The organism is Shewanella sp. ANA-3 (genome assembly GCF_000203935.1).
Taxonomy (GTDB): domain Bacteria; phylum Pseudomonadota; class Gammaproteobacteria; order Enterobacterales; family Shewanellaceae; genus Shewanella.
The window spans coordinates 3627801-3743143 of sequence record NC_008577.1 but is presented as its reverse complement, the minus strand read 5'-3'; the positions used below and the strand labels follow the sequence as shown (position 1 = coordinate 3743143).

The following is a 115343-nucleotide window of genomic DNA, read 5'->3' as shown; positions in this document are numbered from 1 at the left end:
GGTTCACATGCATCAAACCCATCCAATTCCTCAGCTGTTAAATTTTAAGTCCAATCCTTTAGGCCGTTGGATATTGATGTGTATTTTTGATGCGGCGATACAGCTTGGATTTGATAAAACGAGAAATATTCGAAAGTTAAAGTACCACCGTACTTGGGCTAATCGTATGGAGTATGGTTGTGATGCTGTGGCTCACAGGCATGCGAATGATGCTTGGTCTATACCGCATTTAGTTGCCATTTATTACACAGATGTGCCTGAAAATAGCGCTGATTTAGTGTTTATTCAGGATGATAATCGGCAGGTTATGCGTGGTAAGTCATGCAGTGAGTATCCATTGGCGCAGCAATATAGAGTCAGTTCACAAGCGGGGAGGTTGGTTTGCCATGATGCCCGTTTTTTACATGGCACAACGGTCCATAAAAACACCTTGCCTCGGACTTGTTTAGTGATAGAGGTCGGCTTCCCTCCGCTGGATTGAGTAACATTTTCAGCTTAAATTTCCGTATAGCAGAAGGTCAAATCATTACAAAGCCAGTCAAGATAATCCAACTTGAGAAAAACAGCTTTAAGGTTTTGACTGGGAGAAATAGCGCTAGTTTCCGCGCTAACAAACCGCCGATAATTGCGCCTGGGCCTGCAAACAGTACTAGCTCGAATAGGGCGTGACTGTCACTTGCAAACACATGTATCGGGCTTGCCGACCAGACGGTAATCGCCGATACCACCACTCCGATGGCAACGGCCATCTTGGCACACACTCCCCGTAACATCAGATAGATCACTAAGAGTTCGCCCACGCCAACTGATAACCAAGCGGTGATAATCCCGCCCAAATAGCCAATTATTGCTAGCCAGCAATAGTCTAGGGCGTTGAGGCGATGGCTTTGAAGGGTACGGCGCTGGCTGCTGATAATGATCGCTATCCCTAATATGATAGAGAAAAGGCTAAAGCTAGTATGCAGTGAGGAAGGGGAGTTCAAGTGCCATAACTGACTGCTCCAAAGGCCAAGTATTGAGCAGGTCGCCGCTAATAAAATGCTTGGAATAAAACCAGACCAGGTTTTGTCCTGATGATGGTGTCGTCGATAGTAGCCTGACCATGAAATCGCCCCTGCCGTCATACCAAAACATTGGATCATAAATGAGGTGGAGACACTCTGAGCTTCACTGAAATTTAAGCTGGAAAACACCGGAATAAAGATCACGCCACCTCCCGCTCCCGTAGCGTTTGCAAAGATGGCTCCCGTTATCCCCAAAAACAGAAACTGACCGTATTGTTTTATTAACTCAACGGGTTGATGAAATTGGACTAACCAACATAGCCATGCACTCAATAGCACAAGGACGATTGCCATCGGTCGATAATATTGGCTGAGATTAATCTTTCTGCGTTTGAAGATAAGGCCATATGGCAGCATTTTGAGTGATTACGCGGGATGAGAGTTGTTGCATGCATGTTATCAGTCAAAGACAGCGTTGTCACACTGGTATGGAAATAAAAAGTTAAAACATAATCTATTGATATTTAATGGTTAAAAGTGTTTCGACTAAAAAAATACTGATAAATGTCAAAAAAATGTAGAAAACCTGTTCTTTCTTGTGTAATTTAATCAATGACAACGCTGTCATCTGCTTGTGTGATTCGTTGTTTTGTAAGGTCTGCATGAAGAGGATGAGGTCTCCTTATTCATGTACTTGGCAGAAGTATTGCTGGTCGGGCGGCGATACGTTTGTCTTTAATATTTTGATAGTCTCTCCCCAGAAACTAGCGTTGGCTGGGTACTGTAAGCAGTGCCCAGCCATTTTTTTAGGTAGAGCGACCTTGCTTAGGATAAGCAGACAAGTTAGCGGCATTAAAAAATAAAACTCGCTGGATATTCCAGTCATAAAAAAGAGGCTGCGATTCATGGTTATTCATATTGCTACACTGCTTGGCAGCGTAGTAACGACTCTCGCTAAACGTTTGTTGATGCTCATCCTTGGATTCTGGGCGAACGCTATGGTTTGTGCTTTCAGTTTCATTGCGATAGCCGCAGTGGCATCCGCGTCGTTTATGCTTGCAAATGCCGCCTATGCGGCTGGCACTTCTTCGGCAAGCAATCCCGCTCCCATCAAGATAGTGACCACCATCCAACAGCAATGGCAGTTTAATCTCCTCAAAGAGGCGCTGCGCCGCTCTGGTCAGTCCTATCAGGTCGAGCAAATGTCGACGCAGATGAACCAAAAACGTAAGGTCGAAGAAGCGCTGGCTGGTACAGTCGATGTTTTTTGGAGCATGACTTCCAAGGAGCTTGAGGAAACCGTGCTCCCGGTTCGTATCCCCTTGTTTAAGGGATTACTCGGTAACCGCCTGTTAATTATCCGCAAAACGGATGAGGCCAGATTTGCCAATGTAAAAACGCTGGCGGATTTTAAGCAATTAAAAGCGGGACAAAACCGCTATTGGCCCGATGCCAGCATCCTCGAAGCCAATGGTTTGCCTGTCGTGACTAGCTATCAATACACCAATCTCTATCCGATGTTAGAGGGCGGCCGATTCGATTACCTCGCCCTCGGCGCACAGGAAATTGGCGATGAGCTCGCAAGCCACCCCGATCCCGCGCTGAAAATCGATACTCACATCCTGCTGCAATATCGATCGCCGGCATATTTTTTTGTGTCCCCAAAACGTCCCGAGTTAGCGGCGGCAATCTTAGCGGGGCTCGAAAATATGATAAGCGACGGCAGCTTCGACGAGATGTTTAATCGCGAGCTTAAGATAGACAAGCTCTACCGTGATGCCCAGTTTGAGCAGCGCGTCATTATTCGTCTCGATACGCCCGATTTAAGTCCCTTAACCCCCATTGAACGCCAAGAGTTGTGGTTAGATCTATTTAGTATGCAAGGTGCAAAATAATGAAAACATTAGCCTTAAAAGTACAAATTGGGTTAGCAGCTGCGATATTTATGATAGTCAGCGTGCTATTTGGGGTGTCCTATTGGTTGGCGAGCGATACCTTGGCCAGCAATGAAATGGCCTTTGAAGACAATACCGTTGCTAATCTTCAAGTCACCATGGCACAGCCGATTTTTACCTACGACTACGAGCAGATCCGTGCCGTATTGTCTGTCATGTTAAAGTCCGAGCAAATCTATCAAATTACCGTTGTGGATCATCGGGGCAAGTTGCTTGCCGAAGACAAACAAGCCGAGATCGTTGCCGCAAGTGACCTACAAACAAGAGAGTTACAGTTCAGCGACCAAGGGAATCCGACCGGGCGTTTAACCATTGCCTTCTCTACTTTGCCGGTTAAGGCGCAATTATCCGACTTACTGCTGGGGTACTTTTTACAGGCGCTGCTGATTCTAGCGGGCAGTCTGTTAGTGATTTTCATCATTCTCAAACGCTTAGTGATTAGTCCTCTGGATAAGGTCGTCGCTGCGTTAGAAGAAATCGCCAATGGTGATGGCGATCTTAGCCACAGATTACCCGTGGAGAGCGAAGATGAAATCGGCAAACTCGCTAATGCTTTCAACGGTTTCGTCGAGCAAATTCATGGCACTATTACCAGAGTGCATGAAACCTCGGGTCTGCTATTGGGCGATGCTAAGGCACTGGGTACGCTGTCGCAAAGCAACAATCAAAGGGTGCAGGCTCAGCTTAAAGAAACCGAAGCCGCGGTCACGGCCGTGACTCAATTGAGTGCCAGTGCCAACGAAGTGGCCATCAATGCAAAACGTACTGCCGATGCGGCAACCCAAGCCGATAGAGCGGTCGACGATGGCCAGCGTCAGTTTGACTCGGGCTTAGCCATTACCCGTCAATTGGCGGGGGAATTAGCGCGTTCTGCCCAATCGGTATCGCAGCTACAACAGGAAACCCAACGCATCGATGAAGTCGTGGTGGTGATCAGCAGCATTGCCGAACAGACTAATCTACTCGCCCTAAATGCCGCCATTGAAGCCGCCAGAGCGGGTGAGCAAGGGCGTGGTTTTGCCGTTGTTGCCGATGAAGTGCGCTCTTTAGCGAGCCGTACCCAACAGGCGACGGGAGAAATCCAAAAAATGATCCAACAGGTGCAGAGCCGAGTTGCCGAAACCGTGAATGTGATGCAATCGAGCCAGACCCTCTCCAATCAAGGGGTCAACCGTTCGGAAGAAATTAAGCTCGTGCTGTCTAAAGTGACTGATTTAGTTTCCAATATCAGTAATATGAATATCGAAGTTTCCCATGCGGCGCAGGAGCAGACCTGCGTCACCGAAGCGATTTCTCGTACGTTAAATGATCTTGCCAATGTCTCAGGTTCAGCCTCCCTCGATAGTGAGCACTTAGCACAATCGAGTGAGCGACTGTTTCACCAAGGGGAAAGACTGCGGACGTTAGTAACTTCCTTCAGATTGTAGCCATTTCTGAAGCTAGAAAAGGAATATCATGAATAAAACGATTGCCGCCACCGCGATTTTATTGGCTCTGGGCTTAACGGCCTGTAGCGACGCGCCTAAAACCGAGGCAGTGCCTAGCTCAAGCTCTGTTGAGCAAGCTAAGTCCAGCCAATTAACCCAAGCGCAATTGCAGCAGTTTGGGGATACCTTGGGCGTGAGTTATCGCGTGCTCACCAACAGGCCCGATGATAGTTGTGACAAAGCCGCCGCCGAAGGTCGTTGTTTTGTCGCTGAAATCGATTTTGTCCCAGAGGTCGAGCTTAAGAGCCGAGATTGGGCAATTTATTTTAGCCAGATGCGTCCAGTTCAAGCCGTTGAAAGCAAAGAGTTTAGTATTACGCATATCAAGGGCGATCTGTATCGTATCGCGCCCACCGAGGCATTTAGCGGTTTTAGCAAGGGCGAGAAAAAGACCTTAAAATTCCGAGGTGAGCTATGGCAACTCTCTGAAACCGATGCCATGCCCAACTATTACATTGTTGCTGGAGATTTATCACCAGTGGTGATCGCCAGCACGCAAGTGCAGCAAGATCCTGAAACGGGGATGGAAGTGCGCCCTTATGTTGAGGCGTACACCGATATGGTGAAGCAGTATCGCCGTACCGAGGCGGATAAACTAGCGCCTGCGACACCTGCACAGTTATTTAGCAATAATCAACAGGTCAGTGAAGATGCCAGCTTAGCGGTCAATACCATTATTCCGACGCCGCAAAAAGTCGCTATCCACAGCCAAGATAAAGCCGTGTCACTGACCTCTGGTATTAAACTGGATTTCGGCTCGGTCACCAACGCATCTGCCGCACAACAAGCTTTGGATCCTGAACAATTGGCGGCGGCACTTTCTCGTTTAGCACGCTTAGGTGTTAACGAGTCTGAACAAGGTCTAGCGGTAAAGCTGAACTGGCGTCAAGGCGCTGAGGGTAGCTATCTGCTGGAAATCAAAGCGGATGCGATTGAGATTGCCGCTGCCGATGCTGCAGGGTTTTCCTATGCGTTATCGTCACTTGCCAGTTTGATTGATGTGCAGGATCTGCGCGTAAATGCCATGACGATTGAGGACAGCCCAAGGTATCCCTTCCGTGGTATGCATATCGATGTGGCCCGTAACTTCCATAGCAAGGCATTGATCTTTGACCTGCTGGATCAAATGGCAGCATACAAGCTCAACAAATTGCATCTACATATGGCCGACGATGAAGGTTGGCGCCTAGAGATCGATGGCCTGCCTGAATTGACTGACATCGGCAGTAAGCGCTGTCACGATCTTGAGGAAAACACCTGTCTGTTACCCCAGCTTGGCAGCGGGCCTTTTGCGGATGTACCCGTTAACGGTTTTTATAGCAAGCAAGACTATATCGACATAGTCAAATATGCCGATGCGCGCCAGATTCAAGTGATCCCTTCGATGGATATGCCAGGCCATAGCCGCGCAGCGATTAAAGCCATGGAGGCGCGTTACCGTCGATTACAGGCGGAAGACGTAGAGCTTCAAAACACGGGAAAAGTGCAGGTTGTCCCTGTGCAGGAAACGGCAAATCAAGCTAACACAGCGGTAAAAGCGTTAGATGCGGGCGCTCGTCAATTGCAAGCTGAAGGGAAAACCACTGCAGCTGAGCAATATTTGTTATCCGATGCAAACGATAAAACGGTTTATTCTTCGGTGCAGTATTACAACGATAACACCCTGAACGTCTGTATGGAGTCGACCTATCAATTTGTCAATAAAGTCATTGATGAAATTGCCAAGTTACACCAAGCCGCGGGCCAGCCATTAACCCGCTACCATATCGGTGCCGACGAAACGGCAGGGGCGTGGAAACAATCACCCGCCTGTTTGGAGTTTGTGGCTAATAACGATAAAGGCGTTAAGTCGATAGATGACCTAGGTGCTTATTTTATCGAACGAATTTCGACTATGTTAGCGGCAAAAGGCATTGAAGCGGGTGGTTGGAGCGATGGTATGAGCCATGTTCGCCCAAGCAATATGCCTGCAAAAGTCCAATCCAACATTTGGGATGTGATTGCCTACAAAGGCTATGAGCATGCCAATCAGCAAGTCAACAACGGTTGGGATGTGGTGCTCTCGAATCCTGAGGTGCTGTACTTTGACTTCCCCTATGAAGCCGACCCTAAGGAGCATGGCTATTACTGGGCAAGCCGTGCGACCAACGCACACAAAGTGTTTAGCTTTATGCCGGATAACTTAGTGGCAAACGCGGAGCAGTGGACCGACATTCAAAATCTGCCTTTTGAGGCCGACGATAGGGCCCGAACCGATGAAAAGGGTAAACAATCTGGCCCAAGGGAACAAGGTAAGGCCTTTGCCGGATTACAGGGCCAGCTCTGGAGTGAAACCATCCGCAGCGATAATACTGTGGAATATATGATTTTCCCACGTTTGCTGATGCTGGCGGAGCGTGCTTGGCATCAAGCCGCGTGGGAAGTGCCATATCAATATCAAGGCGCTTTGTATAATCAAACGACGGGGCATTTCACCGCCTTGATGCGTGAGGCTCAGGCGCAATCTTGGCAGCAAATGGCTAACACTTTAGGGCATAAGGAGTTTATCAAACTCGATAAAGTGGGTATCGATTATCGAGTGCCGACCGTCGGCGCCGAGATCCGTGACGGTAAACTGTTTGCCAACGTGGCCTATCCGGGACTTAAGATTGAATGGCGACAAACGAGTGGGCAGTGGCAATCCTATCAAGCTGGACAGTCGGTAACGGGCTCCGTTGAGATCCGCGCGATCGCGGCCGATGGGAAACGTAAAGGTCGCAGCTTAGTCGTTAATTAATCAAATAGTTATATCTGGCTGTATTTTAAAATAAAAATACAGCCTTTTTCTTTTTCACTTTCAGCCATTTCTACCGTCTGACATTTGATTAGAAATTGCTTCAAAAAGTAAATGACAACGCTGTCATTTTTGCTGTAACATTGAGTTAACTAAAGTTGAGTGTCGTATTAACGGCATAAGTATAAGCAACGGTAGCGCTGCATTAAGAGATGAAGAGGGGTGTCATGGGGTTAGTCCAGACAAAAGATCAACAACTGTTTATCGGTGTTGATGGAGGCGGCAGTAAGTGCCGAGCCACTATCTATACTGCGGACGGTACCGTTTTAGGGACAGGTGTTGCTGGGCGCGCTAATCCGCTGCATGGTCTTGCACAAACATTTGCATCTATTGAAGCATCGACTCGCCAAGCTTTGCTGGATGCGGGCATGAAGGAAACCGATAGCCATTTACTCGTCGCGGGCTTAGGGCTGGCGGGAGTCAATGTGCCACGCCTGTATCAGGATGTGATCAGCTGGCAGCATCCGTTTGCCGCCATGTATGTCACTACGGATCTTCATACCGCTTGTATCGGTGCACACCGCGGCGCGGATGGGGCGGTGATCATTACGGGCACAGGTTCTTGCGGTTATGCCCATGTAGGCGATGACAGCTTAAGCATCGGTGGTCACGGTTTTGCACTGGGCGATAAGGGCAGTGGTGCTTGGCTTGGCTTAAAAGCCGCCGAGCATGTGTTACTCGCCCTCGATGGCTTTGCCACACCGACTGCTTTAACCGAGATGTTGTTAAAGCATTTTGGGGTAAGTGATGCCTTAGGCATCGTCGAGCATCTCGCCGGTAAGTCTTCGAGTTGCTATGCGGAATTAGCCAGAAGTGTGCTCGATTGCGCCAACGCGGGTGATGAAGTCGCTCGCGGGATTGTGCAGGAAGGGGCCGATTACATCAGTGAAATGGCACGCAAGTTGTTTAGCCTCAATCCGGTGCGTTTCTCTATGATCGGCGGCCTTGCCGAACCGCTACAGGCATGGCTTGGCAGCGATGTTGTGGCCAAGATTTCTGAAACTTTAGCGCCACCAGAATTGGGTGCCATGTACTTCGCTCAGCAGCAATTTAACTCAGTCAACATTAATGAATAAGCCGTTTTAGCGCATCAGTGCTAAAGCAATACCCGTATTGATTTATAAGGTAAATAACATGACAAACACTATTATGGAGCAAGAAGCTCGCACCGCGCCGCAGAAGATTGCGGGTCAGTTAGCCGCTAACGCCGATTTAATGCAGCAGTTAGGTGAAAAACTGCGTGCTTTCGATCCCCGTTTTGTGATGATTGTGGGCCGTGGTTCATCGGACCATGCGGGTGTATTTGCTAAATATCTTTTTGAAATCGAAGCGGGTGTACCCACTTTTGCTGCCGCGCCATCTGTGGCCAGCGTTTACGGTAAAACCTTGAAGTTAGAAGGCGGATTAGTGATTGTGATTTCGCAGTCTGGCCGCAGCCCTGATATTTTAGCCCAGGCGCGTATGGCGAAAAACGCCGGCGCGTTTTGTGTGGCGTTAGTAAACGATGAAACCGCGCCAATCAAGGATATCGTCGATGTCGTCGTGCCACTACGTGCAGGCGAAGAGAAAGCCGTTGCCGCAACTAAGAGCTACCTTGCAACTTTGTCGGCGATTCTACAATTAGCCTCGGCGTGGACGCAGAGCGAATCCCTCGCCGCCGCAGTTAACTCTTTACCTCAAGCACTGCAAACTGCGGTTGATGCTGAGCCGCAATTGACTCCAGCATCGGTTGAAAACGTGAAAAACTTAGTCGTGTTAGGCCGTGGTTTAGGCTATGCCGTGTCTAAGGAAATCGCACTTAAGTTAAAAGAAGTGTGTTCTATCCACGCAGAAGCCTTTAGTAGTGCTGAATTCCTCCATGGTCCTGTTACTTTAGTGGAGAAAAAACTTACGATTGTGGATGTCTGCATCGGCGATGAGTCCTACGCTAGCCATATCGAACAGATTGAAAATGTGAGCCAACGTGGCGCAGATTTAGTGCATTTAAATCAAACGTCGACGGATATTCACCCACGTGTTGCGCCGTTAGCCTTGTTACAACGTTTTTATATCGACGTGGCCGCAGTCGCGATTGCCCGTGGTATTGACCCAGACCAACCCGCAGGGCTGAAAAAAGTCACTCAAACGCTGTAATGGATGGCCGTTGTCGCCGCGTTAATTTGAAAAGAGGTTTGGGATGAAATTCACCTTAATTGCCGAGCAACTGTTTGATGGTGAAGCCTTCCATCGGGATGTGCCTGTCACCATTGAAGATGGTCTGATAGCCAGCTTAGACACCGCATCGGGTGCTAAGGAAATTCGCTACCCAGGCACCCTAGTGCCAGGTTTTATCGATGTACAAGTTAACGGCGGTGGCGGCGCGTTATTCAATAGCAGCCCAACGGTCGCTTGCATTGAAACCATAGGCAAGGCGCATGCTCGCTTTGGTACCACTGGCTTTTTACCTACGCTTATCACAGATGATGTGCAGGTGATGGCCAAGGCTGCCGATGCGGTTGCCAGTGCGGTCGCGCAAAAGAGCGCTGGCGTATTAGGCGTACATTTTGAAGGTCCGCATCTTTCGGTACCTAAAAAAGGCGTGCATCCACAAGGTTTTATCCGTGAGATCACCGAGGCTGAACTGGCGATTTTTTGCCGTCAGGATTTAGGGATTCGAGTGGTGACCTTAGCACCTGAAAATGTCTCGCCTGAGGTGATCCGCCTGTTGGTGGAGTCGGGCGTTAAAGTGTGTTTAGGCCACTCCAATGCGGACTACGATACCGTTGTCGCAGCCTTAGCGGCGGGGGCGACAGGCTTTACTCACCTCTACAATGCTATGTCACCCTTAGGTTCCCGAGAGCCTGGCGTGGTAGGCGCGGCGATTGAGAGCGAAACCGCTTGGTGTGGTTTGATTGTCGATGGCCACCATGTGCATCCAGCGGCCGCAAGAGTTGCCCTGCGCGCTAAACCCCGTGGCAAAGTGATGTTGGTAACTGATGCCATGCCACCAGTAGGCATGGATGATGAAACCAGCTTTGAGCTGTTTGGTACTCAGGTACTGCGTGTCGGCGATAGATTAAATGCGGTGACGGGTGAACTGGCGGGCTGTGTGTTAGACATGGCGACCGCAGTTGAGAACAGTGTGAAGATGCTCGGTTTACCGCTTGGTGAGGCCCTGCGGATGGCGTCTTTGTATCCAGCCGAGTTCCTTGGCATTGCCGAGAGCGTCGGTCGGTTAGCCGTAGGGCAGCGTGCCGATCTAGTGCTGCTAGATAATCAGTACAAAGTGCTGGCCAACTATATTGCTGGAAATGCGGTTTATGTTCGCCCTTAGTGTGGGTTGAGTCAGTAAAGCGTTAACCTTGGCCCTTGTCGTATTTTGATGACAGGGGCTAAGTTTTTTTATTGTACAGTCTGCATTTTGCTCAAAAGTTATAAAATAATTTAAATAACAATAATAAAGGATAATGGTATGAGTACGACTGCGCCGGAATCTATCACCAATACGGGCGTGAATGCTCAGGAGGCTGCCGCGAAAAAGCGTCAGTCAAAACCGCGGTTGATGTCCCTCGATGCCCTGCGTGGCTTCGATATGTTTTGGATTCTAGGTGGTGAAGCCCTATTTGGCGCCTTGCTTATGTTGACGGGCTGGGCGGGCTGGCAATGGGGTGATACCCAAATGCATCATAGTGAGTGGAATGGGTTTCGCTTCTATGATTTGATTTTTCCGCTGTTTATTTTCCTTTCCGGTGTTGCCCTTGGATTATCGCCAAAACGCTTAGATAAACTGCCGATGCAGGAGCGTATGCCTGTGTATCGACACGGAATAAAGCGACTGTTTCTTTTGTTGTTGCTTGGCATTCTTTATAACCATGGTTGGGGAACCGGGGCGCCTGCCGATCCTGAAAAAGTCCGTTATGCCAGCGTATTAGGTAGAATTGCCTTTGCATGGTTCTTCGCCGCCTTGCTGGTGTGGCATACCAGTTTACGGACCCAAGTGCTGGTGGCCTTGGGCATCTTAGTGGCCTATGGCGCGGTGCAACTCTGGTTGCCGTTTCCTGGTGGACAGGCTGGTGTGTTATCACCGACTGAGTCAATCAATGCTTATGTGGATAGCCTGTTACTGCCGGGTGTGAGTTATCAAGGACGAACGCCCGATCCTGAAGGCGTGTTATCGACACTGCCCGCCGTAGTCAACGCCTTAGCGGGTGTGTTTGTCGGTCATTTTATTGTGAAATCCCATCCTAAAGGGGAGTGGGCTAAGGTTGGCCTCTTGAGCGTTGCCGGTGGTGTTTGTTTGGCCCTAGGCTGGTTGCTGGGTGGGGTTATTCCCGTCAATAAAGAGCTGTGGACCAGCTCTTTTGTGTTGGTCACTAGCGGTTGGAGCATGCTGCTGTTAGCACTATTTTATGCCCTTGTGGATGTGCTGAAATGGCAAAAGCTCGCCTTTATTTTTGTGGTGATAGGCACTAACGCCATCATTATTTATCTGGCCTCCAGCCTAGTGGATTGGAAGTATATCGCCCAGAGTGTGTTCGGTGGCGTTATCGCGGTATTGCCGGAAAATGCTCAGCCCTTAGGAGCTGTGATTGGTTTGCTCACCGTTCAATGGTTAGTGCTGTATTGGATGTATCGTCGCAACATTTTTGTGCGGATCTAACGCCGATATCTGATTTTTCTTAAAGCCACAGACTCACCTCTGTGGCTTTTTTATTTCTAGCAACCAAAGGGCGCAGAGCATCTTTGGTTGTAAATCAGCAGTTAACTGAGTGTTTATGGCTCATTCTGGGGCAAATAGGGCCATTTTGCGGGCTAAATCGCAAATGACAGCGTTGTCTTTTTGTGTTGTTTGTTTTAACATCACTGAAACAATGGTGCGTTTGGATGATAACATTAGCCATTGCAGACGAGTTGCGATACGGATGTGCGGAATACTCAGCGGTTTTTTGTCCCGCCATCACCTTAAAAATTAATTACTATAAGAAGCAGGTTTATGGAAATGACACTCGATAAAAGCCAGCAGAAAAGCAGTTTTCTCCCCATGGCGATAGTGGCAGCACTCTTTTTCATCCTTGGATTCGCAACTTGGTTGAATGGATCTTTGATGCCCTATTTAAAACAAATTTTGCAACTCAATCCCTTCCAAGCCTCACTAATCCTGTTCTCCTTTTATATTGCGGTGACCTTTACCGCGCTGCCCTCGGCGTGGGTTATCCGTAAAGTCGGTTATAAAAATGGTATGGCACTGGGGATGGGCATCATGATGCTCGCAGGCCTATTATTTATTCCTGCGGCTAAGACCCAAATATTCGGCCTGTTTTTATGTGCACAATTAGTGATGGGCACAGGCCAAACCCTGCTACAAACGGCAGTAAACCCCTACGTGGTTCGCCTTGGGCCTGAAGAGTCTGCCGCGGCCCGCGTCAGCGTGATGGGCATTTTGAATAAAGGTGCGGGGGTGATTGCACCGTTAGTTTTCTCCGCATTGATCTTAGATAGCTTTAAAGACCGCATTGGCACTACGTTAACCCAAGTGCAAATTGATGAAATGGCAAACAGCTTGGTTTTCCCTTACCTCGGTATGGCGATTTTTATTGGAGTGTTGGCGCTTGCTGTTAAAAAATCGCCTCTGCCAGAATTATCTAATGAAGATGAAGTGGCCGAGCACACAGATAAAGGCCAAATCAAGGCTGCCTTGTCCCATCCTAACTTAGCCTTTGGGGTTATCGCGCTATTTGTCTACGTGGCGGTTGAGGTGATTGCTGGCGATACTATCGGTACCTTCGCCTTATCGCTAGGGGTTGAACATTACGGCGTGATGACCTCCTACACTATGGTGTGTATGGTTCTGGGTTATACCTTAGGGATTATCTTGATCCCTCGCTTTATCTCTCAGCCAACGGCACTGATGATTTCGGCGATTCTTGGGCTATTACTGACCCTTGCTATCCTGTTCGGGGATAATAATTCCTACGCGATTGCCAATGCGCTGTTAGTGCCTTTCGGCGGTGTGGCCTTGCCTGATACCTTACTCTTTATCGCCTTCTTAGGATTAGCCAATGCGATTGTTTGGCCTGCGGTGTGGCCTCTGGCGCTGTCGGGTTTAGGTAAGCTCACCAGCACAGGTTCGGCATTACTCATCATGGGGATTGCGGGTGGTGCTTTCGGGCCACTGTTTTGGGGACTCACGAGTTCGGCCACCGATATGGGGCAGCAGGGCGGTTATATGGTGATGTTACCTTGCTACCTGTTTATTCTCTTCTATGCCGTGAAAGGTCATAAGATGCGTCACTGGTAATCAGTTACCAAGCGATGTAAAAAAGCCCTCATCAGAGGGCTTTTTAGTATTTGCAGGGCGTGAATTAGAAGGCGTAACTGACGCTTGCTAATACGGTATCGTCGTTTTTCCACACACCGTCGGAGACTTTCTGATCGCCGCTCAAGTCGGTGCCAAGCCAAGCGAGTGACAGGCCAAATCCCATAAATTCGGTGGATACGCCGACGGAATAATCCGAGTAGCTATCAAAGCCTTCACCATCGTCTAAGGCATCGCCTACGTTGTAGCCGTAATGCAGATCGAGGCTCCAGTTTTCAACAAACTCATAGGAGTAATTGATTTCGCCGTAGTGATAATCTAAATCGCTGCCACCGTAATCATTGGTGTACCAATAGGCTACGCGAAAGCCGCTAAACTCGACGCCAGCTGTGACTTCGAAATAGCCGAGGTCACTCTCACCCGAATAGTTATAGCGGTTGAGGGTCACGTCGTAACTGACGTTGTCATTGATGTCACCGCCGTAGGCAACATAGAAGTCATACTCGATATCTGGACCGTTGTAACCTGGCTCATCAAAGTCGACATTACTGGCCCAGGCGCCGACCGAAAATCCGGACTCAAAACTCCAATCGACACCGCCTTGAACCGCAGGATCGCCCGCGGTTTGCGAGATGCCTCGGAAGCGATAATCATTGGTTACGCTAATTTCCCCCGACACTTCTGCGGCGGCAATGCCGGAGAATAAGCTGGTCGTCAGCGCGAGCCCAACAACTTGTGCCAGCCGTTTTTTATTTAGGTTGTTATTCACGGTATTTCTCCCATTTTCTTGATTGACACGGATGTACTAAGTTCTTTTAGCTTTTAAAACAGGCTAGTACATTCGTTGCTTTGCCAAACAACAACCCAGGAAACCCCGTAGCTGTGACCTCATGGCGAGTTAAGCTAAATTGCTTTAGCTTGGTTAATCGAGGCAAAAAGCACCCCCTATGAAACTCACTTTTGTTCGAAGATGACATAAACCTTGCGGCAGGGCTCTACAACTTGCCACTGCCCTTGGAACCCCGCAGGAATAATAAATCGGTCGCCGACAGTGAAGGTTTGTGACTGCCCCTCAAGATCTGTGATGACGCTGGTCCCTTCGAGGATCTCGCAATACTCGTATTCAGTGTAGTTGATTTTCCAAGCACCTGATTCGCTTTGCCAAATTCCACTGTGGAATTGATTACAGGGACTAGAGTAATGATTCTGTAATTGCTGGGTGGGATTACCAGAGATGCGCTTTTCTGGGGCAACTTGGTAACTTTCCATCGGCGACTGTGCGCTAGCAAAGCGAATGATCGACGTGATGCTCATTGTTATATTGGCTCCAGTCGAAGTTATTTCATGGTGGGCATAACAAACTCAGCTTGAGTCTGTTTGCCTACGGGCCAGCGTGCCGTGATGGCTTTACGTTTGGTATAAAAACGTACCCCGTCAGGGCCATGCATATGCAGGGGACCAAAGAGCGAACGTTTCCAGCCACCGAAGGAGTGGAAGGCCATAGGCACAGGGATGGGCACGTTAACGCCCACCATACCCACCTGCACATGGTGGCAAAAATGTCTGGCGGCCTCACCGCTTTGGGTAAAGATGGCGGTGCCATTACCAAATTCATGCTGGTTGATAAGCGCCAGTGCGCTGGCATAGTCCTTAACCCGCACAATCGACAGCACTGGACCGAAGATTTCTTCGCGGTAAATACGCATCTCAGGGGTGACGTTATCGAATAAACAGGCGCCTAAGAAGTACCCCTGCTGATGGTCGGCAACGGTTAACTGGCGACCGTCCACCACTAAGGTCGCACCTTCTTTAACACCGGCGTCGACAAATTCCGTGACTTTGGCGAGGTGTTGGCGGGAGATCAACGGTCCCATTTCCATCTCAGGGGTGAGGCCATTGCCCACTTTTAACTGTTGAATTTGCGGTAATAATTTATCGACCAGCTTATCGCCCACATCGCCCACGGCCAATACCACTGAAATGGCCATACAACGCTCGCCTGCGCTGCCATAGGCGGCGCCCATGAGGGCACTAACGGCTTGATCTAAATCTGCATCCGGCATCAGTAGCATATGGTTTTTTGCGCCGCCGAGGGCCTGCACCCGTTTACCGTGTTTGGATGCTGTGCTGTAGATATACTCGGCGATTGGCGTTGAACCGACAAAGCTAACGGCTTGAATATCTTCATGGCTGAGCAGGGTATCGACGGCCTCTTTATCACCGTTGACCACATTAAATACCCCAGCAGGGAGCCCGGCCTGCGTGAGTAATTCCGCAATACGCATCACTGCGCTTGGGTCTTTCTCCGAAGGCTTCATAATAAAGGTGTTACCGCAGGCAATCGCGATTGGGAACATCCACATGGGAACCATCACGGGGAAGTTAAAGGGCGCTATGCCTGCGACAACACCTAAAGCTTGATTGACCGACCAAGCGTCGACGCCACCGCCTACCTGCTCCGTATGTTCCCCTTTGAGCAAGTGTGGGATACCACAGGCAAATTCGACGACTTCGAGACCACGAATGAGTTCTCCCCTGGCGTCATCGAGCACTTTGCCGTGCTCTAAGGTAATCAGCTGCGCCAGCTCATCCATATGTTGCTCGACCAGCGCCTTAAACTTAAATAGCACACGAGCACGATTGAGGGGCGTTACCTGTGACCAAGTGTCGAAGGCCGATTTGGCGATAGCAATGGCGGCAGAGACTTCGTCGCGACTCGCGAGGGAGACCTGACCTCGGCATTCTCCCGTCGCAGGTTCGAAAATCTCTTGGCTTCTTGTACTGGCGGCGGTGTGTTCGCCATTCACATAATGAGTCATTGTCAGCATAGGTAACCTTTCAATTGCCCCAATTTGGGCATTAGATAAAAAATTGTGCATCATCCTACGGCGTGAATTGCATCGCTTAGGCTGTTAACTATTTGGTCTATTTGATGTTTCTCTACGATTAACGGTGGGGATATGGCGATAATATCGCCCGTCGCCCGCACGAGCGTGCCTTGATGGAAACAATGCTCGAACACGCTGTAACCGCGTTTGCCCGCGCCTTGGCTATTCGGCGCGAGTTGGAACCCTGCGACCAATCCAGTGTTGCGGATATCAATCACATTCGGCAAACCTTTGAGACTGTGAACGGCATCCTCGAAATAACGCTCAAGTTCGAAGCTGCGTTCAAATAGCTGTTCGTTTTCATAGATGGACAGCGTAGCGAGCGCCGCGGCCGCCGCTACTGGATGGCCTGAATAGGTATAACCGTGGAAAAACTCGATGAGTTCGGTGGGGCCTTGCATACAGGTATCGTGAATAAAATCCTGCACAAACACGGCGCCCATTGGGATCGCGCCATTATTGATGGCTTTGGCGGTGGTGATTATGTCGGGGATAACGCCCCAGCGCTGGCTGGCAAAGGCGGCGCCGACGCGACCAAAGGCAGTGATCACCTCATCAAAAATCAACAGGATGCCGTATTTTTGGGTGATTTCCCGTAGGCGCTTTAAGTAACCCTGTGGCGGTAAAATCACCCCCGCCGAACCCGACATAGGTTCAACGATAACGGCGGCAATATTCTCGGCGCCGTGGAGTGTGACGAGTTGTTCTAATACTTCGGCTTTTTCGGCACCAAGGCTAGGTAAGCCACGGCTAAAGGCTGAATTTTGAATATCTAAGGTGTGCGGCAGGTGATCCACACCTTGCAGCAGTTGGCCACTGAAGGCTTTACGGTTATTGCTCAAGCCCCCCACTGAAATGCCACCAAATCCTACGCCATGATAGCCCAGCTCACGACCAATAAAGCGAGTGCGTGATGCTTGGCCATTGGCTCTGTGGTAACAGAGTGCCATTTTAAGCGCGGTATCGACGGACTCTGATCCCGAGTTGGTAAAGAAGACCTTATTGAGTCCTTCAGGGCTGAGTTCAGTTAACCGTTCGGCGAGTTCGAAGGCGAGGGGATGACCCATTTGGAAGGACGGTGCGTAATCCATCTCGCGAATTTGCTTGCTAACGGCTTCGCTGATCTCACGGCGTCCATGGCCGGCGTTACAACACCACAAGCCAGCCGTTGAGTCTAATACCTTATTGCCATTGATATCCGTGTAATACATGCCTTCTGCTTGGGCGAGCAGGCGAGGGCTGGCTTTAAACTGGCGGTTGGCGGTAAATGGCATCCAATAATGTTCGAGGGAAGGATGCTCATGCGTTGTGTTGTAGGGTGAATCGGCCATAGTGTTTACCTTGTCCTTTTCCTTGTTAAATGAGGTCAGGTCTTCGTTAAGAGTGGCTAATATTTGCTATGCTATGTTAGAAATAATGAACATGGAAGAGGTGTGTGCAGTTATTTGTGGCAAAAATGCTATTTTTGTAAAAAATATTGAATATTAATGATTGAACAGCGTAATCTAAGCAGCAGTTAACGACTTAGGTCATCTTTGGCATTTGGCCGTCGAGATAGCCCTCATCCCAATAAAGCTAAAATAAACAAATACAAACGATTAAGAGGTCATCATGAGTACACCTAAAAAACGGAGTGATTGGGAAAGCCTCGCTGCTAGCCTAGCAATCAATGGCAAGGCTTATATCAATGGCGAATACCGCGATGCGGCAGCGGGCAGTACCTTTGACTGTGTCAGCCCGATCGACGGACGCGTATTAGCCAAGGTCGCCAGTTGCGATCAAATGGACGCCAATATTGCCGTCGCTAATGCCCGTGAGGTGTTTGAATCAGGCGTGTGGTCAAAGACTGCCCCCGTTAAACGTAAGCAAGTGATGATCCGTTTTGCCGAGTTATTGGAGGAAAATGCCAATGAACTCGCCCTGTTAGAAACCTTGGACATGGGTAAGCCTATCCGTTTTTCAAAGGCGGTAGATATTGCCGGTGCCGCCCGTGCTATCCGTTGGTCGGGTGAAGCCGTTGATAAACTCTACGACGAGCTGGCGCCGACGGCACATAATGAAATCGGTATGATCACCCGCGAACCCGTAGGTGTGGTGGCGGCGATTGTGCCTTGGAACTTCCCGTTATTGATGGCCTGTTGGAAGCTGGGGCCAGCACTGGCGACGGGTAACAGTGTTATTCTAAAACCCTCTGAGAAATCCCCCTTAACGGCCATTCGTATCGCCGAGCTTGCGGTACAGGCAGGGATCCCTAAGGGCGTGCTAAACGTATTGCCGGGTTATGGGCATACGGTCGGCAAGGCGCTGGCGCTGCATATGGATGTGGATACCTTAGTCTTTACTGGCTCAACAAAAATCGCTAAGCAATTAATGATTTATGCGGGCGAATCGAATATGAAACGAGTGTGGCTCGAGGCTGGCGGTAAGAGCCCGAACATTGTATTTAACGATGCGCCCGATCTTAAAGCGGCGGCGGTGGCGGCCGCCGAAGCCATTGCTTTTAACCAAGGTGAAGTCTGTACTGCGGGCTCGCGTTTGCTGGTGGAGTCTGGGGTTAAAGATCAACTGATTGAGCTTATCGCCGAAGAACTCGCCTCGTGGCAACCTGGGCATCCGCTGGATCCCGCTACTGTTAGCGGCGCAGTGGTCGATAAGCAGCAATTAGATACCATCTTAAGCTATATCAAGGCGGGCCAAGACGAAGGCGCCAGTTTAGTCCATGGTGGACAGCAAGTGCTGGCCGAAACGGGCGGCGTGTATGTGCAGCCCACTATCTTTAGCCAAGTAAACAACAAGATGAAAATCGCCAGCGAGGAAATCTTTGGCCCTGTGTTATCTGTCATTGAATTCAATGGCATGGAAGAGGCGATTGCGATAGCCAACGACACCATTTACGGCTTAGCGGCAGGGGTGTGGACGGCGGATATCAGCAAGGCGCACAAAACCGCGAAGGCGCTGCGTTCGGGAATGGTGTGGATTAACCATTATGATGGTGGTGATATGACGGCACCTTTCGGTGGTTATAAACAATCGGGCAATGGCCGCGATAAATCCATGCACTCCTTCGACAAATACACCGAAATCAAAGCGACTTGGATAGCCCTCTAAGCCGCTTTTACTCCCTCTCAAGCCTCTTTACGCCGATGCGAAAGGGGCTTTCTTTATTTTCTGGTTAACCCTCTAATTAAATGGATAAAGTGGCGCAAGGGTGCCTCTTGGGGATTTTTGCTGTACATTGCTCGGATGATGAACTCATTTGCTAAGGGATGTTCTGTGAGTCTCAAATACTTATCTTTGACCTTAATGCTGCTAGCCACCTTGGCCTTATCGGGGTGTTCTTCTACCCATTCGGGAAACTGGCAGGGGTTTACTGAATCTGGCCAAGCTTCTTTCTACGGCGATAAACATCAAAATAAGAAAACCGCCAGCGGTGAGCGTTATAACCATAAATTAAAAACGGCTGCCCATAAGGAAATTCCTTTTGGTTCAGTAGTTAAAGTCACCAATCTTAAGAACGGTAAAACGGTTGTGGTTAAGGTCAACGACAGGGGGCCTTTCGTGCGGGGCCGAATTATAGATTTGTCCAAATCCGCATTTAGCAGCATAGGCAATACCTCGGCGGGTTTACTGGATGTTAAAATTGAAGTGATTCAAGCCGCGAGTCAGTAATCGACTCTCAATGAGCTTGCCATGTGTGCTTTAACAAAACAGTATCGGTTCGAATGGTTTGAATAGTGCTTGGGTTTTAGTATGTGCAGTAAAACTCAGGCTGATAAGTCATTATCCCAGTTGGAAATCAGAATAAGGACAGCCAATGGAATATCCTCTCGTGAGTACTCAATGGCTCGAAGAGCATCTCACCTCGCCAGATCTCGTGTTACTCGATGCCAGCATGGCCGTGGTGTTGGGCAAAGAGCCTATTCTCTATTCCGAACCTGTGTGCATTCCGCGCTCGAGGCGCTTTGATGTCGAAACGGATTTTTGCGATAAAACGTCTTCTCAAATCCACGCCTTACCAAGGTTTGAACAGTTTATAGAAGGTGTTTCCAAGCTCGGAATAGACCCGCAAAGCGTGGTGGTTATCTATGATAATCAAGGGATTTATTCTTCTCCGCGCGCTTGGTGGATATTCAAGGTGATGGGATTTCACCGTGTGTATGTGCTCGACGGTGGCTTACCCCAATGGATGGCTGAAGACAGGGTCACCTCATCCCGCTATCAGGAAGAAGGGATAGATTATGGTGCAAGCGATAGTGAAGAACTCACTGCAGTACTGGAATATCAGCCTGCCAAGGTGATGGATGCCGAGGCCGTGTTCGCCAAGCTAGATGATAGCGACAGCGCGATTATCGATGCCCGCGGCGCCGCGCGCTTTTTAGGTCAAGTGAGTGAGCCACGCCCAGGTGTGCGTAGTGGACATATTCCCCATTCGGTTAATTTACCTTTTACAGAGGTGCTCGATGGCTTCAAAATCAAAAGTTCGGCCGAATTACAAACCCTGTTTCAAGGGCTTGCTGGCGATAAACCGTTAAGGATTTTCAGCTGTGGCTCGGGCATTACCGCCTGTATCTTAATCTTAGCGTCGATCGCTTCTGGTCATGCCGATGCTGTGCTTTACGATGGCTCGTGGGCCGACTGGGGCAGTCGCAGCGATTTACCCATAGCGCAATAAGCGCTGATAGCAGGAGTGCTGTGCAGGATAACCAGCAGCACTCCATTGGCAGTGATATATCCTTTGACTTATCAAGGAGTTTGCCATGATAACTCGATTGTTTGATAAGCTGATCTTCGGCTTTATCTTAGTGATGGCGCTGCAACTTCCCCAATTAGCCGATCATTATCAGCAATTTTTGGCGGGGCTCTATACCTCGACTCAATGGCAAGTTGAGGGCTACGAGGCCACGGCGAAGGAATATCACTACGGCGATGTAGAAACCATGATTGCCCGCCATTTGCAAAATGAGGAGCCTAGCGTCAGGGCGGATGCCGAGCAAAAGCGCCAGACGCTGGACTTGTATCAAGCACTGCAGCAGGGAATGCAGACTTTTGCTCAGGGGAATCTCTTCGAGAAAACCGCCTATATGTTCAATCCTGCTCGTTATGAATATTTACAGCAAACCATAGTTAACTTTAAGCCCGGCATCCCGTTAACCACCAGTGGGATTGGCTTTGGCGTGCTGGTGGCGTTAGTCGTGCATTATCTTGGCTCGCTGCCTTTTATTCTGTGGTCAAGGCGCCGTAGGCGGATTAAATTGGCTCGCGCCATTTAGTGTCGTTGGATAGCTTGCTCGCATATCCAACGACAGGGCAAACCTCAGAATAAGTCCTTAAACCTGTGGTACAGCATACCCGCAGCCAGCATAGGCGAGCGGAATGTGGGGCCGCCGGGGAAGGTCATATGCTTGATTTTGGCGAATACATCAAAATATCCCGCCTGCTGACAAATGGCTTCGGCGAGCAGTTTGGCCGCCATATGGGTGGCATTTACGCCGTGGCCTGCATAGGCTTGGGCGTAAAAAATATTGCTCGCATCGGGGAGGCGACCGATTTGCGGCATACGGTTGGCGCCAATGCCTATCATGCCGCCCCATTCGTAATCTATGCGTACGCCTTTTAACTGTGGGAATACCTTCTCAAGGTTCGGCCTGAGCGCTGCTTCAATATCCTTAGGATCTTTGCCTGAATACGTACAAAGTCCGCCGAAGAGTAAGCGTCTATCCGCCGATAAGTGAAAGTAATCTAAGGCGATTCGCATATCTGCAAAGGCCATATTTTGCGGGATAATGCTTTGGCATTGCACTTCTGTCAGTGGCTCGGTTGCAAGCAAGTAGCTCCCTGCGGGCAGCACTTTACCGCCGATGTAGCTATTCAGTTTATGGCCTATATAAGCGTTGCCCGCCAGCACGACATATTGGCAAGTCACTTCGCCTTTTGCCGTTAATACTCGCGGTTTATCCCTAGGAATAATCTTTTCTGCGGCGCTGTATTCAAATAATTGAGCGCCCAAGTCTCGGGCAACACGAGCCTCGCCCAAGGCCAAATTCAGCGGATGTAAATGACCGCTGCCCATGTCGACTAGGGCGCCTTGGTAAAAGTCTGAGCCGATAACTTCTCCGAGCTGAGACTGAGTTAATAACTTGATTTCATGCTGATATCCAAGGCGCTTAAGGTGGTCGAACTCTTGTTCTAGTTCGAGCATATGCCGAGGTTTAACCGCCAAATCGCAATAGCCCATTTGTAAGTCGCAATCGATGTGATGTGTCTGTATCCGATTTCGTACAATCTCTACCGCCTCAAAGCCCATCTGTTCAATGGCGCTCACACCTTCTTGGCCTATCTCATTGATAAATTGCGCAGGATCATGGCCAATACCGCGGATCAGCTCGCCACCATTACGCCCTGAGGCGCCCCAGCCTATGCGCTTGGCCTCGAGTAGCACCACGTTTAGGCCCTTTTGCCGCAGTTCGATAGCCGTGTTAATACCGCTGAACCCCCCGCCGATAATGCATACGTCGGTGCTTACCTTGCCCTCAAGTTGGGGATGGGCGTAAATTTCTTTTGCAGTATCAACATAATAAGACTGGGGATATTGTTCACTATGAACGGGAGGTTTGGTGGTCATTTGAGCTCCAAAAAATTGTTTTTATTGTAAATTGGGCTTGTCCCAGTATACTCATCACACTTTTGTGATACTGCTAAAAAGTGTGCATTTTATTTAACACACTTTTTAGATAGAATACAACGGAAGCGATTAAACTCACGCTTTTAGGGCTAAAATGTGTTTGGGATGATGTTTATCCTGAACAACCTGTTCTTCATCTATCGGGGCAACCGATCCTTTGGGGAGATGCGAAATTTGGATATTGGAGCCAGTCTCAGAACTGTTCGAAAAATGAAAGGCTTATCCCAGCGGGAGCTGGCTAAGCGTGCTGGTGTGACTAACAGTACGATTTCAATGATCGAAAAAAACAGTGTTAGCCCATCCGTCAGTTCTTTGAAAAAGGTATTGTCGGGTATCCCTATGTCTTTAGTGGATTTTTTCTCGATTGAAGCCTCGATTGAGAGTGAGCAAAAAGTGGTTTATCGCTCCGATGAACTCCTCGATATAGGTACTGGGCCGTTAGAATTTAAGTTGATTGGCCGCGACTTTCCCAATCGTGCCATGTCTGTGATGAGTGAAACCTATCCACCGGGTTCGGATACGGGCGAGGAAATGCTGAAACACGAAGGTGAAGAGGCGGCCATGGTGATCGAAGGCAAATTCGAACTGACCGTTGGCGACGAGGTATATATCTTAGAAGCGGGTGATAGTTACTACTTTAACAGTGAGTTACCCCATAGATTTCGTAACCCTTTCGATGAACCCTGTCGATTGGTCAGTGCAACAACACCTGCTAATTTCTAATCGCATAGCCAGTCACATAGCTAATCGTATAGCGCTGTCCTAGGTTGTCTAGGATGGCGCAATCCTGACATTTCCCCTTATCAACCTCATCTCAAATTGGCTTTGGATTACAAAATATTATTCAAAGTGTAAATAATATTTTTCAAATGAACCTAAATCAGCGCTGTTTATCTTTGCCTGATTTTCATCCAAAACAACCGCTATAAGCCGATTCTGTTACCCTTAGGCAACACAACACCCCCTAATTTCCTGTATTACATCCCAAAATACTGTCTTGCAACTAAACGATCATTAACAAGTGTTTAACCTCTTGCCTGAGGTTAAAATTCGGTGTACTGTGTGAAAAAATGAACATTAAAACTTAACATGTTCATTATGCAGTCATTCAAGGTGAAGGTGAGTTATGTCTGTCGAGTTGCCCCTTATTGGTGTTATTGCGTGTAATCAACAATTGGGATCACATCCCTTTAATATTGTTGGTGAAAAATACCTCTTAGGTGTAGTGAATGGTGCTAAGGGCTGGCCCTTGGTGATCCCCTCATTAGGTGCTGAACAACCTATAGAGGCGATTCTGGCAAGTCTCGATGGCATTCTCTTTACCGGTTCGCCTTCGAATGTTGAACCCCATCTCTATGCGGGTGAACCGAGTGAAGTCGGTACTCACCACGATCCCAAACGCGATGCCACCACCTTACCGCTCATCCGTGCGGCCATTGCGGCGGGTGTGCCTGTGCTTGGGATTTGTCGTGGCTTTCAAGAGATGAACGTGGCGTTTGGTGGCAGTTTGCATCAGAAGTTGCACGAAGTGGGCGGTTTTATTGAACACAGAGAAGATAAAGAGGCCTCGTTAGAGGTGCAATATGGGCCATCCCACAGTATCACTGTGGAGCCTGGGGGGGTCATTTACGAGGCCTGGGGCCGTAACTCGGCAGAGGTAAACTCTGTACATACTCAGGGCGTGGAGCGTCTTGGGATTGGGTTGCGGCCAGAAGCTTATGCTCCAGATGGTCTAGTGGAGGCCTTCTCCGTTATAGACACAAATGAATTTGCCCTAGGTGTGCAATGGCATCCTGAATGGAAGGTGAGTGAAAACCCATTTTTCCTCTCTATATTCAATGCCTTTGGTGATGCGTGCCGTCGTAGGGCTACAACTCGAGTGAAATAAAATGAATAAGCTAATCGCTTTTTTAAAAGAACGAAAAATCACAGAAGTCGAATGTGTTATCAGCGATATGACAGGTATCGCCCGCGGAAAAATTGCCCCAGTGGATAAGTTCCTCGACGAAAAAGGCATGCGCTTGCCCGAAAGCGTGTTGCTGCAAACCGTGACCGGTGACTTTGTCGACGATGATATTTATTACAGCTTACTCGACGATGCGGATATCGATTTTGTCTGTGTCCCCGATGAAAATGCGGTGTTTATGCTGCCTTGGACCATTGAAGCGACGGCGCAAGTGATCCACGATTGCTACGACAGAATGGGCAATCCCATCGAACTATCACCACGTAACGTGTTGAAAAAAGTGCTTTCGCTATACGAGCAAAAAGGCTGGGAGCCAGTCATTGCACCTGAGATGGAGTTTTATCTCACCAGCCGTAGCGATGACCACGATTTACCCCTTAAGCCACCTATTGGTCGCTCGGGCAGACCGGAAGCGGGACGTCAGTCTTTCTCGATTGATGCGGCTAACGAATACGACCCGCTTTTTGAAGATATGTATGACTGGTGCGAGCTGCAAGGTTTAGATATCGATACGCTGATCCACGAAGACGGTCCAGCGCAAATGGAGATTAACTTCAGCCACGGTAATCCATTATCTCTTGCGGATCAGGTGTTTGTATTCAAGCGTACCCTGCGTGAGGCGGCGTTAAAGCACAATGTGTGCGCCACCTTTATGGCTAAACCTGTCACCGATGAGCCAGGCAGTGCCATGCACATTCATCAAAGCGTGATTAATAAGGAAACGGGCAAAAACATCTTCACTAATGAAGACGGAACTCAAAGCCCATTATTCCTAAGCTATATCGCCGGTTTACAAAAGTTTATTCCTGAACTCTTGCCGTTAATGGCGCCTAATGCCAACTCGTTCCGCCGTTTCTTACCGGGCACCTCTGCGCCAGTTAACTTGGAATGGGGTGTTGAGAACAGAACCTGCGGTCTGCGTATTCCTGAGTCTTCACCGCAAAACCGCCGCATTGAAAACCGTATTCCTGGGGCGGATGCGAACTGCTATTTAGCCATAGCTGCGAGCTTACTCTGCGGTTACATCGGTATGGTGGAAGGGTTAAAACCTTCGACACCAGTGCAGGGTAAATCGAACGAAAGCCGTAGCAACAATCCACATTGCCTGCCGTTAACCTTAGAAGAAGCCTTAGCGGCGATGGAAGAGAGCGATGCCTGTAAGGAATATTTAGGTGAAGCCTTTACCACCGGCTTTGTGGCGGTTAAACAGGCCGAGCTTGAAAACTTCCGCCGCGTCGTGAGTTCGTGGGAGCGGGAGTTCCTGTTACTCAGTGTGTAATTTGCACTGTTTTTGTTCAAAACTGTCACGGCCTTAACGGATTTAGGGTCAAGATAGCGGGAATATTTGAACAATCAGCAAAAATGCTCTGCACTAATTTGGTAAGTTTGCTTAACTTTGGTGCAGAGCGCTTTTAAATTTAAGGAATTGCATACGCGTTACAGTAAGGTCAAGGCAGTTTGAAATCCCATTCAATGGTGTCAGAGTAGTGATGATTTCATTCCTTGGTAACGTGTGCATAAATTTGATTGAAATAAGCGTTTTATAACTTACTGTTAGTTAAGCTTAAAAAGAGTTTTTCCTGAGATGGTTTCAGCGGTTTTTCTAGGGGCTTGAGGCATTTGGCTTAATGTTGCAAGATGTAGGGCGTACAAATATCTAGTCTGTTTTACTGCTTGTTAATGCAAGTGTGTAAATCGACAAATTTGGCATGAAATCTGATACTCCCATCAATTGCAGCCACCTAGAGATGAAGGCATTATGGTGCTGTAGAGACTGCCGATGCGGTTTTTAAGGTGTAGCATTGGTCGAGAATAACAACAATAACCGAGCAGATGGTCGGTGACACAATTTCAGAATTGTTAAAGGCAATTCTGCTACCCGAGAAAGGAGAAAGCATGAAGCTATTTAATAAGATGACGACTTTGGCTTTAGTAACCGCGGGCGCCCTCGCAAGCGTTGCTGCCCAAGCTGAAGAAGTAGTGCGCGTATATAACTGGTCTGATTATATCGCGGAAGATACCTTAGAAAACTTCAAGAAAGAAACGGGCATTCGGGTGATTTACGATGTGTTTGATAGTAACGAAGTGCTGGAAGCCAAGTTACTGTCTGGCCGCAGTGGTTACGACATCGTGGTTCCATCTAACCATTTCCTCGCTAAACAAATTAAGGCTGGCGCATTCAAGCCGCTAGACCGCTCTAAACTCAGCAACTTTAAAAACCTCAACGCCGATCTAATGAAACAGTTAGAGAAGGCTGATCCGGGTAACCAATATGCCGTACCTTACCTCTGGGGTACCAATGGTATCGGTTACAACATCGATAAAGTGAAAGCCGCAGTGGGTGAAGATGCGCCATTTGATTCTATGGAGCTGATCTTTAACCCAAAATATGCTGAAAAAATCTCTAAGTGTGGCTTTGCTATGCTGGATTCGGCCGATGATATGGTGCCACAGGCGATGATCTACTTAGGTCTTGACCCAAATAGCACGAAAGCCGAAGACTATGAAAAAGCAGGTGAATTACTCGAAAAAATTCGCCCTTACGTGACTTATTTCCATTCATCACGCTATATCTCTGATCTCGCGAATGGCGATATCTGTGTGGCATTTGGCTTCTCGGGTGACGTATTCCAAGCTGCGGCCCGTGCCGATGAAGCGGGTAACGGTAACAAGATTGGTTACTCGATTCCAAAAGAAGGCGCGAACCTGTGGTTCGATATGTTAGCTATCCCTGCGGATGCGGCTAACGTTGAAAATGCTCACAAACTTATCAACTACTTACTTCGTCCTGAAGTGATTGCGCCTATCTCTAACTATGTGGCTTATGCTAACCCTAACGACCCAGCACAGCCTTTAGTTGATGAAGCGATTCGCAATGACCCTGCGATTTATCCACCAAAAGAAGTGTTAGATAAATTGTATATTGGCGAAATCCGTCCATTGAAAATCCAACGTGTATTAACCCGCGTCTGGACCAAAGTGAAGTCTGGCCAATAATCGAGATGGGGCAAGCATTGCTTGCCCCTTTTAATAACGCAGACATTGGCTTGCTCCTTGAGCATTCGGCCTACAGATTTTATCTCTATTCATTAATTCATTGTGTAAATCTCAAGTATTGAACGCCTTGTCGCAGCAATACTCGGGTGGAGAAGTACTATGGCAAGCACCTCGGGCGTCACCAACAAACCCACTACAAAGACGCAAGAAAAAGTCCTGCTTAAGATTGAGCGGGTCAGTAAATTGTTCGACGATGTTCGCGCGGTTGACGACGTATCATTGACGATTAATAAAGGTGAGATTTTTGCTTTACTTGGGGGCTCTGGCTCGGGTAAGTCGACCTTATTGCGTATGCTCGCGGGGTTCGAAAGACCAACCTCTGGGCGGATTTTTCTCGACGGTGAAGATATTACCGATTTGCCCCCCTACGAACGTCCCATCAACATGATGTTCCAATCCTATGCGCTCTTCCCCCATATGACGGTCGCGCAAAATATCGCCTTCGGTTTAAAGCAAGATAAGTTACCCAAAGCGGAAATTGAGCAAAGGGTGCAAGAAATGCTCAAACTGGTTCATATGGAGCAATATGGCAAACGTAAGCCGCATCAGCTTTCCGGTGGTCAGCGTCAGCGGGTGGCGTTAGCTCGCTCCCTCGCAAAACGTCCTAAGCTATTGCTACTCGATGAGCCGATGGGCGCACTGGATAAAAAGCTGCGCACTCAGATGCAGTTAGAAGTGGTTGAAATTCTTGAGCGTGTTGGCGTGACTTGTGTGATGGTGACCCATGATCAGGAAGAAGCCATGACCATGGCGGGCCGAATTTCGATTATGAGTGACGGTTGGATTGCCCAAACCGGCTCACCTATGGACATTTACGAGAGTCCCAACAGCCGCATGATTGCCGAATTTATCGGTTCAGTGAACCTCTTTGGCGGCGAGATTGAAGTGGACGAAGTCGACCACCTGATCATTAAACCCAATGACTTAGCTCAGCCCTTCTATGTGGGTTACGGGGTAACGACCAGTGCCGAAGAAAAGCATGTGTGGTTAGCGGTACGCCCCGAAAAAACCATTATTAGCCGTGAGCAACCAGAGGGCGAGTACAACTGGGCCAAGGGGATAGTGCATGATATCGCCTACTTAGGTGGCATCTCGGTGTACTACATTCGCCTCGAGAACGGCCAAATTGTGCAATGCAGTATGACTAACCGTGAACGCCGTGCCGACCATGCGACATGGGATGATGAAGTGTTCATCAGTTGGGAGGACACCAGTGGCGTGGTGTTAAGATCATGAAGATGAAGTCAAAACTAAAATGGCTTAAGGGACGTTTCTGGACGATTAGCTTCCCCTACGCTTGGCTGTTGTTGTTCTTCGCCTTGCCCTTTGCCATTGTCCTTAAGATCAGTTTTTCGACGGCGGCGATTTCGATTCCGCCCTACGAGGCGACCTTCCAATATGCGGATGATGTATTAAACATCTTCCTGCATTTAGGTAACTACTTGATGTTGCTAGATGATTCGCTGTATTACACCGCGTATCTCAGCTCATTAAAAATGGCGCTCATTTCGACCATTGGCTGTTTGATCATTGGTTATCCCATGGCCTATGCCATTGCCCGTGCGCCAGCAAGGTTGCAAACCGTGCTGCTGCTATTGGTGATGCTACCTTCTTGGACCTCGTTCTTAATTCGCGTTTATGCCTGGATGGGGATCTTAAGTAACACGGGGATTATCAATAACACATTGATGTGGTTAGGAATAATTTCTGATCCATTGCAAATCCTCAACACTAATATCGCCGTCTATATCGGGATTATCTACGCCTATTTGCCCTTTATGATTTTGCCGCTGTACGCGACCTTAGTGAAGTTAGATATGAGCCTGATTGAAGCCGCATCAGACTTAGGGTCCAGCCGTTTAAATACCTTCTGGAAAATCACTTTCCCGTTATCGAAGAGCGGGGTGATTGCAGGTTCTATGCTGGTGTTTATTCCGGCGGTAGGGGAGTTTGTGATCCCTGAGCTGCTCGGCGGCCCAGATTCTCTGATGATAGGTAAAGTGCTGTGGCAGGAATTCTTCAATAACCGTGACTGGCCAGTGGCCTCATCACTGGCGATTGTGATGCTGGCACTCTTGATTATTCCTATTACCTTATTCCATCGCTATCAGGCGCGTAGTTTGGAGAAAGACCTATGAAAAAGCTGAGTTTTTCTTCGGTGATGCTGTGGTTCGGCTTGTTCTTCTTGTACGCACCTATGCTGATCCTAGTGATTTATTCGTTCAACGAATCTAAGTTAGTGACAGTGTGGGGCGGGTTTTCACCTAAATGGTACGGCGAGTTATTTGCCGATCAGCAAATTCTCGATGCGGTGTGGACCAGCCTTCGGATTGCGTTTTACAGCTCAACCATGGCGGTGATTATCGGCACTATGGCCGCCTTTGTGATGACGCGGTTTAAGCGCTCCTGGGCCAAGCTCACTTTGTCGAACATGATCACTGCGCCTTTGGTGATGCCTGAGGTGATCACGGGTCTGTCACTGCTGCTGCTATTTGTGCATATGGCGGATCTCTTAGGTTGGCCGAAAGAGCGCGGCATGGTGACAGTATGGATTGCCCATTCAACCTTCTGTGCGGCCTATGTGGCTGTGGTGGTGTCGTCAAGATTGCGTGAGTTAGACATGTCAATCGAAGAGGCGGCAATGGATTTAGGCGCTACGCCGCTTAAAACCTTCTTCCTGATCACTGTGCCCATGATTTCACCGGCATTAGTGGCGGGCTGGTTGTTATCCTTTAGTCTGTCACTCGATGACTTAGTGATCGCAAGCTTTGCCTCAGGCCCAGGTGCAACCACCTTACCTATGGTGGTGTTTTCCTCGGTGCGCTTGGGGGTATCGCCTAAGATCAACGCCTTGGCAACACTTATCATTCTATGTGTGTCGTTAATCGCTTTCTTGTCTTGGTATATGGCAAGACGCGCCGAAAAACGTGAGCGTATGCCGTTGAACTAATACGCTAGGATGCAGTTATTAGTGGTAAGCACGTAGTCAAAAGTGCTTAGCGACAAAAGGATGGCCTGATTGCCAAGGTCATCCTTCTTTCTCCCTCCAAGTCTTCTTATTTGTACCTCCACATTCAATTTCAAATCCGTTTAAGGCAGTAAAGATACTTTGTTTGAAATATCAAACATTGTGTAAATTATTGTGCTTTTATGGCTAGTGTTTCCCGATTTGAAGGTGTAGGATGTGATAGTTGTTTAAAATAATGAACATAAAAATCAAGGGAACATCATGTCAGCCATACCTCACACTGGATCATATTATGCGGCATCGGCCAACGATAAGGTTGAGCGCGCGCGTTTACAGGAATCGATTGAAGCCGATGTTTGTGTGATTGGCGCGGGGTACACAGGCCTATCTGCCGCACTGCATTTACTCGAATCGGGTTTTAGTGTGGTGGTGCTTGAAGCGGCGCGAATTGGCTGGGGAGCCTCGGGGCGTAATGGCGGACAAATCGTCAACAGCTATAGCCGTGACATTGATACCATTGAAAAAACCGTTGGCAAAGAACAAGCCAAGCTTTTCGGTCAAATGGCCTTCGAGGGCGGGCGTATCATCCGTGAACGTATCGCTAAGTACAATATTGATTGCGATCTAAAGGATGGCGGTGTATTTGCGGCGATGAACGAAAAGCAAATGGGCCATTTACGCCATCAAAAGCAATTATGGGAAAGCCATGGCCACGTGGGCAAGCTGGAGCTGCTCGATGCAAACAGCATTCGCTCTGTGGTAAATACTGAGCGCTATGTCGGCGGTATGTTAGATAAGAGCGGCGGTCATATTCATCCGCTGAATTTAGCCTTGGGTGAAGCCCGTGCGGTAGAATCCCTCGGCGGAAAAATTTTTGAAGACTCAGCAGTATTGCGGGTCGACGAAGGCGATAGTCCTGTGGTGCACACCGCTAAGGGCAGCGTAAAAGCCAAGTTTGTGGTGGTGGCGGGTAACGCTTACCTAGGTAAACTCATGCCTGAATTACAAGCTAAATCAATGCCCTGTGGCACCCAGGTGATCACCACAGAACCCTTAGACGAAGAGCTGGCCGCAAGCCTGTTACCTCAAGATTATTGCGTCGAAGATTGTAACTATCTGCTCGATTATTTTAGGCTGTCTGGTGACAAGCGTCTGATCTACGGCGGTGGTGTCGTGTATGGTGCCCGCGATCCCGCGGATATCGAATCCCTGATTATCCCGAATATGCTCAAAACCTTCCCACAGTTAAAAGGGGTTAAGGTTGATTATGCCTGGACGGGTAACTTTTTATTGACCTTATCGCGTTTACCACAGGTCGGCCGTATTGGTAAAAACATCTATTATTCACAGGGTTGTAGTGGACATGGCGTCACTTATACCCACTTGGCAGGCAAGTTAATTGCCGAAATGCTCAATGGTCAAGCCACGCGTTTCGATGCTTTTGCGGCGCTGCCCCATTATCCCTTCCCCGGCGGTCACGCCTTACGTGTGCCTTTTAGTGCGCTGGGAGCATGGTATTACAGTCTAAGAGACAAATTAGGTATCTAATTTATTTAATTTTTTATACGAGGTAAGGCATTACCTCGCAGCGAGAGGAATTTCCTGTGTTGTTAAAAGACCCGAGTCTGCTGCGTCAGCAATGTTATATCAATGGTCAGTGGTGCGATGCGCAGTCAAAAGAAACTGTCGCTATCGCCAATCCCGCGACGGGCGCGGTGATCGCTAGTGTTCCTGTGATGGGGCAAGCCGAAACTCAAGCGGCAATTGCGGCAGCCGAAGCGGCCTTGCCCGCATGGCGAGCATTAACCGCAAAAGAGCGTGGTGTCAAGCTGCGTCGTTGGTTTGAGTTACTCAATGAAAATAGTGATGATTTAGCGTTAATGATGACCTCTGAGCAGGGCAAGCCCCTTGCAGAAGCTAAGGGTGAAGTCACCTACGCCGCCTCTTTTATCGAATGGTTCGCCGAAGAGGCGAAGCGCGTCTATGGCGATACGATTCCTGGGCATCAGGGCGATAAACGTATCATGGTGATCAAGCAGCCCGTGGGCGTGACTGCGGCTATTACCCCTTGGAACTTCCCTGCTGCGATGATCACTCGTAAAGCCGCGCCAGCACTGGCAGCGGGTTGTACTATGGTGGTGAAACCTGCACCGCAAACGCCTTTTACTGCATTAGCCTTAGCTGTGCTTGCCGAGCGTGCGGGGATCCCCGCTGGGGTATTCAGCGTGATCACTGGCGATGCCATCGGCATTGGTAATGAGATGTGCAGCAATCCAGTTGTGCGTAAGTTGTCTTTCACCGGCTCGACCCAGGTGGGCATTAAGTTGATGGAACAATGCGCGCCGACACTGAAGAAATTATCTTTAGAATTAGGCGGTAACGCGCCATTTATCGTATTCGACGATGCCAATATCGATGCGGCGGTCGAAGGCGCGATGATCGCTAAGTATCGCAATGCGGGGCAAACCTGCGTCTGCGCTAACCGCATTTATGTTCAGGCGGGCGTGTATGACGAATTTGCTCGCAAGCTCAGTATTGCCGTGGGTAAATTAAAGGTGGGTGAGGGCATTGGCGAGGGCGTAACTACGGGACCGCTTATCAATTGCGCGGCGGTCGAAAAAGTCCAGAGCCATCTTGAGGATGCGCTCAGCAAAGGGGCGACTGTGGTTGCGGGCGGTAAGCCCCATAGCTTAGGTGGCAACTTCTTCGAGCCAACGGTACTGACGAATGTCGATAGCAGTATGCGCGTTGCCCGTGAAGAAACCTTTGGCCCACTGGCGCCGCTGTTTAAGTTTACCGATGTGGACGATGTGATTAAGCAAGCCAATGATACCGAGTTTGGATTAGCGGCTTATTTTTATGGCCGTGATATCTCACTCGTGTGGAAAGTGACCGAGGCATTGGAATACGGCATGGTGGGCGTCAACACTGGCTTGATTTCCACCGAAGTCGCGCCGTTTGGCGGAATGAAATCCTCAGGGCTCGGTCGAGAAGGCTCTAAGTTCGGCATCGAAGAATATTTAGAAATCAAATATATCTGCATGTCTGTTTAAGCATCAGTTTGGGATAGACCGCCAGTGGTAGCCCTTTGGGCATAGGCATTGTTATCGACATTTGTGTATAGCCAAGTTAGGCACGCGAGCAAGGAATACTAAATGAGCACAACCAATGATTCATTGATGGCACGTCGCCAAGCCGCAGTCGCAGGCGGTGTTGGTCAAATTCATCCTGTTTTTACTGCTCGCGCCGAAAACGCGACCGTGTGGGATGTGGAAGGTCGAGAGTTTATCGACTTTGCGGGTGGTATTGCTGTGCTTAACACTGGGCATTTACATCCTAAGGTGAAGGCGGCCGTTGCGGCGCAGCTTGAGGATTTCTCCCACACCTGTTTTATGGTGCTTGGCTACGAAAGTTATATTCAAGTCTGTGAAAAACTGAATCAGTTAGTGCCGGGAGATTTTGCCAAGAAGACAGCCTTATTCACCAGCGGCTCAGAGGCCGTTGAAAACGCGGTTAAAGTTGCTCGTGCATACACTAAGCGGGCGGGGGTGATTGCCTTTACCTCGGGTTACCATGGTCGCACTATGGCGGCACTGGCGTTAACGGGAAAGGTCGCGCCTTACAGTAAAGGTATGGGATTAATGTCGGCCAATGTGTTCCGCGCCGAGTTCCCCTGTGCGCTGCACGGCGTGTCCGATGATGATGCGATGGCCTCTATCGAACGCATCTTTAAAAATGATGCTGAGCCGAGCAATATCGCGGCCATCATCCTCGAGCCTGTGCAGGGCGAGGGTGGGTTTTATGCCGCATCGCCAGAGTTTATGCAACGTTTACGTGCGCTTTGCGACCGCGAAGGCATTATGCTGATCGCCGATGAAGTGCAAACGGGTGCGGGTCGCACAGGAACCTTCTTTGCTATGGAGCAAATGGGCGTGAGCGCCGATATCACCACCTTTGCGAAATCTATTGCCGGTGGCTTCCCCCTTTCAGGTATTACGGGTAAAGCTGAAGTCATGGATGCCATCGGTCCCGGTGGCCTTGGTGGCACCTACGGCGGTAATCCGCTGGCCTGTGCGGCAGCGCTCGCCGTACTCGAAGTGTTTGAAGAGGAAAAGCTGCTTGAACGTGCCAATGCAATTGGCGAGCGGATTAAGTCGGCGCTAAATACTATGCAGGTTGAACATCCGCAAATTGCCGATGTGCGTGGTCTAGGGGCGATGATCGCTATTGAATTGATGGAAGAGGGCAAACCCGCGCCTCAGTACTGTGCCCAAATTTTAGCCGAGGCAAGAAACCGAGGTTTGATCCTCCTGTCCTGTGGTACCTACGGTAACGTGCTGCGTATATTGGTGCCATTAACAGTTCCAGACGAGCAGCTTGCCGCAGGGCTGGGCATTCTTAAGTCCTGCTTCGATGCCGTGTTAAAAGGTTAACAGATATAAAAAATCCCGCTTAGGCGGGATTTTTTATGGCGTGGTTTAACGCTTAAGAGCCTTTTATCTCCATTAGGATTTGCAGCGCTCGCTCACGTTTGTCCTGATCATACAAATCGTTGGTAAAGATAAACTCATCGACACCTAACTCCTTCACTATCATCTCTAAGCGGTGTTTGATGCTGGTGGGGCCACCGGTGACGGATAAGCCTAAGAAGTTATCGACATAGGTTTTTTCCTGCTCGCTCCACAGGCCATCCATGCTGTCTACGGGCGGTTTTAACCAAAGCGGTTCACCACGGATCAGCGCAAGCACCCGTTGCTTGGAGGTGGTGCTTAAGTATTCTGCTTCGGCGTCTGTCTCGGCGGCGATAAGTGGCAGGCCAAGCATGACATAGGGCTTATCCAACACCTTAGATGGCTTAAAGTCGCGGCGGTAAATCTCTATCGCATCGTAGAGGAATCTGGGCGCAAAATGCCCTGCAAAGACATAGGGTAAGCCGCGCTGTGCCGCAAGCTGGGCGCTAAAGAGGCTAGAGCCGAGTAGCCAAATCGGCACATGGGTGCCTTCGCCGGGAATCGCTCTTACGGGATGACGGCCATTGTAGTCGCCGAGTAAGGTTTGTAACTCGCTCACCTCGGCGGGAAATTGCTCCGCGCGGCTCATATCGCGGTTAAGGGCGCGGCTGGTGATTTGATCGCTGCCCGGTGCGCGGCCAAGTCCTAAATCGATACGACCAGGATAAAGGCTTTCGAGTGTACCAAACTGCTCGGCAACCACTAAGGGCGCATGGTTGGGCAGCATAATCCCACCCGCGCCGACGCGAATGCGTTTAGTATTCTCGGCAATATAGCCAATTAACACCGATGTCGCGGCGCTGGCGATACCGGGCATATTGTGGTGCTCGGCAAACCAGAATCGATTAAAACCTAAGTCATCGGCCACCTTAGCGTATTGTAGGCTGGCGCGTAGCGTGTCTCCGATGCTCGCGCCTTGGCGTACGGGGGCGAGCTCTAAGAGTGAAAAGGGAATATCCGCTAGGGGAGATTTAGTCACTGCCTGCGATGGGGTGGCAGATGTTGAAGTCGATGATATAGCCATAAATTAAGCGCCTCTTTGCGTGAGTCAGCTCTGTGGCAGCGGCTTTATTTGGCCTCACACGGATGAATGTGGTGGGTGCTAAAGCGATTGCTCTGTTAGTGCTGATGGAGTCTTACCCTAGGATATGGTGACGTATCAATGATAAACAAGCTCAAGGCTTAAACTTAACACTGCCCTAAAATTGGAACCGAACATCTTAGTTTTGCAAACAGGGTGGAAAGCCTTATCCCAAGCCAATGCATGAAAAGTCGGCACAGAAAGTTCAGATTGTTTGGTGATGAGCAGTAACCTAAAGGTATAAAAAAACTGCCGCAAGCGGGGCTTGTCGGCAGTTTTTAGCGCTCACATATGGCGTATGTGAGTCGGAGGATTATTGCTCGGCTTTCACATCACGTAGTGAGGCCGCAGCGTTATCTTCAATACTGTTATGGGCGTGATGACTTTCGGTCAAACGGCGCATCAGAGGTAATACGGCTAAGGCGATGAAAGTACAGACCACGGCCGCAATACCTAATTTATTGAATAGATTGGTATAAACTGGCAGAGTTTGCAGCGGGTCGACTAAGTCCTGTGGCACGCTGGCAAAGTTAGCCACAACGCCGCCTAAGTACTGTGAAATACCCGATGCCACGAAATACGCGCCCATCATAAAGCCGCCCATGCGAGCGGGGACATAGCGGGCGATCATGGCTAAACCAAGACCACTCACCAGCAGTTCGCCGAGTGAGTAAGAAGCATAACCCCAAATCATCACCCAAGAAGAGGTCTTACCCTCAACGGCAAATTGGCCTGCAAAACCGTAGATAAAGAAGCCTATCGCGACAACCGCAAAACCTAAGGCGAACTTAGCGGCAATCGAAAAGTCCTTATTGTTGCGACCTGCCCATGAATAACTCCAAGCCAGAACTGGGCTTAACACCATGATCCAGATTGGGTTCAGTGCTTGGAACTGCGCAGGAGACCAAGTCCACAAATGGGTGCCAAAGACTTGGAAATCCCAATCGACGTTACGCAGTGCAAACAGAGCCAGTGAGGTCGACATTTGTTGATAGAAGATAAAGAAGAAGACGGTCTGCACCGTAAGGATTAGCGCTGCGATAAGGCCGGCCCGCTCACTTGGCTCACTGGTACGAATTAAGTGGAAGAAAATTCCTAATACCGCCACACCCGCGGCATACACGAATACTCGAGCAACATCTTCATATTCAAGAATAATGGCTGAAGCCACAACGGAAAGCGCCGCTAAGACTAAGACGATAGCCAAGTTCTTCTTGTTGACAGGGCGAGTATCAGGCTCTGAACCATAGTTGGCGAGGCTCTTGTGCATCAGGGCATAGTTACCTAAGCCGACGATTAAGCCCACACAGCACACCGCAAAGGCGGCATGCCAGCCAAATTCGTTACCGTATTGCGCGTTAACATAGTCCTTAATCCAAGGCGTTAACAGCATAGAGAAGGTCGAACCTACGTTTACCGCCATGTAGTAGATGGTAAAGGCGCTGTCGATTTTAGAATCGTCACCCTCGTAAATCTTACGGACTAAGTTACCGGCATTGGGTTTAAATAGGCCGTTACCGACCACAATCACCCCAAGGGCGGAGAACATAAACCAAGTGTTTTCGGTCGGCACTGTCATCAATGCATAACCTACCGACAAAATCCCCGCACCGAGCAGCATAGTGCGTTTGGTGCCGAGAATTTTATCCCCAACCCAACCGCCGATGGCCGGCGACACGTAAATCAGTGCCGCACAGGCACTCCAAACTAAGTTTGCACGGGAGTCATCAAAGCCAAGACGCTGCACCATAAAGTACACGATCAGCGCCTGCATGCCGTAATAACCAAAACGTTCCCACAATTCGATAAGCGACACTGTCATAAACGAATGTGTCTTGCTTACCTGATTGGTACCAAGAGTCATAAAGCTTGCTTCCGTTATTGTTGTTTTGTGTTAGAGGCCAAGAGTATAAGGCGATAGTCTGCGCAAACCAATGCCACAACGCCGCAGAATAGACTTTGTTACAAATGAAATGGGCATTTTTAATCTGGAATTAATTTTTGTAAAAAAATGTCGGCCAGTTAACCGAGGCTGATTGTGAGTTTTGTCTTATCACCCCATGGAGTTTCGCGATAAATATCAAACTTTCAGCGATGGAGATAAAAATGAAGATTGACGCCAAATGAGTCAGTGAAAAGTTTTACTTACGCTTAACAATTCACTATCTTAAAGGCTGGTAATCTCGTGACTGAGTGCTATTTTTTAAACTGAGAAGCAAAAATAAAAATGAACTAGATCAAAATAATTAGGCTCTTGACCTTCTATCTTTTGGAGTTTACTCGATGAAGCATTTGTCCATCAGTACTAAGTTGTTGTGGATCACTTCCGCCTTATTCCTCTCAATTGTTGCCATTCTTTCCATCAGCCTCTGGTGGACCCTTTCGGATCAAAACACAGAGCTGTCTAATCAGGTTCAAGAGACATTACAAACCGAAACCCGTGACAAACTCGAAGCCCGTGCGGGCGAATATGGTGAAATGGTGGCGGGCTTTATCAATGAAGCCTATCGGATCCCGTACTCTTTTTCCGGCATGTTAGAGAGCACTGCGGAAGAGTTGCCATTAAAGCGTGATCGCTTAGAGCTGGCCGTGGCGGCGGTATTAAAGAAAAATAACCAGATATCCTCCATGTACGCGCAGTTTGAGCCTAATGGTTACGATGGGCTCGACAGTGAGTTTTTAAATGTCGAGGTTAGCCATAGCGTCGCATCATCGGGGTCATTGGAGGTGTACTACACTCGCAACGATGATGGCACGGTCGAACATAATCAAGTAGATGATTCAGCAGAAAAATATGTCACGACCTTAAACGAGTTTGGGATCCGTGAAGCTGAATGGTATCTCTGTGCTAAGGAAACCTTAAAGCCTTGTTTGATGGAGCCCTATCTCTATGAAATCACCCCAGGTAATAATGCGCTGATGACCTCTTTAACCGTGCCAGTGGTCAAGCATAAGCAGTTTATTGGGGTGGTGGGCGTCGATGTGAACTTGCCCGTATTTCAGGCCCTAATCGATAAATTGTCTAAGAGTCTTTACGACGGTCAAGCCAAGGTAACCTTACTCAGTACCCGTGGGTTAGTGGTTGCCGCGAGTCATTACAGCAAAAAAGCGCGCCCTCTGAGCGAATCTATCGACCCTAAACTTGCCTCGCAGATAGTCGCGTTACATAAAAATGGCGGCTATATGGCAAACGATGATGAGATTATCGTGGCCTACCCGATAAAAATCCCACTGGCGAAAGCGGAATGGTCATTGGCTATCCAAGTCCCTAAGGCTCAAGCCTTTAAGAGCTCCATTGAGTTGAATGACAAAATGGATGAAATGGCCACATCCCTTGGCAGCATCTTGTTGATGGTCGGTTTAGCCGTGTCTATTCTCGCCGTGGTTACCATCAGCATAGTGATCCGCAGCATTATTGCGCCGCTCAAGATGATCCAAGGCCGTGTGGAACACTTGGCCAGTGCCGATGGTGACTTAACCCAATCCATTGTGGTCGATGCCCATGCGGAACTGATTGCACTGGGTAAAGGCTTCAACTCCTTTATCCATAAGTTGAAAGACTTGATCAGCGAGTTAAAAACGCTTGCGGGACGCACCCAGGAAGAAAGCTTGTCTTCGGCGCAAATTGCGGAGTTGACCCACGATAGTGTCCATCGTCAGTATGGCGAAATCGAGAGCGTGGTAACCGCGGTCAATGAGATGAGTGCTACGGCGCTTGAAGTGGCGAAAGCTTCTGAGCAAACCGCTGCGGAAACCGAAGCCATGTCCCGCAATGTACGTCTCAGTGAAGAGAGCCTGACTAAGGCCATGGAATATGTGACTACTATGTCGCAGGAGTCGATGCAGGCGAAAGTGGCTGTGAGCAAAGTGGCTGAAAGTAGCACGAATATCAGCCGTATTCTCGAGGTGATCAGCTCTATTGCCGCGCAAACCAACTTGCTGGCTTTGAACGCCGCAATTGAGGCGGCGCGAGCCGGCGAACAAGGGCGGGGTTTTGCCGTGGTGGCCGATGAGGTGAGGGCGCTTGCCTCTAAAACCCAAAGTTCGACCGATGATATCAGTGTGCTGATCGATGCCCTGCAGCAAGAAGTAAATAGTGCCTCAGGCATTATTGATAAAGGTGCTGAGCGCGCACAAATGGCCGTGTCGCAAACCGAGCAAGCACTCACATCGCTTAATTCTATGGTCAGTCAGATAGAGGAGATTTCTTCTCAGGTGACGCATATTGCCGCCGCCGCGGAGGAACAAAGCGCGGTAACGGAAGAAGTGAATCGTAATATCACTGGGATTTCCGACTCGGCCTCGGAGCTGGCGCGCCTTGCGGGTGAAGCGCAGCAAAGCAGTGTGGTCCTTGCCGAACTGGTGAAACAGCAGCATCAACAATTAGGTAAGCTGAAGACCTAAATCGAGTTCCCTTGCACTGCGTGCACAAGGGAAAGTCACCAAGGCGCTTAAGTGAATTTCATTAAGCGCCTTTGTTTTTGGTCTTATTTTAGCAATAGTCTAAAAGGGCAAATCGAAATCACATTTGAGTGGTTATCGGAAATGAAGCGCGTGGGTATGAATGAGTATCGACAGATGACAGACACAAAAAAGCCCATTAAGAAATGGGCTTTTTTGTTGAATTGGGGTGGTGGCCCCTCACGGACTTGAACCGTGGACCTAACGATTATGAGTCGTGTGCTCTAACCAACTGAGCTAAGGGGCCGACTAAAGGCAATCGTCATTACCTAAAGCGAGTGGCAGTATACTAAGCTTGTTTGCGCTTGTCACCCGTGTTTTTTGATGAAATTCACCGAATTGATTCAAGTGGTTATCTGTTAATCAACTGTGGTTTTGGCTTCTGGATTTCATATCGTCTGAATGGAGAAGTGATTTTTAACCATTTGATTTTGAAAGAGAGCTTAGCAATGGCTATTCAGGGGGAATTTTAAGGGATGTTAATTGGGCAATAAAAAGCCCCGCTAGGCGGGGCTTAGAATCGATGCTTCGGTTGACTATTCGTCTAAGAACGACTTTAAGATTTCCGAACGTGAAGGGTGGCGCAGTTTACGTAGGGCTTTCGCCTCGATTTGACGGATACGCTCACGGGTTACGTCAAATTGTTTACCCACTTCTTCTAGCGTGTGGTCGGTATTCATATCGATACCAAAACGCATACGCAGTACTTTCGCTTCACGGGCTGTTAAGCCTGCTAAAACCTCATGGGTGGCGCTCTTCAGGCTTTCGCTGGTGGCGCTGTCCAGTGGTAATTCGAGGGTAGTATCCTCGATAAAATCACCTAAATGCGAATCTTCATCGTCACCGATTGGGGTTTCCATGGAGATAGGTTCTTTAGCGATTTTCAGTACCTTACGGATCTTATCTTCCGGCATCATCATACGCTCTGCCAGTTCTTCAGGTGAGGGTTCACGACCCATTTCCTGCAGCATTTGACGAGAGATACGGTTCAGCTTGTTGATGGTTTCGATCATATGTACTGGAATACGGATCGTACGGGCTTGGTCCGCGATTGAGCGGGTGATAGCCTGACGGATCCACCAAGTCGCATAGGTCGAGAACTTGTAACCACGACGGTATTCGAACTTATCAACGGCCTTCATCAGACCTATGTTACCTTCTTGGATAAGGTCCAAGAATTGCAGACCACGGTTGGTGTATTTCTTCGCGATAGAAATTACCAGACGTAAGTTTGCTTCAACCATTTCTTTCTTCGCACGGCGAGCCTTGGCTTCACCGATTGACATACGACGGTTGATATCTTTAATGGCGGCAATCACTAAGCCGGTTTCTTCTTCGATGGCGGCCAGCTTGCTACGGCAACGCTGAACGTCTTCTTCAACCATTCTTAAGCCTTCGGCATAAGGCTTAGTTGAGTTCTTTTCTGCATCGAACCAATCGAGATTGGTTTCGTTACCGGTGAAGAATTTAACAAAGTTCTTCTTCGGCATTTTGGCCTGTTCGACACAGAGCTTCATCAGTAGACGCTCTTGAACGCGCACTCGGTCCATCATAGAACGCATGCTTTTCACTAAGCGGTCGAATTGCTTAGGTACGAGGCGGAACTCTTTGAAAATCTCGCCGATTTCAAACAGTGCTTGAATCGATTCTGGGTGTTCACGACCTTTGGCATCGATGATCTTAAGCGCGTTTTCGTAGGCGGTTCTTAATTGGCTAAAGCGTTCACGCGCTTCTTCAGGATCGGGTCCCTTGTTGCCATCGTCATCGCCTTCGCCATCACCGTCTTCGTCTTCGTCGTCTTCATCGTCATCTTCATCATCGAGATCTTCTTCCGATAATTCAGAACCGATATGAGTCGCGGTTGGACCTAGGTCTTCTTCGTCCGGGTTAACAAATCCAGAGATAATATCAGACAGGCGCAGTTCGTCGGCTTCGTACTGGTCGTACTGCTCAAGGATCATGGCGATCGCTTGTGGGTATTCGGCGACAGAGCTTTGAACTGTGTTGATGCCTTCTTCGATGCGTTTGGCGATAACGATTTCGCCTTCACGGGTAAGCAGTTCAACGGTACCCATTTCGCGCATGTACATACGCACTGGGTCTGTGGTGCGGCCTAGCTCACTTTCTACTGTGGCAAGGGCGGCTGCGGCTTCTTCCGCTGCATCTTCGTCTGTGTTGTCTTCCGACATCATCATGTCATCGGCATCTGGTGCTTCTTCGAACACCCGAATACCCATGTCATTTATCATCTGGATAATATCTTCGATCTGGTCAGAATCGACCATGTCTGCAGGTAAGTGATCGTTCACTTCTGCATAGGTTAAGTAACCTTGCTCTTTACCTTTGGCAAGCAACAGCTTGAGTTGCGACTGCGGAGTATGATCCATAGATATCATCCAAGTTGGGAAACTGTTACAACGACGGACAGTTAGCTTGTGCTAAGTGCCGCGCAAATCGTCAATTATAGCCATGTGCACTTACCTGTGCTAGTCACTGGGATACTGATTGAGGACATTTTTGCCTCAGTTTAGTCCTTTCATGACTAAGATCAGCTTCTGCAGCTGTATCCATTCTTCTTTAGTATGGGTCTGTTTAAGACTCAATTCCTGATATCGCTGCTCAATATATTGATTGTTCAGCCAAATCAGGGCTTTTTTAAACTCTCCGAGCAGGTTTTCATCCGCCACTTGATGGTCCCATTGGGCTAATTTATGCAGCGTCCCGCTGTGGGGGCTGTCTCTGAATTGCTCAAGTAGTTGTGCGCTGTTTAACCTATGCTCTCGTGTTAATTCCAACAGCAATGGCAGCAAGTCGATGCCTGGCATTTGCAGATGGTTTAATGCCGGTTGTGGGGATAATCCCACTCCCAGCTCGGGATGCTGTACTAACAAGGCGATGGCAAGTCGCAATGGTGTACCGCGTCCTTTGAGTCCCGTTGATGCTGTGGGCTTAGTTTGTTTGACACTAAAACCCAGTTTTTTCTTCATATCGTCTGAGCTGTTCATGCCTAACTTGTGAGCTAAGTTCTCAAGCAGTAGGTTTTGCAGCACAGTATCTTGAATTTTTTCAATTAGGCCAAAGGCTTGTTTGGCTAAGTTACCTTTATCGGTACCAAATTTTGTCGCTAATGTATCAAACAAAAATTCGGGCAGGGTGATGGCACTTTCCATCATTTGCTCGAATGCGTCTTTACCAATCTTACGAACCATTGAATCCGGATCTTCAGATTGAGGTAAAAACATAAAACGCACTTTGTCCCCTGGTTTGAGTAGGGGTAAAGCAGTTTCTAAGGCGCGCCAAGCGGCCTCATTACCGGCTCTATCGCCGTCATAACAACAAATCACTTCCTTAGCACTACGCAGCAACAATTGGAATTGTTCAGCCGTCGTCGATGTGCCAAGGGAGGCGACCGCGTAATCCACGCCATATTGGGCGAGGGCGACCACGTCCATATAGCCTTCGACAATCAGTACCTTATCGGGATCGCGATGACGTTGTTTTAGCTCGTATAGGCCGTAGAGTTCATTGCCCTTATGAAATATGGGCGTTTCTGGCGAATTCAAGTACTTGGGGGTGCCATCTCCCAATACTCTGCCACCAAATCCAATCACACGACCACGGCGGTCGCGAATAGGAAACATCAGGCGGTCACGGAATCTGTCGTATCTTTTACCGCTGTCATTGCTGATCAGCATGCCTGCGGTCAGGAGTTTATCCTGTGCATCTTGACTGTGTCGGTAGCGGCTTAATAAGCCATCCCAACCGTCGGGCGCAAAACCAATCCCAAAATGCTCAACAATATCATCGGATAATCCGCGATAGGCGAGGTAGTCGATGACTTTTTGCTTGTCTTGGTGTTGTCTTAACTGAGTTTGAAAAAAGCGGCTCGCTTCTTCCATTAATTGGTATAGATCACGGCTTAGGCCATCGTCTTGGCGTTTACCCGTGCCTTGTTCCCTTGGGACTTCTAAGCCCAGTTGTCCGGCAAGATCTTCTATGGCATCGACAAAGTCGAGTCTGTCGTACTCCATCACAAAATCGATGGCGTTGCCGTGGGCACCGCAGCCAAAACAATGATAAAACTGTTTATCGCGGCTAACGGTAAACGAAGGTGATTTTTCGCTATGAAAAGGACAACAGGCCGAGTAGTTTTTACCCGCCTTTTTCAAGGGCACCTTGCGGTCGATAAGCTCGACAATGTCGGTGCGAGCGATTAGCTCATTGATAAAATCACGAGGTATTGCCATTGAGTGCTTAAAATCTCGCCTTGCGCGAATTTAAACAAACAAGCCGCGCATAGGCACGGCTTGTTCATACATTGAAACGCTAATTATTGCAATTTTGCACGGATCATAGCGCCGATAGCGCCCATGTCTGCACGTCCTTGAACTTTAGGTTTTAATGCTCCCATTACTTTGCCCATATCCGCCATGGAGGATGCGCCTATTTCAGCAATAGCGGCATCGATGAACGCGGCAATTTCCGCCTCAGAGAGGGGAGTCGGCAGGAAAGTTTCAATAACTTGAATCTCTTCTGCTTCTGCTGCGGCCAACTCGCTACGACCCGCTGCTTCATATTGAGCAATCGAATCGCGACGTTGTTTCACCATTTTGGTTAAGACAGCTATAACCTGCTCATCATTCAGGGTTTCGCGGGTATCCACTTCAATCTGTTTGATGGCTGCAAGTGCCATACGAATAGTGCTCAATCTCGCCTTCTCTTTGGCGATCATGGCCTGTTTCATATGGTCTTTTAGCTGATCAATTAGGCTCATAAGAGATTAGTATAAACGTACGCGACGTGCGTTTTCGCGAGAAAGCTTTTTAGCTAAACGTTTAACTGCAGCTGCTTTAGCGCGCTTACGTGCAGTAGTTGGCTTCTCGTAGAATTCACGAGCACGCACGTCAGCTAAAATACCAGCTTTTTCACAAGAGCGCTTGAAACGACGCAGAGCTACGTCGAATGGTTCGTTTTCACGTACTTTAATAATTGGCATACGCCATCACCCCTTAGGTGTAGGTTGTGTGGTTCAATTGCTTGAACCAAGTGTATTTAAAATGGTGCGGAATTTTATACCGAGACAACTAGGCTTGTAAAGCCCTAATCCTGTGTGGCGGGTTTGGCTACGGGAATATGATGATCGGCGACTGGAGTAATTGTCATCATACAGGTAGAATTAGCGCCCTTTGGTTATTTGGATATGAGGCACCATGCGGGTTCTAGGTATTGAGACATCTTGTGACGAGACAGGTATTGCCGTCTATGACGATAAGCTGGGATTGCTCTCCCATGCTTTATATAGTCAGGTTAAGTTGCATGCGGATTATGGTGGAGTTGTGCCTGAACTGGCTTCCCGCGACCATGTGCGCAAAATTGTCCCGCTGATCCGCCAAGCGCTGAAAAATGCCAATACCGAGATTGCCGATTTAGATGGGATTGCCTACACCAAAGGCCCAGGCCTTATCGGTGCTTTATTAGTGGGCGCTTGTGTTGGCCGCTCACTTGCCTTTGCTTGGAATAAACCCGCCATCGGTGTGCACCATATGGAAGGGCATCTGCTGGCGCCAATGCTGGAAGACGATGCGCCTGAGTTTCCCTTTGTGGCACTGTTAGTGTCTGGTGGCCACTCCATGTTAGTAAAGGTCGATGGTATCGGCCTTTATGAAGTCTTAGGTGAGTCGGTGGATGACGCCGCCGGTGAAGCCTTCGATAAAACCGCTAAGTTAATGGGGCTGGATTATCCTGGCGGTCCACGGCTTGCGAAACTGGCCGCCAAAGGTGAGCCAGCAGGTTATCAATTTCCGCGCCCAATGACCGACAGACCCGGACTCGATTTTAGTTTCTCAGGGCTGAAAACCTTTACCGCCAATACCATTGCCGCCGAGCCCGATGATGAGCAAACCCGCGCGAACATCGCCCGCGCTTTTGAAGAAGCGGTCGTTGATACGCTCGCGATTAAATGTCGCCGCGCGTTAAAACAAACAGGCTATAACCGTTTAGTGATCGCCGGTGGCGTGAGTGCCAACACGCGCCTACGGGAAACCTTGGCCGAGATGATGACCTCTATCGGTGGCCGAGTTTATTATCCACGTGGTGAATTCTGTACTGACAATGGTGCCATGATTGCCTTTGCTGGCCTGCAGCGTTTAAAGGCGGGGCAACAGGAAGACTTAGCTGTCAAAGGTCAACCTAGATGGCCGCTTGATACCTTACCGCCTGTTGCATGAGTTATCGCAAGCTAAGTCAGCAAAATAAAAAACAGCGCATAATGCGCTGTTTTTTTTATGGTTATCTTGGATTGTTCTCTTGGATTAGTCACTTGCATATTGTTTCTCGAATGAGTTATCAAGCCATTTCTCGGCGTGAGTATTTTTAGTGTAGCTATGGTGTTGAGTAACTAGAGTGTTACATAACTAAGGTGCTTTAGGACGCTTTTTACGTGACACCTTAGACTCTTCACCTTTCAGCAACCGCTGAATATTTTCTTTATGACGGATGATAATCAGCGTTGAGAGCATAGCGACGGGGATCGTAAATCTGTCATCTAGCCACCAAGTATAAAGTGGCGCCAGTAGGGCGGTGATAATCGCGGCGAGGGAAGAGTAGCGGCTGATCAGGACTAAGACAACCCAAGAAGCCATCAAGCAGATGGCCAAGTCATCGCCAATCGGTGCCATAGCACCAAAAGCTGTCGCCACGCCTTTGCCACCTTTAAAACCAAAAAATATCGGATAAATGTGCCCAAGACAGGCGGCGATGGCGATCAGACCGAGGGAAATGGCGTCGATTCCCATTAAATAGGCAAGATAAGTGGGTAAGGCGCCCTTAAGCATATCGAAAAATAACACCATGGCAGCCGAGCTTGCGCCGCCAATGCGCAGCACATTGGTGGCTCCGGGGTTGCCTGAGCCTTGCAATCTGGGGTCGGGTAGGCCTCTCATCCTACACACTAGCACAGCACTTGAGACAGAACCGGCTAAATAGGCGGCCACAATCATCAAAAGTGTCAGTGTTAATTGACTCACATTGGTTTCCTTACACGTCTTAAGGTATTATCGCGCCACAATTAAACAGCCCCTTGGCAAGCATTCAGTCATAAGCGATAGCGATAACGCGACTTATCAAGTTGCGATAGTTTCTGAACGAACAAATCCATTTGGGCGTTATCCTACTTCGGATTGGTCCGAGTAGAAAGTAAATTAGTCGTTCCATCGAACGGCGGATTATACAGACACTATCGCGTTTAGCTTATCAGACCTCATTGGCATGAGTTAGTAGGAATTAGTATGGATAAAGTGCTTATTCGACAATTACGTATTGATACTGTGATTGGCGTCTATGAATGGGAAAAGAAAATCCAGCAGAGCCTGTTTTTGGATCTCGACATGGCTTGGGACAATAAAGCCGCCGCGGCAAGCGACGACTATCAATACGCGCTCTGCTACGAGACGGTGTCGAACCGCCTGACTCAGCTCGTCACCGAAAAGCCCATCGAGTTAATCGAAACCGTTGCCGAGCGAGTGGCCGAATGTGTGCTCAACGAGTTTAAGGTCAATTGGGTGAAAGTCGTGGTGATGAAACCCGGCGCCGTGCCTTCGGCCTCTGCCGTTGGGGTTGAGATTGAACGCTCACGCTAATTGGTTCTCTAGATTCGGGTTTTAGCTTAGTTAGGCAGACGGTTCGGACATGGGTATGGCACGTATATACATTAGTTTAGGCAGTAATATAGAACCTTCTCGCTATCTAAAGGCGGGCTTGCAGTCATTACGAGAGCACTTTGGTCCACTGCAACTTTCCTCTATGTATGAGAGTGAAGCCGTAGGGTTTGATGGCACTAACTTTTTAAACATGGTGGCCTGTGCACAAACGAGCTTGAATATTGCTGAGGTAGTTGCGCAGTTTAAGCAAATCGAGCAAAATCACGGCCGGTTGGTGGGGGCCAAAAAGTTTAGTCCAAGAACCTTAGATATTGACCTATTGCTTTATGATGATGTCGTTTGTCAGACCCCAGTGGTACTTCCCCGCGCCGAAATTGTCACTAATGCTTTTGTGCTTTGGCCTTTAGCGGAAATCGTCCCCAATTTGGTTCACCCATTGCAGCAGAAAACCTATGCCGTAATGTGGGATGAATATGATAAAGCGTCGCAAAAGCTGTGGCCGGTAGCCTTTGAATGGCCTCATGGGCTCACTTTTTAATTGATTGATAGGATTGTCATGGATACGTTTCAGGTAATTATTTTAGCGTTAATTCAAGGATTAACCGAGTTCCTCCCCATTTCTAGTTCGGCGCACCTTATCCTACCCGCACAGCTTTTAGGCTGGGAAGACCAAGGCTTATCCTTCGACGTTGCCGTGAACACTGGCTCATTATTCGCCGTAGTGATTTATTTTCGCAATGAACTCTGGGCCATGTTCAAGGCCTGGATTGCCAGCATGGTAAAAGGTCAGCATTCCGATGACAGTAAGTTAGCTTGGTGGATCATTCTTGCTACTTTACCCGCAGTGTTTTTTGGCTTTATGGCCAAAGACTTTATCGAAACCCATTTGCGCAGCGCTGGTGTGATCGCCGTGACGACTGTGGTCTTTGGTTTGCTGCTTTGGTGGGCGGATAAGATGTCGCGCCGTGACTTGACGGTTTATCAAACGGGTTGGCGCAAGGCGCTATTAATTGGTTTTGCTCAGGCGCTGGCGTTAATCCCTGGTACTTCACGCTCGGGCGCTACGATGACGGCCGCGCTGATGTTAGGTCTTAGCCGCGATGCCGCTGCGCGTTTCTCGTTCTTGATGTCTGTGCCTGTCAGCTTAGGCGCGGCTATTTTAGTGGGTAAAGATTTGGCTGAGAGCCCGCTTCCTATTGATTATCAAGCTCTGACACTCGGCACTGTGATTTCATTTGTGGCCGCTTATCTGTGTATTCACTATTTCTTAAAAATCATCAGCCGTATGGGTATGACGCCATTTGTGATTTATCGCCTCATCCTCGGTGCTGTGTTATGTGGATTTATCTTCCTATAATACAGGGGCGTCATGGCTAAAAAATCGGGTCTAGTACCCGATTTTTGTGTTTTTAGGCGCGGATTTTCGTTAACGGAGTAAGTTATGGGCCTTCAATTTCAATGTCCTACCTGTGGTTTGGCACTGATGCAGCATCAGGCATCCCAAGGTTTTTACTGTGCGAATAAGCACCATTTTGATAAAAATGAAGCGGGTTATTGGATTTTTACTAAACCAGCACGACAAAAGCCGACTGGCGACTCCCGTCAGCAAGTGCGGGCAAAGCGCTTCTTGCTTGAGTCGGGGATTTTTTCACCTTTAGTTGAAAAAATGGCGGCGATGATCGCCCCCCATCTCAAAGCGGATGATTGCCTATTGGACTACGAGTGCGCTGACGGCTTCTATTTGCGTGCTTTAGCTTCTGCGCTACTTAATCTCACAAACGAGCTAAACGTCCAGTACAGCGGCGTAGCGGACGCAGAAAATACTATTTTTGCTGCGGCCAAAGCGCAAACCCCTGCAACACTCTGCTTAAGCACCTCAAAAGTGCTGCCTTTTGCCGACAATTGCACTGACCTTATCACCGTGGTCGATAAGCCGTTGAAGGGGAAGGAATGCGTTCGAGTCCTTAAGGAGCAGGGCTTGATGTTACAGGTGATCCCGGGTGCGCGGCATTTGTGGCAAATCAGGGAGTGTATTTATCCAGAACTGACTGAAAAAACTCCTCAAATTAATTTGCCTTCGGGATTAATTGTCAAAGAGCAGCAACGATTACAATTTAGTTTGTCTGTGACGGGTGAACAAGCGCTGGTCTTGCTAGATATGACACCCTATGCGTGGCGCGCCTCCGAACAAGTCAAACACCTTATTCGGACGAAAGCCTTCGATGTGCTGGAAATTGATTTTGTTTTGGTCTTGGCGCAGAAGTCTTTAATTGAGTCCTAACAGGCCAAAATACAAAATTAAATAGGATGTTTTTTAGTCTATTCATTAGCTTAGGGAATGCGTTTCTGGGTGCTTGAATAGGGCGAATTGCGCAAGTCTATGATACTAATCGAGCTTTTTATGTTGTTTTAATGTAAATGCGAAACGGCGTCCCTTAAACTTTATCTTTATTACGTTTTTGTCTCTCACAATTATTACTCATTTATTGCCTTTGTTTCCCTAATAGCCTCAGTTTGTCGCGTTGCAGTTTCTTTAAAATGCTAGCGATAACACTGGGGCAAAAATAAAGTTTTAAGTAAAAAGATTCGTCGGGATTAACAAAACTTCAAATCTCAGTTTATGGATGAGATTAAAACTCAAATCCGCTTAAAACAAATGTGTGGTTCACTTCGGCCTTGAACTGGTATTGCCGTTAAGTCGAATGAGTTTTAAAGAGATGGTGAGTGTAAAGGGCTAAAGAGACGAGAAAGTGCAGGCTTAAATGAGAGATGACTATTAAAGATAAGATTGGTGCTTAGATTAACTGAGGCCATAAAAAAAGGCTTGGATGGATGTGCTATTCGCTTTCATCTCTCTCAAGCCTTTTATGCTAACCTGCTGAATTACAGGTTAATTACTTATCATTACTTCTTGTAACGAGAAGCAACGTTGTCTAGACGGTCGTTAGCGCGCTTAGCTTCTGCTTGTGCGTCCATAGCTGCTGCTTTAGCATCTTTAACGTCTGCAGACAGTTTGCTTTGCTCTGATTTCAGAGAGCTAACATCAGCTGACAATTGATCAACTTTGTTGCCCAGAGTTGCAACGCTTTCTTCCAGAGCAGTAGTGTTTGCACAACCACCTAGTAGGGCAGTCATTGCTAAACCAGCAATCATCAGTACTTTTTTGTTCATTGTAAAAAATCCCTTAAAATAGGTTGGATTTGAATGTTTCGTCACTTTGGAATCGAAACTGCCTAATTATGACATAGCTATTTTAATTTGCTACGAATATTAATGCGTTTAACCACTATAGACATATAAATTTTTTTTAAAAGCGTTTTTTCACGGTTATATCGGCCTTTTTCATCGAAAAATGGCACTGTATTTACCAGAAAGTGTGGTCGCATTTACAAAAATATTACAATTTTATGGCGTTTGTTTGGTTTGGGATTGCTGCCAGTTGAGTTTCACTTGCTCAACGACCTCTATCCGCTTCGAATTGAGCGCCTGTTTTATCTGTGCGCCTTGAAAACCTGCCGCAATAATAGCCTTCACATCGACTGAACTCGCGGCTGAAAAACAAGCAGAAAGATAATCACCTTGTGGATAGGCATGATGCTCGAATCCGGTTCGGCCACGCATATCGGCGATGCAGGCTAATAGAAGTTGCTCCAGTCGTTCTGGTTTACGCCAAAAATCGGCTTTATCGAAGAGCTTGATGATGGTCTCGCTTCTTAACTCAAAAGCTTGGTGCACATTCTGATGCTGATCGCTCACCAAGAGCGCCAGATCGCGATACTCGTTCGGGATCCGCAGGCGTTCACACAGACTTTTTATGACGGGTAAGCCCTTTTGTCCGTGCCCATGGTGTTTAGGCCAATGCTCTTTAGGGCTTAATGCTTTACCCAAGTCATGCACTAAGGCGGCAAAGCGCACGGCTTTTTCCTCTGTCAGTGAGCTAGCTTGGGCTAACACCAACATAGTATGCAAACCCGTGTCTATCTCTGGATGCCATTTTTCCGGTTGTGGCACGCCAAAAAGCGCCTCAATCTCAGGGAACAGAATATTCAAGGCGCCACATTGACGTAGCACTTCGAAAAAGACTTCTGGGTGAGGGCCGCCAAGACTCTTATCGACTTCTTGCCAGACGCGCTCAGGCGTCAGCGCTGTTAACTCCTCGGTTTGGCTCATGTGCTGCATTAACGCCATGGTTTCAGCGGCAATCTCGAAACCTAAGTCATGAAAACGTGCGGCAAAGCGAGCAACCCTTAATACTCGCAGCGGATCTTCAGCAAAGGCGGCCGACACATGTCGCAGCTGACGCGCGTTGATATCTGCGATGCCATGGTAGGGATCGTACAAGTTACCCGCCTCATCTTGGGCGATGGCATTAATGGTTAAATCGCGTCTCAGCAGGTCTTGCTCTAGGGTGACGTCCGGACTGGCATAACAGCTAAAGCCGCCATAGCCGAGACCGACTTTGCGCTCCGTTCGCGCTAAGGCATATTCTTGTTGGGTTTTAGGATGCAAAAAAACTGGGAAGTCTTTACCCACTTGGCGATAGCCTAACTGCTGCATTTGCTCTGGAGTTGCACCGACAACCATAAAATCTTTATCTTTTATTGGGAGATTGAGCAGGCTGTCTCGTACAGCGCCGCCCACTAAATAAATTTTCACAGGAATATTTTAGCTAGTGTGTCATAAAGCTAGCTTAACATGATGAGGCGATGGCGAGGCGAATTTGGATGGAGATATTTATTGGGATGTCACATCCATGTTGCGGATGTTTTGACAATATCTCTGGGACGTTTTAACGTGGGGCGTTATTTTTAGCTTAGGATGATTGGTGGTATGTACAAGGCCTTTTATGGACTCAGTGATAACCCTTTTTCGATTGCACCCAATCCCCATTATTTATTTTTGAGTGACAGGCACAGAGAGGCCTTAGCCCATTTGACCTATGGACTGGGAGAAACTGGGGGCTTTGTGTTGTTGACGGGGGAGGTCGGCACGGGGAAGACGACAGTATCTCGTTGTTTGCTTGGGCAATTACCCGATCATACCGATACGGCTTTTATCTTAAATCCTTCGCTGACGGAGTTGGAATTACTCGCCACACTCTGTGATGAATTGAAGATTAGCTATGGTGAAAACCCAACCCTTAAACAACTCACTGACCATCTGAGTCGTTTTTTACTGGCCAATCATGAGAAAGGCCGCAATACGGTACTCATCATCGATGAGGCGCAGCATCTACGCGCCGAAGTGTTAGAGCAGTTAAGGCTGCTCACCAATCTCGAGACTGACACGAAAAAACTGCTGCAGGTGATCTTAATTGGTCAGCCCGAGCTGCAATTGTTGCTTAAACGGCAAGAGCTTAGACAGTTAGCCCAGCGTATTACTGCCCGCTATCATCTATTACCTCTTAATGAAGATGAAATCGCACTCTATGTGTTGCACCGTTTGCAGGTGGCAGGTCGTTTTGAACCGCTATTTACCCGTAAAGCGATTAAAGTGCTGCACAAATACAGTGGCGGTATTCCGCGGTTAATTAACTTGCTGTGTGAACGTGCTTTGATGGCGGGTTATGCACAATCTAAGGTGCCAATCGATCACCATATGGTGAGACAAGCGGCGGCCGAGGTGCTCGGGGAAGAAGAACCACAGCCAAATAAACTCTTGTGGCCGAGCGCTATCGCGGCGGCATTGGTTGTGGCTTTCGGCGTGTCTTATTGGTTATTTACCGAAAGCCCAGCGGTTGCCAATGTGGTCAACTCGCCTGTGACACAAGCGAATCAAGCGACACCAGAAGTGACTCAAGCATCGATTCAAGATAAGAGTATTCAGCCGGAGCAAACATTGGCTGCAACCCAGAGTGCGCCAGTGGCTAGCGAGCCGCAAACCCTTGCCGCGCCGGATCCGAGTGTGCGGGTGTTGCAGGAGGCTATTAAGCAAAGCCGCAGTATCGATACCGCTTTTGCAGGCCTCTTTAATGTGTGGGGTAAAGTCCCCTTTAAAGGCTTAACCGCGTGCCAGTCGGCGCTTGAACAAGGGCTTTCCTGCTATCAACAGCAGGGCAATTGGATGTCGCTCACACGACTCAATTATCCCGCGGTTGTGTATTTAGTGGATGATAACCAACAAGATTTTTATGGCGCTGTGATAGCTGTCGATGCTGATCAGCTATTGATGCAGTTAGGCGAGCAGCAGCTTTGGGTCGATAGAGCCTGGTTCAATCAACATTTTAGCGGCACCTTTGAAATTCTCTGGCAGGCGCCTAACTTGCCTATGCTGGAAATCAGTCAGAAGTCGAGTCCTGGGCAATTACAATGGCTTGAAAACGCCCTTGCCCATGTGGCTAATCGACCTTCGCGCCGGGTGTCTCAATTCGATCTGAAATTAGAGAACGATCTGAAAGCTTTCCAAAGCCAACATGGTTTAAAGGCCGATGGGATTGCAGGTAATCAAACCTTAGTGAGACTAAATTTGTATTTAAGTGATCAGGGACCGCGCCTCACCGATAAGGGAGCGCAGAGTTAATGTCCATTTTACTCGATGCGGTAACCCGTAATAAGCAGCAACAAACTTCACCCTTACCTGATGCGGTATTAACGCCAAGGGCAAGTTATCCTACGGCGCGTAAATCTGCATTCCCAGTGGCAAAATTATCCTTGCTCGCCGTCGCTGTGGCGCTTGGGGTAGGTGTGGCGTGGGGCGTGGCGAATTGGCAACAGCAGAATTCTATGCCGATAGTAAATGCGGCGCCTAGCACTATCAATCCAAGCATGGCTGATACAAAGGTTGAAAACACGCCGCAGACAGCCTCCTCCGTGCAGCCATCTGCCGAAGGTGTTCGCGCTTCATCAGGTGCTGTTACTAACGCTGCGCTGCAAACTGGTGGATCAGAGCAAACCACGGCTGAATCGTCGGGATTTCGATTAGCGGGCAAAGTGGCACTGCCAAGGGAGCAGGTATTAAATGAAGCGCCTGCAAACGTACAGCCTTATCTGAGCTCGAACATGAGTTCGATTCCGGCTGCCACGGCATCCGCTTCTACGAGTGCGGATCCGAGCTACGATGACTATCTGGCAACCTCTGCCGCCTTAGATGAAACGACCCGAACGCAGCAATCTTCTGTCGAGGACGTGGCGCCACAGGATACTAGCGAGTCAGAGCCTATTATGTTGGGCGCTAATGCGAATCGTCAGGGCTTAGCGACACTCGAGGCACTGCGTGAGCAAGTCAATGCGGCGGCGGCCGATGTGGGCTTAGAAACGGCGCAGAGCCGCAAAGAGGATGAGTTAGTCGCGAATTTTCAGGATGCGCTCAAGGATGTGGAATATGTGAAAGCGGCTAAGACGCCAGTGACAGAGCCCAAGCTTGATCCTATTCCTAAGGTCGAAAACGACGATATTCCTAAATATGGGCAACTGCCCGCGGGGTTACAGCTTCAAGTGCCTGAATTTAATATTGTTGCCCACGTTTATTCGACGGATGCGAGTCAGCGTTGGTTGAATGTCGATGGCGCCGAGTTACAGGAAGGCGACCAGATTGGGGGCAAGTTAAAGATTATTGCGATTCGTCCGCGGGATGTAGTGCTCGAAATCCAAGGCACGCAGTTTAGGGTGCCAGCGATTTAACTTGTTATATTACAAACAAAAAAGGCGCCGATGGGCGCCTTTTTTATCGCTTAAAATCAAAACTTAAGCGAAGAAGTTGTAAGCCAAAAATAAGGTCAGGGCGTAACCCACGCTGTAGCATAGGAACAGGGCTGGCACATATTTCAGGTAGCTTACGAAAGTCAGCTCTTTTACTTTGCTCATGGCGACGATACCCGCAGCCGAACCAATCACTAACAACGAACCACCCACGCCCACACTGTAGGTTAAACCTAACCATTCAGGGGTGTTGAGCACTGGCTCTGCTTTAAGCAGCGCAGCTGTCAATGGCACGTTATCGATAAGGGCAGAACCCATACCTGTAACGAAGTTAGAGATGTTTGGATTAAACAGGCTGTAAGCTTCGGTCAGCATATCTAAGGTGCCGATTTCTTTAAGCATACCCACCAGCAGTAAAATTCCTAAGAAGAACAACAGAGTGTCGTATTCGACTTGGCGAATATATTCGAGGATCTTGATTTCTTCTTTATCACTGCGAGTGGTGTGGCCGATAAGGAACATAATCGACAGACCGGTTAAGAAGGTCAGTACCGGTGGAATACCGAAGAGAATGTTCAGCAGCATGGTCATCAGGATCGTGCAGAAGAACACTAAGGCAATTAGCAGATCCACGGTTTGATAGCTGTGCTTAATCGGGGTGGTGGACACCACGCCTTCAGCCTTCAATGAGAACAGCGTCGCCAGTAAAATCACACTCACGGCAGATGGGATAAACAGCATCAACAGTTCGGAGATATGTACGTGGCCGCCTAAGAAGATCATCAGGGTGGTAACGTCACCGGTGATCAGAGCCACACCGCCAGAGTTCACGGCGAAAATAATCAACACCGCCATTCTGCGGCGCATTTGCTTTTCGAGCTTAAAGGTCGTTAACAAGCCTAAAGATACTAAGGTCGCGGTGACGTTATCACAGAAAGCCGACAGGATAAGCGCGAATAAGGCCACTTGGATCATTAACAAGCGTACAGAGACCTTCTGCGGGAACAGCTTCTGCACCATGATTTGGATCATACCTTTGGCGTTAAGATAGGCCACAAAGGTCATTGTCGACATCAAAAACAGCCACAGGGTGGCAATTTCGAGCAAGTTTTCATTGAGTTGATGGGCAACCAATTTCTCATGGTTGGCGTCTCCGGCAGCCATAAACAGTGCTACCCAGGAAATACAGCCAAAGAATAAGGTGGTTTTTGCTTTATTAAGGTGGGTGACTTCTTCGAAAATAATACTGAGCAATGCGAGCACCGCCAGTATGATCAGAAAGGTATATAACATAACTGCAATTCCAACTGCTGTTTTAATGTCGTGGCAAGCCAAGGGCGAGCTATTGAGTGGCATTATCAAGGCTAAATTAAGCTTGCCGTGTTAATGCGTGCGGATCAGAACATAATGGGGTGAATAACGCAACTGTTAGCTGTAACTCGGTTTTGCGTCATTTTGTGATATTGGTCTCAGTGAAAATGGTTAGATTTTAGCGTTAAACACTATTTAGTTTTCAATGTGTAGTTTTTTATCTTGTTTAGTTGAGATTGCCAAAGGACTGTAAAGTAAGATCTACGATTAAAGTCTAAGCAGTTATTTTGCCGATCCCGCAATTAATTTTTCTTTATGAAGGAAATATTGCACGAAAATGCAGTCACAGAGGCGAAGGATCGGATTTTGTGCTGTTTACGGTGCTGAGTGCGGGATTCTTTAGCTGTGTCACAAAAATGACCAAGTCAAAATATTGACTGGATAGAAAGTGAGCTGTATCTTGTGCCACTTTAGTAGTTAAGACACTGGATGTTGTATCTTAAGGATAACGCAAAATGACATTTGTGCTCCGCAGTCTGATGTTATTAGGCTCATTAGTGTGGTTAACATATAGTGGCAAGCAGCTGATCGCATTAGGAATATTACATAATCCTAGCCTGATGGTTGACCATATTACTTTGACTTTACAGGTCTTAGTCGCGGCGGTGGTATTTAAATCGGCTTTAGGCTCGAAACGATCCGATAGCTATTGATGGAGTCAGGCTCACGCAATAGCCAGTTCAAACGCCAAGCAATAAAAAGGGACGCAAATGCGTCCCTTAGTGTTTTAAGCTATCGCTTACATTGCCGCTTTCATACGACCTAATACACGGTCAGCCGCTTCTAGCGTGAGGCGCAGTTCTTCTTCGCCATGGGCCATCGACAGGAAGCCTGCTTCATAGGCGCTCGGTGCTAAGTAAACCCCTTCATCTAACATGCCGTGATAGAAAGTGCGGAAGTGTTCGATATTGCACTTAGTCACTTGGTCGAAGCGCGTGATCTGCTCTTGCTCGGTAAAGAAGAAGCCGAACATGCCACCGACATAGTTGATGGCCATTGGAATACCGTGTTTGTCGGCCGCCGCTTTAAAGCCTTCGGCGATACGTTTGGTTTTCGCGCTTAGCGCTTCGTATAGACCTTCTTCACACAGGGCTTCCATTTGCGCTAGACCCGCTGACATCGCAATGGGGTTACCAGACAGGGTACCCGCTTGGTACACAGGACCCGTTGGAGCGATAAACTGCATCACCTCTTTACGACCGCCAAATGCACCCACAGGCATGCCGCCGCCAATCACTTTACCCAGTGTGGTTAAGTCAGGAGTAACGCCATAGTGGCCTTGAGCACCGCTTCTTGATACACGGAAACCTGTCATCACTTCGTCGATAATGAGTAGCGCACCAAACTCATCACACATAGCACGCAGACCTTCGAGGAAGCCTGGGATAGGTGGAATACAGTTCATGTTGCCAGCGACAGGCTCGATGATGATACAAGAGATTTCAGTTGGATATTGCTCAAACAGGCTACGAACTGAATCGAGATCGTTATACACAGCGGTTAAGGTGTGCTTGGCGAAATCTTCAGGAATACCTGGAGAGCTTGGTTGGCCTAAGGTCAAAGCACCAGAACCTGCTTTAACTAATAGGCAGTCTGCGTGACCGTGGTAGCAGCCTTCAAACTTTAAGATCTTGTCACGATTGGTAAAACCGCGAGCTAAACGAATCGCACTCATGGTGGCTTCAGTGCCTGAACTCACCATACGTACTTGTTCTATAGAAGGTACCATGGCGATGACTTTCTCAGCCATTTGTACTTCAAGCTCGGTAGGTGCACCAAAAGACAGACCATTGTGCACCGCAGCTAATACGGCTTCACGGATCTTTGGATGGTTGTGGCCGAGGATCATCGGGCCCCAAGAGCCAACATAGTCGATATACGCTTTACCATCGGCATCGTAAATATAAGCGCCATCAGCTTTTTCAATAAACAGCGGCGAACCACCTACACCGTTAAATGCACGAACCGGAGAGTTAACACCGCCGGGGATGGTTTTTTTAGCCTGTTCAAATAGCGCTTCGGAACGGGTCATGTTAAGTCCTTAAAGTAAGTAGCCGACTTAGCGATCGGCTTTACGTGAATACCAATTAACGGGACACTCATATTTTTCGAGTTGCGAGTCAACCCCGAGTGTCAATGCAAACAGTGCCATACGAATTAGCAGTCCATTGTCCGCCTGTCTGAAGATAGCGAGATTAGGATGGCTGTTCAAATCATTATCTAACTCATTAGCTTGCGCACGCGAATCCCGTGGCAGCGGGTGCATGATCACAGTGTTAGATTTGCAATGTTGGGTATAAATACTGCGATTCAAACGGAATTTACCGCGGTATTTGTTCGCTTCTTCCTGGGATGGGAAGCGCTCTTCTTGAATGCGGGTCAGATAAAGTATGTCGGCTTTATCTAAGTGGCCTTCAAGCTGGTCTGTTATTTTGATGCTATGGCCAGCATTTTCAATGTCGGAGATCACATAGTCAGGCATTGCTAATTCAGTTGGCGAAATCAGTGTGAAGCTGATGTTCTTGTACATGCACAGCAAGCGCGACAGGGAATGCACGGTACGACCAAATTTTAAGTCGCCGACCATAGCGATATGCATGCCATCGATACCGCGGCCAGCATGGCCTAACTCTTTTTGAATGGTGAACAAATCGAGCAGGGCTTGGGTCGGGTGCTCGTTCGAACCATCACCACCGTTGATTACTGGCACGCGGCTACCTTCAGCAAACTCTTTCACCGAATAAGAGTCGGGGTGGCGCATCGCAATTACATCGGAATAGGTCGAGAGTACACGTGCGGTATCGTACAGTGACTCACCCTTAGATAAGGACGAAGAGGCCATGCCTGTGGTCTCACGCACATGGCCGCCGAGTAAGTTAAAGGCACAGCCAAAACTCACGCGGGTACGGGTACTAGGCTCGAAAAACAGGTTACCTAAAATGGCGCCTTCGAGCACCTTAGTGCGCTTCTCACGAAGTGCATAGGGCATCATACGATGGGCAACATTAAAAATAGTTTGGATTGAATCAAGATCTAACTGGTTTACGGAGAGGATATGAGATCCTTCGAACTGGTTCATCAGCCTGTTTTCCAATTGCTAGGGGGCGTTAAAGTGCAATGTCGCGCTTTGTGCCCTGGTGTATATGTAGGGTGGCTGAGGCGCGATTGTAACAGATGCACAGGGGCAGCGAAATAGTCGCCGCACCTTCGTATAGATTTTTTAAGCAGCTAATACAGGATTTTGTGAATCTAAGCCCATCTTTGCAGAACTTAGACTTGGCCGGAGCGAATTTCCTGTTGTAGGTTCGACCAACTGACCACTCCTACCACATTGTCTGGGGTGTCTTGGTAGATAAATACCTCACCACTGCGTTTGGGCGACAACAAGTTATACACCTCATCGAGGGTTTTAGTGTCACTCAGCCCCTGCATCGGATGGCGTGAGAGGGTGATGTTGTCATCGTAGGATTGCATCTCGAGGCTGAGCATTTCAATCACCCCATCGGCGTTACGCACTAACACTGGGCGACCTTCGGCGCGTTTTAACACTTCGAGCAGCAGCTCGTCGTTGTTGTTGACGATAACAAAACGTTTATCCATCAGGGCGCGCACGCCTTTTTTCTGTAGCGCCAGATTCACCGGGGCGACTTTATAGCCTAAGCCCATAATCTCTAACTGCTTGAAGAAAATAGAGTTGGTTTTAAAACCTTGATAGGCAATTAAGAAGGCGGGAATAGTCACAAACATCGCTGGCAGAATGATACTGGCATCGTTGGTCATCTCAAGTAGCGCTACTAGGGCGGCGAGCGGCGCACTGAGGCAAACCCCCATCATCGCCGTCATGCCGATAACCGTATAGAGGCCAACGTAAGGTGCAATCGAAGGGAATAGAATGGCGCTAACTAAAGCTAAGATGGCACCGATCAAGGCGCCAATGCCGTAGAGTGGACCAATCAAACCGCCTGGGATCCCAAGTCCGATTGCCGCTATGGTGGCGATAATCTTGGCCGCAAGCAGGGCGATGAGTAGCAATAAACTAGGATGCTCGCTGATGGCTTCACTGATGGCCAAATCCCCAGTGCCGAGGGCTTGAGGCAAGATTAAACCAATCAGTGTAGTGATACTGCCCGCCAGTAATAGCCGATAAATCAGTGGCCAGTTTTGCCCTGTGGCGGTGACTTTAAGGAGCGCGTAGTTGAAGAAGGCGGCGGCGCAGCCCAGTGCAATGCCGCCCAAGGCTAAAATGGGATAGTGATCTAATGGAATATGGATCACCTGAATGCGGTCAAACTCGTGCACATTACCAAAAACCAACTGGCTGGAAACCGCACCACAAATCGCGGACAGCATAATCGGGAAGAAGTAATGCACCTTGTATTCGCGCACTATCACTTCGAGTACAAATATCACTGCCGCGAGCGGGGCGTTAAAGGTGGCCGCAATCCCTGCTGCAATGCCGCTGGCGCACATTATGCGCACACTATTGTCGGGAAGATTAAATTTTTCGGCTAAAACACTGGCACTTACGGCGCCGAGGTGAATGGCGGGACCTTCGCGTCCTACCGAGAAATTGGTGCCTAAGGCAAACAGCGCCTGAAAAAATTGCCCTGCGGCAGATTGCAGTGGAATTTTGCCATAGTGCAATTTAACCCTATGTAATACATAGGCAATCCCCATGCGCTTGTAACGTTTGGAGCCGAGTTTGGCGACAATCCAGATCAACAAGGCGCCAAAAAGTGGCAACAGGGCTCGCCAGTCGGCGATGTTACCCGTAAAATCCAGCGTCTCGATTTGGGTGTAATGGTTCGCCCACAGGAGCAAGAGTCGAAACAACAGGATCACGCAGGAGGCGAAGATGGCGAATAGCAAGGCCAGTAAGCACAACTGCGCACTGATCTTGGCTTGGGATAAATGATCGCGCAGCTCGTTAGTTAAGTACTTTTTAGCTGTGCTGATGGCGTCTTGAATCGCGGCTTTATTTATCGTTAATTGCACTGCATTGGCCTGAGTTGTATTGTATCGAACTCGTTCTTGAGTTGATTGTATTTTATATAAGGGGCTGTTACCTAATGCCAAATTATCATCGTTGGCTAGATCGGCTGCAAGTCATGGATTTAAAGTATCGTCCATCGACCAAGTATTTATTGTCGTTAGTCTTAGTGGCATTTCTATTAGGGGCTTGGGTGAGCTTTATTGTGCTCAACAGTGACGAGCCCGTCGTAAAGCATATTGGCGGCGGTAAGCTGCAACGTGTTACCGCCGAACTTGAGGCACAAACCCAGGAACTCGCGACCCGCAATTTAGAATTATCTGTCGAGCGCGAAGCCAATGCGCAAATGCAAGATATGTTTGCACAGCAGATGAAGAAACAAAAAGAGCTAGAGCACGAATTAGCCTTTTATCGCAGTATTATGTCGCCGGATGACAATGCCGAAGGGGTGGCCATTCACGGCTTAGAAATGACGCCGGGCGCCCTGGCGGATGAGTATAATTTCAAGTTGATTTTAACTCAGCTGCAAAAACGTAAGCAGGCGATTCAAGGTCGTACCGAAATCACCCTCATTGGTGTGCAAGACGGAAAATCCGTTGAGTTAAGTGTGAACAAACTCACGGGTTCTAAGCTCGAGTTTGATTTTCGCTATTTTCAGGTCATAGATACCAAAGTTACAGTGCCTGCAGGGTTTAATGTGGTGCAGGTCAAAGTCAAAGTGGTGGTGCCTTCGAGCCGCTGGACCAAAAATTCGCAGACAGAACATGTCTATAGTGTCCCTGAGTTATTACAGGGTGAAAAAGAACCGCGGGTAATACTTGAACAAAATAGTCAGGTAACGGATAATTTGCCCCAGAAAACTGATGTAAGAGGTAGTAATGACTGATCAAGCTGACGCAGCAATGCCTATCAAATTTACCGATGCGGCAGCCGCTAAGGTAAAGGGCTTGTTGGAAGAAGAGCAAAATCCTGCACTTAAACTACGTGTGTACGTGACGGGTGGTGGTTGTTCTGGATTTCAGTACGGCTTTACCTTTGATGAAAAGGTCAACGAAGGCGACTTCACCGTTGAGAAGCAAGGCGTCCAATTGGTCGTCGATCCCATGAGCTTACAATACCTCGTTGGCGGTGAAGTGGATTACACTTCTGGCCTCGAAGGTTCGCGTTTCTTTGTGAAAAACCCGAATGCGACAACGACTTGTGGTTGTGGCGCAAGTTTCTCTGTGTAAGTTTGTTCTACGAATGTAGTGAACTGATATAGAAGATAAAAAAGCCGTCGAGATGACGGCTTTTTTTGTTGGTCTTTCCTGTATTGCTAGGATTGGCAAAGCAAGGCGTAAGCGCGTTGCTTTGGAGTTAATTCATAATATTCAGATTAAGCTTAGGTTTAAACCAAGCCTTCACTTTCTTATCGAATGCCACCCATACCTGCAATAAAGATAAGGCAATCAACACGATAAAAATCACGTAATCGGGCAGCTTTTCTTGCCACTCGCCAAGGTGCACTGTGGTTGGCCCTGCGACTAGGTTGTCAGGATCATAAAGGATCACAGGTAACATGCTGACTAGCGCCAATTGCACTAAGGTGTAACCCCTTAACATAATCAACCCAGCCTTTTGGCGACCGATAATCCCGAGCACCATCAATAGGGTTAACAGGCAGAAAAGTACCCCTTGTTTAGCAATTAAGCCGCTTACCGATGCTGCGACATAGAGTAGCAGCAAAGCAATTAAGCGTTTAGGTAAACGGGCTTTAGCCAAGGGCGGCGTAGCCTGTGTTGCCAAAGAGGATTCTTGCTCGTTCAGCGACATTGTGGTTTGCCCTTATGGATTAGTGGCTTTGTTTAGTGACTAAACGTTGATCTAATTCATAGGGTGGAATGACCACACCTAAGTCATCTTGCACAGGGAATACGGCCACAAACAGATCGTCTTCTTCCATGCCAGGCACCCATCTTTCATGCCATTCATCATAGGGAATCGCTAAGGTTTGGCAGTCACTCCAGTCATCGACTGCCCATGACTCGGCCGCTTCTTCGGTTGGCCACATTGGGATGCAATCTTCATCTTCAGTGGTCAGCATGACGCAACCATCTTGGTCCTGTAGCGTCCATAACACTTTGTGTTGTTTAACTTGTTCGACGAGGTAATCGTAACGACCTTCTGGAGTCATGCCAGCGGCTTCTGCAAAGGTTTTAACAGTCTTGCTCATGAAAATATCTCTTATGCGTGAATAGGGCGAAACCTGTTGTGCTACTCATGTATAGCGTCAGCACAGCAAAACTCACCAGTTGGCAAGATGGTAACATTAGAGCGGGGTTTGAAAAAGCACAACAACGCCGCGAAGGCGCTGTTGCTAGCGGGGAATTACTCAGCAGCCTTGAAATAACGGTAAATCATACCGGCGAGAATCGCACCTACGATAGGAGCGACCCAGAATATCCACAGTTGTGATACAGCCCAATCGCCAACAAACAGCGCTGGGCCGGTACTGCGAGCCGGATTGACCGAGGTGTTTGACACGGGAATGCTGATCAAGTGTATAAGGGTTAAACACAGACCAATCGCAATCGGCGCAAAGCCTTTAGGTGCGCGCTCGTCGGTCGCACCTAAAATCACCAATAAGAAGAACAAGGTCATCACGATTTCGCAGATTAGCACCGACATCATGCTGTAACCGCCGGGGGAATGTTCGCCAAAGCCGTTAGAAGCAAAGCCTGCCGCAAGACTAAAACCTTCTTGCCCTGAGGCGATGGCGTACAATACACCCGCGCCGACAATACCACCCGCCACTTGGGCAATGATATAAGGCAGCAGTTCCGAGGCTGGAAAACGTCCGCCAGCCCAGAGCCCAAAGGATACGGCGGGGTTTAAGTGGCAGCCCGAAATATGGCCAATGGCGAATGCCATGGTCAGAACCGTTAAACCAAAGGCTAACGCCACCCCGAGTAAACCGATCCCAACTTCCGGAAAGGCTGCCGCCAGCACTGCGCTGCCGCAGCCGCCGAGAACGAGCCACAGAGTGCCCAAAAATTCTGCCGCCATTTTTTGTGACATATTCATTGATTGATTTCCTATTCAGACGATTTATGCGGACATACGCTTCGCGCTCTTTGCATAAACCCTTGTTTATCTTGCTGGTTAAGTTGAGCTAGATAAATAACCATTCCCTTAATTGATATGTTTGCGCGCCCAGAGTGTGCAGGCACGAGTTGGCCTTCACAGTGAGTGAGGTTGTGCATTTACTGCTTAGTTAACAATCACTTTAGCGAGTTTAGATGACACAACTGTGATCAAGCATAGATGGGTTTTCATATTGTGCATTTTTGAACGACTGTCATTGGTGCTATTTAAAGCATTTTTAGGCATCGTCTCCGCTGTTTTGTTACGTCTTATCGTGCCTATGTTCGGTAAGAATGCAGTGGAACGCTAGCCGCCACGCAAAGATTTTTAGCATTTTCAATAGTCGATTTATTCTCTTTGCTTTTCTTTAATGTATTGAAAATAAATAAATAGATATTTAATAGATATAAAACGGGGAAAGAAACGAGGGACAGATGATTGCCGCTCTTCACTCGGCAAAGTACAAGGTTTTGGTTGCTGAAATGTTAATTGTGTTTTTGTGGTGTTGCTACCTCATATTCAAAGAACTTGATGAACATGAATAAGAAAACACGGTTAGCCGGATGAAGTAACAGCTCCAAATAACAACAAGAATGGCTTGCGCTGTAAAAGTGAAGGTGGGAAGGATGAAGAAGAAATTATTAACCTTGGCAATCCAAGCTTCGATGTTTGGTATTGCTCCTTCGGTAGCTTGGGCTGCCGATTCGATTGAAGTGAGTGCGGTAAATGAGAGCGCTAATCGCGTTGAAGTCGAGGTAGCGGATAAGCAAGAAAGCATCGAAAAAGTCACAGTCACGGGCTCGCGGATTAAACGCGACAGCTTTTCCCTTAGCACTCCATTGCAGGGGTTAGATGCGAAAGATATCGCCGATAGCGGTATTGGCTCATTAGCGGATATTTTAGTTGATCAAATTCCAGCGTTGTCGGAAGGCGTTAGCAGTACAAATAGTCAATCGAGCGTGCAAAATACGGGTCTTTCAACCATTGATTTACGTGACTTAGGCACAGATCGCACCCTGACCTTGATCGATGGTCGCCGCGTAGTATCAAACAGTTACAGCGGTAACTATGTCAGCTTAAGCACCATTCCAGCCGCTATGGTCGATAAGGTCGAAATCATTACCGGCGGGGCGTCGGCTGTCTATGGTTCCGATGCGATTGCTGGGGTGGTGAATATTATTACCCAGCAGAACAAGACGGGCTTTGAGATTAACGCCCGTGGCGGTGAAACCACCGAAGGTGGTGGTCGTGAAACCACAGTCGATGTAGGTTATGGCACTGATTTTAATGGCGATAAAGGTTATATCTTCGCCAGTGCGACTTACGATAAACAACATGGCTTATTTGCGACCGACAGGGAAAGAGCCCTGTATGAGTCAAGTTTTGCCTATGATGCAAAGCAAATGTGTAATGCCATGAACACGGTCGATGGCGACCAGTGTATGCGCGATATTACCCGAGACGACTGGCGCGAGCGCAGTAATGACATCGTCGGTGGCCGCTTTAAATCAAACTCTTGGTGGTACGATGGCACCGAGCTTAAAACCGACTTTAAAGAAGAGCGTGATGGCTATAACGGTTACACCACGGGTCTCTTAAAGGTCCCTGAGGATACCTTAGCCGCTGCGGTCAAAATGAATTATGACCTCAGCGACGATGTGCGCGCAAATGTGCAAGTGCAGTTTAGCCGCAATAATGCGTTTCGTCGTACCGATGCCGAAGGCCAAGACTATAACGACGCTGAACTCTATATCGACCCTGTGACGGGTCTCCCTGGTACTATTGCTGCGGGCAGTATTTCTCCAAACAATCCTTATGTGCCAGCCGAAATTGCCGCGACAGCTGGCAAGAGCATCACTTGGGATCGCCGCTTCCAAGAGGTTGGCCCCGTTGAGAGCGATAACGAGCGCACCACTTTGCGGACTTGGGCGGGATTGCAGGGCAACCTATTTGAAACTTGGACCTGGGATGCCTCACTGGGTTACGGTAAGTTTGAACAGCGTCAGCGCCGCAGCAATGAGATCAGTATTCGTCGTCTGCAATATGCTCTGGATGCTGAATACGCCGACGATGGTGTGACAATCCAATGTGCCAGTGAAGAGGCTAGAGCCGAGGGCTGTGTTCCCGTCAATATCTTTGGTGAAGGTTCAATCAGTAAGGAAGGGGCGGACTATATCCGCGCCAATCCTTATATCAACACGGATATCACGCAATTTAATGCCCTAGGATTTATCTCGGGTGAATTGTTTGAATTACCCGCTGGTGGCGTGCAGTCAGCATTCGGGGTCGAATATCGCCGTGATACTCAAGCCGTCGATACCGATAAAGCGATGCGTGGTGATGCGATTACCTTTAACGACGTGCCGCCCTTTGAAGGGGATGTAACCGTATGGGAAGCCTTTGGTGAAGCGAATCTTCCTTTGTTAAGGGATGAGGCTTTTGCTAATAAGCTCGACCTAGACGTGTCATTGCGTTTAGCGGATTACAGCCAGAAAAACATCGACTTAATGTCTAGCTATCGCGCGGGTATCCTGTGGGAGCCTATTGCCAACTATGCCCTACGTGCTAACTACTCTCGCTCACAACGTGCGCCCAATATTACAGAACTGATTTCTCCACCCCGTGGAGATTACGACAGTATTCGCGATATTTGTGATGGGGTAACTGCAACCTCAACTGGGGCTGGGCATGATAGTTGCCGCCAAGATCCTGGTATTGCAGCCGCAATTGCGACTAACGGTGTCTTTGAGGATGAAGGTGGTTCTAAATATTCGCCGAACGCTGGTAACGAAAACCTCACCGAGGAAACTGCGGATACCTATACCTTAGGCTTTACTATGGCGCCAGCCTTCCTCGAAGGCTTTAATCTGGCGGTTGATTATTACGATATTAAAGTCACCGATGCCATTGGTTCATTAAGCAACGAGGATATTCTGGCCGAATGTTATAACTCGAGTAATCCTTATGGTGCCGATAACGAGTACTGTCAGGTCATCAGCCGTGATACTGAAGGGCAAATCACTCAGGTTATCCAACAGGAACAGAACCTGAATGACATTGTCACCCGTGGTGTTGATATCGCCATGGCCTACGAGTGGCAGTTAGACGGATACGGTGAACTCAGCTTAAAAACTAACTGGACCCATGTGTTGGAATTTAGCACTAGCTACTACGGCGCCGATGGTTTAGTTGAAGATGACTATGTGGGTGAGCTTGCCAGCGGAATTTTTGAGGACAGAGGCGCAATTTCATTAACCTGGAGCAATGATGATTGGCGTGTTCGTTGGAGCGCTAAGTATAAGAGCGCCATGGTTGATAGCCACGATAGAGTTGAAGAGTGGAACGTGCTGAGGGCCGAAAACCAAGCCAAACTTGATGCTGGCGATGCCAGTGCGGTGGCTAATCCCGAAACGCCCGCATTCCTATTCTACAGCTCGTATATCACCCACGATTTGTCGGTGTCTTACACTATGGACGTGAGTCAGGCTGAATTACGTTTATATGGCGGTGTGCGCAATATTTTCGACAATCAGGGGCCTTGGGTGGCTGATACTGGTGATTTAGTCGAAACGGGTAATGGTAACTACAGCAGCGCCTATGGCGGTGGTGTTGGACGCTATGCCTACCTAGGTGCAGAGCTTAAGTTCTAATATCGTTGAACTGATACTAATCACTTAAGTTTGTTCAACCGCATGTGGCTCCCTGCATGCGGTTTTTTATTGCCAATATCCGCAAGATATTCACATCAATAGGTTTGTCGCAATAGGTTCGTCGTAATAGTTTCGGCACAAGCACCAAGCCTTCAATGGGATAGGCTGACACAGACCTTTGAAACTTCCTCTGTAGAGAAGCGCTTAACGTTAACTCTTTCAGCCAGAGCTTGAATGAGTGCTGACTTGAAGTAAGTCGGCTAACGGGGAATCGTAAAAAGGCCAAAGAGACAAAGGCTAAAGAGGTAAAGCTTCGGCTTATAAGTGAGGGGGAGAGATAGAGAGATACTCGCTTAAATACTGAATAAACACAGCGTTTAGGGATAAGTGATAGCAGTAACTTGTTAAGCGATTGGCTGCTTATTGTGCCGCCAATCATCTGATGGATGTGTTCTTGTGGAATGCAAAGCGCTGATTTTTACAGGTTCGTGGACGGCAGATTTGCTTTTAAAAACTGGCTTTGTTCCCAGAGCAAGTGTTCGAGGGATTCCTTAGCCGCATAACCGTGTCCTTCAAAGGGCAGGATAACTAATCTTGCTTTACCGCCAAGGCCTTGAATGGCATCAAATAGTCGCTCAGATTGCAGTGGGAAAGTGCCTGAATTTTGATCCATCTCTCCGTGAACTAATAGCAAGGGGGATTTGATGTTATCGGCATAATTAAATGGTGACATTTGCTGGTAAATATCATTGGCTTGCCAGTAGTAACGCTCCTCATTTTGAAAGCCAAAAGGCGTTAGACTGCGATTATAAGCACCGCTACGGGCAATGCCTGCATAGAACAAATCCGTATGGGCGAGCAAGTTCGCCACCATAAAGGCCCCGTAGGAGTGTCCACCCACGGCGATTTGTTTGCGATCGGCAATGCCTAAATCGACCAAGGTATCGACAGCCGCCTGTGCGTTGGCAACGAGTTGCTCGCGAAAGCTGTCATTGGGTTCTTTATCCCCTTGAGCGATGATAGGCATAGAGACTTTATCAAACACCGCAAAGCCTTCAGCAACTAATGGGATCGGGCCCCTTGGGCTGATGCTGGGATATTGGTTGGCGCTAAAGCTGATTTGGCCCGCGACATCGGGATCGTTAAATTCCCGTGGATAAGCCCACATCAATACGGGTAAGGTACCTTGCTCCTTGGTGTAATTAGCGGGTAAGTAGAGAGTGCCTGACAGGGGCACGCCATCGGCTCTTTTGTAGGTGATCAGCTGCTTCCGCATCCCCCGATACGCACTCAATTCATCGGCCTGTTGGTAGAGCACACGTTCTTTGGCGCCATCGATTAACACGAGGCTTGGGGCTTCAGTCGGACTTTCACGGTTGATAATCAGTTGTAAGGGCTCAAGATTGAGCACATAGCGCACCGATTCTAATTGGTTGGTTGCAGATTGCCATAACAGTGAGGATTCTCCTGTGGCGAGTGAGGTGCGTTTTAAAAATGGCTTATCGCCTTGAGGCGATGCCCCTTGGCCGTTGTGAATAACCCCTGCGGTTTGTGCTTGCTGCACGCGGATCACTAGCCCTTTGCCTTGGGTATATTCTCTGGGGAATTTTCCAAGCTCTTGATATTTATCGCGTAGATTTCGCTCGTTCAAGGTATACAACGAACTTTCCCCAAGATGAGGGTCTAGGCGACTCAGTCGCAGTAACTGTGCTTTGCTATTGCGCTGGCTCACTAAGGCGATGTTATTTTCTGCCCAGTCGATATCGATGATCCGCCAAGGGGTTTTGGCGATGAGTTTGGCCTTTTGGGTAAAGGGGGCATCGAGTTGCCATAGGCTATCCCGTAGCGGCGCCTCTTGCTGGCTATCGCCCTGATCTAAAGCCTCAGTAAAGGCTAAGGTTGCGCCTTGCCCTTGAACCCAATGGAACATGCGAGGGCCGGGTAAAACTGAGTCTCTTCCTTGGGGCTTAGATTCTCCACTCTGGCTTTGGTGCAGTTGCGTAATGCGTTGACCATCAAGATTATAAATCTCTGTTAAGATTGGAAAATCATAATACTTTACTTGGGTTGAGAAGGGTGTAGTGAGCTGATGGGTTAAGATATATTGACCATCTGGCGACAGCGAAAAATCCTCAAAGATGCCCGGCGCAGCGATATTTGTCAGCTTGCCATCCATATCCACAAGGGCCAGTTGACTGGTCGTCAGTTGGCTAAAGCGTTGTTTGTCAGCGCTGGTTTTCAATAAGTCTTGATAGGTGCGCTGCGGGCTTTGTTTGCCCGAGGTTTCTTTGGTTTTCGGTGCGTAAAGGGTAGGAGCCATGCTTGCGTTGGTATTGGAGGCTATGACAAAGCGAGCAAGCAGGCTGTTATTGTTAGCCCATTGATAATCAAGGCTAATCGTGCCATTTAATCGGTTGTCTGACAGGCGCTTGTGGCGGTTTTGAGCGATGTCGTAAACATATAAGTAACCACCCTCTGGCGTTAGGCTGACATAGGAGAGGTAGCGACTGTCGGGGGAAAATTGCAGCTCGGTGATATCATGGCCACCGGGCAAGCTTATCAGCCGCTGCCGATTGTCCTGAATACTAATCAGCTTGAGTTGGTGGTAGCGCTGGGTGATACGGCTCGGTAAATATTGCTCGGCGGCGATACGTAATCCTGCCAACTTCTGCTCTGGCTGGGCCAGCGTGGCAATGCTCGGCGCTGCAATTGGGCTAAGTAATGCCAGCCACTGATGATCGTTTGAGAGTCTAGTTGTGAGAGCCGCGTTATGTGCAATGGTTTGTTGCAGTGCGGGGGAAGGTTTCTGGTAGTCCTGCGCTAAGGCGTTGGGGATAAAAATCAGGCATAGCATAGTCCAGATGCCGATCAAGGTTAAGCGAAGCATACTTGGGTTCCTAGTAAAGTAAATTACCCCTGCTGAGATGAGTTAACCGCAGGAGTAAGGCTTTGACTCTTATGTTGTTATTGGTCAATCAGTTGTAAGTAATCTGTTGCCGTATCGCAATCTATCCCGGCTCGTTTCTATATTGTTTAAATCTCTATTTTAGATTTTTAATTAGCTAATATTTTGAATTTTATATAGTTAGTTTAAAACATTGGATTGTCATCTTTGTTAAGTCTTAGGTAGTATTTAGCCACACGATGTACTCATTACCCTAACCATAAAAAGACGAATAGCGAAGGTGTGAGAAAAATGAAGGATAAGAGTAAGTTGGGTTTTTACTTGGGGAGTTGCCGTATTGACCCTTCCGATAACTCAATTTTATTTCAAACGCAGGGGGATGAAACCTCCTCAAATGAATCCGCTAAAGTGTCGCTTCAACCTAAGTTTATTGAAGTGCTTAGCTATCTTGCCCTGCGTTATCCTCATGTGGTTACCCGCGATGAGTTGATTACTCAAGTGTGGGAAGGCAATGCCTACGTCGGCACTAAGGCACTCACCAACGCGATTTGGCATTTACGGCAGCAATTATTGCCTCTAGACGTGGATGGTGGCGTGATTGAGACAGTGCGTAAGGCTGGCTATCGATTGTTGTTACCGCCTATCTACGATCAACTCGACGATACCGAAGAAGATTTACGGCAGACCACTGAGACTAAATTGCAACATGCCAATCAGCGTCTGCGTTTAATGGCGATGGTGCTGGGGGCCGTGGCTGTTGTCAGTAGCTTATTTATTGGTATGCATTTATATCAAGATAAACAGCGGATGACGGATACCCAAATGACGGTGCTGACTCGAGATCCGGGTTCGGAGCGTTATCCAAGGTTATCCCACGATAGGCGTTGGCTTGTGTATGGCGCGAGTCGTCCTGGGGTGACATCTAGCCTCTATCTTAAAGATTTTAAACGTGAAGATGTTCCCGCCCGTCAGTTAACCCCTTCAACATCGGTTGAGCTGCGTGCTGTGTGGAGCTTAGATGATACCAAGTTGTTTTTTGCCTCCCGCAGCCACGCGACGGGAAAGTGCACCATTACCCAATTGACTTTAGCGACCAATGAGATGTTAGCTCTGGCGCCCTGTAGCACGGATATGGCGGCGATAGATATTTCCCCCGATGGTCAATATCTTGCTTATATCTCCTCCCACGAGGCGGATAAAGTGGGAGGTATTTACCGCTTAACTTTAGCCAAAGCGGACGCTACGGCTGAAAGATTATCCTGCGAAAGCCAGTGTAATTATGAAGATAGAGATTTAGCCTTTAGCCCCGATGGTAAATGGCTCGCGATAGCGAGGCGCTTTAGTAATATCTCTGAGGATATTTTTATTCGCGACTTAGCCAATGCCAATGAAAAACGCTTAACCCAAGGACTAGAAGATATTCGCGGCTTGAGCTGGACGCCGAACAGTCAGGCGTTAGTGTTTGCCACGGAAGACTCTGGTAGTCGCAATGGTTTTACTATCGATATCGAAACGGCCCATATTCGGCCACTCGATGTCGAAGGTATGAGTTATCCGAGTAGCGTATCCGATGAGGGCGAGTTGGTTTATCACCAGTATCGCCGGCAATTCCAAATGGCGTATTTTTCCCTCGGGGATAAAGTGCCGGGCAGTTTGTTTCCGCTGCTGTATTCCGGTATTAGCCATCGTAATCCCCATTATTCCCCAGAGGCGGGTCGAATCGTTTTTGTCTCCAGCGATACTGGCTATAACGAGATTTGGACCTCGGATATCAAGGGGCAAAAACTAGAGCAACACACTCAGCTTAAGTCGCGTGTCGCTTACCCGCGTTGGTCACCCGACGGTTCTAAAATTGCCTTTATCGCCCCCGATGATCGCAATGAAGGCAATCGCATTTTTATTTTAGATTTAACCAATAAGAACATTACCGCCTTAGCCTCGAGTTATCACAACCATGGTCGCCCCAGCTGGAATTGGCAGGGTACTGCGGTATTCGCATCGACTAGCGACGGTATCACCGAGTTTTATTTAGATAACAGTGCGCCCAAGGTGATAAGCCCTCTGAGTATGGCGGTGGGGTTTGCCAAGTCGGCAACTGAATTGGTGTTTAGTCGTTACGGGGTGAATGGACTCTGGTTGATTAATCTCGCGCAGCCTGAAGAGGTAACACAGCTCATTTCCAGCAAAGTGTTTCGGTCTGGCAATAATTGGGCAATGACGGCGGACGGGGTGTATTTCAAATCCAGTAATGGCAATGAGCAGCGATTGAATTACTGGGAGGCGAGCAGCCAGCAAGTCACGCCACTCCTTAGGGTGCCCCGCTCGAGCCTAAGCGGGTTTGGCTCCATGACCTATATTCCGGAGTCAAACCGCTTAGTGATGACGCTCGATGGTTTTCCGCAGCGGGATATCATCTTACTTAAACACAAACTGCTTCAGTAGGTTTGAGCTTTACTTAGCGCTAAAGCGTCCGCCTAATACGGCTTCGCGGGAGGCGCCTGTCACCGCAGGCAGGTTGGCGGGCAAACCTAAATGGTGGCGCATTGCGAGCCACGCAAAGGCGATGCCTTCGGCCCATTTAGGGTCGACGCCCAGTGCAGAGGTGGTATCGATGTGATAATCCGGCAGTAGCGCCGCTAAGCGCTGCATTAACTCGCTATTAAAGGCGCCGCCACCGCAGACAAATAACTCTCCCACAGGGGCGAGTTTAAGGATATCGCGGGCGATACTGTGGCAGGTTAAATCGAGTAAAGTCGATTGAATATCCTCTTCATCCAATTGATTAAACTGTGATAATTGCTGCTCTAACCAAGCCTGATTAAACAACTCGCGCCCCGTACTCTTGGGATAGGCGAGGGAAAAATATGGGTGCGACAGCAACTGCGCCAGTAGCTGTTGGTCGGTTTTGCCCGAAGCGGCCCATTCACCGTCTTTGTCGTAGGGCTCATTTTTCACTTGCTGGATCCAGGCATCAATCAGCGTATTGCCTGGCCCAGTATCGAAGCCTAAGACCTCTTCACGATTCCCCGTCAGATAGGTGATGTTGGCAATGCCGCCAATATTGAGGATCACGCGCTTTTTACCGACTTGGGCAAAGGTTTGCTGGTGGAAGGCGGGTACTAAGGGCGCGCCTTGGCCACCTAAGGCAATGTCTTTACGACGAAAATCGGCAATCACATCGATGCCCGTCTCGGTTGCTATGGTGTTGGGATCGCCAATTTGCAGGGTAAAACCCACCTCAAGGTTTGGCATGTGGCGCACGGTTTGGCCATGGCTACCAATGGCAATGATGTCTTCTTTGGCTATCTGGGCTTTGGCGAGCAAGTTATTGACGGCGAGGGCAAATAATTTACCGACACTGCGGTCAAGGCGCCCAAGGCGGTTGATTTCATCATTGCCAGGCAGGCATAAACGCTGCAATCCCTTAAGCAAATGGCTCGGGATCGCCTCGGTATGCGTCGCGATAAGCTGTGGCTGCTCACCCGCAAAGTCGACTAATACCGCATCGACGCCGTCCATGCTGGTGCCAGACATCAGTCCAATATAATAAGCCTTGTTCATGTGAGGGGATCCGTCCGTCGTTATTGCATCGCCAATTGGGTTTGCTTGTTCTGTGAAATACTGGCCATCAACTGTTTGCTAAGCGCATCGAATTGTGGCTTTTCTTTACGGGCAATCGATTCGGCCTTAGGCAAATCAACCGTTCTTGGATTACGGTGTACGCCATTGACGATAAATTCATAGTGTAAGTGAGCGCCAGTGACGCGTCCTGTCTTACCTAAGGTGCCGATAATTTGCCCCTGCTTAACGCTGGCCCCTTTACTGACGTTGCGTTTGGTCAAATGCAAATACTTAGTCGTGTAGGTATCGTTGTGCTTGATGAACACATAGTTACCGTTAAATTGATTGTAGCCGGATTCGACAACTCGGCCATTGCCCGCCGCCTTAATGGGGGTGCCAATGGCGGCAACATAGTCAACGCCGCGGTGGGCCTTAACTTGCCCGGTTACAGGGTGTAGGCGTTTCGGGTTGAAGTTTGAGCTGACGTATTTAAAGTCAACCGGTGAGCGCAGGAAGGCCTTACGCATGCTAGTGCCGTTTTCGGAGTAATAGTTGCCATCGGTATAGCGAATCGCGGTGTAGCGCTCATCTTGGTTGATAAACTCGGCGGCGAGGATATTGCCGTTACGTAAAAACTCGCCTTCGGCATACTCCTGCTCGTAGATAATGGCGAAGCTGTCGCCTTCACGTAAATCCAAGGCAAAGTCGATATCCCAGCCAAACACGGTCGAGAGTTGCATAATTTGGTTCGCGTTTAAACCCGCATCGACGGCGGCATTCCAGAAGTTACTCTTGATTTTCGCACTGGTGAATTGGGTGCGGATTTCAATGTCTTTTTCGGAGATTTTCTCGGAATACTTATCCTGATCCTTAGTGATCACTAAGGTCGATACCGCATCGACACGGTAGCGCACTTCGGTTAAATCGCCCTTGGCATCCTTCGAAATCACAATTTCTTCGCCGGGGATGATTTTTAACAGATTTTGTTTGGCGAGCGGCAACTGGGTAATTTCATACACATCTTTGCTGGTGAGTCCCGCACGCTCAAATACTGCGGCTAAGGTATCGCCATTTTTCACATTAAAATGTTCAACGTCCCTATGGTGGGCGCTCTCTAAGGTTTCGCTGGCGGGCACATTGCCTGCGGCTAAGGCATCGGCCGAAGATAACGGCGTGGCGTTGGTGGATGCATCTTGCGATTGGCCCTCAACCCCTTCTGGACGCTCTGGTGAGCGAAAGGCTAAAGGAACATCGTAACGAGTATTGACTTGAGCTTGGTCTGCGACACCTTGAGTTTGTCTTGAAGCTTGTGCTTCTTCAGAGGGAAAGAGCAGGGTTATCGTAGTGATAACAGAAAGAATGCTGAGGAGAATTTGATGCTTTTTAGGCAACAATTTAAATAACGTTATAACCTTTCCCATGTGACGCCGATACCGATTACCTAAGGCTTGAATAATCCCGTTAGTGTACACACTTTCAATTGTGGTGGCTAACAAGTAACATAAGTCTCCTCATTTTATGATCATGGCCTTAGGAGTCCCCGCCGAGATGGCTGATTTAGACCAAGTATTAGCAGAAATTAGACGTGGTACCGATGAGATCCTACTCGAATCGGATCTGCTGGAAAAACTCAAAGAAGGACGTCCACTTCGTATCAAGTTAGGCGCTGATCCTACCGCACCGGATATCCATCTTGGACACACAGTAATTTTAAATAAATTAAGATTATTCCAAGAGTTAGGTCATGAAGTCATTTTCTTAATTGGTGACTTTACCGGTATGGTGGGTGATCCAAGTGGTAAAAACAGTACACGTCCACCTCTCACCCGTGAGCAAGTATTAGCCAACGCCGAGACCTATAAAGAGCAGGTCTATAAAATTTTGGATCCTGCCAAAACCCGTATCGAGTTCAACTCGAGCTGGTTAGAGCCATTAGGCGCAGCAGGGATGATCCGTTTAGCCTCGCAGCAAACCGTTGCCCGTATGATGGAACGTGACGACTTTAAGAAGCGTTATGCTTCGGGTCAGTCGATCGCTATCCACGAATTTATGTATCCACTGCTACAGGGTTATGACTCAGTAGCTCTGAAGGCCGACGTTGAATTAGGCGGAACCGATCAGAAGTTCAACCTGTTGATGGGCCGTGAGTTACAAAAAGCCGAAGGCCAAAAGCCACAAGCCGTGATTATGATGCCACTGCTTGAAGGTTTAGACGGCGTGAAGAAAATGTCTAAATCGGCGCACAACTACATTGGTGTGAGTGAGCCCACCAATGAAATGTTTGGCAAGATCATGTCAATTTCTGACGAATTAATGTGGCGCTACTTTGAGTTGCTGTCATTCCGTCCTTTGGCCGAGATTGAACAGTTCAAACAAGATATCGCCAACGGTGCTAACCCCCGTGATACCAAGATTGCCCTTGCGAAGGAAATCATCGCGCGCTTCCACGACCAAGCGGCGGCCGAGAGTGCCCATCAAGCCTTTATCGACCGTTTCCAAAAGGGTGCTATCCCAGATGATATCCCTGAGGTTGAATTAGCGGCGGGTGAAGGCTTAGCGATTGCTAACTTACTTAAAGATGCCGACTTAGTGGGTTCGACTTCCGATGCGATGCGTATGATCAAGCAAGGCGCGGTGAAGATGGACGGTGAGAAGGTTGATGATAGCCGTATGACCTTAAGCGCTGGTACGGTTGCCGTATTCCAAGTCGGTAAGCGTAAGTTCGCGAAAGTGACTCTGGTTTAAGCCGAATCGGATGTCACCATGTGAGTACCGCTTGTGAGTGCTTAAGACGGTTAATAAGTACTTACCAAGCAAGTAAAAAAGAGCGCCTAAGGGCGCTCTTTTTACTTCTGCCTTTTATCTAGGCAATCGTTTAAAGTGCTGTTTTTAAAATACCTTGTCTAAGGTGCAGTGCTGGCCTCATGCTCGCCAATATTGCATCTGTCGGTACCGAAATGCTGACCATCACGACACTTCCACGCCAGCTGGGCGGAATCCACTTGCCAGCGCTGGGCACTTTTCTTAAGCGACAGAATTAACAGCATTTGTGGGTGCTGCTGCGACAACTCACTCACTTGATAGGTAAACACGCCATTTTTGGTGGGCTGAGTGCGGACAAGGGTAAACTTTTTACCCGCATATTGGCTGCTGATGGCGGTGGGATCTTCGCTCCAGGCTTGATGTTGCTCTTGAGCGGCCCGCAGTTGCTGGTTGAAATGGCTTACGGGTTGCACCGCGTAGGACACAATAATCGGCTGCTGCGCCTGTGCATGGGGCGCGAGCATTAGGCCATTCAGGGCGAGTAGGGCAATCAGTCCAAACAACTTCATACAAACCTCATTGAAACGAAACGACCCGTGGGCAAAGAATGCCGCACCTCAGTCGTATTGACTCATTGTAGGTTTCGACTCGTTTTGAGGGCTCAAGTTTCAACAAAAGCTAAATTTTGTGACTACTGCATCGCTAATTGGTCTGACATGGTCTGGTAATCAATCAGATCCACATGCTCTGTGACCCTGTGATTACGCATATCGAGCTTAAGACTGGTGACCCCAGGAATGGCGACATCAATAATTTTTCCGGGTTTACCAAACTGCTCGCCGGGTCCCTTAAAGTGATAGTTACCAATCATCACCACGAGGGAGCCTGCGTTATACATATGCTCGATATTGAAATCATATTCGAGCACACCCTCGTGGGCGCGCTCGAGGAAATCGATAATAAACCGCCCACCCGTGTATTTACGATTGGCGGTTTTATCGAAGAAGACGGTATCACGGTTATAGAATTTGCCGAGTGTTTGATAGTCGTGCTCGGTTAGCGCGTTCATGTATTTTACGGCTAACTGCTGTTCTGCTGGCATTTCCCCTGAGTTAGCGTGTACAGACGCAGGAAACAAAGCCGGAACCCAAATAAGACAGACTAAAAGACACAATATTCGCAAACTATTCCCTCTTGGTTTTGAGATCAAAGGCGGGTAACGACAAATGCCATTTGATGGCGCATAGGCGAATGATTAAGGCACTGGTCATGGCTAAAAATAGTGCCGTTTTTTCGCCCATCCCGTAGGCAAGGCTTACGGTATAACCTATGCCGCCAACAATCGACGCCGTGGCATAGATTTCTGTGCGTAACACCATAGGGATTTGTCTGCACAGTAAGTCTCGAATAATGCCTCCTCCTACGCCCGTGATCAAGCCCATCACGACGGCAATCATGCCACTGAGTCCCATATTGAGGGCTTTTTCAGCACCAATCACTGTGAATAGGGCCAAACCTAAGGCGTCGGCGACAGGTAGCGTGTATTGCGGCATCTTGCGGGGGCGGCGCACTAACAGCAAACAAGCTAGGACTGTGGCGAGTATCACTATGATGTAGTTAGGGTCGCGGATCCAAAACACCGGCGTGGCGCCTATCAGCGCATCGCGAATACTGCCACCACCCACAGCTGTTACCGACGCGAGCACGATAACGCCAAAGGGGTCCATACGGTGACGCCCAGCGGCTAAGGCGCCAGAAAGGGCAAATACCGCCGTGCCACATAAATCGAAGAAGTAAATCCAGTGGCTCATTTACTCATCTCTTTGATGTGGATGTTCAGCGCGTCCACAGAGATACGAATTTCTATCACAGATAAAATCAGTGAATAGAGCAGCAGTAACAAGCTGGCACCGAAGATCACCGAGCCCGTCTTATTAAAACCGATATAGATGAAAATCATACAGAGCACACACAGGGCAAAGCTGGATACGCCCGCCTCCTGCATGCGGCGAATAATCCGGATCCGCTGGCTTAAGTTTTTAATCTGATCCTTATGCACGGGTTTGTCGCCGTTACTGAGCTGACGGATCAGCGCCGCCAGCGCAAAGAAGCGGTTGGTATAGGCTAGTAATAGCAGTGAGATTGCCGGAAATAGCAAGGCGGGAGTTGTTAATGAAACATGCATGTTTTCGAACAAGATAGTCAGCCTTTAACCTAATGTTAAGATTAAAGGCATCATATCACAGGGTTTGTAGCCAGCGTAAACCCGCCCAAATGATCGGAAGTAAGGTAATAAAGCTAAACCAGATAGCGCAGGCCCGTGAGGCGAGTTTTACTGCGGGGGCAATCATCTCTTGGTGCGGCTGTGGGCCATAGACTATCTTAGCCACATCAATGCGTTGCCCCGAAAACTTCTGGGGTCCACCCAATTCAATGCGTAAAATATTCGCCACTAAGGACACACTCATCACATAACCACGCAGGGCTGGATGATTTTTAGAGGTGCGAAACAGCAATGCTAAGGCCTTGGGGCCGCCTTGAATCGCAATCGACAGGCTCCATAACCAAGCGGGGATTGCCAGCAGCGTCGTAGAAATAACGTGCACCGAACTGCAAAAGTGCTGGTACTTAGGTTGAATGGGCGGCCAACTGAGTTCGAGCTGTTTAATCATTCTGACCGCCAGCACCATAGGGGCGCCTGCGATCGCAAAGAAGAAGATGGTCGATGCCGTGCCATAAATCGGCGCGGTAGCGAGCTTTTCTATCGTGGCCTTGGTTAAGCCGACTTCCGATAGATTATCCGTATCACGGACAATCCACGGCTGTAATAGCTTTTTTGCGCTGGCATTGTCCTCGCGCTTCAATGCTTTAGCGATTTCGTCGGCGACTTGGCTAAAGCCTGCATCCGTCAAACACAGATACAGAACTAAAAATTCGAAGAACCAAGGGAAAGCGGCGAGCTCGAGTAAAAAGGTGATAATTGCCCAGAAGGGAAACACTAGCAGCAACATGGCTAAAAAGCCGGCGGTTGCCTGTTGGCTGGGCGCGCGCCCAGGGCGATTGACTTTGGCGGCGAGCTGTTTGGCTAAGTGACTAAACCAAATTAGCGGCTGCATTTCCCTTGGCAATGGCGCTAAACGCGCCAGCAATAAAGCAAAGAAAAGTACCAAGAAGCCCTCAAACAAAGCGCCATCAATTTCGACAAGTTGTTGATAAAAAGAACTGTGCATCAGGTACTTTCCGCAATCATGCTTTAGTCAATTACTTTACTGAATTTGGATCTAATTGCTCAAGCAGCAACATCACCATCAGTGCCGAATGGTAGCCTGCCTTCACAATGTAAGAATCGAAGTCGACCGGAGAGTCGTTGTTGGCGTTGTCAGAGAGCGAGCGGATCACTACGAATGGCACGCCAAACTGGTGACACACTTGGGCAATTGCCGCACCCTCCATCTCACAGGCCGCCATGGTTGGGAAGTGCTCCAACATGGTTTTGGTACGTACTGGGTCGCAAATAAAGCTATCGCCCGTACAGATTAAGCCTTCAATCGCTTTCACTTCACCTAATTGTGCGATGGCCTTATTGGCGGCTTCGACTAAGTATGGCGCTGGGATAAACGCCGCAGGTTGCTGCGCCATTTGGCCAATTTCGTAACCAAATGCGGTCACATCCACATCGTGGTGGCGCACTTCGGATGAAATCACGATATCACCAATCGACAGTGAATCGGCAAAACCGCCCGCAGAACCTGTGTTGATTACCGCATCGGGGGCGTATTTCTCAATCAGCAGTGTGGTGGCTATACTGGCGGCGACTTTGCCAATACCTGAGCGTGTCACTACGACGTCTTTGCCAGCTAAGGTGCCTGCGATAAATTCAATGCCCGCAATCGTTTGTGAAGAGGCGTTTGTCATAGCCGCAATAAGATGGGCAACTTCTGGCTCCATTGCGCCAATAATACCAATTTTCATGGGAGACCCTTTTGATTCTACTGAATGTGTGATGCCACTAAAGCGTGGGATAACAGAATGGCGGCTAATATACCACAGTTATGCTTTGGCGTTATTGTGGGATTGCGATTGCTTGATTGGGATAGGATTAAATGCGCGGAAGATAAAAAAAATGCGCACCCTAAGGTGCGCCAAAATTCACAAGCAAATGGTGGACTCGTGGGTACGAGTCCGAGACTCACAGGTACAGCGGTACAACAAAAAACAATTAATCTAAGTAGTTAAGAATACCTTGTGCGGCATCACGTCCTTCGGCAATCGCGGTCACAACCAGATCCGAACCTCGGACCATATCACCGCCAGCAAATACCTTTGGATTGGTGGTTTGGAATGGGTTATCGGCCTGTTTACTGGCTTTTACTCGGCCCCATTGGTCTAGTTCAATGCCGTAATCGGCAAACCAAGGCGCAGGGCTAGGTTGGAAACCGAAGGCGATAATCACCGCATCGGCGTCGAGTAACTGCTCGCTGCCTTCAATCGCTTCGGCACGTTGACGGCCGCTGGCATCGGCTTTACCCATTTGGGTTTCAACGCATTCCACGCCCACTACTTTGCCATCCTGGGTTTTAATCGCCACGGGTTGACGGTTAAACAGGAAGTTCACGCCCTCTTCACGGGCGTTTTGCACCTCGCGGCGTGAACCAGGCATGTTGGCTTCGTCACGGCGATAGGCACAAATTACACTGCTGGCCCCTTGGCGCACGGCGGTGCGGACACAGTCCATGGCGGTATCACCGCCACCTAAGACCACCACGCGCTTACCGGCAAGATTCAGGTAAGGGGTGTCAGGATTACTGCTGCCCATCAGGTGATGGGTATTGCCAATCAAGTAGGGCAGGGCTTGGTACACGCCTTGGGCATCTTCGCCCTCAAGGCCCGCTTTCATGGCGGTGTAGGTTCCCATGCCGAGGAAGACTGCATCGTATTCCTCTAGCAGTTGGTTAAAGGCGACGTCTTTACCGACAGTGACGCCCAGCTTGAACTCGATGCCCATGCCTTCTAACACAGTGCGGCGAGTCGCCATCACGGCTTTATCCAGTTTAAAAGCCGGAATACCGTAGGTCAGCAGGCCACCAATCTGGGGATACTTATCAAACACCACAGCCTTAATCCCATTACGGGCAAGAATATCGGCACAGCCTAAACCAGCAGGGCCAGCGCCCACAATCGCGACCTTTTCCTTGCGTGGCGTGACCTTGCTCATATCAGGACGCCAGCCTTGGGCGATGGCGGTATCGGTAATGTACTTCTCCACATTACCGATAGTCACGGCACCAAAGTCGGCGTTTAGGGTACAAGCACCTTCACAGAGTCTGTCCTGTGGGCAGACGCGGCCGCAGATCTCGGGCAGGGTATTAGTCTCATGGACCAAATCCGCCGCTTCCATAATTCGCCCCTGCTGCGCCAGTTTCAGCCAGTTGGGAATATAGTTGTGCAGCGGGCATTTCCACTCACAATAAGGGTTACCGCAATCGAGACAACGGTCCGCCTGTTCAGTCACCTGAGCTTGAGCAAAGGGCTGATAAATCTCAATAAACTGAGTCGAACGCTTTGCTGCAGGGTGTTTAGTTGGGTCTTTGCGACCCACTTCAATAAATTGAAAATCGTTACTCATCTGCTATTACCCCGCTTTAACTGCTAGTTCCGGGCTCGATTGCTCTAATTTGAGCAGATCTGCAACGGCGATATTTTTCGGTTTCACTAAAACAAAGCAATCTAACCAGTTGGCAAAGTCGCTTAAGATCATCTTCGCGTGCTCACTGCCAGTCTCGGCCACATGTTCTTCAATCAAGCCTTTCAAATGCTGTTGATGAATCGGTGACTCGAGTTTTTGGGTATCGACAAGCTCGTTATTCACGCGGCGATTAAAGCGGCCAAATTGGTCGAAGATATAGGCAAAGCCGCCGGTCATCCCTGCGCCGAAGTTCACCCCGGTTTTACCGAGTACGACTACAATACCGCTGGTCATGTATTCGCAGCCGTTATCGCCTAAGCCTTCAACTACGGCAATTGCGCCCGAGTTACGTACCGCAAAGCGTTCACCCGCTTGGCCCGCTGCGAAGAAGCGTCCGCCAGTCGCGCCATACAGACAAGTGTTACCGACAATCGCGCTGCGCTCGCTCTGGAACGGACTCCCTAGCGGTGGATAAATCACAATCTTGCCGCCCGACATGCCCTTACCGACGTAGTCGTTGGCATCGCCGCAGAGCTTAAGTTCAAGGCCTGGGCTGTTCCATACCCCAAAGCTTTGGCCTGCACTGCCATTAAAGCTGAGTTTAATCGGTGCCTTAGTGCCTTTTACACCAAGGGTAGTTGCGATATAGCCCGATAGGCGTGCGCCCACTGAGCGGTCGGTATTGTTGATACTGTAAGCGGCATCGAAACACTCGCCCTTATCGACCGCACTCTGGCACTCGTTGAGCAGATGTTGGTTGAGTAAACCTAAATCCGCTGGTGGATTGGTTTCCTGCCAAGTGCGCGAAGTGCTGGCTCTGACCTTAGGTTGATACAGGATTGGCGCTAAATCGAGTCCACGTTGCTTATCAGTCTGGCCTTCTAAGGTATGTAGCCACTCACTGCGCCCCACTAAATCTTCGAACTTGCTAACCCCTAGCGTTGCCATCCACTCGCGCACTTCCTCGGCGACAAACTCAAAGTAAGTCATCACTCGCTCTGGTAAGCCGTGGTAGTGGTTATCGCGCAGTTTCTTGTCCTGAGTTGCAACACCAGTGGCACAGTTGTTCAGGTGGCAAATACGCAGGTACTTACAACCTAAGGCAATCATGGGCACAGTGCCGAAGCCAAAGCTCTCAGCGCCGAGTAAGGCCGCCTTGATAACGTCGGTTCCGGTTTTTAGGCCGCCATCGACCTGCAAGCGGATCTTATGGCGTAGGCCATTTTCCACCAGAGATTGATGTACTTCAGCAAGGCCGAGCTCCCATGGGCTGCCAGCGTATTTTACCGAGGTGATAGGGCTCGCGCCGGTGCCACCATCGTAGCCAGAAATAGTGATCATATCGGCGTAGGCTTTTGCTACACCGGTGGCGATAGTGCCGACACCAGGCTCAGACACTAATTTCACGGAGATCAGTGCCTTGGTATTAATTTGTTTTAAATCGAAAATCAGCTGGGCTAAGTCTTCGATAGAGTAAATATCATGGTGTGGCGGTGGTGAAATCAAGGTTACACCTGGACGCGCGTGGCGCAGCCCAGCAATTTCCACACTCACCTTATGGCCTGGCAGTTGTCCGCCTTCACCGGGTTTTGCGCCCTGGGCAACTTTAATCTGCAACACATCGGCGTTGACTAGGTAATGGGCGGTTACGCCAAAACGTGCCGAGGCAATTTGCTTAATCGCCGAGTTACGCTCGGTGTTAAAGCGGCGGGCATCCTCACCACCTTCGCCCGAGTTAGAGCGGCCGCCTAAACGGTTCATGGCGATGGCTAATGCCTCATGGGCCTCGGGGCTTAGGGCGCCGATACTCATGGCAGCACTGTCAAAGCGTGGGAATAATTGGCTGGCAGCTTCAACTTTATCCAGTTCAATTGCGGCTTGGTCAGCCTTAATGCCAATCAAATCCCTTAGGGTGGCGACTGGGCGGTTATCCACTAATTCGGCGAACTTCTTATAGGTCGCAAAATTCTTGTCGATTAATGACGCCTGCAGCGTGTTGACCACATCAGGGTTGAAGCAGTGGTATTCACCACCATCAACATATTTGAGTAAACCGCCCTGTGGCAGCGGCACATGGGCACGGTAAGCGGCCTTATGCAGCAACGCTTGATCTTGAGCGATATCCTCAAAGCTGGCGCCTTCGATACGGCTTACCACGCCTTTAAAGCAGAGTTCAATCACATCGCTGGCAATACCAATGGCCTCAAACTGTTGGCTACAACGGTAGGAGCCGACGGTGCTGATCCCCATCTTCGACATGATCTTACGCAGGCCTTTTTCGATGCCGTAACGGAAGTTCAGCATCAGTGCCGTGGTGTCGGTCAACTGATGGCGTTTCGCCAGATCTGAGATTGACTCATACACTAGATACGGATAAATCGCGGTAGCACCAAAGCCGAGTAGCACCGCAAAGTGGTGCGGATCCCGTGCCGATGCGGTCTCAACAATGATGTTGGTATCGCAGCGCAGGCTCTTACTCACCAGCATTTGTTGTACTGCGCCAACTGCCATGGCCGCTGGGATCACCTGCGCCGATTTATCAATCGCGCGGTCGGATAAAATCAGCAGCGTGGTGCCACTGCGAGCTAAACGCTCGGCTTCCGAGGTGATGCGGCGGATAGCGTGTTCTAAGCCTTCCTTCGGATCGTAGTTTAAGTCGACGATATTGGCGCGATAGTAAGTGCTATCTAATCCAAGTAATTGATTGAAATCACTGAATAATAATATCGGTGAGTTAAACATCACCCGATAGGCATGACCAGTGGTTTCGTTGAAGAGGTTCTGCTCGCGGCCGATACAGGTCGCCAGAGACATCACGTGCTTTTCACGCAGCGGATCGATAGGCGGGTTAGTGACTTGAGCGAATTTCTGTCGGAAATAGTCATAGAGCGAGCGTGACTTTTTCGACAATACGGCCATTGGCGTATCGTCGCCCATGGAACCTGTCGCTTCTTCCCCTTGTTTTGCCAGCACCCAAATCACTTGTTCAAGCTCTTCACGGGTGTAACCAAACTGCTTTTGGTATTGCAGCAGTTGCTCTGGGCTTAATTCGCTGGCGCCATGTTGCTCTGTTGCCAACTGCTCGGCTGGGACCAGAGTACGGCTGTTTTTTGCCATCCACTCTTTATAGGGGTGGCGACGCTTAAGGTCGTTATCGATTTCGAATGACTGGTACAGACGGCCATTGAGTGTATCTAACACTAACAGCTCACCCGGGCCGACGCGGCCTTTTTCAATCACTTCATCGGCGGCGTAGTCCCAAATGCCCACTTCGGAGGCGAGGGTGAGGATACGATCTTTGGTGATCACATAACGTGATGGACGCAGACCGTTACGATCCACCGCGCAAGCGGCGTGGCGACCGTTGGTCATTACGATACCCGCTGGGCCATCCCAAGGTTCCATATGCATGGAGTTAAAGTCATAGAAGGCTTTTAGCTCATCATCCATCTCTGGGTTACTCTGCCATGCTGGCGGAATAAGCAAACGCATGGCGCGGTATAAGTCCATACCGCCTGAGAGCAGCATTTCGAGCATATTATCGAGCGATGAGGAGTCAGAACCCGTTTCATTCACAAAGGGCGCCGCCTGTTGTAAGTCGGGCAGCAGTGGTGAATTAAACTTGTAGGCACGGGCACGGGCCCATTGGCGGTTACCGGTAATAGTGTTGATCTCGCCGTTATGGGCAAGATATCTAAAGGGCTGAGCGAGTGGCCATTTAGGTGAAGTATTGGTTGAAAAGCGTTGATGGAATAAACAAATAGAGCTCTTCAAACGGATGTCAGCAAGGTCGGGATAGAATGCGGGCAAGTCGGCAGGCATCATCAAGCCTTTGTAGACTATGACTTGGCCTGAAAGACTCGCGACATAAAAGTCTTTATCGTCAGTAATTTGTTGCTCTAATCGGCGGCGAGCCATGTAGAGGCGACGCTCAAGATCTTTCTCACGCCAGCCAATCGGGGCGTTGATCAGTACTTGATAGATTTGCGGCAGGCTCGATTTACCAATCTCACCCAATACCTCAGGATTGACGGGGACTTTACGCCAGCCGGCAATGCTTAAGGTTTCGCGCTCGAGTTCGCGTTCGAGAATAAACTTGGCTTGGTCGGCCAGTTCTTCATCTTGGCTTAAAAACAACATGCCCACGGCGAATTTGCGGCTCAGGTGCCAGTCATTTTCCGCGGCAATGGCTTCAAAGAATTGCAATGGTAGCTGCATTAATAAACCACAGCCGTCCCCAGTTCGACCGTCAGAGGCGATACCGCCACGGTGTTTCATGCGATCGAGGCCATGGATGGCGGTGCGCACGATACGATGGCTGGCTTCGCCATCCATTTGTGCAATCAAGCCAAAACCACAATTGTCCCGCTCAAAACTGGGATGATATAAGCTCATACAAAAACCTCCCTTGACCTCAACGAAATTACTACTCGGGGAGAAATGTAAAGACTTTCTATAGATATGCACCCGAACCACCCAAATTATCCTGAGATTAACCAAAGGTCAAACCAAAAATTTGCATAAAATATGGGTATTCATTCATGTTTCATACACAAAACACAATTACTTGACGTTAACGTTAACTGATTAAAGTTCTGTATAACATTATGAATAAAAAGAATTTTAAAAAATGTAAAACGATGGGGTTACTAAAATGTAACATCGAAATCGATTGTTTTTGATTTAGAAATAGTGATTTTTATTGCAAATACAGTGGATGTATAAAAATTTATAATAAATGAATTGTTATTCTATTTGCTTGTGAGTGAAATCACGGAGTGTAAAGACACTGTGAGCAATGACTCAGGTTTTAAGCTTTGACGCTGTGAATCTAACCGGAGTTTGATTTACCACCAAGAAAACGATGCTCGCTTTGTTTATCATGAGTTTTTTCATCTAAATACACGTCTTTATTTCTTCTTTTTTGTGATTTTATCTTGGTTATTTTTAATGAAACGACATGAAATTTGGCAGGCGAGCTAATGGGGCTCGATGCATACGTAAACACATTCGGTGCCGTGTGTAAGGCTAAATACGGCGAGCGCTTACGCAAGCTGACTATCGATGCAAAATTCACTTGTCCTAACCGCGATGGCACTCTAGGACGTGGTGGTTGCACCTTTTGTAATGTGGCCTCCTTTAGTTATCAGCAGGCGGAAACGCTCAGCATCAGTGAGCAGCTAGAACAAGGGAAAGCCCGTTATAAAGAGGCGAAACCTAAGCTGAATGCAGATAAGTTTATCGCGTATTTTCAGGCCTATACGAGCACCTATGATGAGTATCAAGTGTTGATGGCCAAATACGATGAAGCGGTCAAAGACAGTGAAATTGTGGGCCTGTGTGTTGGTACGCGTCCCGACTGTGTGCCAGATAATGTGTTAGATTTATTAGCCAGTTATCAGCAAAAGGGCGTCGATGTCTGGCTGGAACTTGGATTACAAACCGCCAACGATAGAACCTTGCATAAGATTAACCGTGGGCACGATTTTGCCTGTTATTGCGATACGGTTGCACGGGCCAGAAGCAGAGGCCTAAAAGTTTGCACTCACCTTATCTTAGGCTTACCCGGTGAAACTCACCTCGATTATATGGCGACACTGCAGGCGGTGCTGGCGCAGGGCGTCGATGGCTTAAAGCTACATCCATTACATGTGGTTGAGGGCAGTACGATGGCGAAAGCTTGGCGTGCAGGACGTTTACCCTTGCTCAGTATTGAGGAGTATGCGGCTTGTGTCGGCGAACTGGTTCGGCATACACCGAAAGAGGTGATTTTTCATCGGGTGACCGCCTATGCGAAAAAACCGATACTACTCGCGCCCGATTGGTGCGGCTATCGCTGGAATGGTTTAGTGGCAATTGTTGAGGATCTTGCGCGTAAGGGTGGACAAGGCGCTGCATTAGCGCGACCATAATGACCATATCGCTTGAAGGGATTCAGTTGGAATCGATTTATCGCTGAGAGTGTTTGAAATAGTTGATTTTTTGTTAAATAAAACATCATTTGACCACAAATGCTGCTATAAGTTGCACTGACAATTTTAGTGGGTATCATGTCATAAACGTGTTTTAAGCATTGGACTACTTAAGGGAGGCCTAGATGGCCACAGTTGAATTAGAAACAATCCTAGATCTCAATACGTTAGAACAGTATTGCAGTGCGATTGGTGCCGGAACTCTGCTAAAGAGTGTGGTCTTGTTTGAGCAATTAATGCCTGAGTATGTAGGGAATCTAGTCAAGGCTAACGAAGCTGCCGATAAGGACACTTTATGCGCCGAAGCTCATAAGTTTAAAGGTGCGGCGGGCTCAGTGGGTTTAAAACGTATTCAGCAAATTGCCCAGTTACTCCAACATGGCGAAGAAGCACGTTGGGAAGCTGAACATGGAACCTGGGTCGCGCAAATTGTTGAATTTGCAAGTGCCGATCTCCAGCAGTTAAAGCAATTCCTACAGGCTAAAGCTTAGTCTGTACTATGGAGGTGCAGCTGCAGGTTGCACCTCAATAACCTCTATTCCAGTCTTTATCCCTTCCGTTTGTTCTTAGTAAGCGCTCTCTTAGGTTTTCCTTTGATTGAAAATCGATTTTGCTCACAGTATTGAGCAATTCAGCCGCGTTTTAGTTGATAACTTATGCTAGAGTTGATTAAATTTATTAATTCATAACCTTAGTGGCAATCGATTAAATGAAAAATTTACCTAGCCTTAAGAATTTATTCTATTTGGTGAACCTTCACCAAGAGCAGAATTTTAACCGCGCCGCTAAGGTGTGTTTTGTCAGTCAATCAACGCTGTCGAGCGGGATCCAGAATCTTGAAGAACAGCTTGGCCATCAATTGATTGAACGTGATCATAAATCCTTTATGTTCACCGCTATAGGTGAAGAAGTGGTGCAGCGTTCCCGCAAAATCCTGACAGATGTGGATGATTTAGTCGAACTGGTGAAAAACCAGGGCGAACCTATGACTGGGGATATCCGCTTAGGTTGTATTCCAACCATTGCGCCATTTTTATTAAGCCGTGTGGTTAAGCAATGTCAGCAAGCTTATCCGGCGATGAGTTTGTTACTCAAAGAAGATACCACTGAGCGTTTGCTCGATGCCTTAGGTAAAGGGGAGTTGGACTTACTTATCCTCGCCTTGCCCGTGGATACCAGTGGTTACCATAGCATGAAAGTCGGGATAGACCCCTTTAAGATGGTGATCCATAAAGACTTAGTGGGTGGCATTCATCAGCCTATCGATTATCAGACCTTGCCCGATGAGAGTATCTTCCTGCTGCAGAGTGAGCACTGCATTACAGGGCATGCAATTACCGCTTGTCAGTTAGGTGACAGCGCGAAAGTGAATCCCTTTGCCGCGACCAGTCTGCACACTTTAGTGCAAATGGTGGATAGCAAGTTGGGCACTACCTTCTTACCGCAAATGGCGATCGATGCTGGCATCTTAAATGATACCGATCTAGTGGTGATGACTCCGCCAGGTGAAGCGCCTTACCGTGATATCGGCTTAGTTTGGCGACAAACAACCAGCCGGATTTTGACCTTCCGTACCTTAGGTTTGCTTATTCAAAAGCTATTAACCAAAGAAATCGAATAATCGCTGTAAGTTAAAATAGCTAGGATATTAGAGAGGGGAAACACCAAACACTTCAATCGAGTGTTGTTTCCCCTTTAATTTGACTGGACCCAAATTGGTTAAGCGGTATTCGCTATTGGGATTGTCGAGTCGGCCCGCCAGCGCACCAGAGATCAGCATGCGTTGCCCCAGTGGATTACACTGATCTTGAAGTCTGGCTAAGGTATTTAGCACATCACTAAAGAAGCTAATTTCTTGTTTTTGCACACCAACCACAGCAGCGACCACTTGTCCACAGTGCGCTGCCGCCTTAAATTTGGGCACAAAGCCATAGTGCTCTTCAAAGTAACGTCGCTGCCAATTTAACTGCTGGCTAAATTCAAAATAGATATTCATGCAGCGGTCGTGCACTACGCCTTCTTCTAACGGCCAGTGGATCAATACGGCATCACCCATATAACGGTAAATTTCGGCTTCGTTATTGGTCACAGTATCGGATAGCAGGCTAAAGCTGTCTTGAATCAGACGGCTAAAACGGTAATCCCCGAGGGATTCGGCGTGGGTTGTCGAGGCAACCATATCTAAATAAAGGAATAAACGCTGCTCGTATCGTGGTTTATGGTATTTACCTAAACCAATATTGAGCAGAATACGCGGCCCAACCAAGAGTGCCATTTGTTCGACAAAGGCTAAGCTGACCCGTACAACCACTAAATAGACAATGAGCGCTTGGAAGGATGGACTATAGAGAATATGCGCCGTGAGCATTTGTCTTAGGGTCGACATATGATTTTCAATGGCCCACATATTCAAGAACTGGGTCATATAGGCTAAGGTGGTCGCCCCGAGTAGCAGGAACAAACCTTTAAAAATCACTGAGAATACATAGGGAAGACGATTGATGGCGCTGAAGTCGGCGATCAGGTTTGACATCCAATGTAGGCTGCCAAAAATGATGCCCATGTAGACGGCAAGCGTCGCGAGATCGGCCGAACCGACAGCCCATTGTGGTAACTCCGGCGACTGTGCATATCGGAAAAACACGAACGCAGCCATGGCTATCGCCCAAGCTAATATCGCAAAAAGAAGTTTTTTCGCTTGTCTACGTGCTCTCACAACGGGTTTTGTATCCGAATACGACCATATATTTCAGGATGCCGTAGTTTATAGAAAATCATCACTAGAGTGCCAGTGATATTTGTGATCTGGATCAATCCAACGCTATATAGCTACGAAAATTTAACCAAATACCTTATTTAATAGCATGGCGGTAAAAGCGGTCTTTAAATAGAAACCACGTGGATTGGTCATTTTTAGGCTACCGTCCTCGGCAATGCTCTGTGTCAGCGCCTTACTGTTGGCGGCTTTAGGGCGCAGTTGCAACACTTCGCCATGCCTTGCAGTGAGTTTTTCCACTTTACCTAAGGCGATAAGTTCCATTATCTCCTCCCAATCCTGTTGCAGTAACCTTTGCTCTTGGAGATCAGGTTCCCACAATATGGGGGTACCGACTCTACGATCTCCCACAGGAATATGCCGCTCTCCCTCAACGGGTACCCAGAGTACACGCTGCAACTTGTGACACACTAAGCTGTCCTGCCAGGTTAAGCCTTCGATATTGGTAAGCGGCGCCACACACACATAGGTGGTTTCCAGTGGTTTGCCTTTGCTATCGATGGGAATGGTTTTTAGCTCTACACCGAGGTGGAGAAAATCCTGCTCGGGTTTTGAGCCGGCCGTCGCACCTAACTCCATTTCAATGAGTTGTCCGACCCAGCCCTTATCTCGTTTCAGATCCTTAGGCACAGCAATCCCCCGGTGAGCAGCAATTTGAGCCAAAGAGATGCCGGCCATCATATTGGCACGTTCGAGCAGTTCGCTCAGATTTTGAGGGGGGATTATCGGTTTCATAAGGCGAATTTTACTGGAAAATAGGTGCTTAGCAACAGAGGTTAAAAATTAAGCACTCAAAAAAGGATAAGATTGTACTCACAGATAAATCTGTAAGTGTATGATTTTAATGTTAGTTGTAGGTTTGCATTCCAATACCTGTGAAAGTGTTCAAAGTTACTCTCGGTTTTCCCTTGCGTTTCTCACATATTTATCCACAGATATTATGGATAACTCACAATGCAGTGGGCTTTAACCGATTAAAAATCGTGAGTCAATGGTAAAAAGAGGCATTTTTCCAGGGGAGTGTGGGTAATTTGGGGTGAGCTCTGTGTATAACATTTAGGTGTTACTCGGATGAAATCGCTTAATTTGCATTAGGTTAAAAAGTGAGCTTTTTAATTTTTGAATCACCGGTTTGTATACTGCTAACGCGTAACTTTATAATTTTTATGTTTTTATTTTATTTAAGTAAGCGGGCTGCCATGAATTATATTTACTGTTTTTTGAACGATATACCTAGTTTACCCGAGTTTCAAACAGAGATATCCACAGAAAATGTGGATATCCCCAAGCTTGAACCCCTTGGATTGTTGATAAAGTAGTAAGTTGAAGGTATTTATCCAAAAAATAGCTGTAAATAGAGGTTTGCTGAGAGACTGGCTTTGTGAAACAATCGGTTTATTAAAAGTTATCCTTATTTGGAGTCCATGTGATTGATAGCGACGGCTTTCGCGCAAATGTGGGCATAATAATTTGTAATAGATACGGCCAAGTCATGTGGGCCAGACGATTCGGACAACATTCATGGCAATTTCCTCAGGGCGGTGTCGATGATGGTGAATCGGCCGAAGAGGCGATGTACCGTGAATTGTATGAGGAAGTAGGCTTAAGACCCGAGCATGTCACTATATTAACCTCGACCCGTTCTTGGTTAAGATACCGCTTGCCCAAGCGTTTAGTGAGACAGGACAGCAAGCCTGTGTGCATTGGCCAAAAACAAAAATGGTTTCTGTTACAACTCAAAAGCCAAGATAGTGCGATTAATTTAAGTTCCTCAGGCCACCCTGAGTTTGACGATTGGCGTTGGGTAAGTTATTGGTATCCCGTGCGGCAGGTTGTCTCATTTAAGCGTGATGTTTATCGTAAGGTAATGAAAGAGTTTGCGGTAACGGCATTGTCATTCCAAACCCAGGAAATTCCGAGGAAGCGGGTAAGACAAAGAACAACGGGCTGATTTTCAAAAGAGGATTGAAAACAGTGTTAAATACGCTCAGGGATATTACTCAAGCTGTGGCGTCCGCCCACAGCTTAGAAACCGCATTAGAAGTCCTAGTTTCATCGACCAAAGCGGCGATGGAAACCCAATGTTGCTCGGTCTACATCCTAGATCAGCAAGAACTCGTATTATCAGCCACCGATGGCCTCGAAAAGAGTGCCGTTGGGCGCGTGCGCATGCCGTTAACCCAAGGCTTGGTTGGCTTGGCCGCCGAACGTGAAGAAGCCGTAAACCTTGCTGATGCGCGTTTGCACCCACGCTTTAAGCTCTTCCCCGAAGTTGCTGAAGAAGAATACCGTGCCTTTTTAGCCGTCCCCATTATTTATCAAAAAGCCGTCGTCGGCGTAATTGTGGTGCAGCAGGCCAGCGCGCGGCAATTTAGCGAAGGGGAAGAAGCCTTCTTAATGACCTTGGCCGCGCAGCTCGCGATGGCGATCCGGGGATTAAAGCAAAAGGCGCAGGTCAGTTCGCTGCATCAACAGATTTTATTTCAAGGAACCTCTGCATCCAGCGGTATCGCCATTGCCCATGCCTTGGTGCTCGGTGGCGAAATCTCCCTCGAGCAGCCCGATGTTCGCTGTGAGGATATTGTCCTCGAATCCAGCCGATTAGTGGCGGCGATGGGGCGTTGTAAAGAGGCTATTGGTGCCTTATCTCAACGTTTCGACCGTGAGCAGGATGAGGAAGTCGCCTCAATATTCAATGCGTTGCAGCTGCTGCTCGATGATGTCAGCCTAGGTGGTGAATATGCTCGCGAAGTGCAGCAGGGCTGGGAAGCAGAATCGGCGGTTAGCCGTGTTTCGCTGCGTTATATTCAACAGTTTTTAGCGATGGAAGATCCTTACCTCAAGGAGCGGGCGAGCGATATTCGGGATCTGGGGCAAAAGGTATTAAGGCAGTTAATCGAACCCGAGCGTTTAGAGCTTGAACCCGATAAGCCGGTGATTCTAGTGACCCGTGAAGCGGATGCCACTATGCTCGCCGAATTCCCTCGGCAAAAATTGGCCGGTATTGTCACTGAACTGGGAGGTGTTAACTCCCACGCGGCGATTTTAGCGCGCGCACTGGGCGTACCTGCGATTACTGGCGTCGAGCAGTTATTGTCGGCCGATATTGATCAGAAGCTGTTAGTGGTCAATGCCAGCCGCGGGCAATTAATGGTGTCGCCATCGCCAGCGATTGTTAGCGAATACCGCAGTTTGATTTCGGCGCAAAAGGCGTTGCAACGTCAATACGCGCAGGAGTTAGCCCTGCCGTCGGTCATGCTCGATGGCACTCGCATTCGGTTATACCTTAACGCTGGGTTACTCAGTGGTGTCGCTTCTGAAATTGCCGAAGGTGCCGATGGTATCGGGCTGTATCGCACCGAAATTCCCTTTATGTTGCAGCAGCGTTTTCCGAGTGAGTCCGAGCAGGTAAAAGTCTATCAGCAGGTGTTATCGGCGGCATCGGGTCGCCCTGTGGTGATGCGTACCTTAGATGTGGGAGGCGATAAGCCGCTGCCTTATTTCCCTATTAAAGAAGATAACCCCTTCCTAGGTTGGCGCGGTATCCGCTTATCATTGGATCACCCAGAGCTATTCCTCGTTCAGTTAAGAGCGATGTTGCAAGCGGGCGGAGAGTGCAAACAGCTCAGTATTTTACTGCCTATGGTCAGTAATTTAGATGAGATTGATCAATCCTTGGCCTATCTAGAGCAGGCCTATGTTGAACTCAAAAACGATGTGAACAGCCAGATTGAAATGCCGCGCATTGGCATTATGCTCGAAGTTCCAGCGCTGTTATATCAGTTAGATGAAGTGGCAAAACGCGTCGATTTTGTGTCGGTCGGCAGTAACGATTTGACCCAATATTTACTCGCGGTGGACCGTAACAACCCAAGGGTGAGTTCCTTATTTGATAGTTATCATCCAGGCATTCTTCGGGCACTGCATCAGGCAAGACTCGATTGTGACTATCATGAACTCGATATCAGTATCTGTGGCGAGCTGGCGGGGGAACCCATGGGGGCGATTCTGTTGGTGGCGATGGGATACCAGCATTTGAGTATGAACCAAGGCAGTTTAGCGCGGATAAATTACCTGCTGCGCCGAGTGTCCCGCGCCGATTTGACGCAACTCTTGTCGCAGGCCTTAAGTCTGTCGAACGGTTTCCAAGTGCGTGAGTTGGTTAAAGAATATTTAACACAGCAGGGATTAGCCACAATTCTTAATTAACTAATCGCGCCTTTTGCTTTAAGCTAAGGCTTCACTTAATCACGCTGTAGGTACCCGTGTGGATAGTTTGCTGTCGGTGTTCTTTATTTGCTTGGCTTTAGGCGCGTTTGTCGGTTTTATGGCGGGGTTATTGGGCATCGGTGGTGGCTTAATTGTCGTGCCCGCACTGCTTTATATCTTGCCCTCGGTTGGCATCACTTCGGCTCAGTTACCCCATATTGCGATTGCCACATCCCTTGCGGCGATTATTTTAACCTCGATTTCTTCAGCCAGAGCTCACCATAAACGCGGTAATGTACCCTGGGGATTGTTTCGAACCATGTTTCCGGGGATTATTCTCGGCGCTTTAATGTCTGGCTTTATTGCCGAGCAAATCCCTGCTGCGACCCTCAGACAAGGGTTTGCAATATTTGTGATGCTGATGGCGATTCAAATGGCTTATCCCTTTAAAACTGAATCGAATCGAGAACTGCCAAACTCGATGGTTTTGTTTGTGGTGGCCGTGATTGTTGCCGCGATTGCAGGATTGATGGGGATCGGCGGCGGCGTTTTGTTAGTGCCGTTTTTAACCTATTTTGGTTTACAGATGCGCCTAGCTGTAGGATTTTCAGCCGCGACCGGATTATTAATCTCCTTGTCGGGCAGCTTAGGGTATATAATCGCGGGCTTTAACGCGCCGGATCTCCCAGAGGGAACCTTAGGGTATATCTATTTACCTGCGTTGTTTGGCTTAATAATAACCTCAATTTTAATGGCTCCTGTAGGCGTTAAGGCGGCAAGCACTTGGCCTACCTCGGTCCTTAAAAAAATATTTGCACTTTTACTCTTGTGTGTCGGTCTCAAATTAATTCTGAGCTGATTTTTAGTGTTTAGCCCTCGATTTGAGGCTGTTGATGGATAAGTTATGGCATTGAATTTTCCCAATATCGATCCCGTGATCGTGAAGTTTGGTCCCTTTGATATTTTTGGACAAACCTTTGAACCTGCCCTGCGTTGGTATGGATTTACTTACCTAGTTGGCTTTGTCGCCGCCATGTGGTTACTCAATCGTCAGGCCGACCGCTCCAATGGTTTATGGTCGAGGGAACAGGTTTCCGATCTGCTGTTTTATGGCTTTTTAGGGGTGATTTTAGGTGGCCGTATCGGCTATGTGCTCTTCTATCATTTCGATTACTTCCTCGCTAGCCCAATGTATTTGTTTAAGATTTCAGAAGGTGGCATGTCTTTCCACGGCGGCTTGATGGGGGTGATTACCGCCATGATTTATATCGCCTGGAAGCAAAAGCGTACCTTCTTTGCGGTCGCAGACATGGTGGCGCCCGTGGTGCCCATTGGCTTAGGTGCGGGGCGTATTGGTAACTTTATCAATGGTGAGTTGTGGGGCCGTGTCACCGATGTCCCTTGGGCCATGGTGTTCCCAAGTGGTGGACCTGAACCTCGTCACCCATCACAACTCTATCAATTCGCCCTTGAAGGGGTGGCCTTATTCCTGCTCCTCTATTGGTTCAGTAAACGAACGAAGAAAGTCGGCGCCGTGTCGGGCATGTTCTTACTCGGATACGGAATTTTCCGTGTGATTGTTGAAACCGTAAGACAACCTGATGCGCAGTTAGGTCTCTACTGGGGCTTTATGACGATGGGGCAGATCCTCTCTGTGCCGATGATCCTCTTCGGTTTATATTTAATTCTTCGTCCAGAGGGTAAGCAGTAATGCAACAGTATTTAGACTTGATGAAGCACATCTTAGCCGAAGGTGTGGATAAATCAGACCGCACAGGTACCGGCACTCGCTCAGTGTTTGGTTATCAAATGCGTTTCGATTTGAGTAAGGGCTTTCCCTTAGTCACTACCAAGAAGTGCCATATGCGCTCGATTATTCATGAGCTATTGTGGTTCCTGAAAGGCGATACCAACATTGCTTATCTGCGTGAGAATAAAGTCAGTATTTGGGACGAATGGGCCGATGAAAACGGCGATTTAGGCCCTGTTTATGGTGCGCAGTGGCGCAGCTGGCCGACCCAAAGTGGCGATGCTATCGACCAAATCGCTCAGGTAATTGCACAAATCAAATCTCAACCTGATTCACGTCGTTTAATTGTTTCGGCGTGGAACGTGGGTGAACTGGATAAAATGGCGCTGGCACCTTGCCATGCCTTTTTCCAATTCTATGTTGCCGATGGCAAATTATCCTGTCAGCTGTATCAGCGTAGCTGTGATGTGTTCTTAGGCTTACCTTTCAATATCGCCAGTTATGCGCTGCTGACCATGATGGTGGCACAGCAATGTGATTTAGCTTTGGGTGACTTTGTGTGGACGGGCGGCGATACCCATTTGTACTCCAACCATATGGAACAAACGGCGTTGCAGTTAAGCCGTGAGCCAAGACAGTTACCCACCATGACAATCCTGCGTAAACCCGCTTCAATCTTTGATTATCAATTCGAAGATTTCGAGCTAACTCACTACGATCCACACCCGCATATCAAAGCCCCTGTCGCCGTTTAATGGCGAATTAATCGACTAACACCTCGGAATTATCGAGGTGTTTTGTCGAAACTATCGATTATACTTGTTTTTTTTCTTCGTCTACACTCAGTTCATTATGATTTTTTTGGAGTGCAAGATGGAAAAAGCAATTAGAAATTTTCTGAGCCAGGAATCGGCTGGCGGCATCCTGTTATTGGTTGCTGTTGTCTTAGCCATGCTCATGGCCAATTCTCCTCTAGCGGGACTCTATCAAGGTTTTCTCGGTACTGAAGTACAAGTGCGTGTCGGCGCGCTCGATCTGCATAAGCCGCTGTTACTGTGGATTAACGATGGCCTGATGGCATTGTTTTTCTTACTGATTGGCTTAGAGGTGAAGCGTGAACTGTTAGAAGGCGCCTTATCCAGTGTCGCTCAGGCCTCACTGCCAACCTTCGCTGCGATTGGTGGTATGTTAGTGCCTGCTGGCATCTATCTGCTATTTAACTATGGCGATCCTGTGACCCAAGTGGGTTGGGCCATTCCTGCGGCTACCGATATTGCGTTTGCACTCGGCATCATGGCGTTGCTGGGTAGCCGCGTGCCAGTGGCATTGAAGGTCTTCCTGCTGGCGCTCGCTATCATCGATGACTTAGGCGTGATTGTGATTATTGCGCTCTTCTACAGCAGCGATCTGTCAACCATTAGCTTAATTATTGCCAGCATTGCGATTGTCGGTTTAGTGGCCTTAAACCGTAAAGGCGTGACCGCATTAGCACCCTATGGCGTGTTGGGACTCGTCCTGTGGGTCGCGGTATTGAAGTCAGGCGTCCACGCGACTTTGGCAGGTGTGATTATTGCCTTCTGTATTCCACTGCGGGCAAAGGATGGCAGTTCACCCTCTGAGCATTTAGAGCATAGCCTGCACCCTTGGAGCACTTTCCTTATCCTGCCTGTTTTTGCCTTTGCGAATGCAGGGGTGGCCTTAGGTAACATGAGTTTGGATGCCCTAATTTCCCCAGTACCCGTTGGGATTGCATTGGGACTCATGTTAGGTAAGCCGATTGGTGTAATGTTGTTTAGTTATGTGGCCGTCAAACTGAAGTTGGCGCAATTACCCGATGGAATTGGTTGGAAGCAGATTGCGCCAGTGGCGGCAATGTGTGGTATTGGTTTTACTATGTCGATGTTTATTGCTTCGCTTGCATTTGAGCAAGCAGACCCTATGTTCGGCGACTTAGCACGCCTTGGCACCTTGATAGGCTCAATTCTAGCGGCCTTGATCGGGTATTTCTGGTTATCAAAAGTGTTACCTAAAAAAGGAGTATAACTATGATAAATATGAAATTAGTAGGAATGGCAGCACTGTTAACACTTTCTTCAAGCGCAATGGCTTCGCAGATTGATGCCTGTAACAAGGATGTCGCATCACAAACCTGTCAAAGCTACCTTGAGGGCATAGTCGATGGCGCGTTAATGTTTAAATCTGAGGCATTAGGCGCACGGCTTGAAACCAATGGCTATGAGTCTAGGGCGCTCAAGTACCGTGGCGGTAAACGTTTCCAAGAGGCGAATCGTACTTATTGCGCCAACCGTATTCCGGACAGAGACAGTTTAGTCTCTGGCGTAACGGAAGCGGTTAGCACGGGGACTGCAGCCGATTTAGAACAGCTGCAGGGAATAGTAGTTAACTTATTGGATTGTCAGCGTTTAAAATAGCGCAATCGACTCATCATTTGTTAAGCTGAGTCACTGCGATCCGACATACCGCAGCCCTTGAGGCTGCGGTATCCATTAGAGGAAGCTCATTGGCGATGCTGCATCTTAATTACAACCATCTGTATTATTTCTGGATGATCAAGAAGAAGGGCTCTGTGGCCAAGGCGGCCGAAGCCCTTTGTCTGACGCCTCAAACCATCACGGGGCAAATTCGCGCCCTCGAAGATCGTCTTAATGGTAGTCTATTCAAACGTGTCGGACGCAATTTAGAGGCGACGGAACTCGGTGAGCTGGTATTTCGCTACGCCGATAAGATGTTTTCCCTCAGTTATGAGATGCTCGATTTACTCAACTATCAAAAAGATGATGCCATTTTATTTGAAGTGGGGATTGCCGATGCCTTGTCTAAAGCCTTGGCGAGTCGCGTATTGCTTTCTGTTGTGCCCAATGACGGCTCCATGCACCTTGCTTGTTATGAAGCGACCCACGAAAGTTTAATGACCCGTTTACGCGAGCATAAACTGGATATGATCCTCTCGGACTGTGCGGGTGAGTCATTGAAATATCCTGAGATTTTATCGAAAAAACTGGGTGAGTGTGGCGTGAGCTTTTTCTCCGCCGAAACCTACAGCGCCGATTTCCCCGCTTGTTTAGAGCAAGGGCAATTGCTGATCCCCGGTCGTAGAACATCGCTTGGGCAACAATTATACCGTTGGTTTGATGAGCAAAATCTTAAGGTCAGTATCTTAGGTGAGTTTGATGATGCGGCGATGATGAAGGCCTTTGGCTACCTTAAACGCGGGATCTTCGTCACGCCGTCGGTCTATCCGCAAGAAGTGATTTCCCACGGCATGCATTTGCTCGGCGAAACCTTAGATGTTAAGGAAGAATACCATGTGATGTTTGCCGAGCGGATGATCCAACATCCAGCGGTGAAACGTTTATTAGAGACGGATTTCAGTGATTTATTTGCCGGATTAGACAGCCAAGTTCAGCGGTGCTAAACCGAGTTTCAATACGGCTTGCATCGACACTCTACGGCGTGAACTGGTAAACTAGGGCGAAATTTGTTTTGGGAGAATTAACTTGGAGTTAATGAACATTGCACGGGTCCGCTGGGCATGTCGCCGCGGAATGCTCGAATTGGACGTCTTGTTCCAGCCTTTCGTCGAAAATGTTTATCAGGATTTGTCGGATGACGACAAGGCCCTGTTTATTCGTTTACTCGAGTGTGAAGACCCTGAATTATTTGCTTGGTTTATGGGTCATGAAGCCTGTCCCGATGCCGAGCTTGCCCGCATGGTAGTGCAAGTCCGTGGCAGAGCGGCGCCATAGTTTTAGCGTAAAAGCCTCTAGCGACCAGCGACTCTCGTTGGTCGTTTTTGTTTGTGTCTGCAGTACCTCTTTACTTATCTGGCCTGAAACGGACGTTATATTTTGGCTTGTGCTTAAGTTGGTGTTCGCCGTTTTAATCCTCGGATTCTTGGGCTATCAGTTATGGCGACTGAGGACTTGGCATTACCGTTTTGAACTCAATGGAAAAGGGGAAGGCTGGCTCTCGACGGGGGAGGCGTTTTATGTGCTCCCGAAAACTTGGGTAACGCCCTTTGTCTGCTTAATGTACTATCAGTCCGCCGATAAGTTGTATCTCTTGCCCCTGTGGGCCGATATGTTTAGCGATACAGATTACCGCCACTTATGCCGTTTATTACTCAAGGTTAAAACTCAGGCGACGAGCCAACGCGAGTCCCTTTAATTCATATCTAAAATGGTTCCTTCAGCCTAAATAAAACGGGCTAAATCTGAGTAGATTTAGCCCGTCAAAAATGTCCCTTAAGCAACTCGGTTATTTTTCAGGTTGCAGAATCGTTGGTTGTGGAGAGTCTACCTTCTCGGGATGGTCGATATTATAGTGCAGACCACGGCTCTCTTTACGATCCATAGCGCAGCGGATAATCAGCTCCGCCACTTGCACTAAGTTACGCAGTTCCAGTAGGTTATTGCTGACTCTGAAGTTGCTGTAATACTCTTGGATTTCCTGTTGCAGCATCAAGCAGCGACGCAGTGCGCGCTCCAAACGTTTATCTGAGCGGACGATCCCCACATAGTCCCACATAAAGAGGCGCAGTTCGTGCCAGTTGTGGGCAATTACCACTTCCTCATCTGAGTTGGAAACTTTACTCTCGTCCCACGCCGGAATTTGCCCCGGTAATGGAATTTTGTGCATTTGGCTCTCAATATCCTGCGACGCAGCGCGGGCAAATACCAAACACTCGAGTAGCGAGTTACTCGCCAAGCGGTTCGCACCATGTAAGCCGGTATAGGCTACTTCGCCGATGGCATAGAGACCATTGAGGTCGGTTTGACCGTGCAAATCCGTCATCACGCCACCACAGGTATAGTGGGCGGCAGGCACCACTGGAATGGCATCCTTGGTGATATCGATACCCAGTTCCAAGCAGCGACTATAGATCGTTGGGAAGTGCTTGATGATAAAGTCGCTGTCTTTATGGCTAATGTCTAAGTAGACGCAATCGGCACCTAAACGCTTCATCTCATAGTCGATGGCGCGGGCTACGATATCGCGAGGCGCGAGTTCGGCTCGCTCGTCAAAGTCTGGCATAAAGCGGCTGCCATCGGGGCGGCGTAAATAAGCCCCTTCACCGCGCAGGGCTTCGGTCAGCAGGAAGTTACGCGCATCGGCATGGTAAAGGCAGGTCGGATGGAATTGATTAAACTCCATGTTAGCCACACGGCAACCTGCACGCCACGCCATGGCAATACCATCACCACTCGCCACATCGGGGTTTGAGGTGTATTGGTAGACCTTAGAGCTACCGCCCGTGGCTAATGCGACAAATTTTGCCTTAATGGTTTCAACCTGTTCGGCATTACGGTTCCACACATAAGCGCCTAACACGCGATTGCCAGGGCGATTTAATTTACGGGTGGTGATGAGGTCGATGGCGTTGTAACGTTCTAAAACTTGAATATTGGGATGGGCGAGGGCGCGTTCTTGCAGTGTGGTTTGCACTTCTTTGCCAGTCGCATCGGCGGCATGCAGAATGCGTCTATGGCTGTGGCCGCCTTCGCGGGTCAAGTGATAAGGCGCGTCTTTGGCATTATCGCCAGTGGTTTCTTCTTTATCGAATGCCACACCACATTCAATTAACCATTGCATGGCGCTCTTGGCGTTTTCAGCGGTAAAAGTTACCACTTCTTTATCGCACAAGCCGGCGCCAGCCACTAACGTATCGGCCACATGGGATTCGATGGTATCACTTTCATCGAACACGGAGGCGATACCGCCTTGGGCGTAGTATGTCGACCCTTCCGAGAGTGGGCCTTTTGAGAGCAGAATTACGTTTGCTTTTTCAGCAAGATGCAAAGCTAGTGTCAGACCTGCGGCACCGCTACCTATGACTAATATGTCAGATTGGTGTTCAACTACTTGTTTCATCGGGTATCATGCTATGACTGAGAGTGCCATCTATGGTAAACCAACTCACCGATTATGGGTACTTTCCTTTTAACCTTACTTTTTTTGTATAATTCTTAGAACTTTTTCAAAGCACGCTAGTCTACATAAGTGAATATGATTCGAGCGACTGAGAAATCAGCATTTTAGATTTGGGAGAAGTCGGCTCGGATGAGTGGACAAATAAGTGATCAACAATTAGTTGAGCGCGTACAACGGGGAGATAAAAACGCTTTTAACCTGTTGGTGCTTAAATATCAGAGTAAAGTAGTGAGCTTGATTTCACGCTATGTGCGTAACCAAGCCGACGTTACCGATGTGGCACAGGAAGCGTTTATCAAAGCTTATCGAGCTTTGCCAAACTTTCGCGGAGAAAGTGCGTTTTATACCTGGTTGTACCGCATAGCCGTAAACACGGCTAAGAATTACCTCGTGTCACAGGGGCGCAGAGCGCCTGCAAATGATGTGGATGCAGAGGATGCCGAATACTACGAAGGCAGTGATGCGCTAAAGGAGTTTGCCTCCCCAGAGCGACTAATGTTATCGGACGAAATCAAAAAAGTGGTTTTCGAGACATTAGAAACCTTGCCGGAAGAATTACGTATGGCGATTTCGCTGCGTGAACTCGATGGGATGAGTTACGAGGATATTGCCATCATCATGGATTGCCCTGTGGGTACCGTAAGATCTCGTATCTTCCGCGCCCGTGAAGCAATCGATAAAAAACTCCAGCCATTACTGGAAGAGTAACACCCTTAAATTTAGACAGGTGAACAATGGATAAATTAGGTCAAGAATGGGTATCTGCCGCTGTCGATGGAGAGACAGATCTGCAGACTATGGCAGAACTTGCTGCCGATACGCATTCACATAATAAATGGCGTAACTATCATGTGATAGGTGATGCTATGCGGGGCGAATTGCCCCAGACTATGGCGTTAGACCTTTCCGCCAGTATTGCAGCTGCAATCGAACTTGAGCCTGCCATTGTCTCGCCTCAAGTTAGCGCGCCTGACGTCACAGCGGCTCCACAGCAAGTGGCTGTAAATGCTGGCCAAAGCCGTGTTGTGCCCTTATTCAAGCAGTTTGGTCAGTATGCGATTGCCGCTACTGTGGCCATGTTCGCCATCGTTGGCGTACAGAACTTTAACCAAACCGCCGATGATGCCGCGTCGCCATCGCCTGTGCTTATTACCCGTCCTCTTGTCGGTAGTGCATCGCCAGTGAGCCTACAGACAGGTCCTGTGCAGCAAAATCAGAGCTACACTAATGATAAAATGAACGAGCAACGTCGCCGAATTAATACTTATATTCAGGACCATATGTTGCAACAACGATTGAATACGGGTGCCGTTGTAGAAGACAATAGCGAGGTTATTCCCGTTCCTGTCAATCAGTAGTAAGGAGTTAGCTTGCGTCTAATCCTGTTGGCTTTGTTAGCCTTGGTATTCCCTGCAGTGGCGCAGGAAGATATGCCTGCCAAAGTCTGGCTTGAGAAAATGAGCCAGGCTTTAAAAGAGAAAGAGTTCAAAGCATCGATTATACAACTTCAGGCCGACCATATTCGGCCTTTGGTTTATCTTCACGGTAAGGTGAATAATCAAGAAGTTGCGTTTCTTGAGTACCTCAATGGCCCGCCAAAAAATGCGGTCAGAGTGGGCAATAGAGTCACCTTTATTGAACACGATCAACCCGCCTATAGCATCCTTTCTAATCATATTCAGGGCGTGTGGCCTGCGGCTTTCTCGTCAAAGATGAGTGACTTAGAAGTGGGGTATCAGTTTGTGCTCGGTGGTCGTACGCGTATTGCGGGACGTCCAGGTCAAATGATCCGTTTACTGCCAAATGATGAGTACCGTTACGGTTTCCAAATTTGGCTGGATATGGACACTTATCTGCCGCTGAGATACGACATGCTAACTCAAGATAAACAATTACTTGAACAGCTGATGGTGATTGAGCTGATTGAGTTAAATGAGCCGCCATCGATTCTGCAGGAAGCCTATAAACAAGAATGGCCAGCGGTTATCGATCAGGCCGAACGCCAAGATGGACAAAACTGGCAGTTCTCTTGGTTACCAGCAGGATTTAGTGTGGTAGTGCGTGACCATCACCGTTTAATTGGCAGTCACGAGGCGGTTGAATATATTGCCTTAACCGATGGCTTAGCCAGCATTTCTGTCTATGTCGCGCGAGCTGGCTCGACGCCATTACCTGAAGAGTTAATCACTCGTAATGGCTTGTCTTTGGTGTCTGAAAAAGTGGGTAATGCCGAAGTAGTTGCCGTGGGTAAAGTGCCTACCGAAACCTTGGCCCGTATCGCGAAAAGTCTGATGTTAGAATAAGGCCCCTTATCATGATGGAAGAAGTGGCGCGGGTTGTCGCCTGCGATAATCAAGGTTGGCTGACCGTCGAGGTAGAGCTCAAAAGTACCTGTAAGAGCTGCAGCAGTAGCGAGTCTTGTGGTACGTCGGCGGTGGCTCAGGCTTTTTCGGCAAAGACACAACAATTCTCCATTCAAAGTGAACGAACCTGCGAGGTTGGCGAACTGCTCAAGCTCGGTCTACCAGAGAGCGTGATCCTGAAAGCGGCGGCCTTAGTTTATTTGATGCCGCTGCTCGGATTATTTACTGGCGCCGTATTTGGCCAGTTTTTCGCAGGTTTGTTGGAAATCAATTCGGATCTCAGTGCGATAGCTTTTGCTGCCTTAGGCGCTATAGCCGCTTGGTTCTTTGGAAAGCACAAGGCAAAACAACTCGAAGTCGATTCGCAACCTGTCATTTTGGCTTATTTAGGCTCAGGGATCAGTTTAGAAAAATTACCCGTTTAATTTCATGTTGTTATTGATTTTAATCTGGCAATAAACTTCCGCTGAGAGCCACATTTTCCGACTTAAAGAGAAGGATGAGTGAATCTGATTGGTATTGAAACCGCAATCAGGTACAATTTCGCACCTTTGAACCGTATCCATTTTTCAGTATTAGTCATAGCAGCATAATGAAACACATTAGAAACTTCTCAATTATTGCCCATATCGACCATGGTAAATCGACGCTATCAGATCGTCTTATTCAGGTTTGTGGCGGGTTAAGCGACCGTGAAATGGATGCGCAAGTTCTTGATTCTATGGATCTAGAGCGTGAGCGCGGTATCACGATTAAGGCCCAGAGCGTCACGTTGGAATACAAAGCCAAAAATGGCGAGACTTACCAACTTAACTTTATTGATACTCCAGGCCACGTTGACTTTTCCTATGAAGTATCTCGTTCATTAGCCGCCTGTGAGGGTGCGCTGCTCGTGGTGGATGCGGGTCAAGGTGTTGAAGCCCAGACGCTTGCAAACTGTTACACCGCGCTGGATATGAATCTGGACGTAGTACCTATCCTGAACAAAATCGACTTACCCCAAGCCGATCCTGAGCGCGTAGCCGCTGAGATTGAAGACATCGTGGGTATCGATGCGATGAACGCTGTGCGTTGCTCGGCCAAAACCGGTGTAGGTATTGACGAGGTATTAGAAGTCATCGTCGATCAAATTCCACCGCCAGAAGGCGACCCAGAGGCGCCGCTACAAGCGTTGATCATCGACTCTTGGTTTGACAGCTACTTAGGCGTTGTTTCTCTCGTACGTATTAAAAATGGCGTGCTGAAAAAAGGCGACAAGTTTAAGGTAATGTCTACCGGACAAAACCACACCGCAGATCGCGTGGGTATTTTCACGCCTAAACAAACCGATAAAACCGAGCTGAAAACCGGTGAAGTAGGTTTCGTTATCGCGGGTATTAAAGAGATTCATGGTGCACCAGTGGGTGATACCTTGACGCTGGCTAAGCATGGTGCTGAAAAGCCATTACCCGGCTTTAAGAAAGTGAAGCCTCAGGTATACGCGGGTGTGTTCCCGATTTCGACCGATGAATATGAAAACTTCCGCGATGCGCTGAACAAACTCAGCCTCAACGATGCGTCATTGTTCTTCGAGCCTGAAAGTTCATCAGCCCTAGGTTTTGGTTTCCGTATTGGCTATTTAGGCCTGCTCCACATGGAAATCATTCAAGAGCGTTTAGAGCGTGAATACGATCTTGACCTTATCACGACGGCGCCTACCGTAGTGTATGAGGTGCTGTTGACCAGTGGTGAAACCATCTATGTTGATAACCCAGCGGACTTGCCGGCGATTAACAACATCGAAGAGATGCGTGAGCCAATCGTTGAAGCTAACATTCTTGTGCCAAAAGAATACTTAGGTAACGTGATTACCCTGTGTATCGAAAAACGCGGTACCCAAGTGAACATGGTTTACCACGGCAACCAAGTGGCCGTGACTTACCATCTGCCGATGGCAGAAGTGGTAATGGACTTCTTCGACCGCTTAAAATCAACCAGCCGTGGTTATGCATCGTTAGAATACAACTTCATCCGCTTCGATCCTGCGGACATGGTGCGCTTAGATATCTTAATCAACGGCGACCGCGTAGACGCATTGGCGATGATTATTCACCGTTCAAACATTCGTCACCGTGGTTTGGCGTTGGTTGAGAAGATGAAAGAGCTTATCCCTCGTCAGATGTTTGATATTGCGATTCAAGCCGCTGTTGGCAGCCAAATTATTGCCCGTTCTACCGTAAAAGCCTTACGTAAAGACGTAACGGCTAAGTGTTACGGTGGTGACGTTTCCCGTAAGAAGAAACTCTTGAATAAACAAAAAGAGGGTAAGAAACGGATGAAACAAGTGGGTAACGTTGAGGTGCCGCAAGAGGCGTTCTTAGCGGTACTTAAGCTAAACGAGTAACACTCGAGATAACACAATTTAGCTATTATTGCGCCGCAGTTTGCGGCGCTTTACTTAGCTTATCGTATGTTTTGTGGTGTTTTTTTAGAAATACGGTAAGTTAACTAAAGTTCGCGAGTCGAAATACAATAGTCGCTGAGTTTGGATCTTTACATTTCAAGGCAGGAGTTCAATAAGCAATGGCAGCCTATTTTTCCATTATTTTAGTGCTAGTCACCCTGATTTCTGGGTTGATCTGGTTAATCGATGTGCTGGTATTTGCGCCTAAACGCCGCGAAAGCTTAGCCTTAGCCAAGGCTTCGCAGGCTAATTTAACCGAGGAAGCTGAATATAACATCATCCGCGAACCCACAGTGGTTGAAACCGCGCACTCCATCTTCCCTGTGATTGCCTTTGTGTTGATCCTGCGCTCGTTTATTTACGAACCATTCCAAATTCCCTCAGGCTCTATGATGCCAACCCTGTTGGTGGGTGACTTTATTCTGGTGGAAAAGTTTAGCTATGGCCTAAAAGATCCCGTATGGCGCACTAAACTGATTGAAACGGGCGAGCCGAAACGTGGCGATGTGATTGTGTTTAAATATCCTGAGAACCCTCAGATTGACTACATCAAGCGCGTGGTGGGTTTACCGGGCGATCGGATTATCTACCGCAACAAGCAGTTGATGATCCAAAAAGCCTGTGGCGCCGAGCAAACCCATTGCCCTGAGCCAGAACTGGTGGCGCGTACCGAAATCAGCCGTGGTGATTTCAGCCAAGATGGTGTGCCATTAATTCGTTTTAAAGAGCAACTCGGTGAAGTGGCCCACGATATTTTAATCAATCCAAGTCGCCCCGATATGCTGGGATACTTCAAACGCGAAGGGAATTTACCTGCGGGTGAGTTCCTTGTACCCGAAGGCCATTATTTTGCGATGGGTGACAACCGCGATAACAGTACCGACAGCCGTTTCTGGGGCTTTGTCCCTGAAGAGAATCTTGTGGGTAAAGCGGTCGCTATCTGGATTAGTTTTGAGTTTGACCGTTCTAAAGCCGACTTCCTGCCAACTTGGGTGCCAAGTGGTGTGCGTTTTGAACGAGTAGGTGGAATTCACTAGTATGGAACCGATTAAAAATTTGCCACGTTTGTGTCGTACTTTGGGTTATGAGTTCAAGAATATTGATCTCCTCACCCAAGCATTGACCCACAGAAGTGCGGCAAATAAGCACAACGAGCGGTTAGAGTTTTTAGGCGATTCGATTTTATCGATAGTGATTTCTGACGCCTTATACCATCAATTTCCTAAGGCGACTGAGGGTGACTTGAGCCGGATGCGCGCGACCTTAGTGCGTGGTGATACGCTCACCTTGATTGCTAAGGCCTTTAAGCTTGGGGATTATTTATTCTTAGGCCCCGGCGAGTTAAAGAGTGGTGGTTTTAGACGTGAGTCCATCTTGGCCGATGCGGTCGAGGCGATTATCGGCGCAATCTACTTAGATTCCGATCTTGAAGTGTGCCGTAAGTTATTACTGCATTGGTACGCCGAGCGTTTGGCCGAGATCCAACCCGGTGTGAATCAAAAAGACGCGAAAACCTTACTGCAAGAATATTTACAAGGGTTAAAGAAGCCGCTACCCGATTACCAAGTAATCAACATAGAAGGCGATGCCCACGATCAAACATTCACCGTTGAATGTCGTATAGATGACTTGAGCGAAAGCGTGATTGGCGTAGCGAGTTCGCGCCGTAAAGCCGAGCAGATTGCCGCGGCTCAAGTATTGGAGTTACTGAAGAAATGACCAAAAAAACAGACTTGCCAGCTGTCGATGCCGCTAACGCGAGCAATGAGCCGAGCTTAGATGAATTACTGGCAAGGATGAATGCAGCGAGCGCGGCGGCGCCGTCTGTTCACTATGATGTGACCTACTGTGGCATGGTGGCCATTATTGGCCGCCCTAACGTGGGTAAATCGACCCTGCTGAACCGTTTGCTTGGGCAAAAGATCAGTATTACCTCGAAAAAGCCGCAAACGACGCGTCATCGCATTATGGGTATCCATACCGATGGCCCGCGTCAAATCGTGTTTATCGACACGCCTGGCCTGCATATTGAAGAGCAGCGTGCGATTAACCGTCTGATGAACCGCGCGGCGGCGAGCTCGCTTGCCGATGTGTCTATGGTGATTTTTGTGGTCGATGGTATGACATGGACCGCCGATGATGAAATGGTGTTAAGCAAACTTCGCCGTGGCGGTGAAGAACGTAAAACCGTGTTAGCCATCAACAAAGTCGATAATATCAAAGACAAAGAAGCCCTTTTCCCCTATTTGGAAGAAGTGGCCAAGAAGTATCCCTTCGATGAAATTCTGCCGATTTCTGCCAGCAAAGGCACCAACGTAAAGCGCATTTTAGAGATGGCGGCAGAGTCGCTGCCCGAGAATCCGTTCTTCTTTCCTGAAGATTATGTGACTGACCGTTCGCAGCGTTTTATGGCCTCTGAAATTGTCCGTGAAAAACTGATGCGCTTCCTCGGTGATGAATTGCCCTACGATGCGACGGTTGAAATCGAGCAGTTTAAGATGATGGAAAACGGCGTTTATCAAATCAATGCCCTGATCCTCGTCGAGCGTGAAGGCCAAAAGCGGATGGTGATTGGTAGCAAAGGCGAGCGCATTCGTACCATCGCTACGCAAGCGCGCCTCGATATGGAAACCTTGTTTGATAACAAAGTGTTCCTCGAGGTGTGGGTAAAGGTCAAATCCGGTTGGGCCGATGATGAGCGCGCCCTGCGAAGCTTAGGTTACGGTGACGATTAATCGTTACTGATAATAGGCCGAGCCTGATCATGAACGAGCGCGCAGACCGATGAAACGGGGCTATGTTTTGCATCATCGCCCTTACCGGGAGTCTAGCGCGCTGGTCAATCTCTTGGTTGACGGTATTGGTCGTGTCGATGCCGTCGCGCGAGTTGGGAGCGGTAAACGCTCCATCAAAAGTATTCTCCAACCCTTTCAGCCGCTGATTTTTGAATTTAGCGGTAAGTCTGAACTCAAAAACATCAGCCAAATTGAAGCGGCCGCGCCAGCCGTGCCTTTATCGGGTTATAGCCTGTACGCCGGCATGTATATCAATGAGTTGCTGATGCGTATTCTGTCGGTTCACCATAATGCCGAGGCGTTATTCCTCATCTACCATCAAGCCTTGGTCGGGCTCGCGGCGCAGTTTTGTGAGTCGAAGCTGCGCTACCTTGAGCTGGCCCTCTTGCGGGAACTCGGGGCTATGCCATCCCTTATCCGCGATACTCAGGGCGAACCGCTGATCCCTGAACATTACTATCAGCTTGTGCCAGAACTTGGCTTTCAATTTGTGTTGAACAGCAGGGCAAAGCATACCTATCAAGGCGCGATGTTAACTGCACTTAACGATAATCAATTGTTGCAAGAGCAGTTTTTAGAGGCCAAACGATTGATGCGGTCCATGCTGCAACCCTTGCTCGGAAATAAGCCGCTGGTGAGTCGGCAGCTGTTTATTCAAGCGACAGCCTCAAATAGAGATGGGAATAATTAGCCCTAGCTCCTGTTTTTTACTGTCTGTCCCAGTACAATAGGGCGCAAATCAGCGTTAATTCTAGCCTTACAAACATAAAGGAGTTCCCGATGAGCCGTATCTTATTGGGTGTTAATATCGACCATATTGCGACCCTGCGTCAGGCTCGCGGCACCAGTTATCCTGATCCTGTCCATGCAGCGGCGGTTGCCGAGCATGCGGGTGCCGACGGTATCACGATTCATTTACGGGAAGACAGACGTCATATTATCGACCGCGATGTGTATCTGCTGGCGAAAACCTTAAAGACGCGGATGAACTTTGAGTGTGCCGTGACAGAAGAAATGCTCAACATCGCCTGTGAAGTCAAACCGACCTACGTTTGCTTAGTCCCTGAAAAACGTCAAGAAGTGACGACCGAAGGTGGGTTAGATGTGGCTGGTCAACTAGATAAAATCACTGCCGCGGTAAGCCGTTTAGCCGCCAATCGTATCCAAGTGTCACTGTTTATCGATGCCGATAAGACGCAAATCGATGCCGCCGTCGCCGCTGGCGCGCCACTTATCGAAATTCATACCGGTTGCTATGCCGACGCTAAAACCGCTGAAGAAGAAGCCAAAGAGCTTGCACGTATCAGCGAAATGGCAAAATACGCCCATGGCAAAGGCTTAGTCGTGAATGCGGGCCACGGGCTGCATTACCACAATGTTAAGCCGATTGCGGCGATCCCAGAGCTGTATGAACTCAATATTGGCCATGCCATTGTCGCGCGAGCGGCCATTGATGGCTTAGCGACAGCGGTTAAAGACATGAAAGCGCTGATGTTAGAAGGTCGTCGAGGCGAATAATGGCAATCGTTGGGCTTGGCACTGACATAGTTGAAATCGAGCGTATCACCGCCCATGTGGCACGTTCCGGCGATAAGCTGGCTAAACGTGTACTGACGGATGCTGAGTTCGATATCTATCAACAGCATAGCCAACCGAGCCGCTATTTGGCTAAACGCTTTGCCGCCAAAGAGGCCGCAGCTAAAGCCTTGGGGACGGGGATTGGTCGAGGGGTATCTTTTCAGCATATCCACATCGGGAATACACCTGATGGTGCGCCGACGATTGATTTTACAGAAGGGGCGCAGCAGCGTTTAGCTTTGCTCAACGGCGTGGTCGGGCACATTTCAATCGCGGATGAAAAATCCTACGCTATTGCGACGGTTATCCTCGAATCTCGCTAGTCTCTTACCCGTTACTATAAAGGGAGCTTTAGCTCCCTTTTTTATTGCCTTAAAATACCTAGCAACATTTTTGTTACTTTTTACTGTTCAGTCTCGCATTTTTGGGCTAGGTTAGGTCAAAAGTGGTATCTAGACACTAATTTGCAGGGACACAGTAAAAGGAGCCCCAGATGAAATCCGCCGTAGAGCAGCTATCAACCTATAAGAGTGTGCATTTAAATCAGCGCAATATACTAACCCATTTCGTTGGTATCCCATTGATTATATGGTCTGCTTTCCTATTACTAGCGACTATCCGTATTCCACTTGGCAGCGCGAGTGATGTGAGTTTAGGTGTGATTTTAGGGGCTGGTGTGCTGGTTTATTACTTTCGCTTACATGCAAAGTTAGCGATTGGCCTAGCTTTATTTATCGCCCCCGTCGTATATACGACTGAGCTAATGGCTGATTCTCCCAACGCCTTCTGGTTGTTTATATCGGTATTTATCGTGGGATGGATTTTCCAGCTAATTGGCCATCAATACGAGAAGGCCAAACCCGCTTTTGTGGACGATTTAAACCAACTGCTAATTGGCCCATTTTTCTTAATGGCCGAAGTGTATTTTATCTTGGGGTTAGAAAAGGAGTTAGATGCCGAGATTACACCTATC

The 115343-nt window shown here is 48.5% G+C and carries 98 protein-coding genes and 1 tRNA gene (2 of these 99 cut by a window edge); 62 read left to right on the top strand and 37 right to left on the bottom strand.

What is annotated here, in order from left to right:
* Positions 1–481, top strand: partial view of a putative 2OG-Fe(II) oxygenase gene (locus tag SHEWANA3_RS16365; RefSeq protein ID WP_244096574.1) — the 3' portion only. The gene continues 173 nt to the left of window position 1, outside the view; 481 of the gene's 654 nt are visible here — the last part of the coding sequence; the start codon falls outside the window, past its left edge; it ends in the stop codon at positions 479–481.
* 37 nt (positions 482–518) lie between these two features.
* On the opposite strand, the gene SHEWANA3_RS16360 is transcribed toward SHEWANA3_RS16365, so the two are convergent.
* Positions 519–1421, bottom strand: a complete 903-nt coding sequence (locus SHEWANA3_RS16360; RefSeq protein WP_011717949.1) for a sulfite exporter TauE/SafE family protein — start codon at positions 1419–1421, stop codon at positions 519–521.
* A gap of 488 nt (positions 1422–1909) precedes the next feature.
* Here SHEWANA3_RS16360 and SHEWANA3_RS16350 point away from each other — a divergent pair, with 488 nt between their 5' ends.
* The 8 genes from SHEWANA3_RS16350 to SHEWANA3_RS16315 all read left to right on the top strand — a co-directional run bounded on the left by SHEWANA3_RS16350 (position 1910) and on the right by SHEWANA3_RS16315 (position 13556).
* The gene (locus SHEWANA3_RS16350) at positions 1910–2899 is read left to right on the top strand and encodes a transporter substrate-binding domain-containing protein (protein WP_011717948.1); all 990 of its coding nucleotides are present in this window, start codon (positions 1910–1912) and stop codon (positions 2897–2899) included.
* Positions 2899–4386 (top strand): methyl-accepting chemotaxis protein, encoded by a 1488-nt coding sequence (locus SHEWANA3_RS16345; RefSeq protein WP_011717947.1) that lies wholly within the window; start codon positions 2899–2901, stop codon positions 4384–4386. The genes SHEWANA3_RS16350 and SHEWANA3_RS16345 overlap by 1 nt, the downstream gene beginning before the upstream one ends.
* A 28-nt stretch (positions 4387–4414) precedes the next feature.
* Positions 4415–7222 (top strand): family 20 glycosylhydrolase, encoded by a 2808-nt coding sequence (locus SHEWANA3_RS16340; protein WP_011717946.1) that lies wholly within the window; start codon positions 4415–4417, stop codon positions 7220–7222.
* Between the two features lie 224 nt (positions 7223–7446).
* Positions 7447–8355: a BadF/BadG/BcrA/BcrD ATPase family protein gene (locus SHEWANA3_RS16335; protein WP_011717945.1), complete on the top strand. Its 909-nt coding sequence runs from the start codon at positions 7447–7449 to the stop codon at positions 8353–8355.
* Between the two features lie 58 nt (positions 8356–8413).
* Complete coding sequence (locus SHEWANA3_RS16330) at positions 8414–9412, top strand: SIS domain-containing protein (protein WP_011623683.1); 999 nt, start codon at positions 8414–8416, stop codon at positions 9410–9412.
* A 43-nt stretch (positions 9413–9455) separates the two neighbouring features.
* The gene (gene nagA / locus SHEWANA3_RS16325) at positions 9456–10592 is read left to right on the top strand and encodes an N-acetylglucosamine-6-phosphate deacetylase (RefSeq protein WP_011626943.1); all 1137 of its coding nucleotides are present in this window, start codon (positions 9456–9458) and stop codon (positions 10590–10592) included.
* Positions 10593–10730: 138 nt separating this feature from the next.
* Positions 10731–11918 carry a DUF5009 domain-containing protein gene (locus tag SHEWANA3_RS16320; protein WP_011717944.1) on the top strand — a complete coding sequence of 396 codons (1188 nt, stop codon included), beginning with the start codon at positions 10731–10733 and terminating at the stop codon, positions 11916–11918.
* A gap of 339 nt (positions 11919–12257) precedes the next feature.
* Entirely contained in the window at positions 12258–13556 is a 1299-nt protein-coding gene (locus tag SHEWANA3_RS16315) for a sugar MFS transporter (protein WP_011717943.1), read from the top strand.
* Between the two features lie 64 nt (positions 13557–13620).
* Here SHEWANA3_RS16315 and SHEWANA3_RS16310 read toward each other — a convergent pair whose 3' ends face one another.
* The 4 genes from SHEWANA3_RS16310 to SHEWANA3_RS16295 all read right to left on the bottom strand — a co-directional run bounded on the left by SHEWANA3_RS16310 (position 13621) and on the right by SHEWANA3_RS16295 (position 17793).
* Positions 13621–14343 (bottom strand): TorF family putative porin, encoded by a 723-nt coding sequence (locus tag SHEWANA3_RS16310; protein ID WP_011717942.1) that lies wholly within the window; start codon positions 14341–14343, stop codon positions 13621–13623.
* A gap of 185 nt (positions 14344–14528) precedes the next feature.
* Positions 14529–14894 (bottom strand): cupin domain-containing protein, encoded by a 366-nt coding sequence (locus SHEWANA3_RS16305; protein WP_041412730.1) that lies wholly within the window; start codon positions 14892–14894, stop codon positions 14529–14531.
* 17 nt (positions 14895–14911) lie between these two features.
* Positions 14912–16402, bottom strand: a complete 1491-nt coding sequence (locus tag SHEWANA3_RS16300) for a CoA-acylating methylmalonate-semialdehyde dehydrogenase (protein ID WP_011717940.1) — start codon at positions 16400–16402, stop codon at positions 14912–14914.
* A gap of 50 nt (positions 16403–16452) precedes the next feature.
* The gene (locus SHEWANA3_RS16295) at positions 16453–17793 is read right to left on the bottom strand and encodes an aspartate aminotransferase family protein (RefSeq protein WP_011717939.1); all 1341 of its coding nucleotides are present in this window, start codon (positions 17791–17793) and stop codon (positions 16453–16455) included.
* 280 nt (positions 17794–18073) lie between these two features.
* Between SHEWANA3_RS16295 and SHEWANA3_RS16290 the strand changes: the two genes are divergently transcribed.
* The 4 genes from SHEWANA3_RS16290 (at position 18074) to SHEWANA3_RS16275 (ending at position 21732) form a co-directional block, all read left to right on the top strand.
* Positions 18074–19570 (top strand): aldehyde dehydrogenase, encoded by a 1497-nt coding sequence (locus SHEWANA3_RS16290; RefSeq protein WP_011717938.1) that lies wholly within the window; start codon positions 18074–18076, stop codon positions 19568–19570.
* Between the two features lie 195 nt (positions 19571–19765).
* The gene (locus SHEWANA3_RS16285; protein ID WP_086017313.1) at positions 19766–20131 is read left to right on the top strand and encodes a septal ring lytic transglycosylase RlpA family protein; all 366 of its coding nucleotides are present in this window, start codon (positions 19766–19768) and stop codon (positions 20129–20131) included.
* A 145-nt stretch (positions 20132–20276) separates the two neighbouring features.
* Positions 20277–21134 carry a sulfurtransferase gene (locus SHEWANA3_RS16280; RefSeq protein ID WP_011717936.1) on the top strand — a complete coding sequence of 286 codons (858 nt, stop codon included), beginning with the start codon at positions 20277–20279 and terminating at the stop codon, positions 21132–21134.
* Positions 21135–21219: 85 nt separating this feature from the next.
* The gene (locus tag SHEWANA3_RS16275) at positions 21220–21732 is read left to right on the top strand and encodes a DUF2937 family protein (RefSeq protein ID WP_011717935.1); all 513 of its coding nucleotides are present in this window, start codon (positions 21220–21222) and stop codon (positions 21730–21732) included.
* 44 nt (positions 21733–21776) lie between these two features.
* On the opposite strand, the gene SHEWANA3_RS16270 is transcribed toward SHEWANA3_RS16275, so the two are convergent.
* Entirely contained in the window at positions 21777–23084 is a 1308-nt protein-coding gene (locus SHEWANA3_RS16270) for an FAD-binding oxidoreductase (protein WP_011717934.1), read from the bottom strand.
* A 234-nt stretch (positions 23085–23318) separates the two neighbouring features.
* On the opposite strand from SHEWANA3_RS16270, the gene SHEWANA3_RS16265 reads away from it, so the two are divergent.
* The 10 genes from SHEWANA3_RS16265 (at position 23319) to gabT (ending at position 35568) form a co-directional block, all read left to right on the top strand.
* Positions 23319–23867, top strand: coding sequence for a cupin domain-containing protein (locus SHEWANA3_RS16265; protein ID WP_039977919.1), 549 nt, complete (start codon positions 23319–23321; stop codon positions 23865–23867).
* A gap of 403 nt (positions 23868–24270) precedes the next feature.
* Complete coding sequence (locus SHEWANA3_RS16260; protein WP_011717933.1) at positions 24271–25032, top strand: gamma-glutamyl-gamma-aminobutyrate hydrolase family protein; 762 nt, start codon at positions 24271–24273, stop codon at positions 25030–25032.
* A gap of 1 nt (position 25033) precedes the next feature.
* The gene (locus tag SHEWANA3_RS16255; RefSeq protein WP_011623668.1) at positions 25034–26389 is read left to right on the top strand and encodes a glutamine synthetase family protein; all 1356 of its coding nucleotides are present in this window, start codon (positions 25034–25036) and stop codon (positions 26387–26389) included.
* A 617-nt stretch (positions 26390–27006) separates the two neighbouring features.
* Positions 27007–28107, top strand: a complete 1101-nt coding sequence (locus SHEWANA3_RS16250; RefSeq protein ID WP_041408839.1) for a polyamine ABC transporter substrate-binding protein — start codon at positions 27007–27009, stop codon at positions 28105–28107.
* 159 nt (positions 28108–28266) lie between these two features.
* Positions 28267–29403, top strand: coding sequence for a polyamine ABC transporter ATP-binding protein (gene potA / locus SHEWANA3_RS16245; protein ID WP_011623666.1), 1137 nt, complete (start codon positions 28267–28269; stop codon positions 29401–29403).
* On the top strand, positions 29400–30305 hold the full coding sequence (locus tag SHEWANA3_RS16240) for an ABC transporter permease subunit (RefSeq protein WP_011717932.1): 906 nt from the start codon (positions 29400–29402) through the stop codon (positions 30303–30305). Before potA ends, SHEWANA3_RS16240 begins: the two co-directional genes overlap by 4 nt.
* Positions 30302–31117 carry an ABC transporter permease subunit gene (locus SHEWANA3_RS16235; RefSeq protein WP_011623664.1) on the top strand — a complete coding sequence of 272 codons (816 nt, stop codon included), beginning with the start codon at positions 30302–30304 and terminating at the stop codon, positions 31115–31117. The genes SHEWANA3_RS16240 and SHEWANA3_RS16235 overlap by 4 nt, the downstream gene beginning before the upstream one ends.
* A 279-nt stretch (positions 31118–31396) precedes the next feature.
* Entirely contained in the window at positions 31397–32683 is a 1287-nt protein-coding gene (locus SHEWANA3_RS16230; protein ID WP_011717931.1) for an FAD-binding oxidoreductase, read from the top strand.
* A 56-nt stretch (positions 32684–32739) separates the two neighbouring features.
* Complete coding sequence (gene gabD / locus SHEWANA3_RS16225; protein ID WP_011717930.1) at positions 32740–34188, top strand: NADP-dependent succinate-semialdehyde dehydrogenase; 1449 nt, start codon at positions 32740–32742, stop codon at positions 34186–34188.
* 102 nt (positions 34189–34290) lie between these two features.
* Positions 34291–35568: a 4-aminobutyrate--2-oxoglutarate transaminase gene (gabT, locus tag SHEWANA3_RS16220; RefSeq protein WP_011717929.1), complete on the top strand. Its 1278-nt coding sequence runs from the start codon at positions 34291–34293 to the stop codon at positions 35566–35568.
* Positions 35569–35620: 52 nt separating this feature from the next.
* On the opposite strand, the gene SHEWANA3_RS16215 is transcribed toward gabT, so the two are convergent.
* Both SHEWANA3_RS16215 and SHEWANA3_RS16210 read right to left on the bottom strand, forming a co-directional pair.
* A complete protein-coding gene (locus tag SHEWANA3_RS16215) occupies positions 35621–36670 on the bottom strand; it encodes an LLM class flavin-dependent oxidoreductase (RefSeq protein WP_011717928.1) in 1050 nt (349 codons plus the stop codon).
* A 370-nt stretch (positions 36671–37040) separates the two neighbouring features.
* The gene (locus SHEWANA3_RS16210; RefSeq protein ID WP_011717927.1) at positions 37041–38591 is read right to left on the bottom strand and encodes an oligopeptide:H+ symporter; all 1551 of its coding nucleotides are present in this window, start codon (positions 38589–38591) and stop codon (positions 37041–37043) included.
* A gap of 419 nt (positions 38592–39010) precedes the next feature.
* Here SHEWANA3_RS16210 and SHEWANA3_RS16205 point away from each other — a divergent pair, with 419 nt between their 5' ends.
* A complete protein-coding gene (locus SHEWANA3_RS16205; protein ID WP_011717926.1) occupies positions 39011–41131 on the top strand; it encodes a methyl-accepting chemotaxis protein in 2121 nt (706 codons plus the stop codon).
* A 227-nt stretch (positions 41132–41358) separates the two neighbouring features.
* Here SHEWANA3_RS16205 and SHEWANA3_RS16200 read toward each other — a convergent pair.
* From SHEWANA3_RS16200 to rpsU, 5 genes are all read right to left on the bottom strand, one after another.
* Positions 41359–41435, bottom strand: a tRNA-Ile gene (locus SHEWANA3_RS16200).
* A 289-nt stretch (positions 41436–41724) separates the two neighbouring features.
* The gene (rpoD, locus tag SHEWANA3_RS16195; protein WP_086017268.1) at positions 41725–43575 is read right to left on the bottom strand and encodes an RNA polymerase sigma factor RpoD; all 1851 of its coding nucleotides are present in this window, start codon (positions 43573–43575) and stop codon (positions 41725–41727) included.
* 135 nt (positions 43576–43710) lie between these two features.
* Positions 43711–45435, bottom strand: coding sequence for a DNA primase (dnaG, locus tag SHEWANA3_RS16190; RefSeq protein ID WP_011717924.1), 1725 nt, complete (start codon positions 45433–45435; stop codon positions 43711–43713).
* Positions 45436–45518: 83 nt separating this feature from the next.
* Positions 45519–45962 carry a GatB/YqeY domain-containing protein gene (locus tag SHEWANA3_RS16185; RefSeq protein ID WP_011717923.1) on the bottom strand — a complete coding sequence of 148 codons (444 nt, stop codon included), beginning with the start codon at positions 45960–45962 and terminating at the stop codon, positions 45519–45521.
* Positions 45963–45968: 6 nt separating this feature from the next.
* A complete protein-coding gene (gene rpsU / locus SHEWANA3_RS16180) occupies positions 45969–46184 on the bottom strand; it encodes a 30S ribosomal protein S21 (protein WP_006080725.1) in 216 nt (71 codons plus the stop codon).
* A 214-nt stretch (positions 46185–46398) separates the two neighbouring features.
* On the opposite strand from rpsU, the gene tsaD reads away from it, so the two are divergent.
* Positions 46399–47415, top strand: a complete 1017-nt coding sequence (gene tsaD, locus SHEWANA3_RS16175; protein ID WP_011623654.1) for a tRNA (adenosine(37)-N6)-threonylcarbamoyltransferase complex transferase subunit TsaD — start codon at positions 46399–46401, stop codon at positions 47413–47415.
* A 186-nt stretch (positions 47416–47601) separates the two neighbouring features.
* Here the strand turns inward: tsaD and plsY are convergent, their stop codons facing one another.
* Positions 47602–48213: a glycerol-3-phosphate 1-O-acyltransferase PlsY gene (plsY, locus tag SHEWANA3_RS16170; RefSeq protein ID WP_011717922.1), complete on the bottom strand. Its 612-nt coding sequence runs from the start codon at positions 48211–48213 to the stop codon at positions 47602–47604.
* 261 nt (positions 48214–48474) lie between these two features.
* Between plsY and folB the strand changes: the two genes are divergently transcribed.
* The 4 genes from folB to SHEWANA3_RS16150 all read left to right on the top strand — a co-directional run bounded on the left by folB (position 48475) and on the right by SHEWANA3_RS16150 (position 51127).
* Positions 48475–48825 (top strand): dihydroneopterin aldolase, encoded by a 351-nt coding sequence (gene folB, locus SHEWANA3_RS16165; protein WP_011717921.1) that lies wholly within the window; start codon positions 48475–48477, stop codon positions 48823–48825.
* Between the two features lie 55 nt (positions 48826–48880).
* A complete protein-coding gene (folK, locus tag SHEWANA3_RS16160; RefSeq protein WP_041413110.1) occupies positions 48881–49384 on the top strand; it encodes a 2-amino-4-hydroxy-6-hydroxymethyldihydropteridine diphosphokinase in 504 nt (167 codons plus the stop codon).
* A gap of 18 nt (positions 49385–49402) precedes the next feature.
* Complete coding sequence (locus SHEWANA3_RS16155) at positions 49403–50203, top strand: undecaprenyl-diphosphate phosphatase (protein ID WP_011717919.1); 801 nt, start codon at positions 49403–49405, stop codon at positions 50201–50203.
* Between the two features lie 84 nt (positions 50204–50287).
* On the top strand, positions 50288–51127 hold the full coding sequence (locus SHEWANA3_RS16150; protein ID WP_011717918.1) for an SAM-dependent methyltransferase: 840 nt from the start codon (positions 50288–50290) through the stop codon (positions 51125–51127).
* Between the two features lie 623 nt (positions 51128–51750).
* Here the strand turns inward: SHEWANA3_RS16150 and SHEWANA3_RS16145 are convergent.
* Both SHEWANA3_RS16145 and SHEWANA3_RS16140 read right to left on the bottom strand, forming a co-directional pair.
* Positions 51751–52017, bottom strand: coding sequence for an Lpp/OprI family alanine-zipper lipoprotein (locus SHEWANA3_RS16145; protein ID WP_011623648.1), 267 nt, complete (start codon positions 52015–52017; stop codon positions 51751–51753).
* Positions 52018–52251: 234 nt separating this feature from the next.
* Complete coding sequence (locus SHEWANA3_RS16140; RefSeq protein WP_011717917.1) at positions 52252–53502, bottom strand: multifunctional CCA addition/repair protein; 1251 nt, start codon at positions 53500–53502, stop codon at positions 52252–52254.
* A gap of 174 nt (positions 53503–53676) precedes the next feature.
* Here SHEWANA3_RS16140 and SHEWANA3_RS16135 point away from each other — a divergent pair, with 174 nt between their 5' ends.
* Both SHEWANA3_RS16135 and SHEWANA3_RS16130 read left to right on the top strand, forming a co-directional pair.
* Positions 53677–55365, top strand: a complete 1689-nt coding sequence (locus SHEWANA3_RS16135) for an ExeA family protein (RefSeq protein ID WP_011717916.1) — start codon at positions 53677–53679, stop codon at positions 55363–55365.
* The gene (locus SHEWANA3_RS16130; RefSeq protein WP_011717915.1) at positions 55365–56465 is read left to right on the top strand and encodes a general secretion pathway protein GspB; all 1101 of its coding nucleotides are present in this window, start codon (positions 55365–55367) and stop codon (positions 56463–56465) included. The genes SHEWANA3_RS16135 and SHEWANA3_RS16130 overlap by 1 nt, the downstream gene beginning before the upstream one ends.
* Positions 56466–56528: 63 nt before the next feature.
* Here the strand turns inward: SHEWANA3_RS16130 and nhaD are convergent, their stop codons facing one another.
* Complete coding sequence (nhaD, locus tag SHEWANA3_RS16125) at positions 56529–57776, bottom strand: sodium:proton antiporter NhaD (protein ID WP_041412728.1); 1248 nt, start codon at positions 57774–57776, stop codon at positions 56529–56531.
* 533 nt (positions 57777–58309) lie between these two features.
* On the opposite strand from nhaD, the gene SHEWANA3_RS16120 reads away from it, so the two are divergent.
* Entirely contained in the window at positions 58310–58507 is a 198-nt protein-coding gene (locus SHEWANA3_RS16120) for a hypothetical protein (RefSeq protein WP_011717913.1), read from the top strand.
* An 86-nt stretch (positions 58508–58593) separates the two neighbouring features.
* On the opposite strand, the gene hemL is transcribed toward SHEWANA3_RS16120, so the two are convergent.
* The 3 genes from hemL to SHEWANA3_RS16105 form a co-directional block, all read right to left on the bottom strand.
* Entirely contained in the window at positions 58594–59886 is a 1293-nt protein-coding gene (gene hemL, locus SHEWANA3_RS16115) for a glutamate-1-semialdehyde 2,1-aminomutase (protein WP_011717912.1), read from the bottom strand.
* A gap of 27 nt (positions 59887–59913) precedes the next feature.
* Positions 59914–60933: an aspartate carbamoyltransferase gene (locus tag SHEWANA3_RS16110; RefSeq protein WP_011717911.1), complete on the bottom strand. Its 1020-nt coding sequence runs from the start codon at positions 60931–60933 to the stop codon at positions 59914–59916.
* A 191-nt stretch (positions 60934–61124) separates the two neighbouring features.
* Positions 61125–62849 (bottom strand): chloride channel protein, encoded by a 1725-nt coding sequence (locus SHEWANA3_RS16105; RefSeq protein WP_011626912.1) that lies wholly within the window; start codon positions 62847–62849, stop codon positions 61125–61127.
* A 74-nt stretch (positions 62850–62923) separates the two neighbouring features.
* Here SHEWANA3_RS16105 and SHEWANA3_RS16100 point away from each other — a divergent pair, with 74 nt between their 5' ends.
* Both SHEWANA3_RS16100 and erpA read left to right on the top strand, forming a co-directional pair.
* Positions 62924–63730: a DUF6776 family protein gene (locus tag SHEWANA3_RS16100; RefSeq protein WP_011717910.1), complete on the top strand. Its 807-nt coding sequence runs from the start codon at positions 62924–62926 to the stop codon at positions 63728–63730.
* On the top strand, positions 63723–64073 hold the full coding sequence (erpA, locus tag SHEWANA3_RS16095) for an iron-sulfur cluster insertion protein ErpA (RefSeq protein ID WP_011623639.1): 351 nt from the start codon (positions 63723–63725) through the stop codon (positions 64071–64073). Before SHEWANA3_RS16100 ends, erpA begins: the two co-directional genes overlap by 8 nt.
* A gap of 127 nt (positions 64074–64200) precedes the next feature.
* Here erpA and SHEWANA3_RS16090 read toward each other — a convergent pair whose 3' ends face one another.
* From SHEWANA3_RS16090 to aqpZ, 3 genes are all read right to left on the bottom strand, one after another.
* Positions 64201–64656 carry a hypothetical protein gene (locus SHEWANA3_RS16090; RefSeq protein ID WP_011717909.1) on the bottom strand — a complete coding sequence of 152 codons (456 nt, stop codon included), beginning with the start codon at positions 64654–64656 and terminating at the stop codon, positions 64201–64203.
* A gap of 19 nt (positions 64657–64675) precedes the next feature.
* Positions 64676–65056 (bottom strand): DUF2750 domain-containing protein, encoded by a 381-nt coding sequence (locus tag SHEWANA3_RS16085; RefSeq protein WP_011717908.1) that lies wholly within the window; start codon positions 65054–65056, stop codon positions 64676–64678.
* A gap of 155 nt (positions 65057–65211) precedes the next feature.
* Complete coding sequence (aqpZ, locus tag SHEWANA3_RS16080; RefSeq protein WP_011717907.1) at positions 65212–65907, bottom strand: aquaporin Z; 696 nt, start codon at positions 65905–65907, stop codon at positions 65212–65214.
* A 686-nt stretch (positions 65908–66593) separates the two neighbouring features.
* Between aqpZ and SHEWANA3_RS16075 the strand changes: the two genes are divergently transcribed.
* Positions 66594–69617: a TonB-dependent receptor gene (locus SHEWANA3_RS16075; RefSeq protein ID WP_011717906.1), complete on the top strand. Its 3024-nt coding sequence runs from the start codon at positions 66594–66596 to the stop codon at positions 69615–69617.
* A 478-nt stretch (positions 69618–70095) separates the two neighbouring features.
* On the opposite strand, the gene SHEWANA3_RS16070 is transcribed toward SHEWANA3_RS16075, so the two are convergent.
* On the bottom strand, positions 70096–72504 hold the full coding sequence (locus tag SHEWANA3_RS16070) for a prolyl oligopeptidase family serine peptidase (RefSeq protein ID WP_011717905.1): 2409 nt from the start codon (positions 72502–72504) through the stop codon (positions 70096–70098).
* A 309-nt stretch (positions 72505–72813) separates the two neighbouring features.
* On the opposite strand from SHEWANA3_RS16070, the gene SHEWANA3_RS16065 reads away from it, so the two are divergent.
* Positions 72814–74964: a winged helix-turn-helix domain-containing protein gene (locus tag SHEWANA3_RS16065; protein WP_011717904.1), complete on the top strand. Its 2151-nt coding sequence runs from the start codon at positions 72814–72816 to the stop codon at positions 74962–74964.
* 9 nt (positions 74965–74973) lie between these two features.
* Here the strand turns inward: SHEWANA3_RS16065 and SHEWANA3_RS16060 are convergent, their stop codons facing one another.
* Together SHEWANA3_RS16060 and SHEWANA3_RS16055 are read right to left on the bottom strand one after the other, a co-directional pair.
* Positions 74974–76083 carry an anhydro-N-acetylmuramic acid kinase gene (locus tag SHEWANA3_RS16060; protein ID WP_011717903.1) on the bottom strand — a complete coding sequence of 370 codons (1110 nt, stop codon included), beginning with the start codon at positions 76081–76083 and terminating at the stop codon, positions 74974–74976.
* A 20-nt stretch (positions 76084–76103) separates the two neighbouring features.
* Positions 76104–77504 carry a peptidoglycan DD-metalloendopeptidase family protein gene (locus tag SHEWANA3_RS16055; protein WP_011717902.1) on the bottom strand — a complete coding sequence of 467 codons (1401 nt, stop codon included), beginning with the start codon at positions 77502–77504 and terminating at the stop codon, positions 76104–76106.
* 127 nt (positions 77505–77631) lie between these two features.
* Here SHEWANA3_RS16055 and tyrS point away from each other — a divergent pair, with 127 nt between their 5' ends.
* A complete protein-coding gene (gene tyrS, locus SHEWANA3_RS16050; RefSeq protein WP_011717901.1) occupies positions 77632–78828 on the top strand; it encodes a tyrosine--tRNA ligase in 1197 nt (398 codons plus the stop codon).
* Between the two features lie 158 nt (positions 78829–78986).
* Here the strand turns inward: tyrS and SHEWANA3_RS16045 are convergent, their stop codons facing one another.
* From SHEWANA3_RS16045 to gltB, 8 genes are all read right to left on the bottom strand, one after another.
* Positions 78987–79415, bottom strand: a complete 429-nt coding sequence (locus tag SHEWANA3_RS16045; protein WP_011717900.1) for a hypothetical protein — start codon at positions 79413–79415, stop codon at positions 78987–78989.
* A gap of 122 nt (positions 79416–79537) precedes the next feature.
* Positions 79538–80029 (bottom strand): nuclear transport factor 2 family protein, encoded by a 492-nt coding sequence (locus SHEWANA3_RS16040; RefSeq protein WP_011717899.1) that lies wholly within the window; start codon positions 80027–80029, stop codon positions 79538–79540.
* Between the two features lies 1 nt (position 80030).
* Positions 80031–80657: a trimeric intracellular cation channel family protein gene (locus SHEWANA3_RS16035; protein ID WP_011717898.1), complete on the bottom strand. Its 627-nt coding sequence runs from the start codon at positions 80655–80657 to the stop codon at positions 80031–80033.
* The gene (locus SHEWANA3_RS16030; RefSeq protein ID WP_011623626.1) at positions 80654–81031 is read right to left on the bottom strand and encodes a DUF2721 domain-containing protein; all 378 of its coding nucleotides are present in this window, start codon (positions 81029–81031) and stop codon (positions 80654–80656) included. The genes SHEWANA3_RS16035 and SHEWANA3_RS16030 overlap by 4 nt, the downstream gene beginning before the upstream one ends.
* Positions 81032–81086: 55 nt before the next feature.
* Positions 81087–82076 carry a cobalamin biosynthesis protein gene (locus tag SHEWANA3_RS16025; RefSeq protein WP_011717897.1) on the bottom strand — a complete coding sequence of 330 codons (990 nt, stop codon included), beginning with the start codon at positions 82074–82076 and terminating at the stop codon, positions 81087–81089.
* A 31-nt stretch (positions 82077–82107) separates the two neighbouring features.
* Complete coding sequence (locus tag SHEWANA3_RS16020) at positions 82108–82818, bottom strand: 5'-methylthioadenosine/adenosylhomocysteine nucleosidase (protein ID WP_011717896.1); 711 nt, start codon at positions 82816–82818, stop codon at positions 82108–82110.
* A gap of 247 nt (positions 82819–83065) precedes the next feature.
* Positions 83066–84472, bottom strand: coding sequence for an FAD-dependent oxidoreductase (locus SHEWANA3_RS16010; RefSeq protein WP_011717895.1), 1407 nt, complete (start codon positions 84470–84472; stop codon positions 83066–83068).
* Between the two features lie 6 nt (positions 84473–84478).
* A complete protein-coding gene (gene gltB, locus SHEWANA3_RS16005) occupies positions 84479–88927 on the bottom strand; it encodes a glutamate synthase large subunit (protein WP_011717894.1) in 4449 nt (1482 codons plus the stop codon).
* A 587-nt stretch (positions 88928–89514) separates the two neighbouring features.
* Here gltB and SHEWANA3_RS16000 point away from each other — a divergent pair.
* The 3 genes from SHEWANA3_RS16000 (at position 89515) to oxyR (ending at position 92125) form a co-directional block, all read left to right on the top strand.
* Complete coding sequence (locus tag SHEWANA3_RS16000) at positions 89515–90444, top strand: TIGR01212 family radical SAM protein (protein ID WP_011717893.1); 930 nt, start codon at positions 89515–89517, stop codon at positions 90442–90444.
* Between the two features lie 185 nt (positions 90445–90629).
* Complete coding sequence (locus tag SHEWANA3_RS15995) at positions 90630–90995, top strand: Hpt domain-containing protein (RefSeq protein WP_011717892.1); 366 nt, start codon at positions 90630–90632, stop codon at positions 90993–90995.
* 218 nt (positions 90996–91213) lie between these two features.
* Positions 91214–92125, top strand: coding sequence for a hydrogen peroxide-inducible genes transcriptional activator OxyR (gene oxyR, locus SHEWANA3_RS15990; protein WP_011717891.1), 912 nt, complete (start codon positions 91214–91216; stop codon positions 92123–92125).
* A gap of 27 nt (positions 92126–92152) precedes the next feature.
* On the opposite strand, the gene SHEWANA3_RS15985 is transcribed toward oxyR, so the two are convergent.
* Entirely contained in the window at positions 92153–93220 is a 1068-nt protein-coding gene (locus SHEWANA3_RS15985; RefSeq protein WP_041412723.1) for an adenylate/guanylate cyclase domain-containing protein, read from the bottom strand.
* Between the two features lie 123 nt (positions 93221–93343).
* Positions 93344–94015, bottom strand: coding sequence for a DNA mismatch repair endonuclease MutH (gene mutH, locus SHEWANA3_RS15980; protein ID WP_011717889.1), 672 nt, complete (start codon positions 94013–94015; stop codon positions 93344–93346).
* A gap of 691 nt (positions 94016–94706) precedes the next feature.
* Between mutH and rppH the strand changes: the two genes are divergently transcribed.
* The 10 genes from rppH (at position 94707) to SHEWANA3_RS15930 (ending at position 103427) form a co-directional block, all read left to right on the top strand.
* Positions 94707–95231, top strand: a complete 525-nt coding sequence (rppH, locus tag SHEWANA3_RS15975; RefSeq protein ID WP_011717888.1) for an RNA pyrophosphohydrolase — start codon at positions 94707–94709, stop codon at positions 95229–95231.
* Positions 95232–95254: 23 nt separating this feature from the next.
* Positions 95255–97489, top strand: a complete 2235-nt coding sequence (gene ptsP / locus SHEWANA3_RS15970) for a phosphoenolpyruvate--protein phosphotransferase (protein WP_011717887.1) — start codon at positions 95255–95257, stop codon at positions 97487–97489.
* A 58-nt stretch (positions 97490–97547) separates the two neighbouring features.
* A complete protein-coding gene (locus tag SHEWANA3_RS15965) occupies positions 97548–98348 on the top strand; it encodes a sulfite exporter TauE/SafE family protein (protein ID WP_011717886.1) in 801 nt (266 codons plus the stop codon).
* A 45-nt stretch (positions 98349–98393) separates the two neighbouring features.
* Complete coding sequence (gene lgt, locus SHEWANA3_RS15960; RefSeq protein ID WP_011717885.1) at positions 98394–99200, top strand: prolipoprotein diacylglyceryl transferase; 807 nt, start codon at positions 98394–98396, stop codon at positions 99198–99200.
* The gene (gene thyA / locus SHEWANA3_RS15955) at positions 99200–99994 is read left to right on the top strand and encodes a thymidylate synthase (RefSeq protein ID WP_011717884.1); all 795 of its coding nucleotides are present in this window, start codon (positions 99200–99202) and stop codon (positions 99992–99994) included. The genes lgt and thyA overlap by 1 nt, the downstream gene beginning before the upstream one ends.
* A gap of 118 nt (positions 99995–100112) precedes the next feature.
* Positions 100113–101282, top strand: coding sequence for a Na+/H+ antiporter NhaA (gene nhaA / locus SHEWANA3_RS15950; protein ID WP_011717883.1), 1170 nt, complete (start codon positions 100113–100115; stop codon positions 101280–101282).
* 2 nt (positions 101283–101284) lie between these two features.
* Entirely contained in the window at positions 101285–101671 is a 387-nt protein-coding gene (locus tag SHEWANA3_RS15945; RefSeq protein ID WP_011717882.1) for a hypothetical protein, read from the top strand.
* A 95-nt stretch (positions 101672–101766) separates the two neighbouring features.
* Positions 101767–102675 carry a transcriptional activator NhaR gene (gene nhaR / locus SHEWANA3_RS15940; protein ID WP_011717881.1) on the top strand — a complete coding sequence of 303 codons (909 nt, stop codon included), beginning with the start codon at positions 101767–101769 and terminating at the stop codon, positions 102673–102675.
* A gap of 82 nt (positions 102676–102757) precedes the next feature.
* Positions 102758–103006, top strand: a complete 249-nt coding sequence (locus tag SHEWANA3_RS15935) for a succinate dehydrogenase assembly factor 2 (protein ID WP_084294861.1) — start codon at positions 102758–102760, stop codon at positions 103004–103006.
* A complete protein-coding gene (locus SHEWANA3_RS15930) occupies positions 102987–103427 on the top strand; it encodes a protein YgfX (RefSeq protein WP_011717879.1) in 441 nt (146 codons plus the stop codon). Before SHEWANA3_RS15935 ends, SHEWANA3_RS15930 begins: the two co-directional genes overlap by 20 nt.
* A 90-nt stretch (positions 103428–103517) precedes the next feature.
* Here SHEWANA3_RS15930 and nadB read toward each other — a convergent pair whose 3' ends face one another.
* Positions 103518–105131: an L-aspartate oxidase gene (nadB, locus tag SHEWANA3_RS15925; protein WP_011717878.1), complete on the bottom strand. Its 1614-nt coding sequence runs from the start codon at positions 105129–105131 to the stop codon at positions 103518–103520.
* Positions 105132–105320: 189 nt separating this feature from the next.
* On the opposite strand from nadB, the gene rpoE reads away from it, so the two are divergent.
* The 12 genes from rpoE to SHEWANA3_RS15865 form a co-directional block, all read left to right on the top strand.
* Complete coding sequence (gene rpoE, locus SHEWANA3_RS15920) at positions 105321–105899, top strand: RNA polymerase sigma factor RpoE (protein WP_011623604.1); 579 nt, start codon at positions 105321–105323, stop codon at positions 105897–105899.
* 26 nt (positions 105900–105925) lie between these two features.
* Entirely contained in the window at positions 105926–106549 is a 624-nt protein-coding gene (locus SHEWANA3_RS15915; RefSeq protein ID WP_011717877.1) for an RseA family anti-sigma factor, read from the top strand.
* A gap of 12 nt (positions 106550–106561) precedes the next feature.
* Positions 106562–107494: a MucB/RseB C-terminal domain-containing protein gene (locus tag SHEWANA3_RS15910; protein WP_011717876.1), complete on the top strand. Its 933-nt coding sequence runs from the start codon at positions 106562–106564 to the stop codon at positions 107492–107494.
* Positions 107495–107505: 11 nt separating this feature from the next.
* Entirely contained in the window at positions 107506–107979 is a 474-nt protein-coding gene (locus SHEWANA3_RS15905) for a SoxR reducing system RseC family protein (RefSeq protein ID WP_011717875.1), read from the top strand.
* 167 nt (positions 107980–108146) lie between these two features.
* Complete coding sequence (gene lepA, locus SHEWANA3_RS15900) at positions 108147–109937, top strand: translation elongation factor 4 (RefSeq protein ID WP_011717874.1); 1791 nt, start codon at positions 108147–108149, stop codon at positions 109935–109937.
* A gap of 179 nt (positions 109938–110116) precedes the next feature.
* Positions 110117–111034: a signal peptidase I gene (lepB, locus tag SHEWANA3_RS15895; protein WP_011717873.1), complete on the top strand. Its 918-nt coding sequence runs from the start codon at positions 110117–110119 to the stop codon at positions 111032–111034.
* 1 nt (position 111035) lies between these two features.
* Positions 111036–111716: a ribonuclease III gene (rnc, locus tag SHEWANA3_RS15890; RefSeq protein ID WP_011717872.1), complete on the top strand. Its 681-nt coding sequence runs from the start codon at positions 111036–111038 to the stop codon at positions 111714–111716.
* Positions 111713–112732: a GTPase Era gene (gene era, locus SHEWANA3_RS15885; protein ID WP_011623597.1), complete on the top strand. Its 1020-nt coding sequence runs from the start codon at positions 111713–111715 to the stop codon at positions 112730–112732. The genes rnc and era overlap by 4 nt, the downstream gene beginning before the upstream one ends.
* A 49-nt stretch (positions 112733–112781) precedes the next feature.
* Positions 112782–113483 (top strand): DNA repair protein RecO, encoded by a 702-nt coding sequence (gene recO / locus SHEWANA3_RS15880; protein ID WP_011717871.1) that lies wholly within the window; start codon positions 112782–112784, stop codon positions 113481–113483.
* 89 nt (positions 113484–113572) lie between these two features.
* Positions 113573–114310 (top strand): pyridoxine 5'-phosphate synthase, encoded by a 738-nt coding sequence (gene pdxJ / locus SHEWANA3_RS15875; RefSeq protein WP_011717870.1) that lies wholly within the window; start codon positions 113573–113575, stop codon positions 114308–114310.
* On the top strand, positions 114310–114693 hold the full coding sequence (gene acpS, locus SHEWANA3_RS15870) for a holo-ACP synthase (RefSeq protein WP_011717869.1): 384 nt from the start codon (positions 114310–114312) through the stop codon (positions 114691–114693). Before pdxJ ends, acpS begins: the two co-directional genes overlap by 1 nt.
* 170 nt (positions 114694–114863) lie before the next feature.
* Positions 114864–115343 carry the 5' portion of an Mpo1-like protein gene (locus tag SHEWANA3_RS15865; protein ID WP_011717868.1) on the top strand. 57 nt of this gene lie beyond the right edge of the window, so the window shows 480 of its 537 coding nt (coding positions 1–480); it begins with the start codon at positions 114864–114866; its stop codon lies off the right edge, out of view.

Bases quoted from the DNA above. Each gene is read 5' to 3' on its own strand.
- folK (WP_041413110.1), top strand. From the start codon at position 48,881: ATGGCACGTATATACATTAGTTTAGGCAGTAATATAGAACCTTCTCGC.
- SHEWANA3_RS16320 (WP_011717944.1), top strand. From the start codon at position 10,731: ATGAGTACGACTGCGCCGGAATCTATCACCAATACGGGCGTGAATGCT.
- potA (WP_011623666.1), top strand. From the start codon at position 28,267: ATGGCAAGCACCTCGGGCGTCACCAACAAACCCACTACAAAGACGCAA.
- oxyR (WP_011717891.1), top strand. From the start codon at position 91,214: ATGAAAAATTTACCTAGCCTTAAGAATTTATTCTATTTGGTGAACCTT.
- lgt (WP_011717885.1), top strand. From the start codon at position 98,394: ATGGCATTGAATTTTCCCAATATCGATCCCGTGATCGTGAAGTTTGGT.
- SHEWANA3_RS16090 (WP_011717909.1), bottom strand. From the start codon at position 64,656: ATGTCGCTGAACGAGCAAGAATCCTCTTTGGCAACACAGGCTACGCCG.
- SHEWANA3_RS16000 (WP_011717893.1), top strand. From the start codon at position 89,515: ATGGGGCTCGATGCATACGTAAACACATTCGGTGCCGTGTGTAAGGCT.
- rpsU (WP_006080725.1), bottom strand. From the start codon at position 46,184: ATGCCAATTATTAAAGTACGTGAAAACGAACCATTCGACGTAGCTCTG.
- erpA (WP_011623639.1), top strand. From the start codon at position 63,723: ATGACTGATCAAGCTGACGCAGCAATGCCTATCAAATTTACCGATGCG.
- SHEWANA3_RS16065 (WP_011717904.1), top strand. From the start codon at position 72,814: ATGAAGGATAAGAGTAAGTTGGGTTTTTACTTGGGGAGTTGCCGTATT.
- SHEWANA3_RS16205 (WP_011717926.1), top strand. From the start codon at position 39,011: ATGAAGCATTTGTCCATCAGTACTAAGTTGTTGTGGATCACTTCCGCC.
- SHEWANA3_RS16060 (WP_011717903.1), bottom strand. From the start codon at position 76,083: ATGAACAAGGCTTATTATATTGGACTGATGTCTGGCACCAGCATGGAC.
- SHEWANA3_RS16045 (WP_011717900.1), bottom strand. From the start codon at position 79,415: ATGAAGTTGTTTGGACTGATTGCCCTACTCGCCCTGAATGGCCTAATG.
- acpS (WP_011717869.1), top strand. From the start codon at position 114,310: ATGGCAATCGTTGGGCTTGGCACTGACATAGTTGAAATCGAGCGTATC.
- SHEWANA3_RS16020 (WP_011717896.1), bottom strand. From the start codon at position 82,818: ATGAAAATTGGTATTATTGGCGCAATGGAGCCAGAAGTTGCCCATCTT.
- lepA (WP_011717874.1), top strand. From the start codon at position 108,147: ATGAAACACATTAGAAACTTCTCAATTATTGCCCATATCGACCATGGT.
- SHEWANA3_RS16345 (WP_011717947.1), top strand. From the start codon at position 2,899: ATGAAAACATTAGCCTTAAAAGTACAAATTGGGTTAGCAGCTGCGATA.
- SHEWANA3_RS16360 (WP_011717949.1), bottom strand. From the start codon at position 1,421: ATGCTGCCATATGGCCTTATCTTCAAACGCAGAAAGATTAATCTCAGC.
- era (WP_011623597.1), top strand. From the start codon at position 111,713: ATGACCAAAAAAACAGACTTGCCAGCTGTCGATGCCGCTAACGCGAGC.
- SHEWANA3_RS16300 (WP_011717940.1), bottom strand. From the start codon at position 16,402: ATGCTGACAATGACTCATTATGTGAATGGCGAACACACCGCCGCCAGT.
- lepB (WP_011717873.1), top strand. From the start codon at position 110,117: ATGGCAGCCTATTTTTCCATTATTTTAGTGCTAGTCACCCTGATTTCT.
- nhaD (WP_041412728.1), bottom strand. From the start codon at position 57,776: ATGTTATATACCTTTCTGATCATACTGGCGGTGCTCGCATTGCTCAGT.
- SHEWANA3_RS16120 (WP_011717913.1), top strand. From the start codon at position 58,310: ATGACATTTGTGCTCCGCAGTCTGATGTTATTAGGCTCATTAGTGTGG.
- recO (WP_011717871.1), top strand. From the start codon at position 112,782: ATGAAACGGGGCTATGTTTTGCATCATCGCCCTTACCGGGAGTCTAGC.
- SHEWANA3_RS16055 (WP_011717902.1), bottom strand. From the start codon at position 77,504: ATGGGAAAGGTTATAACGTTATTTAAATTGTTGCCTAAAAAGCATCAA.
- aqpZ (WP_011717907.1), bottom strand. From the start codon at position 65,907: ATGAATATGTCACAAAAAATGGCGGCAGAATTTTTGGGCACTCTGTGG.
- SHEWANA3_RS15945 (WP_011717882.1), top strand. From the start codon at position 101,285: ATGATAAATATGAAATTAGTAGGAATGGCAGCACTGTTAACACTTTCT.
- SHEWANA3_RS15995 (WP_011717892.1), top strand. From the start codon at position 90,630: ATGGCCACAGTTGAATTAGAAACAATCCTAGATCTCAATACGTTAGAA.
- SHEWANA3_RS16255 (WP_011623668.1), top strand. From the start codon at position 25,034: ATGAATAAGCTAATCGCTTTTTTAAAAGAACGAAAAATCACAGAAGTC.
- SHEWANA3_RS16350 (WP_011717948.1), top strand. From the start codon at position 1,910: ATGGTTATTCATATTGCTACACTGCTTGGCAGCGTAGTAACGACTCTC.
- SHEWANA3_RS16270 (WP_011717934.1), bottom strand. From the start codon at position 23,084: ATGACCACCAAACCTCCCGTTCATAGTGAACAATATCCCCAGTCTTAT.
- SHEWANA3_RS16285 (WP_086017313.1), top strand. From the start codon at position 19,766: ATGCTGCTAGCCACCTTGGCCTTATCGGGGTGTTCTTCTACCCATTCG.
- tyrS (WP_011717901.1), top strand. From the start codon at position 77,632: ATGGCTGATTTAGACCAAGTATTAGCAGAAATTAGACGTGGTACCGAT.
- tsaD (WP_011623654.1), top strand. From the start codon at position 46,399: ATGCGGGTTCTAGGTATTGAGACATCTTGTGACGAGACAGGTATTGCC.
- nhaR (WP_011717881.1), top strand. From the start codon at position 101,767: ATGCTGCATCTTAATTACAACCATCTGTATTATTTCTGGATGATCAAG.
- SHEWANA3_RS16110 (WP_011717911.1), bottom strand. From the start codon at position 60,933: ATGAACCAGTTCGAAGGATCTCATATCCTCTCCGTAAACCAGTTAGAT.
- SHEWANA3_RS16150 (WP_011717918.1), top strand. From the start codon at position 50,288: ATGGGCCTTCAATTTCAATGTCCTACCTGTGGTTTGGCACTGATGCAG.
- mutH (WP_011717889.1), bottom strand. From the start codon at position 94,015: ATGAAACCGATAATCCCCCCTCAAAATCTGAGCGAACTGCTCGAACGT.
- SHEWANA3_RS15905 (WP_011717875.1), top strand. From the start codon at position 107,506: ATGATGGAAGAAGTGGCGCGGGTTGTCGCCTGCGATAATCAAGGTTGG.
- SHEWANA3_RS16035 (WP_011717898.1), bottom strand. From the start codon at position 80,657: ATGAGCCACTGGATTTACTTCTTCGATTTATGTGGCACGGCGGTATTT.
- nhaA (WP_011717883.1), top strand. From the start codon at position 100,113: ATGGAAAAAGCAATTAGAAATTTTCTGAGCCAGGAATCGGCTGGCGGC.
- SHEWANA3_RS16185 (WP_011717923.1), bottom strand. From the start codon at position 45,962: ATGAGCCTAATTGATCAGCTAAAAGACCATATGAAACAGGCCATGATC.
- dnaG (WP_011717924.1), bottom strand. From the start codon at position 45,435: ATGGCAATACCTCGTGATTTTATCAATGAGCTAATCGCTCGCACCGAC.
- SHEWANA3_RS16295 (WP_011717939.1), bottom strand. From the start codon at position 17,793: ATGGCCGATTCACCCTACAACACAACGCATGAGCATCCTTCCCTCGAA.
- SHEWANA3_RS16145 (WP_011623648.1), bottom strand. From the start codon at position 52,017: ATGAACAAAAAAGTACTGATGATTGCTGGTTTAGCAATGACTGCCCTA.
- gltB (WP_011717894.1), bottom strand. From the start codon at position 88,927: ATGAGCTTATATCATCCCAGTTTTGAGCGGGACAATTGTGGTTTTGGC.
- rpoD (WP_086017268.1), bottom strand. From the start codon at position 43,575: ATGGATCATACTCCGCAGTCGCAACTCAAGCTGTTGCTTGCCAAAGGT.
- SHEWANA3_RS15915 (WP_011717877.1), top strand. From the start codon at position 105,926: ATGGATAAATTAGGTCAAGAATGGGTATCTGCCGCTGTCGATGGAGAG.
- SHEWANA3_RS16330 (WP_011623683.1), top strand. From the start codon at position 8,414: ATGACAAACACTATTATGGAGCAAGAAGCTCGCACCGCGCCGCAGAAG.
- SHEWANA3_RS16260 (WP_011717933.1), top strand. From the start codon at position 24,271: ATGTCTGTCGAGTTGCCCCTTATTGGTGTTATTGCGTGTAATCAACAA.
- SHEWANA3_RS16275 (WP_011717935.1), top strand. From the start codon at position 21,220: ATGATAACTCGATTGTTTGATAAGCTGATCTTCGGCTTTATCTTAGTG.
- SHEWANA3_RS16025 (WP_011717897.1), bottom strand. From the start codon at position 82,076: ATGCACAGTTCTTTTTATCAACAACTTGTCGAAATTGATGGCGCTTTG.
- SHEWANA3_RS16280 (WP_011717936.1), top strand. From the start codon at position 20,277: ATGGAATATCCTCTCGTGAGTACTCAATGGCTCGAAGAGCATCTCACC.
- SHEWANA3_RS16250 (WP_041408839.1), top strand. From the start codon at position 27,007: ATGAAGCTATTTAATAAGATGACGACTTTGGCTTTAGTAACCGCGGGC.
- SHEWANA3_RS16210 (WP_011717927.1), bottom strand. From the start codon at position 38,591: ATGACTCTTGGTACCAATCAGGTAAGCAAGACACATTCGTTTATGACA.
- SHEWANA3_RS16230 (WP_011717931.1), top strand. From the start codon at position 31,397: ATGTCAGCCATACCTCACACTGGATCATATTATGCGGCATCGGCCAAC.
- thyA (WP_011717884.1), top strand. From the start codon at position 99,200: ATGCAACAGTATTTAGACTTGATGAAGCACATCTTAGCCGAAGGTGTG.
- folB (WP_011717921.1), top strand. From the start codon at position 48,475: ATGGATAAAGTGCTTATTCGACAATTACGTATTGATACTGTGATTGGC.
- rpoE (WP_011623604.1), top strand. From the start codon at position 105,321: ATGAGTGGACAAATAAGTGATCAACAATTAGTTGAGCGCGTACAACGG.
- SHEWANA3_RS16075 (WP_011717906.1), top strand. From the start codon at position 66,594: ATGAAGAAGAAATTATTAACCTTGGCAATCCAAGCTTCGATGTTTGGT.
- SHEWANA3_RS16155 (WP_011717919.1), top strand. From the start codon at position 49,403: ATGGATACGTTTCAGGTAATTATTTTAGCGTTAATTCAAGGATTAACC.
- SHEWANA3_RS16315 (WP_011717943.1), top strand. From the start codon at position 12,258: ATGACACTCGATAAAAGCCAGCAGAAAAGCAGTTTTCTCCCCATGGCG.
- SHEWANA3_RS16215 (WP_011717928.1), bottom strand. From the start codon at position 36,670: ATGGCTATATCATCGACTTCAACATCTGCCACCCCATCGCAGGCAGTG.
- SHEWANA3_RS16030 (WP_011623626.1), bottom strand. From the start codon at position 81,031: ATGCATGTTTCATTAACAACTCCCGCCTTGCTATTTCCGGCAATCTCA.
- SHEWANA3_RS16240 (WP_011717932.1), top strand. From the start codon at position 29,400: ATGAAGATGAAGTCAAAACTAAAATGGCTTAAGGGACGTTTCTGGACG.
- nadB (WP_011717878.1), bottom strand. From the start codon at position 105,131: ATGAAACAAGTAGTTGAACACCAATCTGACATATTAGTCATAGGTAGC.
- SHEWANA3_RS16070 (WP_011717905.1), bottom strand. From the start codon at position 72,504: ATGCTTCGCTTAACCTTGATCGGCATCTGGACTATGCTATGCCTGATT.
- SHEWANA3_RS16085 (WP_011717908.1), bottom strand. From the start codon at position 65,056: ATGAGCAAGACTGTTAAAACCTTTGCAGAAGCCGCTGGCATGACTCCA.
- SHEWANA3_RS16010 (WP_011717895.1), bottom strand. From the start codon at position 84,472: ATGAGTAACGATTTTCAATTTATTGAAGTGGGTCGCAAAGACCCAACT.
- SHEWANA3_RS16235 (WP_011623664.1), top strand. From the start codon at position 30,302: ATGAAAAAGCTGAGTTTTTCTTCGGTGATGCTGTGGTTCGGCTTGTTC.
- SHEWANA3_RS16130 (WP_011717915.1), top strand. From the start codon at position 55,365: ATGTCCATTTTACTCGATGCGGTAACCCGTAATAAGCAGCAACAAACT.
- SHEWANA3_RS16290 (WP_011717938.1), top strand. From the start codon at position 18,074: ATGAGTACACCTAAAAAACGGAGTGATTGGGAAAGCCTCGCTGCTAGC.
- SHEWANA3_RS16340 (WP_011717946.1), top strand. From the start codon at position 4,415: ATGAATAAAACGATTGCCGCCACCGCGATTTTATTGGCTCTGGGCTTA.
- hemL (WP_011717912.1), bottom strand. From the start codon at position 59,886: ATGACCCGTTCCGAAGCGCTATTTGAACAGGCTAAAAAAACCATCCCC.
- SHEWANA3_RS16100 (WP_011717910.1), top strand. From the start codon at position 62,924: ATGCCAAATTATCATCGTTGGCTAGATCGGCTGCAAGTCATGGATTTA.
- gabT (WP_011717929.1), top strand. From the start codon at position 34,291: ATGAGCACAACCAATGATTCATTGATGGCACGTCGCCAAGCCGCAGTC.
- pdxJ (WP_011717870.1), top strand. From the start codon at position 113,573: ATGAGCCGTATCTTATTGGGTGTTAATATCGACCATATTGCGACCCTG.
- SHEWANA3_RS16135 (WP_011717916.1), top strand. From the start codon at position 53,677: ATGTACAAGGCCTTTTATGGACTCAGTGATAACCCTTTTTCGATTGCA.
- SHEWANA3_RS16335 (WP_011717945.1), top strand. From the start codon at position 7,447: ATGGGGTTAGTCCAGACAAAAGATCAACAACTGTTTATCGGTGTTGAT.
- nagA (WP_011626943.1), top strand. From the start codon at position 9,456: ATGAAATTCACCTTAATTGCCGAGCAACTGTTTGATGGTGAAGCCTTC.
- rnc (WP_011717872.1), top strand. From the start codon at position 111,036: ATGGAACCGATTAAAAATTTGCCACGTTTGTGTCGTACTTTGGGTTAT.